This is a genomic window from Mesobacillus jeotgali, assembly GCF_014856545.2.
Taxonomy (GTDB): Bacteria; Bacillota; Bacilli; order Bacillales; family Cytobacillaceae; genus Mesobacillus.
Map to the genome: position 1 here is coordinate 1,513,774 of NZ_CP109811.1, position 115,044 is coordinate 1,628,817.

At 42.0% G+C, this 115,044-nt stretch carries 118 protein-coding genes, 1 pseudogene and 1 riboswitch (2 of these 120 cut by a window edge); of the genes and pseudogenes, 79 read left to right on the top strand and 40 right to left on the bottom strand.

Annotation, left to right across the window (positions count from 1 at the left end):
* The 5 genes from FOF60_RS07450 to FOF60_RS07470 form a co-directional block, all read left to right on the top strand.
* Window positions 1-686, top strand: the 3' portion of a protein-coding gene (locus FOF60_RS07450) for an aldehyde dehydrogenase family protein (RefSeq protein ID WP_319801572.1). It extends 862 nt beyond the left edge of the window; the window shows 686 of its 1,548 coding nt (coding positions 863-1,548); its start codon lies beyond the left edge, outside the window; it ends in the stop codon at window positions 684-686.
* A 333-nt stretch (window positions 687-1,019) separates the two neighbouring features.
* Entirely contained in the window at window positions 1,020-1,454 is a 435-nt protein-coding gene (locus FOF60_RS07455) for a hypothetical protein (protein ID WP_225650324.1), read from the top strand.
* 323 nt (window positions 1,455-1,777) lie between these two features.
* The gene (locus tag FOF60_RS07460) at window positions 1,778-2,932 is read left to right on the top strand and encodes a DUF5667 domain-containing protein (RefSeq protein WP_192472655.1); all 1,155 of its coding nucleotides are present in this window, start codon (window positions 1,778-1,780) and stop codon (window positions 2,930-2,932) included.
* A 118-nt stretch (window positions 2,933-3,050) separates the two neighbouring features.
* Window positions 3,051-3,797 (top strand): RNA polymerase sigma factor SigI, encoded by a 747-nt coding sequence (gene sigI, locus FOF60_RS07465; protein ID WP_192472656.1) that lies wholly within the window; start codon window positions 3,051-3,053, stop codon window positions 3,795-3,797.
* Window positions 3,794-4,855, top strand: a complete 1,062-nt coding sequence (locus tag FOF60_RS07470) for an anti-sigma factor domain-containing protein (protein WP_192472657.1) — start codon at window positions 3,794-3,796, stop codon at window positions 4,853-4,855. The genes sigI and FOF60_RS07470 overlap by 4 nt, the downstream gene beginning before the upstream one ends.
* A 104-nt stretch (window positions 4,856-4,959) precedes the next feature.
* Here FOF60_RS07470 and FOF60_RS07475 read toward each other — a convergent pair whose 3' ends face one another.
* Window positions 4,960-5,160 carry an alpha/beta-type small acid-soluble spore protein gene (locus FOF60_RS07475; RefSeq protein WP_192472658.1) on the bottom strand — a complete coding sequence of 67 codons (201 nt, stop codon included), beginning with the start codon at window positions 5,158-5,160 and terminating at the stop codon, window positions 4,960-4,962.
* Between the two features lie 280 nt (window positions 5,161-5,440).
* Here FOF60_RS07475 and FOF60_RS07480 point away from each other — a divergent pair, with 280 nt between their 5' ends.
* Window positions 5,441-6,796 (top strand): TrkH family potassium uptake protein, encoded by a 1,356-nt coding sequence (locus FOF60_RS07480; RefSeq protein ID WP_192472659.1) that lies wholly within the window; start codon window positions 5,441-5,443, stop codon window positions 6,794-6,796.
* A 61-nt stretch (window positions 6,797-6,857) separates the two neighbouring features.
* Here the strand turns inward: FOF60_RS07480 and FOF60_RS07485 are convergent, their stop codons facing one another.
* Window positions 6,858-7,205 carry a DUF3905 domain-containing protein gene (locus FOF60_RS07485; protein WP_192472660.1) on the bottom strand — a complete coding sequence of 116 codons (348 nt, stop codon included), beginning with the start codon at window positions 7,203-7,205 and terminating at the stop codon, window positions 6,858-6,860.
* A gap of 137 nt (window positions 7,206-7,342) precedes the next feature.
* Between FOF60_RS07485 and FOF60_RS07490 the strand changes: the two genes are divergently transcribed.
* Together FOF60_RS07490 and FOF60_RS07495 are read left to right on the top strand one after the other, a co-directional pair.
* A complete protein-coding gene (locus FOF60_RS07490) occupies window positions 7,343-7,504 on the top strand; it encodes a hypothetical protein (protein ID WP_023615140.1) in 162 nt (53 codons plus the stop codon).
* On the top strand, window positions 7,501-7,647 hold the full coding sequence (locus FOF60_RS07495) for a hypothetical protein (protein ID WP_192472661.1): 147 nt from the start codon (window positions 7,501-7,503) through the stop codon (window positions 7,645-7,647). The genes FOF60_RS07490 and FOF60_RS07495 overlap by 4 nt, the downstream gene beginning before the upstream one ends.
* A 23-nt stretch (window positions 7,648-7,670) precedes the next feature.
* Here FOF60_RS07495 and FOF60_RS07500 read toward each other — a convergent pair whose 3' ends face one another.
* On the bottom strand, window positions 7,671-9,431 hold the full coding sequence (locus tag FOF60_RS07500; RefSeq protein ID WP_192472662.1) for a B12-binding domain-containing radical SAM protein: 1,761 nt from the start codon (window positions 9,429-9,431) through the stop codon (window positions 7,671-7,673).
* A 152-nt stretch (window positions 9,432-9,583) separates the two neighbouring features.
* Complete coding sequence (locus FOF60_RS07505) at window positions 9,584-10,630, bottom strand: acyltransferase family protein (RefSeq protein ID WP_192472663.1); 1,047 nt, start codon at window positions 10,628-10,630, stop codon at window positions 9,584-9,586.
* 328 nt (window positions 10,631-10,958) lie between these two features.
* Here FOF60_RS07505 and FOF60_RS07510 point away from each other — a divergent pair, with 328 nt between their 5' ends.
* The 4 genes from FOF60_RS07510 (at window position 10,959) to FOF60_RS07525 (ending at window position 16,775) form a co-directional block, all read left to right on the top strand.
* A complete protein-coding gene (locus tag FOF60_RS07510) occupies window positions 10,959-11,972 on the top strand; it encodes a 2-oxoacid:acceptor oxidoreductase family protein (protein ID WP_192472664.1) in 1,014 nt (337 codons plus the stop codon).
* Entirely contained in the window at window positions 11,972-14,266 is a 2,295-nt protein-coding gene (locus FOF60_RS07515; protein ID WP_192472665.1) for a thiamine pyrophosphate-dependent enzyme, read from the top strand. Before FOF60_RS07510 ends, FOF60_RS07515 begins: the two co-directional genes overlap by 1 nt.
* Before the next feature lie 180 nt (window positions 14,267-14,446).
* On the top strand, window positions 14,447-16,030 hold the full coding sequence (locus FOF60_RS07520; protein WP_251613641.1) for a PAS domain-containing sensor histidine kinase: 1,584 nt from the start codon (window positions 14,447-14,449) through the stop codon (window positions 16,028-16,030).
* A gap of 160 nt (window positions 16,031-16,190) precedes the next feature.
* Window positions 16,191-16,775 (top strand): DUF2087 domain-containing protein, encoded by a 585-nt coding sequence (locus tag FOF60_RS07525; RefSeq protein WP_192472666.1) that lies wholly within the window; start codon window positions 16,191-16,193, stop codon window positions 16,773-16,775.
* Between the two features lie 344 nt (window positions 16,776-17,119).
* On the opposite strand, the gene FOF60_RS07530 is transcribed toward FOF60_RS07525, so the two are convergent.
* Entirely contained in the window at window positions 17,120-17,902 is a 783-nt protein-coding gene (locus FOF60_RS07530) for a carbon-nitrogen family hydrolase (RefSeq protein WP_192472690.1), read from the bottom strand.
* Window positions 17,903-18,028: 126 nt separating this feature from the next.
* Between FOF60_RS07530 and FOF60_RS07535 the strand changes: the two genes are divergently transcribed.
* The 10 genes from FOF60_RS07535 to FOF60_RS07580 all read left to right on the top strand — a co-directional run bounded on the left by FOF60_RS07535 (window position 18,029) and on the right by FOF60_RS07580 (window position 27,082).
* Window positions 18,029-19,210, top strand: coding sequence for a pyridoxal phosphate-dependent aminotransferase (locus tag FOF60_RS07535; RefSeq protein ID WP_192472667.1), 1,182 nt, complete (start codon window positions 18,029-18,031; stop codon window positions 19,208-19,210).
* A gap of 75 nt (window positions 19,211-19,285) precedes the next feature.
* Window positions 19,286-19,393: riboswitch (SAM riboswitch) on the top strand.
* Between the two features lie 95 nt (window positions 19,394-19,488).
* Complete coding sequence (gene mtnW / locus FOF60_RS07540) at window positions 19,489-20,712, top strand: 2,3-diketo-5-methylthiopentyl-1-phosphate enolase (RefSeq protein WP_192472668.1); 1,224 nt, start codon at window positions 19,489-19,491, stop codon at window positions 20,710-20,712.
* Window positions 20,709-21,371, top strand: coding sequence for a 2-hydroxy-3-keto-5-methylthiopentenyl-1-phosphate phosphatase (locus FOF60_RS07545; protein ID WP_192472669.1), 663 nt, complete (start codon window positions 20,709-20,711; stop codon window positions 21,369-21,371). The genes mtnW and FOF60_RS07545 overlap by 4 nt, the downstream gene beginning before the upstream one ends.
* Window positions 21,368-22,003, top strand: coding sequence for a methylthioribulose 1-phosphate dehydratase (locus FOF60_RS07550; protein ID WP_192472670.1), 636 nt, complete (start codon window positions 21,368-21,370; stop codon window positions 22,001-22,003). The genes FOF60_RS07545 and FOF60_RS07550 overlap by 4 nt, the downstream gene beginning before the upstream one ends.
* A gap of 64 nt (window positions 22,004-22,067) precedes the next feature.
* Window positions 22,068-22,601 (top strand): 1,2-dihydroxy-3-keto-5-methylthiopentene dioxygenase, encoded by a 534-nt coding sequence (locus tag FOF60_RS07555; RefSeq protein WP_192472671.1) that lies wholly within the window; start codon window positions 22,068-22,070, stop codon window positions 22,599-22,601.
* A 157-nt stretch (window positions 22,602-22,758) separates the two neighbouring features.
* A complete protein-coding gene (locus FOF60_RS07560) occupies window positions 22,759-23,004 on the top strand; it encodes an aspartyl-phosphate phosphatase Spo0E family protein (RefSeq protein WP_251613633.1) in 246 nt (81 codons plus the stop codon).
* A 626-nt stretch (window positions 23,005-23,630) separates the two neighbouring features.
* Window positions 23,631-24,458 (top strand): electron transfer flavoprotein subunit beta/FixA family protein, encoded by an 828-nt coding sequence (locus FOF60_RS07565; RefSeq protein WP_192472672.1) that lies wholly within the window; start codon window positions 23,631-23,633, stop codon window positions 24,456-24,458.
* Between the two features lie 26 nt (window positions 24,459-24,484).
* Window positions 24,485-25,510, top strand: coding sequence for an electron transfer flavoprotein subunit alpha/FixB family protein (locus tag FOF60_RS07570; protein ID WP_192472673.1), 1,026 nt, complete (start codon window positions 24,485-24,487; stop codon window positions 25,508-25,510).
* Window positions 25,503-26,798 (top strand): FAD-dependent oxidoreductase, encoded by a 1,296-nt coding sequence (locus tag FOF60_RS07575; RefSeq protein ID WP_192472674.1) that lies wholly within the window; start codon window positions 25,503-25,505, stop codon window positions 26,796-26,798. Before FOF60_RS07570 ends, FOF60_RS07575 begins: the two co-directional genes overlap by 8 nt.
* Window positions 26,798-27,082, top strand: coding sequence for a ferredoxin family protein (locus tag FOF60_RS07580; protein ID WP_023615122.1), 285 nt, complete (start codon window positions 26,798-26,800; stop codon window positions 27,080-27,082). Before FOF60_RS07575 ends, FOF60_RS07580 begins: the two co-directional genes overlap by 1 nt.
* A 275-nt stretch (window positions 27,083-27,357) precedes the next feature.
* On the opposite strand, the gene FOF60_RS07585 is transcribed toward FOF60_RS07580, so the two are convergent.
* Window positions 27,358-27,693 (bottom strand): hypothetical protein, encoded by a 336-nt coding sequence (locus FOF60_RS07585; protein ID WP_192472675.1) that lies wholly within the window; start codon window positions 27,691-27,693, stop codon window positions 27,358-27,360.
* A 215-nt stretch (window positions 27,694-27,908) separates the two neighbouring features.
* Here FOF60_RS07585 and FOF60_RS07590 point away from each other — a divergent pair, with 215 nt between their 5' ends.
* Entirely contained in the window at window positions 27,909-28,436 is a 528-nt protein-coding gene (locus FOF60_RS07590) for a hemerythrin domain-containing protein (protein WP_192472676.1), read from the top strand.
* A 651-nt stretch (window positions 28,437-29,087) separates the two neighbouring features.
* A complete protein-coding gene (gene ltrA / locus FOF60_RS07595; RefSeq protein WP_192472677.1) occupies window positions 29,088-30,347 on the top strand; it encodes a group II intron reverse transcriptase/maturase in 1,260 nt (419 codons plus the stop codon).
* Between the two features lie 79 nt (window positions 30,348-30,426).
* Here ltrA and FOF60_RS07600 read toward each other — a convergent pair whose 3' ends face one another.
* Both FOF60_RS07600 and FOF60_RS07605 read right to left on the bottom strand, forming a co-directional pair.
* Window positions 30,427-30,621, bottom strand: a complete 195-nt coding sequence (locus FOF60_RS07600; protein ID WP_192472678.1) for a hypothetical protein — start codon at window positions 30,619-30,621, stop codon at window positions 30,427-30,429.
* 102 nt (window positions 30,622-30,723) lie between these two features.
* Window positions 30,724-31,956 carry an MFS transporter gene (locus FOF60_RS07605; protein WP_192472679.1) on the bottom strand — a complete coding sequence of 411 codons (1,233 nt, stop codon included), beginning with the start codon at window positions 31,954-31,956 and terminating at the stop codon, window positions 30,724-30,726.
* A 142-nt stretch (window positions 31,957-32,098) separates the two neighbouring features.
* On the opposite strand from FOF60_RS07605, the gene FOF60_RS07610 reads away from it, so the two are divergent.
* Window positions 32,099-33,094, top strand: coding sequence for a phosphotransferase enzyme family protein (locus FOF60_RS07610; RefSeq protein ID WP_192472680.1), 996 nt, complete (start codon window positions 32,099-32,101; stop codon window positions 33,092-33,094).
* 43 nt (window positions 33,095-33,137) lie between these two features.
* Here FOF60_RS07610 and FOF60_RS07615 read toward each other — a convergent pair whose 3' ends face one another.
* Both FOF60_RS07615 and FOF60_RS07620 read right to left on the bottom strand, forming a co-directional pair.
* Window positions 33,138-33,869, bottom strand: a complete 732-nt coding sequence (locus FOF60_RS07615) for a TPM domain-containing protein (protein WP_251613627.1) — start codon at window positions 33,867-33,869, stop codon at window positions 33,138-33,140.
* A gap of 2 nt (window positions 33,870-33,871) precedes the next feature.
* On the bottom strand, window positions 33,872-34,441 hold the full coding sequence (locus tag FOF60_RS07620; protein ID WP_192472681.1) for a LemA family protein: 570 nt from the start codon (window positions 34,439-34,441) through the stop codon (window positions 33,872-33,874).
* A 469-nt stretch (window positions 34,442-34,910) separates the two neighbouring features.
* Here FOF60_RS07620 and FOF60_RS07625 point away from each other — a divergent pair, with 469 nt between their 5' ends.
* Window positions 34,911-35,348 (top strand): MarR family winged helix-turn-helix transcriptional regulator, encoded by a 438-nt coding sequence (locus tag FOF60_RS07625; protein ID WP_192472682.1) that lies wholly within the window; start codon window positions 34,911-34,913, stop codon window positions 35,346-35,348.
* Between the two features lie 144 nt (window positions 35,349-35,492).
* Window positions 35,493-37,187 carry a M3 family oligoendopeptidase gene (locus tag FOF60_RS07630; protein WP_192472683.1) on the top strand — a complete coding sequence of 565 codons (1,695 nt, stop codon included), beginning with the start codon at window positions 35,493-35,495 and terminating at the stop codon, window positions 37,185-37,187.
* A gap of 189 nt (window positions 37,188-37,376) precedes the next feature.
* Here FOF60_RS07630 and FOF60_RS07635 read toward each other — a convergent pair whose 3' ends face one another.
* Entirely contained in the window at window positions 37,377-40,403 is a 3,027-nt protein-coding gene (locus FOF60_RS07635; RefSeq protein WP_192472684.1) for an efflux RND transporter permease subunit, read from the bottom strand.
* Between the two features lie 742 nt (window positions 40,404-41,145).
* Window positions 41,146-43,302 (bottom strand): ATP-dependent Clp protease ATP-binding subunit, encoded by a 2,157-nt coding sequence (locus FOF60_RS07640; RefSeq protein WP_192472685.1) that lies wholly within the window; start codon window positions 43,300-43,302, stop codon window positions 41,146-41,148.
* A 232-nt stretch (window positions 43,303-43,534) separates the two neighbouring features.
* Here FOF60_RS07640 and FOF60_RS07645 point away from each other — a divergent pair, with 232 nt between their 5' ends.
* Window positions 43,535-44,578, top strand: a complete 1,044-nt coding sequence (locus FOF60_RS07645; protein ID WP_192472686.1) for a YkvI family membrane protein — start codon at window positions 43,535-43,537, stop codon at window positions 44,576-44,578.
* A 26-nt stretch (window positions 44,579-44,604) separates the two neighbouring features.
* On the opposite strand, the gene FOF60_RS07650 is transcribed toward FOF60_RS07645, so the two are convergent.
* Both FOF60_RS07650 and FOF60_RS07655 read right to left on the bottom strand, forming a co-directional pair.
* A complete protein-coding gene (locus tag FOF60_RS07650) occupies window positions 44,605-45,264 on the bottom strand; it encodes a hypothetical protein (protein ID WP_192472687.1) in 660 nt (219 codons plus the stop codon).
* A 187-nt stretch (window positions 45,265-45,451) separates the two neighbouring features.
* Window positions 45,452-46,063 carry a CPBP family intramembrane glutamic endopeptidase gene (locus FOF60_RS07655; protein ID WP_192472688.1) on the bottom strand — a complete coding sequence of 204 codons (612 nt, stop codon included), beginning with the start codon at window positions 46,061-46,063 and terminating at the stop codon, window positions 45,452-45,454.
* Between the two features lie 126 nt (window positions 46,064-46,189).
* Between FOF60_RS07655 and FOF60_RS07660 the strand changes: the two genes are divergently transcribed.
* Window positions 46,190-46,306 carry a DUF6254 family protein gene (locus FOF60_RS07660; RefSeq protein ID WP_225650320.1) on the top strand — a complete coding sequence of 39 codons (117 nt, stop codon included), beginning with the start codon at window positions 46,190-46,192 and terminating at the stop codon, window positions 46,304-46,306.
* A gap of 166 nt (window positions 46,307-46,472) precedes the next feature.
* Here the strand turns inward: FOF60_RS07660 and FOF60_RS07665 are convergent, their stop codons facing one another.
* A complete protein-coding gene (locus tag FOF60_RS07665) occupies window positions 46,473-46,658 on the bottom strand; it encodes a hypothetical protein (RefSeq protein WP_192473580.1) in 186 nt (61 codons plus the stop codon).
* A gap of 144 nt (window positions 46,659-46,802) precedes the next feature.
* The gene (locus tag FOF60_RS07670) at window positions 46,803-46,991 is read right to left on the bottom strand and encodes a YkvS family protein (RefSeq protein WP_192473581.1); all 189 of its coding nucleotides are present in this window, start codon (window positions 46,989-46,991) and stop codon (window positions 46,803-46,805) included.
* A 296-nt stretch (window positions 46,992-47,287) separates the two neighbouring features.
* On the opposite strand from FOF60_RS07670, the gene FOF60_RS07675 reads away from it, so the two are divergent.
* From FOF60_RS07675 to ptsP, 7 genes are all read left to right on the top strand, one after another.
* Window positions 47,288-47,482: a hypothetical protein gene (locus FOF60_RS07675; protein WP_192473582.1), complete on the top strand. Its 195-nt coding sequence runs from the start codon at window positions 47,288-47,290 to the stop codon at window positions 47,480-47,482.
* Window positions 47,483-47,576: 94 nt separating this feature from the next.
* Entirely contained in the window at window positions 47,577-47,750 is a 174-nt protein-coding gene (locus tag FOF60_RS07680; RefSeq protein WP_225650479.1) for an aspartyl-phosphate phosphatase Spo0E family protein, read from the top strand.
* 143 nt (window positions 47,751-47,893) lie between these two features.
* On the top strand, window positions 47,894-48,838 hold the full coding sequence (locus FOF60_RS07685) for an AAA family ATPase (protein ID WP_192473583.1): 945 nt from the start codon (window positions 47,894-47,896) through the stop codon (window positions 48,836-48,838).
* 4 nt (window positions 48,839-48,842) lie between these two features.
* Window positions 48,843-50,039, top strand: a complete 1,197-nt coding sequence (locus FOF60_RS07690; protein WP_192473584.1) for a DUF58 domain-containing protein — start codon at window positions 48,843-48,845, stop codon at window positions 50,037-50,039.
* 77 nt (window positions 50,040-50,116) lie between these two features.
* Window positions 50,117-51,292, top strand: coding sequence for a hypothetical protein (locus FOF60_RS07695; RefSeq protein WP_192473585.1), 1,176 nt, complete (start codon window positions 50,117-50,119; stop codon window positions 51,290-51,292).
* 315 nt (window positions 51,293-51,607) lie between these two features.
* Complete coding sequence (locus FOF60_RS07700; protein ID WP_167831919.1) at window positions 51,608-51,874, top strand: phosphocarrier protein HPr; 267 nt, start codon at window positions 51,608-51,610, stop codon at window positions 51,872-51,874.
* Window positions 51,874-53,589, top strand: a complete 1,716-nt coding sequence (gene ptsP, locus FOF60_RS07705) for a phosphoenolpyruvate--protein phosphotransferase (RefSeq protein ID WP_192473586.1) — start codon at window positions 51,874-51,876, stop codon at window positions 53,587-53,589. The genes FOF60_RS07700 and ptsP overlap by 1 nt, the downstream gene beginning before the upstream one ends.
* A 347-nt stretch (window positions 53,590-53,936) precedes the next feature.
* Here the strand turns inward: ptsP and FOF60_RS07710 are convergent, their stop codons facing one another.
* Window positions 53,937-54,602 (bottom strand): GNAT family N-acetyltransferase, encoded by a 666-nt coding sequence (locus FOF60_RS07710; protein WP_192473587.1) that lies wholly within the window; start codon window positions 54,600-54,602, stop codon window positions 53,937-53,939.
* A 269-nt stretch (window positions 54,603-54,871) separates the two neighbouring features.
* Here FOF60_RS07710 and FOF60_RS07715 point away from each other — a divergent pair, with 269 nt between their 5' ends.
* Both FOF60_RS07715 and FOF60_RS07720 read left to right on the top strand, forming a co-directional pair.
* A complete protein-coding gene (locus FOF60_RS07715) occupies window positions 54,872-55,747 on the top strand; it encodes an NAD(P)-dependent oxidoreductase (RefSeq protein ID WP_192473588.1) in 876 nt (291 codons plus the stop codon).
* A gap of 69 nt (window positions 55,748-55,816) precedes the next feature.
* Window positions 55,817-55,993 (top strand): hypothetical protein, encoded by a 177-nt coding sequence (locus FOF60_RS07720; RefSeq protein WP_192473589.1) that lies wholly within the window; start codon window positions 55,817-55,819, stop codon window positions 55,991-55,993.
* Between the two features lie 38 nt (window positions 55,994-56,031).
* Here the strand turns inward: FOF60_RS07720 and FOF60_RS07725 are convergent, their stop codons facing one another.
* Window positions 56,032-57,174, bottom strand: a complete 1,143-nt coding sequence (locus FOF60_RS07725) for an aminotransferase A (protein ID WP_192473590.1) — start codon at window positions 57,172-57,174, stop codon at window positions 56,032-56,034.
* A gap of 140 nt (window positions 57,175-57,314) precedes the next feature.
* On the opposite strand from FOF60_RS07725, the gene FOF60_RS07730 reads away from it, so the two are divergent.
* Entirely contained in the window at window positions 57,315-57,788 is a 474-nt protein-coding gene (locus FOF60_RS07730) for a DinB family protein (protein WP_192473591.1), read from the top strand.
* 277 nt (window positions 57,789-58,065) lie between these two features.
* Window positions 58,066-58,971, top strand: coding sequence for a chemotaxis protein (locus tag FOF60_RS07735; RefSeq protein ID WP_192473592.1), 906 nt, complete (start codon window positions 58,066-58,068; stop codon window positions 58,969-58,971).
* Between the two features lie 41 nt (window positions 58,972-59,012).
* Here the strand turns inward: FOF60_RS07735 and FOF60_RS07740 are convergent.
* Both FOF60_RS07740 and FOF60_RS07745 read right to left on the bottom strand, forming a co-directional pair.
* Window positions 59,013-59,484, bottom strand: a pseudogene (locus tag FOF60_RS07740) (YkyB family protein).
* A 111-nt stretch (window positions 59,485-59,595) separates the two neighbouring features.
* Window positions 59,596-60,093, bottom strand: a complete 498-nt coding sequence (locus tag FOF60_RS07745) for a L,D-transpeptidase family protein (protein ID WP_192473594.1) — start codon at window positions 60,091-60,093, stop codon at window positions 59,596-59,598.
* Between the two features lie 203 nt (window positions 60,094-60,296).
* Between FOF60_RS07745 and FOF60_RS07750 the strand changes: the two genes are divergently transcribed.
* On the top strand, window positions 60,297-62,414 hold the full coding sequence (locus FOF60_RS07750) for a sensor domain-containing protein (RefSeq protein ID WP_192473595.1): 2,118 nt from the start codon (window positions 60,297-60,299) through the stop codon (window positions 62,412-62,414).
* On the opposite strand, the gene FOF60_RS07755 is transcribed toward FOF60_RS07750, so the two are convergent.
* On the bottom strand, window positions 62,415-63,296 hold the full coding sequence (locus FOF60_RS07755) for a metallophosphoesterase (RefSeq protein ID WP_192473596.1): 882 nt from the start codon (window positions 63,294-63,296) through the stop codon (window positions 62,415-62,417).
* A gap of 185 nt (window positions 63,297-63,481) precedes the next feature.
* Here FOF60_RS07755 and FOF60_RS07760 point away from each other — a divergent pair, with 185 nt between their 5' ends.
* A complete protein-coding gene (locus FOF60_RS07760) occupies window positions 63,482-63,706 on the top strand; it encodes a hypothetical protein (RefSeq protein ID WP_192473597.1) in 225 nt (74 codons plus the stop codon).
* A gap of 85 nt (window positions 63,707-63,791) precedes the next feature.
* On the opposite strand, the gene FOF60_RS07765 is transcribed toward FOF60_RS07760, so the two are convergent.
* The gene (locus tag FOF60_RS07765; protein ID WP_192473598.1) at window positions 63,792-64,577 is read right to left on the bottom strand and encodes a C39 family peptidase; all 786 of its coding nucleotides are present in this window, start codon (window positions 64,575-64,577) and stop codon (window positions 63,792-63,794) included.
* Between the two features lie 198 nt (window positions 64,578-64,775).
* Between FOF60_RS07765 and FOF60_RS07770 the strand changes: the two genes are divergently transcribed.
* The 3 genes from FOF60_RS07770 (at window position 64,776) to FOF60_RS07780 (ending at window position 67,190) form a co-directional block, all read left to right on the top strand.
* Window positions 64,776-65,984, top strand: coding sequence for an EAL domain-containing protein (locus tag FOF60_RS07770; RefSeq protein WP_192473599.1), 1,209 nt, complete (start codon window positions 64,776-64,778; stop codon window positions 65,982-65,984).
* Window positions 65,985-66,057: 73 nt separating this feature from the next.
* The gene (locus FOF60_RS07775; RefSeq protein ID WP_192473600.1) at window positions 66,058-66,303 is read left to right on the top strand and encodes a hypothetical protein; all 246 of its coding nucleotides are present in this window, start codon (window positions 66,058-66,060) and stop codon (window positions 66,301-66,303) included.
* A 215-nt stretch (window positions 66,304-66,518) separates the two neighbouring features.
* On the top strand, window positions 66,519-67,190 hold the full coding sequence (locus tag FOF60_RS07780) for a DUF3993 domain-containing protein (protein ID WP_192473601.1): 672 nt from the start codon (window positions 66,519-66,521) through the stop codon (window positions 67,188-67,190).
* Window positions 67,191-67,253: 63 nt separating this feature from the next.
* On the opposite strand, the gene FOF60_RS07785 is transcribed toward FOF60_RS07780, so the two are convergent.
* A complete protein-coding gene (locus FOF60_RS07785; RefSeq protein ID WP_192473602.1) occupies window positions 67,254-67,493 on the bottom strand; it encodes a glutaredoxin family protein in 240 nt (79 codons plus the stop codon).
* 1 nt (window position 67,494) lies between these two features.
* Window positions 67,495-68,457: an MBL fold metallo-hydrolase gene (locus tag FOF60_RS07790; protein WP_192473603.1), complete on the bottom strand. Its 963-nt coding sequence runs from the start codon at window positions 68,455-68,457 to the stop codon at window positions 67,495-67,497.
* A 185-nt stretch (window positions 68,458-68,642) separates the two neighbouring features.
* Between FOF60_RS07790 and FOF60_RS07795 the strand changes: the two genes are divergently transcribed.
* From FOF60_RS07795 to dapD, 5 genes are all read left to right on the top strand, one after another.
* Entirely contained in the window at window positions 68,643-68,879 is a 237-nt protein-coding gene (locus FOF60_RS07795; protein WP_023627836.1) for a YkuJ family protein, read from the top strand.
* Between the two features lie 151 nt (window positions 68,880-69,030).
* A complete protein-coding gene (cbpB, locus tag FOF60_RS07800) occupies window positions 69,031-69,477 on the top strand; it encodes a cyclic-di-AMP-binding protein CbpB (RefSeq protein WP_192473604.1) in 447 nt (148 codons plus the stop codon).
* A gap of 390 nt (window positions 69,478-69,867) precedes the next feature.
* Window positions 69,868-71,367 (top strand): MDR family MFS transporter, encoded by a 1,500-nt coding sequence (locus FOF60_RS07805; protein ID WP_225649846.1) that lies wholly within the window; start codon window positions 69,868-69,870, stop codon window positions 71,365-71,367.
* Window positions 71,368-71,564: 197 nt separating this feature from the next.
* Window positions 71,565-72,458 carry a transcriptional regulator CcpC gene (locus FOF60_RS07810; protein WP_192470187.1) on the top strand — a complete coding sequence of 298 codons (894 nt, stop codon included), beginning with the start codon at window positions 71,565-71,567 and terminating at the stop codon, window positions 72,456-72,458.
* 147 nt (window positions 72,459-72,605) lie between these two features.
* Window positions 72,606-73,316 (top strand): 2,3,4,5-tetrahydropyridine-2,6-dicarboxylate N-acetyltransferase, encoded by a 711-nt coding sequence (dapD, locus tag FOF60_RS07815; protein WP_192470188.1) that lies wholly within the window; start codon window positions 72,606-72,608, stop codon window positions 73,314-73,316.
* Window positions 73,317-73,357: 41 nt separating this feature from the next.
* Here dapD and FOF60_RS07820 read toward each other — a convergent pair whose 3' ends face one another.
* Entirely contained in the window at window positions 73,358-73,582 is a 225-nt protein-coding gene (locus tag FOF60_RS07820; RefSeq protein WP_192470189.1) for a hypothetical protein, read from the bottom strand.
* A 72-nt stretch (window positions 73,583-73,654) separates the two neighbouring features.
* On the opposite strand from FOF60_RS07820, the gene FOF60_RS07825 reads away from it, so the two are divergent.
* The 5 genes from FOF60_RS07825 (at window position 73,655) to FOF60_RS07845 (ending at window position 80,558) form a co-directional block, all read left to right on the top strand.
* Entirely contained in the window at window positions 73,655-74,779 is a 1,125-nt protein-coding gene (locus FOF60_RS07825; protein WP_192470190.1) for an N-acetyldiaminopimelate deacetylase, read from the top strand.
* 64 nt (window positions 74,780-74,843) lie between these two features.
* Entirely contained in the window at window positions 74,844-75,299 is a 456-nt protein-coding gene (locus FOF60_RS07830) for a TlpA family protein disulfide reductase (protein WP_192470191.1), read from the top strand.
* Between the two features lie 522 nt (window positions 75,300-75,821).
* Window positions 75,822-77,570 (top strand): ABC transporter ATP-binding protein, encoded by a 1,749-nt coding sequence (locus tag FOF60_RS07835; protein WP_192470192.1) that lies wholly within the window; start codon window positions 75,822-75,824, stop codon window positions 77,568-77,570.
* Between the two features lie 79 nt (window positions 77,571-77,649).
* On the top strand, window positions 77,650-79,467 hold the full coding sequence (locus tag FOF60_RS07840; RefSeq protein ID WP_225649847.1) for an ABC transporter ATP-binding protein: 1,818 nt from the start codon (window positions 77,650-77,652) through the stop codon (window positions 79,465-79,467).
* Window positions 79,468-79,613: 146 nt separating this feature from the next.
* Entirely contained in the window at window positions 79,614-80,558 is a 945-nt protein-coding gene (locus tag FOF60_RS07845) for a DUF4349 domain-containing protein (protein WP_225649849.1), read from the top strand.
* A gap of 142 nt (window positions 80,559-80,700) precedes the next feature.
* Here the strand turns inward: FOF60_RS07845 and rnjA are convergent, their stop codons facing one another.
* Entirely contained in the window at window positions 80,701-82,368 is a 1,668-nt protein-coding gene (gene rnjA / locus FOF60_RS07850; protein WP_192470193.1) for a ribonuclease J1, read from the bottom strand.
* A gap of 3 nt (window positions 82,369-82,371) precedes the next feature.
* Window positions 82,372-82,584 carry a DNA-dependent RNA polymerase subunit epsilon gene (locus FOF60_RS07855; RefSeq protein ID WP_192470194.1) on the bottom strand — a complete coding sequence of 71 codons (213 nt, stop codon included), beginning with the start codon at window positions 82,582-82,584 and terminating at the stop codon, window positions 82,372-82,374.
* Window positions 82,585-83,228: 644 nt separating this feature from the next.
* On the opposite strand from FOF60_RS07855, the gene FOF60_RS07860 reads away from it, so the two are divergent.
* Window positions 83,229-83,999, top strand: coding sequence for a Cof-type HAD-IIB family hydrolase (locus tag FOF60_RS07860; protein WP_192470195.1), 771 nt, complete (start codon window positions 83,229-83,231; stop codon window positions 83,997-83,999).
* An 81-nt stretch (window positions 84,000-84,080) separates the two neighbouring features.
* Here the strand turns inward: FOF60_RS07860 and def are convergent, their stop codons facing one another.
* From def to FOF60_RS07875, 3 genes are all read right to left on the bottom strand, one after another.
* Window positions 84,081-84,635: a peptide deformylase gene (gene def / locus FOF60_RS07865; protein ID WP_192470196.1), complete on the bottom strand. Its 555-nt coding sequence runs from the start codon at window positions 84,633-84,635 to the stop codon at window positions 84,081-84,083.
* Window positions 84,636-84,762: 127 nt separating this feature from the next.
* Window positions 84,763-84,900: a hypothetical protein gene (locus tag FOF60_RS07870; protein WP_192470197.1), complete on the bottom strand. Its 138-nt coding sequence runs from the start codon at window positions 84,898-84,900 to the stop codon at window positions 84,763-84,765.
* A gap of 54 nt (window positions 84,901-84,954) precedes the next feature.
* Entirely contained in the window at window positions 84,955-85,080 is a 126-nt protein-coding gene (locus tag FOF60_RS07875) for a YjcZ family sporulation protein (protein ID WP_192470198.1), read from the bottom strand.
* Window positions 85,081-85,326: 246 nt separating this feature from the next.
* On the opposite strand from FOF60_RS07875, the gene FOF60_RS07880 reads away from it, so the two are divergent.
* From FOF60_RS07880 to lpdA, 5 genes are all read left to right on the top strand, one after another.
* Window positions 85,327-86,007, top strand: a complete 681-nt coding sequence (locus FOF60_RS07880) for a YkyA family protein (RefSeq protein WP_225649851.1) — start codon at window positions 85,327-85,329, stop codon at window positions 86,005-86,007.
* 591 nt (window positions 86,008-86,598) lie between these two features.
* Window positions 86,599-87,714, top strand: a complete 1,116-nt coding sequence (pdhA, locus tag FOF60_RS07885) for a pyruvate dehydrogenase (acetyl-transferring) E1 component subunit alpha (RefSeq protein ID WP_192470199.1) — start codon at window positions 86,599-86,601, stop codon at window positions 87,712-87,714.
* Between the two features lie 3 nt (window positions 87,715-87,717).
* The gene (locus tag FOF60_RS07890; RefSeq protein WP_102262045.1) at window positions 87,718-88,695 is read left to right on the top strand and encodes an alpha-ketoacid dehydrogenase subunit beta; all 978 of its coding nucleotides are present in this window, start codon (window positions 87,718-87,720) and stop codon (window positions 88,693-88,695) included.
* Window positions 88,696-88,744: 49 nt separating this feature from the next.
* Complete coding sequence (locus tag FOF60_RS07895) at window positions 88,745-90,115, top strand: dihydrolipoamide acetyltransferase family protein (protein ID WP_192470200.1); 1,371 nt, start codon at window positions 88,745-88,747, stop codon at window positions 90,113-90,115.
* 3 nt (window positions 90,116-90,118) lie between these two features.
* The gene (gene lpdA / locus FOF60_RS07900) at window positions 90,119-91,528 is read left to right on the top strand and encodes a dihydrolipoyl dehydrogenase (RefSeq protein WP_192470201.1); all 1,410 of its coding nucleotides are present in this window, start codon (window positions 90,119-90,121) and stop codon (window positions 91,526-91,528) included.
* A gap of 36 nt (window positions 91,529-91,564) precedes the next feature.
* Here the strand turns inward: lpdA and FOF60_RS07905 are convergent, their stop codons facing one another.
* Window positions 91,565-91,942 carry a small peptidoglycan-associated lipoprotein gene (locus tag FOF60_RS07905; RefSeq protein WP_192470202.1) on the bottom strand — a complete coding sequence of 126 codons (378 nt, stop codon included), beginning with the start codon at window positions 91,940-91,942 and terminating at the stop codon, window positions 91,565-91,567.
* 526 nt (window positions 91,943-92,468) lie between these two features.
* On the opposite strand from FOF60_RS07905, the gene FOF60_RS07915 reads away from it, so the two are divergent.
* Window positions 92,469-93,341 (top strand): polysaccharide deacetylase family protein, encoded by an 873-nt coding sequence (locus tag FOF60_RS07915; RefSeq protein WP_225649855.1) that lies wholly within the window; start codon window positions 92,469-92,471, stop codon window positions 93,339-93,341.
* An 83-nt stretch (window positions 93,342-93,424) separates the two neighbouring features.
* Here the strand turns inward: FOF60_RS07915 and FOF60_RS07920 are convergent, their stop codons facing one another.
* Window positions 93,425-93,859 (bottom strand): DUF1885 family protein, encoded by a 435-nt coding sequence (locus FOF60_RS07920; protein WP_192470203.1) that lies wholly within the window; start codon window positions 93,857-93,859, stop codon window positions 93,425-93,427.
* Window positions 93,860-94,018: 159 nt separating this feature from the next.
* Here FOF60_RS07920 and FOF60_RS07925 point away from each other — a divergent pair, with 159 nt between their 5' ends.
* Window positions 94,019-94,318, top strand: coding sequence for a DUF3055 domain-containing protein (locus FOF60_RS07925; RefSeq protein ID WP_192470204.1), 300 nt, complete (start codon window positions 94,019-94,021; stop codon window positions 94,316-94,318).
* Window positions 94,319-94,599: 281 nt separating this feature from the next.
* Window positions 94,600-94,722, top strand: a complete 123-nt coding sequence (locus tag FOF60_RS07930) for a GapA-binding peptide SR1P (RefSeq protein ID WP_023615067.1) — start codon at window positions 94,600-94,602, stop codon at window positions 94,720-94,722.
* Between the two features lie 233 nt (window positions 94,723-94,955).
* On the opposite strand, the gene FOF60_RS07935 is transcribed toward FOF60_RS07930, so the two are convergent.
* Window positions 94,956-96,425: an aminotransferase class I/II-fold pyridoxal phosphate-dependent enzyme gene (locus FOF60_RS07935; protein ID WP_192470205.1), complete on the bottom strand. Its 1,470-nt coding sequence runs from the start codon at window positions 96,423-96,425 to the stop codon at window positions 94,956-94,958.
* A gap of 213 nt (window positions 96,426-96,638) precedes the next feature.
* Between FOF60_RS07935 and FOF60_RS07940 the strand changes: the two genes are divergently transcribed.
* Both FOF60_RS07940 and FOF60_RS07945 read left to right on the top strand, forming a co-directional pair.
* Window positions 96,639-97,598, top strand: coding sequence for an NAD(P)H-dependent flavin oxidoreductase (locus FOF60_RS07940; protein WP_192470206.1), 960 nt, complete (start codon window positions 96,639-96,641; stop codon window positions 97,596-97,598).
* A 103-nt stretch (window positions 97,599-97,701) separates the two neighbouring features.
* Window positions 97,702-97,989, top strand: coding sequence for a UPF0223 family protein (locus FOF60_RS07945; protein ID WP_192470207.1), 288 nt, complete (start codon window positions 97,702-97,704; stop codon window positions 97,987-97,989).
* Between the two features lie 210 nt (window positions 97,990-98,199).
* Here the strand turns inward: FOF60_RS07945 and FOF60_RS07950 are convergent, their stop codons facing one another.
* Window positions 98,200-98,352 (bottom strand): hypothetical protein, encoded by a 153-nt coding sequence (locus tag FOF60_RS07950; RefSeq protein ID WP_192470208.1) that lies wholly within the window; start codon window positions 98,350-98,352, stop codon window positions 98,200-98,202.
* A gap of 55 nt (window positions 98,353-98,407) precedes the next feature.
* Window positions 98,408-99,028, bottom strand: a complete 621-nt coding sequence (locus FOF60_RS07955; protein WP_192470209.1) for a YktB family protein — start codon at window positions 99,026-99,028, stop codon at window positions 98,408-98,410.
* A 168-nt stretch (window positions 99,029-99,196) separates the two neighbouring features.
* On the opposite strand from FOF60_RS07955, the gene FOF60_RS07960 reads away from it, so the two are divergent.
* The 3 genes from FOF60_RS07960 (at window position 99,197) to FOF60_RS07970 (ending at window position 101,103) form a co-directional block, all read left to right on the top strand.
* Window positions 99,197-99,391, top strand: a complete 195-nt coding sequence (locus FOF60_RS07960; protein ID WP_192470210.1) for a hypothetical protein — start codon at window positions 99,197-99,199, stop codon at window positions 99,389-99,391.
* Between the two features lie 454 nt (window positions 99,392-99,845).
* Window positions 99,846-100,649 (top strand): inositol monophosphatase family protein, encoded by an 804-nt coding sequence (locus FOF60_RS07965; protein WP_192470211.1) that lies wholly within the window; start codon window positions 99,846-99,848, stop codon window positions 100,647-100,649.
* 85 nt (window positions 100,650-100,734) lie between these two features.
* Window positions 100,735-101,103, top strand: a complete 369-nt coding sequence (locus FOF60_RS07970; protein ID WP_192470212.1) for a GNAT family N-acetyltransferase — start codon at window positions 100,735-100,737, stop codon at window positions 101,101-101,103.
* Window positions 101,104-101,149: 46 nt separating this feature from the next.
* On the opposite strand, the gene FOF60_RS07975 is transcribed toward FOF60_RS07970, so the two are convergent.
* Window positions 101,150-101,335 carry a YlaF family protein gene (locus FOF60_RS07975; RefSeq protein WP_192470213.1) on the bottom strand — a complete coding sequence of 62 codons (186 nt, stop codon included), beginning with the start codon at window positions 101,333-101,335 and terminating at the stop codon, window positions 101,150-101,152.
* A 154-nt stretch (window positions 101,336-101,489) separates the two neighbouring features.
* Between FOF60_RS07975 and typA the strand changes: the two genes are divergently transcribed.
* The 3 genes from typA to FOF60_RS07990 are packed head-to-tail and all read left to right on the top strand — an operon-like array spanning window position 101,490 to window position 103,964.
* Window positions 101,490-103,325 carry a translational GTPase TypA gene (gene typA, locus FOF60_RS07980; RefSeq protein WP_192470214.1) on the top strand — a complete coding sequence of 612 codons (1,836 nt, stop codon included), beginning with the start codon at window positions 101,490-101,492 and terminating at the stop codon, window positions 103,323-103,325.
* Window positions 103,326-103,344: 19 nt separating this feature from the next.
* Window positions 103,345-103,659, top strand: coding sequence for a YlaH-like family protein (locus FOF60_RS07985; protein WP_192470215.1), 315 nt, complete (start codon window positions 103,345-103,347; stop codon window positions 103,657-103,659).
* An 11-nt stretch (window positions 103,660-103,670) separates the two neighbouring features.
* Entirely contained in the window at window positions 103,671-103,964 is a 294-nt protein-coding gene (locus tag FOF60_RS07990; protein ID WP_192470216.1) for a hypothetical protein, read from the top strand.
* A gap of 420 nt (window positions 103,965-104,384) precedes the next feature.
* Here FOF60_RS07990 and FOF60_RS07995 read toward each other — a convergent pair whose 3' ends face one another.
* Entirely contained in the window at window positions 104,385-104,585 is a 201-nt protein-coding gene (locus tag FOF60_RS07995) for a YlaI family protein (protein ID WP_192470217.1), read from the bottom strand.
* Between the two features lie 156 nt (window positions 104,586-104,741).
* Here FOF60_RS07995 and FOF60_RS08000 point away from each other — a divergent pair, with 156 nt between their 5' ends.
* Window positions 104,742-105,197, top strand: coding sequence for a pyridoxamine 5'-phosphate oxidase family protein (locus tag FOF60_RS08000; protein WP_192470218.1), 456 nt, complete (start codon window positions 104,742-104,744; stop codon window positions 105,195-105,197).
* Window positions 105,198-105,215: 18 nt separating this feature from the next.
* Here FOF60_RS08000 and FOF60_RS08005 read toward each other — a convergent pair whose 3' ends face one another.
* Entirely contained in the window at window positions 105,216-105,800 is a 585-nt protein-coding gene (locus tag FOF60_RS08005; RefSeq protein ID WP_413632838.1) for a YhcN/YlaJ family sporulation lipoprotein, read from the bottom strand.
* A gap of 319 nt (window positions 105,801-106,119) precedes the next feature.
* Here FOF60_RS08005 and FOF60_RS08010 point away from each other — a divergent pair, with 319 nt between their 5' ends.
* On the top strand, window positions 106,120-107,460 hold the full coding sequence (locus tag FOF60_RS08010; protein ID WP_192470219.1) for a PhoH family protein: 1,341 nt from the start codon (window positions 106,120-106,122) through the stop codon (window positions 107,458-107,460).
* 78 nt (window positions 107,461-107,538) lie between these two features.
* Here the strand turns inward: FOF60_RS08010 and FOF60_RS08015 are convergent, their stop codons facing one another.
* Complete coding sequence (locus tag FOF60_RS08015; protein WP_192470220.1) at window positions 107,539-108,039, bottom strand: peptidyl-prolyl cis-trans isomerase; 501 nt, start codon at window positions 108,037-108,039, stop codon at window positions 107,539-107,541.
* A gap of 189 nt (window positions 108,040-108,228) precedes the next feature.
* Between FOF60_RS08015 and FOF60_RS08020 the strand changes: the two genes are divergently transcribed.
* Both FOF60_RS08020 and FOF60_RS08025 read left to right on the top strand, forming a co-directional pair.
* Window positions 108,229-108,510 (top strand): Fpa/YlaN family protein, encoded by a 282-nt coding sequence (locus FOF60_RS08020; protein WP_192470221.1) that lies wholly within the window; start codon window positions 108,229-108,231, stop codon window positions 108,508-108,510.
* Between the two features lie 236 nt (window positions 108,511-108,746).
* Window positions 108,747-109,946 (top strand): FtsW/RodA/SpoVE family cell cycle protein, encoded by a 1,200-nt coding sequence (locus FOF60_RS08025; RefSeq protein ID WP_192470222.1) that lies wholly within the window; start codon window positions 108,747-108,749, stop codon window positions 109,944-109,946.
* A gap of 41 nt (window positions 109,947-109,987) precedes the next feature.
* Here FOF60_RS08025 and FOF60_RS08030 read toward each other — a convergent pair whose 3' ends face one another.
* A complete protein-coding gene (locus tag FOF60_RS08030; RefSeq protein ID WP_192470223.1) occupies window positions 109,988-110,944 on the bottom strand; it encodes a COX15/CtaA family protein in 957 nt (318 codons plus the stop codon).
* A gap of 618 nt (window positions 110,945-111,562) precedes the next feature.
* On the opposite strand from FOF60_RS08030, the gene cyoE reads away from it, so the two are divergent.
* From cyoE to ctaD, 3 genes are all read left to right on the top strand, one after another.
* Window positions 111,563-112,489, top strand: a complete 927-nt coding sequence (gene cyoE / locus FOF60_RS08035; protein WP_192470224.1) for a heme o synthase — start codon at window positions 111,563-111,565, stop codon at window positions 112,487-112,489.
* Between the two features lie 102 nt (window positions 112,490-112,591).
* Complete coding sequence (gene coxB / locus FOF60_RS08040; RefSeq protein ID WP_192470225.1) at window positions 112,592-113,665, top strand: cytochrome c oxidase subunit II; 1,074 nt, start codon at window positions 112,592-112,594, stop codon at window positions 113,663-113,665.
* Between the two features lie 31 nt (window positions 113,666-113,696).
* A protein-coding gene (gene ctaD, locus FOF60_RS08045; RefSeq protein ID WP_192470226.1) for a cytochrome c oxidase subunit I crosses the window boundary here: on the top strand, window positions 113,697-115,044 show its 5' portion. The gene runs 524 nt beyond the window's last position; only the first 1,348 of its 1,872 coding nucleotides appear in the window; the start codon lies at window positions 113,697-113,699; its stop codon lies beyond the right edge, outside the window.

Sequence of the window (115,044 nt, forward strand, 5' to 3'; positions counted from 1 at the left end):
AGTTCCTTGAAAAGTTGAAAAAAGAAGTCAATTCTCTTCAGCAGGGGACAGACCTGGATTCAGATATCGGGTCTATGACTTTTCCGGGCCAGAAAGAAGTGGTGAAAGCACAGTTGGATGAAGCGATTGAACGGGGAGCGAAATTGGAGACTGGTCTGAAGCCTTCTGATTGGAAGGGAGACATGTTCCTGCCGCTGACAGTCATTACTGAAGTGAAGCAAGATATGAAGATCATCCAGGAAGAATCTTTCGGTCCGTTGCTTCCGGTTGTTCCATTTGACACGGAAGAAGAAGCAATTGAATATGCCAATGGAACCGTGTTTGGCCTGAATGCGAGTGTCTGGACCAGGGATAAAGCTAAAGCTCGTCGTGTCGCATCCAGACTGGTGTCTGGAGCTGTCGTTATCAATGATGTAATCATTACTGTGGCAAACCATGGCCTTCCTTTTGGAGGAACCAAGGAAAGTGGCATTGGCAGATACCATTCGGAGGCCGGATTGAGAATCTTTTGTCATGAAAAAGCAATCATGGAAGACATGGGTTTCATGAAATCGGAAATTCAATGGTACCCTTATAAAGGCAAGTATCCATTGTTCCTGAAATTATTCCAAAGCTATTTTACCGAAAAAAGAGATTGGCTTAATTTTGCTAAAAACTATATTGCCCTTTTAAAACGCAACAAATAATTATCAGCCGTCCCGACTTCCGGGGCGGCTTCATTTATGTTTTTGAAGTCTGACATAGAAGAAGTGTGGTTAAACTTTTTCAAAAGTTAAATTTCCGTGTGTATTGGATTGTGAAATAAATTTAACAAATAACTGGGAAAATGATAATTCAAAGCACAATTTGGACAATATAAAACAAGTAGCAAGATGCGAAGGACTTTGAAAGCACGGATTTCTAAGTTGTCCTGTTAACACTTTGGGGAAAAAATAGCATTCATAAAGCATCAATAATATGACTAAAGGATGAAACATAACGTGGCGATAAAAAAGAAACTAACCAAACTAGAAGCGGTAATGTGGAGCATCGCACTTCCAGGGTTTGCCCAGCTGCTGACTGGAAAACTCATAAAGGGGATCTTCTTTGTCATTCTCGAGTTCCTTGTTAACGTGAATAGTAATTTTAATAAAGGAATAATGTACAGCTTCCTTGGGGAGACAGAAAAGGCCATGTATGTCCTCGACTACCAGTGGCTGATGTTTTACCCATGTTTATATATGTTCGCCATGTGGGATGCGTATAGGAGCGTTATGCCTGAAGACGAAAAAATAACCTTTTTGCCTTTTGTATTTTCTGCCTACTTCGTAACAGTAGGTTTGATGATATCACCGAAGGTTAAACTATTTGGTTTGTTTCCAGGACCTGTTTTCCTTCCAATGCTATTTGTGATTCCCGGAGTGATCACCGGATTTTTGATCAGGAGTTTATTACTTAAGTTTTATTACAACTAGAATTGATGGGTTCCCAATTACATATTAAAAGCATTACTTGCCTTGGGGAATCATCTTTCCTGGTTTGTAAACGGTCTGCCAGCTTGCCTAGCATGACCCATTTCCATTGACGGACCAGGGCTGCTGAATCTGCCCTCATTAAAATTTTAAAAGGTAAAATTCCTTATAAATCCTGATATAACAACAATATTCTTAATACTTCAGTCAAGTTTTGACTGAAGCTTTTTATTTTTTTCTAAAAAACCCCCATACCATAGTAAGCGTATACGTAACTTTGTAGTGATTAAAGCGGCCGCTCCACAAACTTATGAGGTGAATGACGAATGAAGAAACTTTCAAACCAAGAGATGAAAAAAATCGCCAAGAGTACATTGGCTTTGGTGCTTGCTGGAACATTTACATTTTCGCCAATTGCAATGGCAGAAGGAAACTATTCTGAGGTTGAGACTGTAGAACTGCAAAATGTCAGCCCGGAAGAGATTGAAGAAGCAAAAACACAGGTCGATGACCTTGAAGAGACAAATCCATCTTTGATTCCAGGTGACTTCTTCTATTTTGCCAAAATCGCATTGGAGAAAATAAGGCTCGCTTTTACACTTGATAATGCTAAAGAAGCAGAATTGCTTGCTACATACGCAGCAGAACGCCTTCAAGAAGCAAGTGCTTTATTCGCTGAGGGAAAAGAAGAAGAAGCCCTTAAAGTGATCGAAGCTGCTGTTGAATACATGGAATCTTCACAGGAAATTGTAGATGAGGAAGGTTCAAAGGAAGAAGATACTGACTCAGAAGAAGAAACCGGCACGGAAGAAGAAGTTAGCTCTGATGAAGAAACAGAATCTGAAGAATTAACTGAAGATGGCAATGAGCCTGCAGATGATGTAGTCGCGGAAGAGCCAAGTGACGAAGATGCAGAAGAAGTTTCAGAGGAAGAAGAAGTTGTAAACGAAGACCCTTTCGAAGAAATTGAAGGAATGCTCAGACAGAATATCGTAGCATTGAAAGCCGCCATGGAACACGTTGGCAATGACAATGCAAGAGCACAGCTTCAAAAGAACATTGACAAAACATACGCAAAGATGGCTAAGAAATTGGCTAAATTAGAAGGTAAATATGCAGAGAAGCCTGTTGAGGAAGAAGAAGATACCCAAACGGCTGAGCCAGTAGAATTAGAGCCGATAGTAGAGCCAGATCTTTTGCCTGCTGATGAAACACCTGCAGTTGAAGAGCCTGCTGATGAAACATTGCCTGTAAATGAGGACGCAAATGTAGTTCCAGTAGTATCGCCAAAGGCTGAAAAAGAAAAAGCTAAACAAGAGCGTAAAGCAGAAAAAGCTGCTGAAAAACAAGAGCGCAAGGAAGCTAAACAGCAAAAGAAAGCAGAAAAACAACAGGCAAAGCAGGAAAAGAAAGCAGAAAAGAAATCTAATCACCATGGAAATAAAGGCAATGGCAACGGAAAAGGCAACGATAAAAACTAATGCAAAATGAACAATAGACTCGAAAAGATAGCCATGATTGGCTATCTTTTCACTGCCTAACCACAAAAGCATAATTGACAGACTGTGATATAATGTGGGAAGAAAAGAGGTGAGGCTATTGCTAAGTTTATTGTTCATGGCAAAGAAAAAGCGCAGGCCGCTGGAAGAAACCGTAGAAAAGATCCACCAGGGGGATGTTGCTTTAAGAGAAGAATTAATTGATTCTTACAAGCCATTTATTGCAAAGACTGTTTCGTCTGTCTGCAAGAGATACATACATGAGTCGGACGATGAATTTAGCATTGGCCTCATCGCTTTTAATGAGGCAATCCAGAAATATTCATCTGAAAAAGGGAATTCATTATTAAGCTTTGCAGAAGTCATGATTAAGCGAAGGGTAATTGATTATATCCGCCAGCAGAGCCGGAATCAAAACCTGAGCTTCCATATATCGAATGACCCGACTGAGGAAGAACAACAGAGGTCGACGATTGAAGATGAGCTTTCTCTTGATGAGTTTAGAAAGAAAACTGAACAGGAACTCAGAAGAGAAGAAATCATTCAATTCCAGGGTATCCTGAAAGATTTCGACCTATCTTTCCAGGACTTGCTCGAGCAGTCGCCTAAACATGCAGATGCGCGTAAAAACGCCATGCTTGTTGCAAAATCAATGGTTGAAAACGAGGAGTTAAAGAATTTGCTTCTTGATAAAAAACGCTTGCCAATCAAGCAATTAGAAGACATGGTCAATGTCAGCAGAAAAACCATAGAGAGAAACAGAAAATATATTATTGCAATTGCACTTATTTTAATTGGGGATTATGTATATCTAAAGGATTATATTAAAGGGGTGTTAGAGACATGAGAAAAGGGGTTATCCTTGAAATCAATGATCTTTACCTAACATTGTTGACCCCCGAAGGCGAGTTTTTACGGGCCCGAAAGCTTCAACAAGATTATCAGGTAGGAGAAGAAATTCACTTTTTTCCAGAAACGCTAACAGTTAAAAAGAAAAGATTCAATCTATCGTTTTTAAATAGCTTTAAGACAAGAAGTATTGCGCTTGCAGCAGTATTCATGCTTGCGATGACTGCGCTTGTTCCTGCGTACCAAAACGGACAGGTTTACGCTTATATGTCCATTGATGTTAATCCAAGCATTGAACTGGCAGTAAATGATGATTTAAAGGTCCTTCGTATGAAAGGGTATAATCCTGAAGGGGAAGAAATCATAGCGGAGATAAAAGACTGGAAGAAGAAGGATGCAGCGACGGTGGCAGAAATGATCCTTGAGGAAATCGAGGAAGAGGGATTCTTCAAAGAAAAGAATGATGTTGTCATCGCAACGGTCCATAATAAAAAGGCAAAAGAATCTGTTGATCAAAAGTTAGAAAAAAAGATATCTGAAATTAAAAAATCAAAACAAGATGAAGACCTGAATTTCAAGGTTATGGAGGCCACAAGTGAAGACAGGGAGAAGGCCCAAAAGCAGGGTGTAACAACGGGTGTATACAAGGAAAAGCAAAAAGATATACCAAGGCCTGCAGTAAAGCCTGCTGACAAGCTTAAAAAAGCCAACCCAGAGCCTGGCAAGAAAAAACCTGCTGAAACTGTTGTTCCACAACCTGAAAAGAAGGTACCGCCAGGTCAGGATAAGAAGAATAATCCTGAAGTTCCGAAAGGGAAATCGAACAAAGAAAAACCGTCCGTACCTGAAAAAGGCAAAGGAAACAGCAATAAAGACAAAAACAATAATGGCCAGGGCAACAACAAACAGGCTAATAAGAGCAACAAGAAAAATAACGGTGTTGATCAGGACGGCAAGCAATATAAAAATGAAAAAAAGCCTGACACACAGCAGGGACCCAGCAGCAAGAACAGGGGACAAGCAGGAAAAAATAAAGACAATCCTGGCAAAAAATAGCCAATTTTAAAAAGTCCGGAATTCAATCCGGACTTTTTTCCATGCTCATATTCAATTGTTTGTGGAGATATTGGATATCCTAAACCATAGCCAAAATCTTTAATTTATTGTTTGTTTTGTCCTGAGAGCTGTGCCTGTGCCTGCTGCACCAGTCGTTTAGTGATCTCTCCGCCAACTGAACCGTTTGCTCTGGAAACCGTATCGGAACCGAGATTAACCCCGAATTCCTGAGCAATCTCATATTTAACCTGGTCCATGAATTGTTCAACGCCAGGAACAAGCAATTTATTTGAATTTCGAGCCATTTTTGTTTTCAACTCCTTTGATAGTTTACAGAGGTATTTTTCTCTGTAAAGTTAGTTTGAGCAAAGAATGTAAGTTCATGAATGGTAATCTTTTATCCTTTTGGTTTTTGTTTACCATATTAATTTTAAGTCTTTTTTGGTGATAGGCCAGGCTTTAGGGTAAAGTTGAACTTGAAGGAATGGAGAATGGGACTTTCAATCGCAAGAAAGTACTTTATTAATCAGATGATATTCTTTATCATAGGTATGTATATGAATGAGGGCTGAAAGGATAGCAATTATGTGGATTAATATTAGAAGAAGGTTAGACAAATTATCACCTGCGCAAATTATTGTTGCGTATTATTTGATAGCGGTAGTTGTCTCGATGAGCTTATTAAGTTTGCCTGTTGCCATACAGCCCGGGGCAAAGTGGTCATTCATGGATGCATTATTCACAGCTGCCAGTGCCGTCAGTGTGACTGGATTATCAGTTATTACGGTACGTGATACCTTTACGGTGCCGGGAATCTTTATTCTTATGTTTGTCCTGCAGTTCGGCGGAATTGGTGTTATGGCGCTTGGCACTTTCTTCTGGTTGATCATAAGGAAGAAAATAGGCCTGAAGGAACGCAGATTGATTATGATGGACCAGAACCAGACTTCCATGTCAGGACTCGTGAAACTGCTGAAAGAAATTCTTTTGATCATTGTCATTATTGAAATTATTGGTGCGCTTCTATTAGGTTTATATTTCTTGAAATACTTTCCGACATGGCAAGAAGCTTTTCTCCATGGCTTGTTTGCATCTGTAAGTGCCACTACAAATGGAGGGTTTGATATTACTGGGGCCTCACTGATTCCATATGCTCAGGATTATTTTGTGGTTACAATCAATATGCTATTGATTACTCTTGGTGCAATTGGTTTCCCGGTGCTGGTTGAATTGAAAAGTTTCCTTTTCAGAAACAAAAAAAACGGGCCGTTCCGATTCTCACTATTCCTTAAGATTACAACTCTTACGTTCCTCGGCCTTCTAATTTTTGGAACAGTTGCAATCTGGGGTTTGGAATATAATCATTTCCTATCCGATAAATCTTTGCTGGATTCATTCTTTTATGCGTTTTTCCAGTCTACCACAACCAGAAGCGGTGGATTGGCGACAATGGATGTTAATGATTTTACAGACCCTACATTGTTTTTGATGGCAGCTTTGATGTTCATCGGGGCATCACCAAGCTCGGTCGGCGGTGGGATCCGAACAACAACTTTCGCGCTAAACCTCTTATTCCTTTACCATTTTGCGCGAGGAAGGCGAGCAATTAAAATATTTAACAGAGAATTGCACCAGGATGATATTATCAAGTCTTTGGTTGTTTCCATTATGGCTGTTCTTATATGTTTCTTTGCGGTCCTTATCTTGATGGTGACAGAGAATCAATCCTTGTTGGCCATTATTTTTGAAGTTGCATCTGCTTTCGGAACAACAGGCCTATCCATGGGCATCACGCCAGAGCTTTCAAATATCGGAAAAATGGTTCTGATCATCTTGATGTTCATCGGAAGAGTTGGAGTCATATCCTTCTTGTTGATCATTGGCGGAAAAACAGAGAAAGAAAGCGTTCATTATCCAAAAGAGCGTGTGATAATAGGGTAATGATTTATATCAAAAAATCCGGGATATCCCGGATTTTTTTTGTTCACTTTCAAGAGCTTTATTAATCTTGGCCTTTGCTTACGTCCTTTGTAGGGTGCATGAATGGATAGCCCTGCGGTTTTCTTTTTTCCTCAAGAAGCTCTCTGTTTTCTGCTGTATTCCAACCGATATCGTTGGTCGGATGGACCCATTCATCGCCAGCCATGACAGCGGGATCCGTCTCGTCAGTCCAATTCTCGAGCGGGGAGTTTTCTGATGCGTATAGACTGTCCCCGATGATGACTCCATGCTCATTTTTGAACGGAGCCTTCATATCGATTCCAGTATCCTTGAAGCTTGGAGCATTAATTTGATGAGGCAAGGTTTCTTCGATATCCAATGGTTTCAGGTCCCGGTCTTTTTCATCCATTTAAGCTCCTCCTTTTTAAGCTTATTTTTTGTTTCATTCCGGTTTTTATCAGAAAATCACTATTGTAAATTTAGGTAATCAATTCAGTACATAGCTAATCGTGTATTGAAAAAAATAGAAGTATGGAGGTGGTTAAAATGGCTAAGAGGAAGGCAGAAAGAAATGCTTTGGCTAAATATACAAATACACCTAAGAAAAATCTTCAGGAAAGCGAATTTTCTGCAGAGTTTGCCCATGGAGAAGATCCGGGCAAATTCGCGAACAGAAATTCAAAGCAAGGCAGGAAAGGAAGATCATGATGAAAAAGCATGAAGGACGGCACCAAAAGCCGCTGAACGTCGAATTTGGCATGGAGTTTGGCGATATAAATGCAGGAAAACTTTATGAACTCCCTTTTAATAGCAAAAAGTCGAAAATGAAAGCAGATAAAGATTGTAAATGAACATAAGTAAAAAGCCGGCTGTGTTAAGCCGGCTTTACATCTTTCATCTTAAAAGTGAAGAATTGAGGATGCTCCATTTTAGAATCAAAATAAACAAGCATGTATGAAGAAGAATGCTCAATTTCGCCATCTTCAATAAATGTCTCGAGATCAATGTTAATATTCTCAAGCAGTGTATGCTTATATAAATCTTTTTCACTAATGTTCAATTCGGAGTACTGATGGCCAAGGGCTTCAGGTTTATGGATGATGCCGCGGTACAATTCGGAACGCTCTTGTTTGTCCAGACTTAGTTCCCACCATGGCTTTCTTGGTTTGTATTTCATGCTGGCAAGATAATCATACTTCATCAGGCTTTCAATTGCTTCAAGATTATCTACACCTTTTTCCTGAAGAAAGCTAAACAGCCTTTTGAACAAGTCTTCGAGCTGATGGCCAATCCGGGACCAGCCTTTTGTCTCCCAATAAGAACCGAAATCCTGGAAGAAGTCAAATGGCGATGGGAATACCTTTGTAACAAGATATTCAATGGTACGATCCATCCGGTGGTCATTCCAATATTTCTCAAGTACATCTTCAACCTGCTTAATCCTGATGATGTCATTGAAATTAAGGACATTATTCCCAAGGATTTCATACGGTGAATGATCCATATACACGTAATCATGTTGTTCAGCTCTCAGTCTCAAACCCGTCCCTCTAAGCATCTTCAGGAAGCCAAGCTGCAATTCTTCAGGACGCATGGCAAACACATCATTGAACGTTTTTTTGAACGACTGATAATCTTCTTCCGGCAGGCCAGCGATTAAATCAAGATGCTGATCAATTTTTCCGCCATCCTTGACCATAGTTACGGTACGCTTCAGCTTATCGAAATTCTGTTTCCTCATGACCAGTTCGTTTGTGTAATCATTAGTCGACTGGACTCCGATTTCGAAGCGGAACAACCCGGCAGGCGCCTCCTGGTTCAGGAATTCAATGACCTCAGGGCGCATGATATCAGCAGTGATCTCAAATTGGAACACCGTCCCAGGCAAGTGCTCATCAATCAGGAAACGGAACATTTCCATTGCGTAGCTGCGGCTGATATTGAACGTTCTGTCGACGAATTTGATTGTCTTTGCTCCGTTTGACATTAAGTAACGGATATCCTCCTTGACCTTCTCCCGGTCGAAGTACCGGACCCCAACTTCAATCGAGGAAAGGCAAAACTGGCAGCTGAACGGGCAGCCGCGGCTTGTTTCCAAATAAGTGACCCTTTTAGCTAGATGGGGAAGGTCAGCTTCAAAACGATATGGAGACGGAAGTTCTTTCAAATCCAGCTTATTGCGCTGGGGATTCATTTGGATGATGTCGTTTTTTCGGTAAGCTATGCCAGGTACTTCGGAAAAATCCGTTCCTGAAGCTAGTGCAGAAAGGAGCTGCTTGAATGTCTGCTCACCTTCACCGATGACGATGAAATCAAACTCCGGCACTTCCTTCATCCATTCCTGGACGTCGTAAGTAACCTCTGGTCCCCCTGCAATGATTTTTATTTCAGGATTGATTTTCTTAATCATCTTGATGACTTTAATGGTTTCTTCAATATTCCAAATGTAGCAGCTGAACCCAATAACATCTGGCTGCTTTTGAACCAAATCCGAGACAATATTTATTGCAGGGTCTTTGATTGTATATTCAACAAGCGTCACGTCAAACTCCGGCTGAGCATATGCCTTAAGGTATCTTATTGCAAGGTTTGTGTGTATATATTTCGCGTTAAGCGTTGTTAAAACTATTTTCATTGAAATAATCTCCTTTGTAAAAATCCAGCAGCAAATCAACTTTAAATTATATCTCAGTTTGGACAAAAAAGACAGGTGGAATGCAGTTGAAGATAAAGGAAAAGAGCCATTCTTGAAGAATGGCTCTTTCTATTCTTGATATTTCGGAATGTCTAATTACTCAACATCTTCCTTCTATAGAACCTCAGGATGGCTGTGAACCGGGTTTTGAGCCGGTTGATTCTTGAAGTTTTGAATTCGATCAGCGGCTGTGCGATTGCTGCAGCGTACTTGCTGGACAACAGGAAGGTCAGCAGGAGTGCGATGACAGCCAGCAAAAGGATACGTTCAGGACTATGGAAGAAGTTCTGAACTTCGCTTTCGCGGAAGGTTCGTACAAAAAATCCGTGCAGCAAGTAGACATAAAGCGTATTCTTCCCAAGGTTTGTAAAGAAATATTGTTTCTTTGGAACGATGGTCAAGAAGCTGAACACCATTAGCAGACTTAATAGATAGAAGCCTAATCGTGTTAGCATGCTTGATATTGAAGCTGCTTCCATTATTGAATAAGGTTTTGAACCAAGGAGCCATTTATAATCTATTTCCGGGTTGAACAAGAATCCTAAAAACACTACAGTGAAGACCGCCAATGCTCCAATTTTGAAGGCGGGCCTCGTCAATGTTTTTATATGGTCCTTCGTTAAATGGTACCCAAGCAGGAACAATGGAAAGAAGACAAAAGTCCTCGAAAGGCTCAGATAGTTGGAAATCCAGTCTACATATCCGACACCCAATCCCAATCCAAAAGCAATCAACAGTCCAACTGGTGCCTTAAGTTTTGAAAAACCAATCAGCATAATGTTCCAACAGAATAAGCTGATCAAAAACCATAGAGACCAATGAGGGTTCAATGGATCCATCGTAAAAGTAGACTTGCTGTAAAGGAAATAATAAAAAATAGAATAGATAAGCTGAAAAATAAAATATGGCAATATTAACTTTTTGGCTATTTTCATTACATAGCCTTTTTTATTGAAGCCTCTTGCAAAAAATCCCGAAACAAGAATGAAGGCCGGCATATGGAATGTATAAATGACTTTATAAATATTGTAAATCATTTCATTGTCTTCAATGAACGAGCGCAAAAGATGGCCAAATACGACGAAAAAAATCAAGATGAACTTGGCATTGTCAAAGTAGTAATCTCGCTGTTGTTTCATATTTCCTCCCTTAATTAGAGACCCCCAAAATACTAACCCTTATTTACCCCTGATAGGATAAAAACAAACTAGGCTATTTGCTCAAAATTAAGGAACAAGCTCCTAAATCAGGAAAAATTATTTCTGTACTATTACAATTTTATTTCTGTTATATAAAAGATTTTTCATTATAACATACGGATTAAGTCTAATATTTTTGGGTGTGTTTCAAAAAAAGTTCAAATGTTTGATATATGTCACAGCTTAATGAATGTAAAGTCTATAAAATTATTAGTGGGGAATGTTTTAAAGTCAATTACCTTTTATAACCAAATTGGGGAGGGAGATTATGTCTATCTTACCGAAAAAGAATGAATTAGGTTTTTATGAGATACGGCTAGAGTCGATTGGAGGGCTTGGTGCAAACCTTGCTGGAAAGATGCTTGCGGAAGCAGGTGTTTTGGGCCTTGGATTAAACGGTTCCAACTTTTCTTCATATGGATCGGAGAAAAAAGGATCGCCGGTGAAAAGCTTTATCCGTTTCTGTGAACCTGATACTGAGATCAGGGTTCATAGTCCAATAGAAGAGCCGCATGTTGTTGGTGTATTCCATGAGGCACTTTATAAAATGGTCGATGTAGTCAGCGGTTTGCGCCCAGACGGGATTCTGCTGGTGAATTCAACGAGAGACTTTGACGATATCAAAAAAGATCTTCATCTAGAGCATGGAACACTTGCAATTGTTGATGCACTTTCAATCGCAGTGGAAGAAAAAACGAAAGTAAATACAGCGATGCTAGGAGCATTGTACCGCATCATTGACTTCCTTGATCCCGAAGCGATGAAAAATGTCATCCGCAAAACTTTTGAAAAGAAATATCCTCATTTAGTCGAGCCGAATATCAGAACGTTCGAGAGAGGCTACAATGACGTTCATTTTAAAACATACGCACCTGAAGAAGGTGCAAAGGGCAAAGAATTCAAACGTCCAATGCCGCTTCTTGGTTATGAAACACAAGAAATCGGCGGTGTGATTACAGCGCAGGCAAACAGCGTCCTCAAGGATTTAAGCGGTTCCAGACAGGGATTCCTGCCCCAATTCAATCAGCAGGAATGCATCAACTGCGCTGCATGTGATACTGCATGTCCTGATTATTGCTTTGTTTGGGAAGAGGGAGAAGACAAACGAGGCAGAAAGCAAATGTTCCTAAAGGGAATCGATTATCAATATTGCAAAGGCTGCCTGAAGTGTGTAGAAGCATGTCCTACTACTGCATTAAGTGAGCTGAGGGAAATGATCGGCTATGCTGAGGAGAATCAAGTTAAACATAACTATCCTTATGTGACTGGAGGGGTTTCTTAATGTCTGTTCTTGAAGAAAATGTGAAGGCAATGAGTACAGCAGAGCAGGTGACAACCTTTGAATCAGGAAATGAAATGGCGGCGATGGCTGCAGCTCAAATTAATTATCATATTATGGGCTATTTCCCGATTACCCCTTCTACAGAAGTTGCACAGTATCTGGATATGATGAAATCCAGGGGAGAGCATGATATCAAATTGATTCCTGCGGATGGAGAACATGGTTCTGCAGGAATCTGTTATGGAGCAGCAGCAACCGGAGCCCGCGTGTTCAACGCAACAAGCGCTAACGGGTTGATGTATATGCTTGAGCAGCTCCCGGTCCAATCCGGTACACGTTATCCAATGGTCTTAAACCTGGTAACTCGTTCAATCAGCGGTCCGCTTGATATCCGCGGTGATCATTCAGATTTGTATTTTGCGTTAAATACAGGATGGGTTATTCTGACCGCCAGGACACCACAGGCTGTCTACGATATGAACATAATGGCACTGAAAATCGCAGAACACTCAGATGTGCGACTGCCTGTAATGGTAGCTTATGATGGCTTCTTTACATCTCACCAAAAACGCAAAGTGAACTATTTCAAGGATAGGGCTGTTGTACAGAGATTTGTTGGCGAAGCACCGACGGAATATAATTTTGCCAGAGATCCTAAGAAGCCGTTGACAATCGGAGCGCACATGAATGGCGACGACTTGACCAACAACCACTTCCAGCAGTCAGAAGCAATGTACAGAGCGAAGGATGTTTATAAAGAAGTAGCAGCAGAATATGCAAAACTATCAGGAAGAAACTATGATATCCTTGACCTTTATCAAATGGAAGATGCTGACGTAGCACTGTTCCTATTGAACTCAGCAGCAGAGTCTGCAAAGGATGTTGTAGACAGACTTCGTGAGAAGGGAATCAAAGCCGGCGTTATCAGTCCAAATATCATCCGGCCGTTCCCTGCACAAGAAATCAGGGAAGCACTGAAGAATGTCAAATCACTTCTTGTTGGTGAGCGAGCAGACTCCTACGGTGGACATGGGCCTAACCTAACGCACGAAATTAAGTCCGCGCTTCAGGAAGACAGGGAAAATACGACAATCGTCCAGAGCAGGGTGTTTGGACTTGGCGGCAAGGACTTCTATGCAGATGATGCTGAAGCATTTTTCGGTATGGCAATTGACGCTATGGAAAAAGGATACGCAGAAAAGCCGTTCGACTACTACGGACATGTTGCTGGCGATCCTGAAAAAGCATTGAAGCAAGTCATTGAACCGCAGCATGGCGATGTCTATAATTCAGGACTGATCCAGGTAACAAGAGATGAAGAAAAGAATAAATTGAATGTCAAAATTCCGCCTTTAAGAGCCTTGACTACAAAGCCGAAGCGAATTGCGTCAGGTCATGGCGCATGTCCAGGCTGCGGCATCTTCGGCGGACTGGAGCTATTCTTTAAAGGGATTGAAGGAGACCTCGTCATACTATTCCAAACGGGCTGTGCTTATGTAGTCACAACTGCGTATCCTCACACATCCCATAAGCAGACGACAATCCATAACCTGTTCCAGAATGGGGCGGCAACGTTATCAGGTACTCTCGAAGCATTCCTTGAACTGAAGCGACGCGGTGAAATCGAAGTGTCAGCAGATGCGACCTTCGTTATGGTTACCGGAGATGGCGGTATGGACATTGGCATGGGTTCGGCTATCGGTACGGCACTTCGCGGACACAAACTGATCATGCTCGAATACGATAACGAGGGTTATATGAACACCGGGTCCCAGCTTTCCTATTCCACTCCTTTCGGCCATATGACGAGCACATCAAACGTCGGAAAGGCACAAAAGGGTAAAGCGTTCCATCATAAGGATACAGCCCAGATCATGGCATCTACCAATATTCCTTATGTATTCACTGGAACGGAAGCCTTCCCGCAGGACCTAGTGAAAAAGGCCGCAAAGGCTCAGTGGTATGCGCAAAATGTAGGTACTGTTTACGGTAAACTTTTGATAACATGCCCGCTCAACTGGAAATCTGAGGATCGCTTTGGCCAGACAATTGTCGAAGCAGCTGTGAACTCGAACTTCTTCCCGTTATACGAAGTGGAACAAGGTATCACAAATATAACTTATGATCCTGAAGCGAAAAATAAGAAGATCCCATTAGCAGATTGGCTGAAATATATGGGAAAAACCAAGCATTTATTAAAAGAAGAAAATAAAGATATGCTTGTAGAATTTGAAGAAGAAGTCGAAAAAAGATGGCAGCGTCTTAAAGCAAAACATGAGAACGAGTATCTATAAGACTAAGAGAAGCCAGAGCCCTGGCTTCTCTTTTTGGTTTTATAAATACTAAACTATTGGAATAAGCTCCATTTGGAAAAGAAAGCAGGATATCAAGGAAATAATCGCAATTTTAAAGGGATTTTTACCATCTATGTAGAAATTACTAGAAAAATGGGAATCCGACAAGGAGGCTTTCTGGTGAGTAGTGCTAACAAGGCAGATGAGATAAAGGCACTGAAGGAAAAAATAGCCGCTTTAGAACAAGAAAATTCCTCATTAAAAGAGAGGATCAATAGCGATCAGAGAAAAGCATCCGACTCTTTTGTACATATGGCCTCTGCAGAAGGCCAGGCAACAAATTTCGCTGATAAATTCAGTACGGACGAGGGTTTGCTAAAAAGCTTTTTCCTGGATACTTTGGATGGAATTGTGTTCTGGGGTAAATGCGGGCAAATCATTGCAGCTAATGAAGCAACCTGCAAGATTTTCGGGCTCACTCAGGATGAATTGTTAAAGCATAAAATATCGGACTTTATCTATAAAAAGGACGAGAAATATAGAGAGATGAAACAAACGATCAATGAAAAAGGCGCATTGCGTGAGGAAACGTTCTTTCTGCTGCCGAATGGGGAGAAAAGGCTGCTCGAATTCACTGTAAAGCTCAATGCTGGCGATGGTTTTCACATGACCATTGTCCGCGATGCAAGTGAGCGCTATCATATGGAGCAGCAGCTCCGGAAAAGTGAAGAGCGCTTCAGGAGAATTTTTGAAGGATCAATTGAGGGTATGATTCTTTGGGATGAGAATTGTAAGCACTATGAGATCAATCCTTCAGGAAGGGCTAAACTCGAATTGAAGCCGGAAGACCTGAAAGAGGAGAACTTCCGGAAGCTGTTCATGAATCTAGGACTCTCGGAAGAATTGATCGATGAAAAAATTCAGTCATTGCTCCGGAAAGGGAGACTTGACGGCAGGATTACCATTCCGTATGCAAATGGCCGGATGAAGCATTTTGAATACAGTATTAAACGTCATTTGGTCGACAATTTGAATCTCATTGTTTTTAGGAACATCACTGAAAAAATAGAGATGGAAGCCCAGTTGCATAAATCAGATACACTCAATATGCTAGGGGAACTGGCAGCAGGCATTGCACATGAAATCCGCAATCCAATGACCGCTCTAAAAGGGTTCATCCAGCTGCTTGAGAGCAGCTCGGGTGATGCTTATTCGCTATATTTCCAGGTAATCAAGACCGAACTGCAGAGGATTGATTCGATCATCAATGAGTTCCTGGTTTTGGCCAAACCGCAATCAATTAAATTCGAATATACCAATATTTCAAGGATCATGGATGAGACTGCGGCCCTTCTGACCGCACAGGCGGTACTCCATGATGTGCAAATCAAAACCATTTATGACGATGATTTGCCAGAACTCATGTGTGAACCTAATCAATTAAAAAAGGTCTTTATCAATATCATAAAAAACGCAATAGAAGTCATGGCAAAAGGGGGCTTTGTGACTGTTACTGTCAGTCAGGCTCCAGGGAACAGAATACATATTTGCATCAAGGATGAAGGCGAAGGAATCCCTGCGGATCAGATCAAAAAGCTTGGTGAACCTTTTTACACCACAAAGGAAAGAGGAACAGGGCTCGGCCTGATGGTGAGTTTCAAAATTATTGAAGAACACGGGGGTACTATCGAAATAGAGAGCGAAGTGGGGCACGGAACGATCTTTCATATTTATTTGCCAATAACCAAGGAAGCGTCTGATTGAAATAAATCAGGCGTTTTTCTGTGGGGGGAAATGGTGCCATAGAAATAAAACATCCATGAAAAATAAAAAAATTTCCAAATCCCCTTTAAATTTTGCGGAGAATGCCTTATATTAGATATATACCTAATTAGATAAATATTAAATTAAATGGAGTGTTTTTATGCAATTAGACAAAATTGTCGCTTTCCATAAAGCGATGGGAGACCCGACAAGGATCAGGATTGTGGCATTACTTGCAAATGGGCCGCTTCATGGCCAGGCGATTGCAGGAAAACTGGGCCTTACTCCGCCGACAATCACACATCATATCAAGAAATTGCGGGATATAAATGTCATTGTTGAGCGCAGAGATAAAAATACAATTTATTTTCACCTGAATGAATCAGTAATCAAGCAACAGGCAAGGACGCTAGGCAGGTTAATCGAGAAAAAAGAAGGGAAGGTGGAAGAGATGATTGAACAAAATATCGAAAGGCAAAAGGTGCTCGAGAATTTCTTGACGAAAGACGGTAAATTAAAAAATATTCCGGCACAACGGAAGAAGAAGCTGATGGTATTTGAATACATGGTCCGAGGTTTGAAAGCCGGAAAAAAATATCCGGAAAAGGAATTGAACGAATATATTACAAAGTTCCATGAGGATTATGCGACAATCAGAAGAGAATTCATCATCAATCATTACATGTATCGTGAAAATGGGATTTATGAATTGAACCCTGAAGAAATGTGGGCAAAACCTGAGTAATTTCCCTCAAGAACAGTATGAAAACCGCCCTAGGCATAGACCTTGGGCGGTTTTTTACAGTGTTAAGAAATTAAATAATTGTGAATAACTATTGGGTCTTCCTAATCCAGCTTCAGCGCCTAGCATCTCGAGACGCTTGTCTAGTGTCGCCTCCTAGAAACTCCGAAACTTCAACTCCGCCGGCATAAGCAAAAGCGCTTCTTTGTCGGAGTCTCCAGTTCTGCGTTTCTGGGCAGTCGGCTATACTTTTCGATTTCGGTCCTGCCAATGAAGTCAAAGAACGACTTCACCGGTCGGCCCTCCAGCGCTTTTCGGTGCTGACCAAGGCGCTTGCACTTTTTGTTTTAATACAGTTCTGGCCTGCGGTCCGTAAAGATAGGAATCCTGCTCCTTGCTTCCTTAACCTCGTCTAGATCGATTTCCGTCAGGAGGATTTCCTCTCCTTCTCCACCTTCAGCGATCACTTCACCCCATGGGTTAATGACCATTGAATGGCCGGCGAAAGTATTATTAGGGTCTGAACCAGCACGGTTGCATGCTACTATAAAGCATTGGTTTTCGATCGCACGGGCGATGAGCAATGCCCGCCAGTGTTCCAACCGCTGGATTGGCCATTCAGCGACAACAAACATCGCTTCGACATCATGGAGTGCATGAGCACGAACCCATTCCGGGAACCGAATATCATAGCAAATCAGGCCGGCAAACTTGTGGCCATCCAAGGAAAACAACCCTTTTTCCTTGCCGGCAGCCAGATACAAATGCTCATCCATTAGCTTGAATAAGTGAAGCTTGCTGTAGGTTCCTGCCTGCTCTCCATTTTTATCAAAAACAAGCAATGTATTTTCAATGCCTGCTTCTGTTTTATTGGCAACAGACCCGCCTATGAAATGGGAGCTGTATTCCATAGCAGCATCCTTGAAAAACACTTTGGCTGCTTGTGCTCCTTCTTCTGCAGTGGTTTTTAGATTATCCAGATCATACCCAGTAGTCCAGAGCTCCGGAAGGACTATGATATCAGGATTTTGACCGTTTGCCTGTGCAATCAGTTTAGAAGCGTTTTTGTAATTCTGTGCAGGATCCCCAAAGGCAATATCCATTTGCAGGCATGCTATTTTAAATTTCATCATTCATCACCGCCATACTTTCTGAAAATTATATCTTTACAAGTTACTCTTTACGTTATATCATTTGTGACTAGAATTTCAATTAAAATTTTGAAATAATAATATATTTCCTAAGCAGGTGAGAAAATGGAATTTCCACAATCAGATTTACTGAAAAGCCTGCCCAAGCAGTTTTTTGCTTCACTGGTGCAAAAGGTGGGCGCTTATACAGAAAAAGGGGCAGACATAATAAACCTGGGGCAGGGGAATCCTGACCAGCCGACTCCACAGCACATTGTTGAGAGATTAAAGCAAGCTGCGGATAATCCGGTTAATCATAAGTATTCGCCTTTCAGAGGATTGCGCTCCTTAAAAGAAGCTGCAGCAGCATTTTACAAAAGGGAATACGGGGTCGATCTTAACCCGGAAGAGGAAATTGCCATCCTATTTGGAGGTAAGGCCGGCCTGGTAGAAATACCTCAATGCCTGTTGAATCCTGGAGACACGGTTCTCGTTCCTGACCCCGGCTATCCTGACTATTGGTCTGGTGTCGAGCTGGCAAAGGCAAGGATGGTGACGATGCCACTCCGGGAAGAGAATGACTTTTTGCCTGACTATGCTGAATTAAGTGAAGACGAATTGGATAAAGCAAAGCTGATGTTCCTCAACTACCCAAATAATCCGACGGGTGCAGTGGCCGATAAGAAATTTTTTGATCAAACCATCGAGATGGCACGAAAAAATGAAATTTGTGTAGTTCACGATTTTGCCTATGGAGGAATTGGCTTTGACGGGAACCGCCCGCAAAGTTTTTTACAGTCCGAGGGCGCGAGGGAAGTAGGCATTGAGATTTATACTCTGTCAAAAACATATAATATGGCTGGCTGGCGTGTTGGCTTTGCGGCAGGGAATAAAAGTGTAATTGCTGCGATCAACTTGCTGCAGGACCATATGTATGTCAGCTTGTTTGGTGCTGTCCAGGAGGCAGCGGCAGAAGCTTTGATGGGACCGCAGGCATGTGTGGCTGAGCTAAATGATTTATATGAATCTAGGAGAAATGTACTCATTGACGGCCTTAGGAATATTGGCTGGCAGGTGACTGCTCCAAAAGGCTCGTTTTTTGCCTGGCTGAAGGTCCCTGAACCATTCACTTCGGTCGAATTCGCGGATTACTTGCTGGAAAAAGCACATATAGCAGTTGCGCCAGGTGTAGGGTTCGGTGAACATGGAGAAGGGTTTGTGAGGGTTGGCTTGCTGACTTCGGAAGAAAGATTGCGTGAAGCAGTCGGCAGAATTGAAAGCTTGGAAATATTCAAAAAAAATAGTTGACATTGAATTGCGAACCTGACATAATCCTAATTAACAAATTTACTTTAACCAATTAAATAACTTGATTAAATTATTTTCTTATCAAGAGCAGGCGGAGGGACGAGCCCGATGAAGCCCGGCAACCGATCCAGCATTTAGCTGGGCACGGTGCTAATTCTTGCAGCGAAAGCTGAAAGATGAGAAGAGTTTAGTGTATTTTCTAACCTCTTCTTTGTGAAGAGGTTTTTTTATGCCCAAATTACAACTGAATTCAATAAGTACTGAAGGGATTGATCTTCATGAGTGAAATTACAGCGACATATATAGTCCATGACGCCAAACATAACCCCGAAAAGAAAGCAGAGGGAATCGCGCTTGGCTTAACAGTGGGTTCATGGACTGACTTGCCGGAACTGGATCAAAAACAATTAAAAAAGCATAAGGGGAGAGTGGTTTCTGTTGAAGGTTCAAGCCTGGACCACAATTCAGAAACTGTGGCAACAATCAAAATCGCTTATCCAGCCCTGAACTTTTCACCTGACCTGCCAGCCATTCTTACAACAGTTTTTGGAAAACTTTCGCTTGATGGCAAGGTAAAACTTATCGACCTTGAATTTGGAGAAGAATTAAAGAAAGACTTTCCTGGTCCGCGCTTTGGGATTGAAGGAATCAGGAACAAGCTTGGCGTCCACGACCGCCCATTGCTCATGAGTATCTTCAAAGGTGTCATCGGACGTGATATGGATTTTCTGCTAAAACAGCTTAAAGAACAAAGCCTTGGAGGAGTTGACCTGATCAAGGACGACGAAATCCTGTTTGAAAATGAGCTTACACCTTTTGAAAATAGGATCGCTCTTGGTAAAGAGGTCCTCGAAGAAGTCTATGAATCTACTGGGCACCGAACTCTATATGCTGCCAATCTTACAGGAAGAACCTTACAGTTGAAGGACAAAGCAAGAAAAGCGGCTGAACTGGGAGCCGATGCACTGTTGTTCAATGTATTTGCCTATGGCTTGGATGTTTTACAAGAACTAAGGGAAGATGATGAAATTGGCATCCCGATCATGGCTCACCCTGCAGTAAGCGGTGCGTTGACATCGGCTGATGAATATGGTTTTTCACATTCTTTGCTTCTGGGAAAATTACTCCGCTATGCCGGGGCTGACTTCTCACTGTTCCCGTCACCTTATGGAAGTGTAGCGCTCGAAAAGCAGCAGGCGTTATCAATAGCCGAGGCACTGACTGCTGAGGATCAATTCAAAAGGACATTCCCGGTACCATCAGCAGGCATACATCCTGGAATGGTACCGCTGCTTATAAAAGATTTCGGTGTGGACTCAATCATAAATGCTGGTGGAGGCGTCCATGGACATCCTGGTGGAGCACAGGGCGGCGGCAAGGCATTCAGACAGGCAATTGATACCGTTCTTCAAGGAAAAACACTTGAAGAAGGCGCCCTTGAGCATGATGAGTTGAAAACGGCTATTGCTCTTTGGGGGTCGTCAGAGGCGGTGGCGAAGTGAGACAGCCGGTAATTTTTTGTGACTTTGACGGGACAGTAACCGAAAAGGACAATATCATAGCGATCATGAAAGAATTCGGTTCTGACGGCTGGGATGAAATAAAAGAAGCAGTGCTTGACCGCAGTATTTCAATCCGGGAAGGAGTAGGGAAAATGTTTTCCCTGCTGCCGGTCTCCAAGAAGGAAGAAATTATTCAATTTGCTGTACAGAATGCCAGGATCCGCCCGGGTTTTCAGGAGTTTCTTGATTTTGCCCGTGAGGAAGGGATTCCTGTTTACATCGTCAGCGGCGGTATAGACTTTTTTCTCGAACCCATCATTGAACCATTCGGACCGATAACAGGCATTTACTGCAACGGTTCAGATTTTACCGGAGAAACGATAAAAATTGAATGGCCAAACAGCTGTGATGATCAGTGTTCAAATGATTGCGGCTGCTGCAAACCATCAATCATGAGAAGGATAGATCAAAGAGATGCTTATAAAATCGTCATCGGGGACTCCGTAACAGATTTGGAAGCTGCCAAGCAAGCAGACTTTGTACTGGCTAGAGATTACTTGAAGGATAAATGCGAAGAGTGGGCAATTGCACATAGACCATTTGAAACGTTTTATGACTGTATAGAAGCACTTAAAACTGAGACAGGGGTGAGAGGATGAGCATTTTAGAGTGTAAGTGGGAAGAACTGGCGGATGTAAAGGCCGAACTGGCAGAGCGTGATTGGTTTATGGGAACGAGCGGCAACCTGGCGATTAAAGTGAATGACGACCCGGTGCAATTCCTTGTAACAGCAAGCGGGAAAGATAAGCGGAAAAGAACGGACGAAGACTTTTTGCTCGTAGACCAATTCGGCCGGCCAGTTGAAGAAACACATCTTAAGCCGTCTGCTGAAACGCTCCTCCACGTCGAGGTATACAAAAAAACAAACGCCGGCTGCAGCCTGCATGTCCATACCATTGACAATAATGTCATCTCAGAAGTCTATGGAGACAGGGGCGAAGTACAGTTTCAGGGACAGGAATTAATTAAGGCTTTTAATATTTGGGAGGAGGATGCTGTCCTCAAGATTCCCATAATTCCGAATTATGCGCATATACCAACGTTGGCTAAAGCATTCTCAGAGCATGTAAAAGGAGATACAGGCGCGGTCTTAATCCGTAATCATGGAATCACTGTCTGGGGGAGAAACGCTTTTGAAGCAAAGAAGATTCTTGAGGCTACTGAGTTTTTATTCCGCTACCAGTTAAGGCTCCTTGAACATAAACCATTCCAGTTGTTCAAGGTGGTTTAACTCAGGACTTTTTAAACAGATTTCATAAGTAGATTAAACATTAAGATAAAAGGGAGAGATTCACATGGCATTTATCGTAAAGCAAAACACACAGGAAAGAATCGTTGAAGAGCAGCAGGTAGAAGCATTCCTGAACGCACAGGAAGTTATCTATGAAAAGTGGGATATCAATAAGCTGCCATCAAATCTTCAGGAAAAGTTCCTGTTGACTGACGAGGAAAAACAGCAAATACTCGACGTATTCAAAGCTGAGATTGAGGACATTTCAGAACGCAGAGGCTACAAGGCACAGGACGTCATTTCATTGTCGGACAATACACCGAATCTTGACCAGCTGCTTGCTAATTTTAAGCAGGAACACCATCACACAGATGATGAAGTAAGATTCATCGTAAGTGGTCATGGAGTGTTTGTCATCCAGGGCAATGACGGAGAATTTTTTGAAGTGTTCCTGAATCCTGGAGACTTAATCTCAGTCCCTGAAAATACACGCCATTATTTCACTCTTCAGGATGATCGCCAGGTAGTTGCGGTAAGAATTTTCGTGACAACTGAAGGCTGGGTGCCAATTTACGAAGAGGAAAAAGTCAGCCAGTAATCATAACAAACCGCAAACTTTGTCGAAGTAAATTTTTTCTGCCGTGAATATTGTCTTATTTTGCGAATCTATTTACATTCATCCTAGCATTTGCCATAATTCTTCAAGTAATCTATTTATTTTATTAAGCAATTAAAGTAGTAGAGGAGATATAGAAGTGTATCAATCGCAAATCGCTTTGTTGAAGGAAATTGATCGCGTTAGGGAATTGATGGTGGCTTCTGCACTGGAAACGGGATACACTAGTGCTGAAACAGTCCGTCGCAGCCAGGAACTTGACACTCTAATTTATGAGTATCAGGCATTGTGCAGGGAGACGGAGCTGCAGAGGAAAAAAACAAGAATCCTTTTCAGGCAGATGATCCTGCTTACAAAGAAACAATATATTTTATCGCATGCGTGATACCATTCAGACATATGGAAAAATTTAGCCACTGCCAATAAACCGGCGGTGGCTAAAGTGTTTTTATAAGAGCAAAAAAATTTAACAATTTGCTCAAATTTTCACGATAATGTATCTTTGTGTGATTTTTATCATATTTTTATAGGATTATTTTATATATTTTTAACATAGATAGCTTCTTATCATCAATCTGCTAATGCACCTCTCATCTTGTAACTTTCAATAATTTTTTTACAGCTGACTTTAGTATGTTTATGAAAGTTTATCCTCATTTTTCTTAAAACAATATCACCTATGTTATCTACTTTTTTAATTGTTGGTACTATGCATGTAATACGATTCATATATCGTACTACATAGCATTTTATTTATATAAGGCTGTGTGAAAAGCAACTATCTGGATTTGTCATAAATTAATGTCACATAAGCCTGTATTACAGCTGTTTTATAATACTCGTTTTCTGCAGGGGCTAAAGCCATCTGAACAGGAGGGTTTTTCTTGGTATCAAAAATTCCTTCCTTATTAAATTACCCTTCATATTAAAGAAAACGTTTTAAACGAAAACAGCTAAAAGTAACCGCTTACAAATTAATAGTTTTACATTTTGAGGAGGGGAAAAGAGAGTATGCACATTGTCGTTTGTGTCAAGCAAGTGCCCGATACAAAAATTATCAAAATCAATCCTAAGACCAATACTCTGGACAGGCGAAGCGCACCAGCCATTTTGAATCCTTATGATGCTCACGCTGTACAGGAAGCAGTCAAAATCAGGAATAAAACAGGAGGAACTATTTCTGTTCTTTCAATGGGGCCGCCTCAGGCTGTCGCTGTTATTAAAAAAAGTGTAGAAATTGGCGCGGATCGCGGATACCTGATCTCAGACAGAGCATTTGCAGGAGCAGATACCCTTGCTACAAGCTATGCGCTCTCCAAAGCGCTTGAAAAAATTTCGAAGGATAATCCGATAGACTTAGTCATTTGCGGGAAGCATGCGATCGATGGTGACACAGGACAAGTAGGACCAGGAATTGCCCGCCGGCTTGATATACCTCCAATCACGAATGTTATTGAAGTTTCAGAGGTTAATAAGAAAGAGAAATATGTTCACATAAAGCGTAAGCAAATCGATGGCTACGAGGTGCTTGAATCACAGCTGCCTTGCTTACTGACTGTTGAAAAAGAGATTAATGACATAGAATATGCACCGCTTCCAAATATGATCAATGCGGCACGATATGAACCGGTCATCTGGTCTGTGAATGACCTTGAGGATGTTGACAAGACGCAATTGGGTTTAAAAGGATCTCCAACGATTGTTGGCAAGATGTTCAGTCCTCCAAAACTTGAAGGCGGGAAAAGGATTGAAGGAAATCCTGATTCACAAGTAGAGCAGTTAATGGGAATTTTAATGGAAAGAAAAGATTTATTGAAATTAAAAACAGCCAACTCTTGATTCGATTTAAAAGGGGGAATAGCAGAATGGAAGAAAACCAGGGAGTCTGGGTATTCATTGAAGTAAATGATGGAAAAATCGAAGGAGTTTCACTGGAATTACTGGGTGCAGGAAGGAAGCTTGCCGACAAGCTGGAAGTGCCGCTTTCCGGGGTTATGCTTGGGGAAGGTGTCATGCCTTTAGCTAATGAAGTGATATATGCTGGTGCAGACCAAGTATATGTCGTTGACCATCCTGTCCTGAAGGATTATCGAACTGAGTCCTTCATGAAGGGAGTCTGTACACTTGCTGAAAAATATAAGCCAGAAATTTTCCTTTATGGAGCAACACCAAATGGAAAGGACCTGGCGAGTGCGGTTGCAACGGATCTAAGTACTGGTTTGACAGCTGATACGACGATGCTTGATGTCGATATTGAGAAAAGGCTGCTCGAAGCCAGCCGTCCTGCTTTTGGCGGAAATATAATGGCAACCATTCTATGTAAAAAACACAGGCCGCAAATGGCAACGGTACGGCCTAAGGTGATGAAAGCCCTTGAAACAGATGAAGGCAGGAAGGGAGTCATCATTGAAGAAGAGCTAGAACTTCGCGAAGAGGATATGCGCACAAAAGTGCTTAAAATTGTGAAGGATGTAACAAAAAAAGCAAGCCTTGCTGAAGCCCATGTCATCGTGGCTGGCGGAAAAGGACTAGGCGATATCCAGGGATTCCAGCTAATTCATGAGTTAGCGGAAGTTATCGGTGCAAGTGTTGGAGGTACAAGGGATGTGGTTGAGGCAGGATGGCTGAAGCATGAGCAGCAAATAGGCCAGACTGGCGAGACTGTCACTCCGAAAATCTATTTTGCGATCGGTATTTCAGGGGCAATCCAGCATGTCGAGGGGATGAAAAACTCTGAGCTGATCATTGCCATCAACAAGGATCCAAACGCTCCAATTTTCGATGTAGCCACTTATGGCATTGTCGGGGATGCCTTAGAAATTGTACCGAAACTGATCAAGCAGTTCAAGGAGCTCAGCAAAGAGAAGGGCGGGGAAATGAGCTATGTCTGAAAAATTTGATGTAATCGTCGTAGGAGCCGGCCCTGCTGGAACGTCATGTGCATACAACTGTGCCAAAAACGGACTGAAAGTATTATTGATAGAGCGTGGTGAATACCCGGGATCGAAGAACGTCATGGGCGGAGTTCTTTACCGTAAGCAAATGGAGGATATCATTCCGGAGTTCTGGAGAGAAGCCCCTCTCGAAAGGCCGGTTGTTGAGCAGCGATTCTGGATGATGGATAAAGAATCGGTTGTCCAGTTTGGTTATAAAGGTCTCGAATGGGCGGTTGAACCATATAATAACTTTACAGTACTGCGTGCACATTTTGACCAATGGTTCGCACAGAAAGCTGTCGAACAGGGTGCGTTGTTGATAAATGAAACAGTTGTTACTGAATGTATCGTAGAAAATGGCAAGGTTATAGGGGTGCGTACCGACCGCCCTGATGGAGAAGCATTTGCCGATGTTGTCGTGCTTGCAGATGGTGTAAACTCCCTGCTCTCCAAGCAGCTTGGCTTCCACAGGGAATTCCGTCCTGATGAAGTTGCCCTGACGGTTATGGAAGTAATCAATCTGCCGAAGGACAAAATAAATGAACGCTTCAATCTTGAAGGAAATCACGGAACTACGATTGAGATTTTCGGTGATTCAACACAAGGCAATCTTGGTACCGCCTTCCTTTATACTAACAAGGAAAGCTTGAACATCGGTGTAGGAACTACACTTTCAAGCATGATCAAAGCTAAATTGAAGCCATATGAGCTGCTTGATTACCTGAAAAAACATCCAATGGTTCGTCCTTATCTAGAGGGAGGGGAATCGGCAGAGTACCTGGCCCACTTAATCCCTGAAGGGGGATTCAATTCCGTGCCAAGGGTTGCCGGAAACGGTGTGCTTGTAGTAGGAGATGCTGCCCAGCTGGTAAATGCCATTCACCGTGAGGGCTCAAACATGGCGATGGCTTCAGGGCAAATGGCAGCAGAAGCCATCGTAGAAGCCAAAAATGATGGCGACTTCAGCGAGAACAGCCTGAACCGCTATAAGGAAGCATTGTTCGGCAGCTTCATTATTAAAGACCTTGAAAAATATAAGGATGCTGCACATACCTTTGAGACATACCCGCAATATTTCAAGGAATATCTGCCAATGATGAACAAAGCAATGAGCAAGTTCTTCACAGTAGATGGAACACCTAAGAGAGAAAAACAAAAGGAAATCATGCGCAGCGTGACGGCTGAAAAAGGAACCTTTAAAGTAATGCAAGACATCTATCGTGCCTGGAAGGCGGTGAAATAATGTCAACGACAAACATCGAGGAAAAACAATTTCTTTTAAGGTTTAAGTGTGACACGAAATCACATCTGACAGTTTTGGACCATGACGTCTGCATGACGCAGTGCCCTGACAAACTCTGTACCGTATTTTGCCCGGCTGAAGTATACAAGTGGGAAGGGAAAAGGATGCAGGTAGGCTATGAAGGCTGTCATGAATGCGGCAGCTGCCGGATCGGCTGCCCTTACCAGAATATCAAATGGGAATATCCAAAAGGCGGACACGGAATCGTATTCAGGCTAGCCTGATTTGTTTGGTTAACATGAAAAGACCGGCGGACAAATCGTTCGCCGGTCTTTTTGTTGTGTAAGCTTGTCTAATAAATGAGGAGAATGGAAGGATAAATAAATGATACATGGACTGTGAGAAGGAAAAGGAATAAAAAACAAACTGATATAGATAAAGGAATATGTACTCAACAAGCTGGCCATCAACAATTGTTCTATATTCATCATATGTAAGTTAATTCACAAATGGGTTCAAAAAAAGGTGGAGCTTTTAAGTGAGGGATTTGAAAGAGGGGTTAACTGATTTTTTCTTGCTGGCGTAATGCGTGAAGCTGGTCACTGCGGATCTCTTTTTCTATCTTCCGCGCTGCCTCTACAGCATCATCAAACCGGTCATACAGAGTTGATTCATAAACTGGTTTGTCAGCATCATAGATTCCGGATGAGTCTGATTTGTATATAGTTACGTTCCAATGATAGAATTCACGGTCATTGTCTTGATGTCCCTGAAGTCCAATTATTAAGTGGGTATGCAGTACATCAGGCTGGATTTCGAGGAACGCCTTCTTGTCGCTAAGCCCTGCTGGCACAAGTGACTTTTGATAAAAATCCCGGTACGAATTATTCTGCAAGGTGAAATCACTCCTTTTCCATTAAGCTATAACTTTATTATATGTAAGGATTTATAATATTTGAAGGCGAATTGTTAAAATTTTTTGAAATTTTAACAAAGTGTCATTTTTCCTTCACATTTTCTTAAATAAATCAAAATTGTGATGCCTATCACAACTGAGACTTCAATTGCTTTTTATAATCAAATTATAAGAGATATAGGAGGCCGATTGATATGACAGGTTGTATGAGCGGTATAAACCAAGATTCAAGTTTTACATTAAGTGCAGGTCTTCAGCAATTAAAAAATGAACATCCCCCCTTATTGGATATGCTGGCAAACCTTTTGGATATTTCATTGAAAATTGAGGAAGGGGGGCAGATGGAGGAGAATTTCTCAAGGTTGAGAGAGCTGGTCATTGAGTTTCTTGCTGAGCTTGAGCCGCATTCTGAGCGTGAAGAAGGCGTATTATTTGAAATGATGGCTGTTTATATCGGAAGGGAAATGGGGCCGATTGCGGTTATGGAATATGAACATGATCAGGCAAAACGATTCATTGGAACCTTCCTCCATAACACAAAGGATGGCACGACAGGTTTTACAAGTGAGAAAATGATTGAAAACGCCCAGATGATTAAAAATGCAAATTACACTTTAGTGAGCCATTTTGCTAAAGAAGAAAGCATTCTTTTCCCAATGGCAGAGAATATGTTCAGTGAGGAAGAAAAGCAGGAACTGGCAGCGCGTATAAAATTGATCTAATAGGGATAAAAAAGCGCATGCTTCAGTCAGCACCGGCGCTGGACTATGTGAAAAATAATTTAAAAAGGGTGAAGCCGTCGCGGCTTCACCCTTTTTGTAGTGCGCCCGGCATGGGTGCAATCTATAGGGTGCAAGTCCCGAGCCACGAAGGCAGTAGTAGTGGTTAGCTTAACGCAAGGGTGTCCGCGGCGACGCGGAATCTGAAGGAAGCGAGCGGCAAACCTCCGGTCTGAGGAACACGAACTTCATACAAGGCTAGGTACCATTGGATGAGTTTGCTACACAAAACAAAGTCCTTACTGCCGAAGGTGGTACAGAGTAAATGAAGCAGATAGATGGAGGGAAAGATTGTACTCTTACCCGGGGAGGTCTGGTTGAAACGCCAAGTACACTTGGTAACCTATTTAGCAATAAATAGCTGAACAACCAGAAGTCAGCAGAGGTCATAGTACCTTACCGACTCGAGACGGTAGGGGAAGGACTGAACAATTAGGAAGAACGAGAACTAGGTATACAATTCCTGTGTAGAAGCAGACAATCCGAAAGGACTTACTTGAAGGAGGACGTGGTGAATTCCACAGGGGACTTCAGGAGGGTGGAGCAGGAATAACATAATTAGACTTCTACGTTCACGTCGAAAGGAAATATCACATGTTAATGGATCTGATTCTGTCACGGGAAAACTTAATAGAAGCACTTAAACGTGTGGAGAAGAACAAAGGGAGTCACGGCATAGATGGAATGTCCGTAAAATCCCTACGAAGATATCTCTATGAAAACTGGGACACCCTTTGTGATTCTTTAAGGAAAGGTACCTATCAACCTAACCCAGTCCGTCGAGTCGAAATCCCGAAACCGACCGGAGGAGTTAGATTACTAGGAATACCTACCGTGACAGACCGGTTCGTTCAACAGGCTATCGCTCAAGTTTTAACCCCGCTCTTTGACCCAACCTTCTCAGAACATAGTTATGGGTTCAGGCCAAATCGAAGAGGCCATGACGCTGTTCGTAAAGCAAGGGGATATATAAGCGAAGGTTTCAGATGGGTGATAGACATGGACTTGGAGAAGTTCTTTGACAAAGTGAATCATGATAAGTTGATGGGGATATTGGCAAGCAGAATCCAAGACCGATTGGTCTTGAAATTAATACGGAAATATCTCCAAGCAGGAATCATGATAAATGGTGTAGTCTACGATGCAGAAGAAGGAACACCACAAGGAGGTCCACTGAGCCCTCTTCTTTCGAATATCCTTTTGGATAAGCTTGATAAAGAGTTAGAAAGGAGAGGGCACAAGTTTGTCCGCTACGCCGATGATTGTAATATCTACATGAAATCGAAGAAAGCTGGAGAACGAGTGATGAACTCGATTACATGCTTCATCGAGCAGAAATTAAAGCTCAAAGTAAATAGAGAGAAATCAGCGGTTGACCGCCCGTGGAAACGAAAGTTCCTTGGCTTTAGCTTTACGGTTAATAAGAAACCGAAGGTTCGAATAGCCAATGAAAGTATTAAAAGGCTTAAAGCCAAAATACGAGAGCTAACCTCCCGTTCTAAACCAACCCCTATGGAAGTTAGAATTGAGAAACTGAATCAATATCTAACGGGATGGTGTGGATATTTTGCATTGGCTGATACACCAAGTAAATTCAAAGAATTTGATGAGTGGATTAGAAGAAGACTTCGTATGATTGAATGGAAACAATGGAAGAACCCCAAGACAAGAGTAAGAAAGCTCAAAAGTCTAGGCGTTCCTGATCAAAAGGCATACGAATGGGGAAACTCCAGAAAGAAATACTGGAGAATAGCCTCTAGTCCAATTCTACACAAAACCCTCGATAACTCTTACTGGAGTAATCGAGGGCTCAAAAGTCTATATCAAAGATATGAATTTCTACGTCAAACTTAATTGAACCGCCGTATACCGAACGGTACGTACGGTGGTGTGAGAGGTCGGGGGTTAGTCACCCCCTCCTACTCGATTATAATTAAGCTTCTGTAATCGTAACAAGCTTAATGTCTTTTGTATCGAATCTATAAAAAACATTATCCTCTCCAGTGAACTCGATCATCCCTTCTTGATCTTTCGCATCCTGGATGGCTTCTGAAATGTTTTCTACCTCGATTGGTCGTGAAACTTGAAAATCTTTTTCAAAAAAATAGTTAATCTTAAATTTAGACATGTTGTTCTCCCTTCTTTTTATCCTCACTTTCTTTTTTTCCTTAACAGGAGTATGTCTAAACATGAATATGCAAATGGAATATTTTAATTTTCATTCTCGAGCTTAATTGTTCCATTCCGCCAGTTTTTCATCGGAAGGAAGGAACATAGTCAGAATTCCCAGAAGGGGCAGGAATCCGACACAGATGATCATCAGAGGCAATCCGATCAAGTCAGCAAGGTATCCTAATCCGACAGAACCGATGGCCCCCATACCGAATGCGAGACCTACTGTCAGGCCAGCCATCGTACCGATTTTGCCCGGAACGAGCTCCTGTGCATATACAACAGTTACTGAAAAGCTCGACATCAGAATAAAGCCGCTTACCGTCAGCAGAGCAAACGCAATAGTATATGGCATAAATGGAATGATTGCGGACAATGGAGCAGTAGCAATCATCGATAAAAATATGATGTTTTTCTTTCCAAATCGGTCTGCCAGCGGACCGCCGAAAAATGTGCCGAATGCACCGGCAACAAGGAACGCAAACAGGAATATTTGTGCCTCCCTGATCGAAAGGCCATATTTCTCGATTGCATAAAACGCGTAAAAATTCGTCATCCCTGAAATATACCAGGACCGGGCAAAAATCAAAAATAGAATCAAAACGAGTGCCATTTTAATGTTTTTTGAGATTCCCTTGCTGACCTGTACGCTTGCTTTCTTGGCTTTGGCGGCTAATTTTTCATAATCCAATTTACGGCTGTACCAGGCTGCGATATATAAGAGCAGACCAACAGCAATTGCTGCAACTAACGTAAACCAAATTGCTCCGAATTGACCGAGCGGTACGAGGATGAGCGCAGTAATCAGCGGGGCAAGTGCCTGCCCGGAATTGCCGCCGACCTGGTATATGGACTGTGCCAATCCCCTGCGCGGGCCGGCTGCCATATAGGCTACACGGGAGCCTTCTGGATGGAAAACAGCTGACCCAAGTCCTATGAATAAAACGGAAAGAATAACAAATTCAAAACTTGAAGCGAATGCAAGGCCAAGAACACCGAACATTGTCGAGGTCAAACCCAGCGGCAGGGCATAAGGCATTGGCTTTTTGTCAGTTGCCATTCCAATCAAGGGCTGAAGGATGGAGGAGACAATATTCAAAGAAAAGGCGATCATCCCTAATTGGGTAAATGAAAGCCCCATAGATTTTTCAAGGATCGGGAACATCGCTGGAATAACAGATTGAATAGAATCATTAAGTAAATGTACTAATCCGATGATGAAGAGTATTTTATATGCTGTATCGTTTTGGTTCTGCGGTTTTGCTCTAACGGCGGCAGCTGATTGGCTCATGAATGTCTCCTACTGAAATTATTTCGGTTTCCTACATATCATTTTACAAAAAAAGTCACAAGATAAAAATAGCTTTTCTGCCGAAAAATATGTTCTAATATAATTTAGAAAATACAGATTATTTATAAGGGGGAACTTTTGAATGGAAAAAGCCGTGAGTTCATTGATGAACCAGGAGATTTTAAATGATTTTCTGGATCGGTTTAATCTGGAGAGGGAAGTAAAAAAACTGGGTGATTTTGAGAACTATGTTTTTGAAACATATAGAAATGGCCATCCATATATCATGCGGCTCACACACAGTTCCCACCGGAGCAAGGATGAGGTTTTAGCCGAACTGGACTGGATGAGGCATCTAAACAACGAAGGTCTGTCGGTTCCGGAAGTTTTCCCCTCCAAAAACGGGCTTCTTGCAGAAGAAATTCTGGCAGAAGATAGAAGTGAATTCTATGGTTGTTTATTTGCTAAAGCGCCAGGAGCTGCAGTCAGTGTGCGGTCAGAAAAATTCAATGAAGAACTGTTCAAAAAATGGGGGGAAACGACAGCAAGGATGCATCATGCCACAAAATCCTATAAGCCATCTGAAGGCATAAAAGCACGCAGCAGCTGGGATGAGGACGAACTTTTGTCAGTTGAAAAATATTATCCTTCTGACGAGAGGGAATTAGTAGAAAACGCGAAAGAAGTGATTGCAGAGATTTCCGCTCTTCCAAAAAATATAGATAATTACGGTGTCATCCATACTGACATCCATTCAGGGAACTTTTTTTATGATGGAGAACAGATTCATGTTTTTGATTTTGATGATGCGAGTTACCATTGGTTCGCCTCAGATATCGCAATTCCTTTGTACTATTCAATCATATATCGAATCCCTGCTGGCGAGGAAGAAGCACGAAATCGCTTCGGCCAGATGTTTCTTGATGCGTTTATAAAAGGATACCAAAAAGCGAACGATTTGCCCGAAGGCTGGAAGGAACAAGTTCCGTTGTTCCTGATGCTTCGCGATATTGTCCTGTATTCAGTCCTGCACAAAAAAATCGCTCCAGAGGATAGGGACGAAAAATTGAAAGTTATGATGGATGAAATCGCAGTCAGGATCAGGAATAAACAGCCGATTATAAATATTAAAAACTAAAAGGAAAACACCAGAGCAAATTGCTTCTGGTGTTTTCGTCAATTTACCAGCCGCGGCTGGCACCGCCTCCTCCGGAAGATCCGCCTCCTCCTCCTCGAGGTCCTCCGCCACCGCCGCCTCTCGATATAATCGATAGCAGCAAGTAGGTTAGGGTCCCGCCGAAGAACATAAAATCCAGGACAATGACGCCGATAACGATTATGACGAGCAGCCATGATGGTATTGGCAAGTCTTGCTGCTGAACATCACGCGGTGCACTGCCGAATTCATTTGTACCTGATACCTCGTTAGCAAGCGCCTGATACGTATTCATGACAGCAAGGTTAGGCTGGCCATTTTGTAAATGTGGAATCGCATATTCATCAAGGATTCGTCCGGATTTGCCATCAGGGATGATTCCTTCTAGTCCATATCCGACTTCAATCCTGATTTTCTTTTCCTGCATGGCTATCACTAGCAGCACGCCGTTATCATTTTCTTTCGTTCCAAGCCCAAATTTTCTGTAAGCTTCGACTGAGTATTCCTCAATGCTTGACTCGCCGATCGAGTCTACAGTAAGGACAGCAATCTGAGAAGTAGTCTGATCATCAATCGACCTTCCGATATTTTTTAACTGTATTTCCTCGTTCTCGCTTAAAACATTGGCGAAATCCTGGACATATATATCCCCAACTGGTGCAGGTATCTCATTTGGTGCGGCGATTGCCCCGGTAGGAAGCAGCAATAGCAGGATGCCAAGTATTGCCACCAGGCCAGGGAATCTATTTATGCTCATCCTCAGCCTCCAAAGTCAACCTCAGGGGCTTCCTGTGCCCGAGGGTCCGCCTGGAAGTATTCCTTTTCGTCGAAACCTGTTATGTTAGCGATGATGGCACCTGGGAATTGCTTTACTTTCCGGTTATAAACGGATACCTGATCATTGTAATCCTTTCTTGCCACAGCCAGTCTATTTTCCGTACCGGCAAGCTCATCCATTAATTGGGTGAACTGCCTGTCCGCTTTCAGGTTTGGGTAGTTTTCCACAACGACAAGCAAGCGGCTTAAGGCACCGGACAATTCGGCATTAGCAGTTGCCTGCTCTTCCGGCGTATTCGCTCCCGCTAATCTAGCACGAGCATCTGAGATGGATTGGATGACTTCTTTTTCATGAGCTGCATACCCCTTGACCGAATTGACAAGGTTTGGGATGAGGTCAAGTCTCCGCTGAAGCTGGTTCTCTACCTGGGCATATGCCTGGTTGACATTCTCTTCCTCGGCAACGAAGTTATTATAGCTGCCAACTCCCATCATGATGAAAATTCCTAGTAAGACTAATAAACCAATGACAATTCCTAATCCTTTTTTCACTCTAGCCACTCCTAATTCTTAGTTGTTTGGTGATGCCCGTATTTTTCCCTCATTTGTGAGGGTTTTAAACTTAATAGAATTGATACTCTCTTGCCACGGAAACTTACCTCCTTATCTTTCCACTTGAAATCCTTCATTTTATTATTGGAAACCCTGTTGATTGTAGTGGAAGGCGCGTAGACTCCTCCGAAAATGCTAACGCATTTCCCTCGTGCGTGGGCAGGTTCGAGGAAGCTGAATCAATGTCCTGCAGGATCAGCTGGACAGTTGAGACCCCGCAGGAGCTTGCTCCGAGGAGGCTCACCGCCAGCCCTGCGGAAAGCGAAACGCCTGGAACGAAAATCAACAGTCTTGTTTAAGGACTTTATTTAGTTTTTCATATAAAATTAAGGGAAATACTGATAAAAACAACGAATTCAGATATACTCTAGTTATGGATTAGTCGATTGAGGTAAAGGAATGAAATTGTATGAAAAATGAGACAGAAAAATCTTTGAAATTATTCATTGTATTATCCAGAGCGTACAGGGCTGTCAATGAAAAGGTGAACAAGGTCATCCAAAGAAATGGACTGAACCCGACTGAATTTGCTGTTTTAGAGCTTTTATACCACAAAGGCGAACAGCCATTGCAGCAAATAGGGGGAAAGATTCTTCTGGCAAGCGGCAGTATCACCTATGTAGTTGATAAACTTGAAGAAAAAGGCTATTTAAACAGAGTAGCCTGTCCTAAAGATCGAAGAGTCACTTATGCGAAAATTTCTGAAGATGGAAGAAAACTAATAGAAGAAATTTTTCCTGAACACAGCGCGTTGATCCACGAACTGATGGACAGCCTGAATGATGATGAAAAAGACACAGCGATTGAGTTGCTAAAAAAGCTGGGCCTATCTGTAAGCAAATATTAAAAAACGGCAAATGCCGTTTTTTTATTGTTTTCTTCTGAAAAATTTATCTAAAGAGCAGTTATAAAAAGGGAAAAAGGGAATATCCGTAGAATAGGAAAGGGATGGGGATAATACATCCCTTATAAAGAAAAAGGGGGCAATACCGTGAAATATGAGCAATATACATATACCCGCCCGAATTTGGATGAAGTCACTGCTAAATTCGATAAACTTCTCGAACAATTCAAAAATGCAGGCTCTGTTGAGGAGCAAAGCACGGCAATGAATGGCATCAATAATTTGCGCAATGATGTCGGCACAATGTTCAATCTTTGCTATATCCGCCATTCTATCGATACCGAAGATGAGTTCTATAAGCAAGAACAGGATTTCCTGGATGAACTGGCTCCACAGGTAGAGGGCTTGGTGACAAAGTATTATGAAGCACTTGTTTCGTCTTCTTTCCGTGATGAACTCGAAGCCAAATGGGGAAGTCAGCTTTTCGCTTTGGCCGATGCACAGTTAAAACAGTTTTCACCGGAAATCGTTCCATTGATGCAGAAGGAAAACAAGCTTTCCACTGAATATACAAAGCTTGTTGCTTCAGCGAAAATCATGTTCGAAGGGGAAGAGAGGACTCTTGCACAGCTTGATCCTTTTACAGAGTCTAAAGACCGTGAAACAAGAAAGAAAGCAAGTGAAGCTAAATTTGCATTCTTTTCCGAGCATGGAGAAGAGTTCGATCGGATTTATGATGAGCTTGTTAAAGTGAGAACTGGGATGGCCCATAAACTTGGCTACAGTAACTTTGTAGAGCTTGCTTACTATCGCATGTTCCGTACTGACTATGACAGCAGCATGGTAGCAGCATTCAGGGACCAGGTTCATAAATACATCGTTCGGGTCGCTTCGAAGCTTAAGGAACGTCAAAAGAATCGTATAGGTGTCGGGGAATTAAAGTACTATGATGAGCCATTCGATTTCAAAACCGGTAATGCGGCTCCAAAAGGAAGTCCTGACTGGATCATTGAAAATGGACAGAAAATGTATAATGAGCTATCTCCTCAGACAGGCGAATTCTTCCGTTACATGAATGAAAACAATCTGATGGACCTGGTTGCAAAGAAAGGTAAAGCAGGCGGAGGCTATTGCACATATATTGAAAACTATAAGTCACCATTCATATTCTCGAACTTTAACGGCACCTCAGGCGATATTGATGTGCTGACACATGAAGCGGGCCATGCCTTCCAGGTATATTCAAGCCGTCATTTTGAAATTCCGGAATATAACTGGCCTACCTATGAGGCTTGTGAAATCCACTCGATGAGCATGGAGTTCTTCACATGGCCATGGATGGAACTATTCTTCAAAGAGGATACCGATAAATATAAATTCTCGCATCTAAGCAGTGCGCTGCTATTCTTGCCATACGGAGTTTCTGTTGACGAATTCCAGCACTGGGTCTATGAAAATCCTGAGGCTACCCCTGCAGAAAGAAAGCAGCAATGGCGTGAGATCGAGAAGAAGTATTTACCGCATAAAGACTATGATGGAAACACTTATTTAGAAGAAGGCGGATTCTGGCAGCGACAGGGCCATATCTATAATTCACCTTTCTACTATATCGATTACACGCTTGCGCAGATTTGTGCATTCCAATTCTGGAAGCGTTCAAGAGAAAATCAGTCCGAAGCATGGAATGATTATGCTAACCTCTGCAAGCTGGGAGGAAGCATGGCTTTCACTGACCTAGTCAAGGAAGCGAATCTGATTTCACCATTCGAAGAGGGCTGCGTCCAGTCAGTAATTGGCGAAATCGAGAGCTGGCTTGATTCAGTTGACGATAGCAAGCTGTAAAAAATAGTGGCACTTACAGTCTGCAGACAAACGATGAAAATCGGTTTGTCTGCAGTTTTTTATTTTTATTGATTGTGGATTTGTTATCATACGAGGAACGGTACCCTTATGAGTGTGGAAATACTATTATAAGAATATCTTTCAAATTTAAAATTAATAAAAGCCCGCATCCTCATGCGGGCTTCATCACTATAAGCTGCGTTCTTTTTTTACCTGTCTGAAGAAAAACACCTCATAAATAACAGGAATCAGAATCAACGTTAATAGAGTGGAGGAGGTGAGTCCTCCAATTACGGTTACTGCCAGCCCTTTTGAAATCAGGGTGCCAGATGAAGTAGTGAGCGCTAATGGAATCAATGCAGCGATCGTCGCAAAGGCCGTCATCAGGATTGGCCGCAGCCTGGTGATTCCTGCTTCAACAAGCGCCTCGCGGATAGGCATTCCTTTCTCTGTCCGGTTCTGGCCAATCCGGTCAACCATGACGATCGCATTGGTTGTAACAATCCCAATTAGCATCAGCAATCCGATCATGACGCTAACTGACATCGGCTCATCTGCAATCCATAGTCCGAGGAGGGAGCCGATTGGGACGAAAATCAAGGATGACAGGATTATGAAAGGGATCCTTGCCTGACCGAATGTGATCAGCATGGTCAAATAGACAAGTCCGATGGCCACAATCATTGCAATTCCCAATTGTGTGAACGTTTCAACTGTCTCATCACTGCCGCCCCCGCCTTCAAGGGAAACACTATCAGGCAGTTCAATATCATTTTGGACACCATCAATAACGGCATTCGATACTGCTCTAATGTCATTTGAATCAATTTGTGCTGAAACGCGGGCGAATATCTTGCCATCTAATTTCTGGATCGAGGTAAATGCCTCCGTTTCAGTGATACGGGCGATTTCGGTGATCGGAACCGGCCCTTGTTGAGTGAAGATCATGGTATTCTTGAGATCCTCTATGGTTTCGGATTTTTCATTGTAGGTAATGGAAACACGGCGGTCTTCACCGCCCAGTTTCATTAAACCAGCATCAACAGGCTTCGTTTTATCAGTTATGGTACCAAGAACCTGGAATCCGGAAACCCCTAATTGAGCAGATTTTTCTGGGTCGATATCTACAATAACTTGCTTTTGTTTCTCGGAAAAATTGTTGGATACATATTTTAGGTCTTCCTGCTTCATCATGTAATCTTCTACCCTGGCAGCCGCGTCCTGTAAGACAGCCAAATCAGTAGAGTACAAGTCAATGTTGACATTATTATTGGATGGCGGACCACCTGTGGATTGTTCCTGGATACCGATTTTTGCATCTGGCTCTATTGATAGAACGATATCTTCCATTTCTTTTTCTAGCTCAGGTATAAACTCGGAAACACTTACGCCATCTCCCAGACTGATAAAATAGTTCGCCTGGTTTTGTCGTTTGAGACCGGTCTGGAAGTCCCGACTGCCGATTCCAACGGTCACATCATTAATTTCCTTTTGTTCTGCGAACATATTCTCGACCTTCAAAGATACTTCATTCGTTTTATCAAGCGAAGTAGAAGATGGCAGCTGGAAAGTAGCGACCAGCAGCTTTTGCTCCTCGTTAGGAATGAACGTGAAACCAAGACCTTTGACAAGGAATCCTGAACCCGCAAGCAGGGCAATTGAGAGGAAGATGACAAGGGCCTTATGATTCAATGACCATTTGATTGAAGAGGCATATGCTCTTTGCAGCGCACCTTCTTTTTCTTCCTTAGGAACCTTCTTGAATGAGAATTTTGCCAGGATTGGGACGATTGTGACAGCTACGATTAATGATGCGAGCAAGGAAAAAACAATAGTCAAAGCGAATGGCAAAAAGAATTCCCCAGTAATTCCCCCGACAAGTCCTAACGGCAGGAATACAACAACCGTGGTTATCGTTGAGGATGTGATCGCCTTCAGAATTTCCTTAGTGGAATCCTGAATCAAATCATCTGTCATCGCTTTATTTGCTTTTCGGACTCTCCGGAAGATGTTCTCAATCACTACGATACTATCATCGACCACCCTGCCAACTGCGACTGCCATGCCGCCAAGTGTCATGATGTTCAATGAAATATCAAGCTGGTTCAAAAAGATCGACGAAATCAATAGCGAAAGGGGAATCGACACAATCGCAATGATTGTCGCCCTGAAGTTCCTCAGGAAGATCAATACAGCGATCGAAGCGAACAGGGCTCCTAGCAAACCTTCCTTTACAAGGGTATTGACCGATTTTTCAATTCCTTCGGCGGAATCGAAACCAATCGCGTATTCAAGCCGGTCGTCATAACTGTTTATAACCGCCAGAACCTTCTCGGCAACTTCCACCGTATTGGCATCCTGCTTTTTTGTGATGGCCATTGATAAAGACTCTTTTTCGTTGTAACGGGTGATTTCCGGTTTTTCAGTGACAACTTCAATTGAAGCTATTTCTCCCAATTTTACCGGCGGTGCATTCGGGGCGAATTTTGACTGCATCACCAGGTTTTCGAGTTCATTGATTTCTTCAATTTTTTCCTGCACCCTTACTGGCACCTGGATTTCATTTTCATTTAAATTGCCAGCTGGAAAGCTGAATTTTTTTGCATTGATACTTTCTTTAATTTCATTCAGGCTAATGGCAAGCTGGGCAGCCTTTTCCTGATCAACAGTAATTTGGAGGATCTCCTCAGTCATACCGCCAACTGAGACACTGTTGATTCCCTGGATCTTATTCAGTTTAGGGATAATTTCATCGTTCACAAGCTTTTCAAGGTCTTGATCTCCTTTTGCGAACAGAGAAATATTAAAAATTGGGAATGTGCCAAATGAAAAGCGGTTTACATTTGCTTCTACATTTTCAGGAAGTCCTGCCTCCTTGATGAAGGAATTGACCTGCTGTTCGGCATCATCCAATTCAGTTTCGAAAGGGAATTCAAGATTGATGATCGCGATGCTTTCAAAGGAAGAGCTCTGGATTTTCTTTAGTCCATCGATTCCCTTGAATTTAGTTTCCAATTTTTCTGTCACTTGTTCATTGATATCCTGAGGAGAAGCCCCCGGATAAATGACTTCAACAGAAAGCTGCGGGAACTCGATATTCGGAAGTAAATCGACCTTCAGGCGAGTGAAGGAATATAGGCCTCCAAGTATTAATAAAAAGGAAATGATAAATACAGCGAAAGCATTTTTGAGACTGAATCTTGTCAGAAACCCCATTAAATTTACCTCATTTCTTTTGGAAAAGTTATGCTCTTATTCTATATGTCTTCTATGTACATTTCATTTTTAAACTGTAAAAATTAAAATATATTTTCTCATTGATTGTTGCTGCAGGACCAAGCAAACAAACACTGTTATCAAGACGCTTTTCAAAGAGACTTTATACTGATCAGGCTATGTCAGCCAAAGCTGTCAAGAAAGTGCTGTAATTGTGACAGCCTTCAGGTGATGGAGCTCAAACCTGTCAAGAAAAGGCTGTTATCGTGACAGCTTTCAGGTGATGGAGCTCAAACCTGTCAAGAAAAGGCTGTTATCGTGACAGCTTTCAGGTGAAAAGCTCAAAGCTGTCAAGAAAGTACTGTTATTGTGACAGTTTTTAAGTGAAAGAGGGCAAAGCTGTCAAGAAAGTGCTGTTATCGTGACAGCTTTCAGGTGAAAAGCTCAAAGCTGTCAAGAAAAAGCCGTAATTGTGACAGCTTTCAGGTGATGGAGGCCAAAGCTGTCAAGAAAGTGCTGTAATTGTGACAGCCTTCAGGTGATGGAGCTCAAACCTGTCAAGAAAAAGCCGTTATTATGACAGCTTTTAAGTAAGAGAGGCCAAAGCTGTCAAGCAAATCAAATTCCTCTAAGAGTTGCGCCATAGATACAAAAAAATCGCTCTACTGCCCACCAGGCAGCAAAGCGGTTCAACAGTATATAAAAAAAGAAGGTCCGGATTCACTCCGAACCTTCAAAGTTACTATTTTCGTTTAATGGTGATGGCGTCATTTTCGATGACTGCCTTCAATTCAACTGCATCCGGGTCTTCAAGGATGAAGTCGGCGATGGAGTCCTCAAGCTGCTCCTGAATGGAGCGGCGAAGAGGGCGTGCGCCAAAGGCAGGGTGGTATCCCAGCTCTGCAAGCTTATCCTTTACTTCAGCTTCAACTTCAAGAGTGATGTTCTGCTCCAAAAGAGTATCTCTAAGTTCAGCAAGCATTAAGTCAACAATTTTAAGAAGATGTTCTTTTTCAAGTGCCTTGAACTCGATGATACTGTCAAATCGGTTAAGGAATTCTGGCTTAAAGAAACCTCCCAATGAATCCAGGATACTTGATTCGTTGACAGCAGTGCTCTGATCGAAGCCTACTTTGATTGTTTTGTGTCCGACTCCTGCATTGCTTGTCATGATGATGACAGTGTCCTTAAAGCTTACAGTGCGGCCCTGGCTGTCAGTCAGGCGTCCGTCCTCAAGGATTTGCAGGAACATATGCTGGACGTCTGGGTGTGCCTTCTCGATTTCATCCAGCAGAATGATGCTGTATGGATTTCGCCTTACTTTTTCGGTCAACTGGCCTGCTTCGTCGTGGCCTACATACCCTGGAGGTGAACCAATCAGCTTGGATACACTGTGCTTTTCCATGTATTCACTCATGTCCAGTCTTACCATTGCATCTTTAGTGCCAAACAGCTCTTCTGCCAGTGTCTTTGTTAATTCCGTCTTACCGACACCAGTTGGTCCGACGAATAGGAAGGATCCAATTGGACGGTTTTTCGATTTCAGGCCTGCACGGCTCCGGCGGATTGCCTTGGCTACTTTCTGTACAGCATCTTCCTGACCGATGACCTTGCCAGTAAGGTTTGCGACAAGGTTCTTCATTCTGACTTGTTCGTCCTCCTGGAGCTTGCCAACAGGAATTCCAGTCTTCTTTTCGATGATCTCCTGGATATGCTGGACAGTAACCAAAGGACGCTCTGTACTGCCATTTTCATTTAATGACTTTTCCAGTTTTGCTTCTTCGTCACGAAGCTTTGCAGCTGTTTCATAGTCTTCCTGCTTCAATGCCTCTTCCTTTTCCTTTGCGATTTCAGCAAGACGGCTTTCAGCATCGTTTTTATTGGTGTAATCAGAAACAAGGTTAAGCTTGGAGCCAGCTTCGTCCATTAAATCGATTGCTTTGTCAGGAAGGAAGCGGTCCTGGATATAACGGTGTGAGAGCTGTACACATGCCTTGATTGTTTCTTCCGGAAAGGAAACCTGATGAAACTCTTCGTACTTAGATTGAATTCCCTTCAAGATTTCGACAGCCTCATCCACTGTTGGTTCGAGGACATGGACTGGCTGGAAGCGTCTCTCAAGCGCCGCATCCTTTTCAATTTGGCGATATTCCTTCAGGGTTGTTGCACCGACCACTTGAAGCTCACCTCGGGCCAGAGCTGGCTTCAGAATATTGCCGGCATCCATGGAACCTTCTGCAGACCCTGCACCAACAAGCTGATGAATTTCATCAATAAATAGAATGATATTTTTGCGAGCCTGTAATTCAGAAATCAGCTGTTTCATTCTTTCCTCGAATTGTCCGCGAATACCTGTGTTCGAAACCATTGAAGCGACATCTAACAAATAGACTTCCTTGCTTTTCAGCTTATCCGGTACATCGCCTTCAACAATCTTAAGAGCGAGTCCTTCAGCAATGGCCGTCTTACCTACGCCTGGTTCCCCAATCAGCACAGGATTATTTTTATTCCTTCTATTTAAAATCTCGATTACTCGTTGTACCTCTTCGTCTCGTCCAATTACCGGGTCAATCAAGCCGGTCTTGGCGATTTGAGTCAAATTTCTGCCATACTGATCAATAAAGCCATTTCCACCGCCGGCTGTTTTCGCAGCAGCAGAAGCCGGGTTATCGTTAGGGTTTTGATTATTCATATTGCCTGAAAACTGTTTGAACATATCATTAAATGGCGAGCCTCCAAAGCCTGAAAATCCAGACATCTGGCTGCCAAAGGAAGCACCTAATTTTTCTTTTTCTGTTTTGTAGCAATCTTCGCAGAGCATTAAATGCTTCTGATTACCGTTTAAATTTAATCTCAATTGGATCTTAGCGTTTTTCTCATGGCAATTTTGGCAAAGCATTTAAATTCCTCCTTCAAAAAATTAATTCTTATATATAATGATCAAATATAGTCTTTCTTGACTTTGACTATCTTTGATCAATTTAACTTAATTATACTTTGACCTTTTCTGACTTTCAAGATATTTGATTATGGTAATTTTTAGAAAAGACAGTGTTCGAACTTCCTTTTAAAAAAAGCTCGTCATGGTTTGTCTATCCTGACATATATTGAGAAGGAGGGAGGGGAACGCTTTGAAGACAAATTGGGGTGCTGCCTTTCAAATCGCTGCTGTTTATGTCGGGACTGTTGTGGGAGCCGGCTTTGCGACAGGGAGGGAAATCGTCGAATTCTTTTCCCGTTTTGGACTTTTTGGATTAATTGGTGTTTTCATGGCGGGATACATTCTTACATATATGGGGGCAAAATTAATGCGCATCGCAGCAGCGATCGGTGCCCATTCATATGAAGAAATGAATGTTCATCTATTTGGGAAGTTTTTTGGGGGAATTATCAATATTATGATGCTGTTTATGCTGCTTGGAGTTTGTGCCGTTATGTTATCCGGTGCAGGAGCAGTTTTTGAAGAGCAGCTTGGAATGACGAAATCCCTGGGGATCTTTGTCACGATTGCACTGTCACTTGCCGTCATGGTTGTCGGCTTAAAGGGTGTCTTTGCTGTGAACACTTTTGTCGTGCCGATGATGATCTTGTTCAGCCTGATCTTATTCTTCCTGTCAGTTAAATTGCCTGGATTCATTGAGCAGGTCGTTTTTATTCCATATGCAGAGGATGGCTGGAAGGCTGTGATCGGTCCATTCTCATATACAGCGCTGAATCTGTCGCTTGCCCAGGCAGTCCTGGTTCCTGTAGCAGCCGAGATGAAGGACGATCAAACTGTAAAATGGGGTGGGATCCTTGGCGGGATAGCACTTACCTTAATTTTGCTTTCAAGCCATTTGACCTTAATTATGCTTCCTGGATTCGAAACATTTGAGATTCCAATGGCTGTTGTTATGAAACAGCTTGCTGCTGGTCTATACTGGATTTTTGTCTTGATTGTATATGGAGAAATTTTCACCTCCGTAATTGGCAATATTTTTGGTCTGGAAAGGCAAATTCAAAAGTATATCAAGATGCCAAGCCTGCTTGTCGTTTCACTGCTCTTTTTAATTTGTTATTTCATCAGCTTGATTGATTACGGAACGCTGCTCTCAGTCCTTTATCCTGTTTTTGGTTACATCAGTTTAATTTTTATTGTCTTGTTATGGATGAAACCAGTTAATGTGAAAAGATAAAAAGAAGGGGCAGCTGCCCCTTCTTTTTATTTATTCTCTTTCATAATGGTCTTGGCCATTTCCAAGAATGCACTGCGGTGGTCTGCACCTTCTTTTGTGAATAAAGTAAGCTTTAATGGTTGTTCATCATTTTTTATAAGATACGTCGTTACGATGTCTGATTCATTTTTAGTTTCCATTGCCCACGCATTGTTGAAGAATGGGTCTTCAGGTGTTTGTGCTTCCTTCACTTCAGCACCGACAGCAGCTAGCTGTGCTTTGGAATTCTCTTCGACTAAGGACCATTCTGCATCATTTGGAATCAGTTCTATCCTCATGAATACACTGTCGTCCTCAGACCACATTAGTACATCTTTGTTAGGCTCTTCTGCTGATAATTCATATTCAGGCAAAACATACATAGAGTAGTTTTGATTATCGTTATGTTTTAAGAAGGCAGTCTGTTCTTTTTGTTCTCCATCCACTGTATAGGCAATGTTTTGCTCCATAACCCGGATTAGGCCCTCTTCGTTATTATTATTTTCCTGGTCTGTTGTTTGCTGCTTTTCCTCATTTTTTTCTGGCGCAGCAGCCGGCTGGGCCGCAGGTGCCTTATCTGTGGACTTCGATTCTTCCGGAGATCCGCAGCCTGCAATGATAATTGATGACAATCCGATAATTGCTAAAGGTTTTACTAATTTGTTCATGTCTGAATGCCCCCTGTTATTTCATATGGTGATTTCTACAATTTTAGACGGAATAGAATAACGAAAGTTACAATATTTTGTCGCACTTACAAAATATCATGGACAGGCAAATTGGACAATAATGAAAATGACCCATGAGCCAAAGTTGGCATGGGTCATTTTTAGGGTGAAATCTGTTGGGTACTCACTAGTTAAGTGGAAGAAAAACAAATAATAATAAATCAAATACGATATGAGAGACTATAACAAGTGGCATGCTCCGTTTCCATGCGTACAAAATACTCCAGGCAAGTCCAGCAATAATGGCGGCCAAAACTAGAATAAATTCACCAGAATAGAAATGGACAGAGGCATATAAGATAACGGAAAGAATAATCGACATTTTCACATTAATGTATTTGCTGAGTCGTTTTTGGATAAATCCTCGCCAAAAGATTTCTTCGCCAGGAGCCAGGATTAACACCAGGACAAGATAATGCCAGATTAAATCAGGTGAGAATCTGCTGTACAGACGCGTTATTTGATTGGCGAAAGGCAGATTTAACAACTCGATCAGGAAGCTTCCAAGCCAAAAGAGGCCAAATAAACCAAGACCTGAAGCAATACCTAAAGTTAAGTAAGAAAGCGTTGAAGTGTTGTCCTCGATTTCTTCGTGTATGATGGAATAACTGATCAGAACCAGCATCGAAGCTGTGAATATATACCAGAATACGTTTTTATCTTCGAAGGTAAAAAACATAAGAAGATGCGCGATCAAAACCCCAATAATCAGTCTGCGATCCGCCATCCAATTTTTCATTCTACATAAACCCCTTTCCAGAAACAAAATTTATTGTACCAAATAATTCATTAAAATTGTAAGGAAATGATTTCTTTCAATTGGGGAATAGTAATATTGCACGAAAATTTGATTGGAGGGAAGATCATGTCAGAATCAAAGCGCGAGAGAGAGCGTAATTGGACTGTCCGCAAGCAGGATCAGCACCCGCATGGAAAAGTAAAATCCTTTAAAGAGCTTGCTGGCAAGGAAAATAAAGAATAAAACAGAAAAAGCAGCTCAGGCTGCTTTTGGTATCTTTATAATACAGTAAAAACTATTACACTTAGAACAGTGTCTAGCTCCAGCGCCTAGCCAGTTTTCATCCCTGAGATTACTTCCTTGAGTATCTTGCGAGAAGCGTTAGCTTTGAGCAGCTCGAGTCGCTTGTCTAGCTGCGGCTCCTAACTCCTCGAGGCGTTTGTCTAGTGTCGCCTCCTAGAAACTCCGAAACTTCAACTCCGCCGGCAGAAGCAAAAAGCACTTCTTTTTCGGAGTCTCCAGTTTCTGTGTTTCTGGACAGTCGGCTATACTTTTCGACTTCGGTCCTGCCAATGAAGTCAAAGAACGACTTCACTGTCAGGCCCTCCAACGCTTGTCGGAGTCGGACCGTCGCCTCCGCATTTCGTTTTCGGTCCTGCCAATGAAGTCAAAGAACGACTTCACTGTTCGGCCCTCCAGCGCTTGTCAGGGCTGAGCAAGCCGCTTGGGCATTTCTAGATTAGTAGGCTGCGTCTTTAACAATTTTATAGTTTTTATGATTGATAACAGTGCGTTGATCAAGCTCCAGATCCCGGAAATTGTTCATATATGTCAAATCAACAATTACTGAGTTTTCATTTACTTTCTCTACGACCCCTTGCAGTCCTTCTTTGAATTCGATTACATTTCCAACTTCGGCTTTCTTCAAATAAACTCGCTCCTTCGTTATATTTCGAATTACTAACATTTTGCCTTAATTTTTAACTAGCGTAAAGGAAAATCCGCATTAAATTTGAATGTTCACGAAATTTTCATTTTATAAAAGTTAGAAAATTCAATTTATATAACCTATTATATATAAGAATTACATTTCCATCCAGAAAAAATTTATAATATTTATCATTTCATTCCCTTTATATCGGTCCAGAAACATCGCAAAGGAATTTGCAAATTCATCACCAGAAGATAAAATGGTCATAGTATAAGAAACTTGAGGTGGTTCACTTGGATAAAGAACAGGCTATTAGAATGCTGGAAAGTCTAAAAAATAAAGAAGTAGAGGAAATCTTTGTCGCTAAACAGGATTTCATGGAATTTCGCGAATTTCTGGTGAAAAGGGAGGATTTCAAACATTTCAGGGGAATCGCTCAAAGAGGCGGAGATGTCATCTTTACATATATAGATGAGGCAAGGAGCTAATAAGAAGAAAAAGCGGTCTGTTAGTGTAAAATTTACTATCCCTATTAGTGGAATAGTAGTAAAATATTAACATAGACTGATGAGGTGATCGCTGATGGAAACATTGTCCCCTGAAAGGCTAATGGAAGAAATCGAACTCAAACGAAGAGAAATGATTTCAACCGCGAAGGAAACAGGTTTTCTAAGCGTACAGACCATTTCAGCAAGCCAGGAACTGGATAAGCTTTTAAATGTAGTTCAGGAAGAAGGGTACTTTTTAACCAAATAAATCTTTCAGGAGCACTTGGAAAAGGTGCTCCTTTTCATTTGGATAAAAATGGTTGAAAATTCACATTTTTTCTGTCTGATGGTAAACTTTTTATAAGCCTTACAAGGTAACCAAGAGAACATTCACAATAGGGGGAAAAATGAATGGAACTGGCAAATAAACTAGAGCAGCTAAAAATAGAAATAGGTAAAAATGTAGTCGGGCGAGATGATGAAATAGAGATGATGGTGATCGCCCTTTTGAATAATGGCCATATTCTTATGGAGAGTGTGCCAGGGACCGGAAAAACGCTGCTGGCTAAAACATTTGCACGTGCAATAAGCGGACAATTCTCCAGGATTCAGTTCACTCCTGATGTCTTGCCCAGTGATATTACAGGAATCCAGTTTTTTAATCCTAAACTTCAGGAGTTCGAATTAAAACCAGGTCCAATTGTCACCAATATTCTTCTGGCAGATGAAATCAATCGTGCAACTCCTAGAACCCAGTCAAGCCTGCTGGAGGCTATGGAAGAACATCAGGTAACAATCGACGGCCACACGATTTCCTTGAAAACCCCTTTCCTCGTAATCGCAACCCAGAATCCTGTGGAATCACAGCAGGGGACATTCCAGCTTCCGGTCGCGCAGATGGATCGCTTCTTTATAAAGTTATCCCTCGGGTATCCAGAAGTTTTTGAAGAGAAGGAAATGATCAAGAAACATAGGTTTGGAACATCAGCGAAAGAAGTCAATCCGGTTATCAGTGAAGAGGATATCAAGTCATTGAAGCAGGAAATCATGAATGTGAAGTTAACAGAGGTTGTTGAAGATTACCTATTACAGATCGTACGGAAAACAAGGAGCCATTCTTCGATCGAATTAGGAATCAGTCCGAGGGGGACCCTTGCATTAGTAAAGGCGGCCCAGGGCAGGGCACTGATTAAGGGTCGAGATTATGTAGTACCAAATGATGTCAAAGAGATGGCTCCCTTCGTGTTAGGACACAGAATTTATTTTTCTGCTGAGGCATCGCTGACAATGACACCCGAAAAAGTAGTCGAGGATTTGCTGGAATCCATTCCGCTGCCTGTTGAAATTGAGGTTTAAGCACATGCAATGGAAAAAAATCGTCATTGAGGACCGTTTTCTATCCATATTGGCTTTTCTCGGGATACTTTTACTGATCGCCAGCTTTTACATAAATTCCTGGCTGATGTTCGGAGTCGGCCTGATGATCCTATTTATCGCTGGAGGAAATTCCTATTATCTGAAGCATATAGGAGAGGGTTTATTTTTTGATAACGAACGTAAACGGAATCGCTTCTTTATCGGAGACAAAGGAGAGTGGATCCTTCAGTTTCACAACCAAGGTCTTCCAATTATGAAAGGGAATCTCTCGATCTATTTTGATAGTGCGGTTGTCCCTGTCTCGGGCGAGTATCATATCCATTCGTCAAGAGTCGATGTCAGTCTGCCATTCTCGGTTGGACAGCGAGAAAAGATTAAAATCAATGTGCCTTTTTCCGCAGAAAAGCGAGGATTATCAAAGATAAGGAAAATGGAGCTCCATATCCCGCATTTCTTTGGTTTCGGGGATACCATTCTTGAGTTCTCTGACGTAATCAATATCGAGGCACTCGTCTATCCACAGACTATTTCGGTGCATAATTTGGATAAGCATAAGTCCGTTAAGCCAGGACAGAATCCATCTTTTTTCTCACTATTTGAAGATAATATGGGACCAATAGGCACAAGGGATTATCTGCCGACAGACAGCTTCAATAGAATTAATTGGAAAGCAAGTGCAAGGAAGATGGTCCTGCAGACGAAGGAATATGAACGCATTAATGAGGCAGGTGCCGTATTGTTCATCAATATTTCAGATGGTTATTCGGTGACAGGCAAGCTGGAATTTTTGATGAGCAGTACAGCTGAAATGGCTTATTTCTTTAACAGGAGAAATATTCCCTTCTCGCTCTGCATGAATATCAGGTCTGCTGGATTTACACCATTTACCTACCTGCCATTGGGGGCTGGAAAGGATCATCTGCAAAAGCTGCTTGACTTACTGGCTATAGCCGATTTTCATTCACCAACAATTCCGCATGAACAAATGCTGTTCTTTTACAAGCGGCATTTGCCGATTGCGCCGACCATGATACATGCCGGAATCCGGACAAGGGGAGCGGATTCCTATATCCAGGAATGGACCAATGCTGGTGTCCAGTTATTCGAGCTGAAAACCCATAATGAACATGCATTACTGGAGCCGATTAATATTATTTTGAAGGATGTTGCGGGCAAATGAATAGCCGTGTCTTAAATGTATTTTTTCGCTTTTTTATAGAGTGGACTTTTGTAAGCCTCATTCTGGTGGTATTTCATTTGCTATCATCACAACGAATGCCATTGTTTTCAACTATGATTATAGCCGCTGCAGCCTCCATACTCTTTACGCTTTTATTGGAGCTGAAGCCGCGTCTGGCAAAGCCTTTGTATCTTCTTGTAGTCATGCCGCTTCTTTTTGCTGCAGGCAGCTTGAGCAATCTTGAGAACTTTTATATAGGGATTATGGCAATATTCATTTTTTGGAGAGTGCTTAAGTTCCACCAGGATTCAACGAGTCAATCAGAAAGTGTCTGGCTCGTCCTCACCTTTTTGATCGGGGTATTTCTTTCGCCGCTTGCTTATTTTAATGGTGGCTCATATTTGATTCAAATCGTGTTCATCCTTCTCTTCCAACTGTTGTTTATATTGTCAGGGCAGTTTTTGCTGAAGTGGATTGATGTTGAACTCGCCTCAAAAAAAAGATTTGCAGTCACTTATTCCAAGCTGATTGGGATTATTCTGCTCCTTGTTGCGGTATTAACTTTTGGAAGAGGAATTTTAAAAGAGATGTTCTTTTTTGTACTGCAATTGGCTGGGTGGACGCTTTCTATGCTGTTGTATCCCTTTTTTGCCTGGATTGGTTCTGCAGATATGCAGGCTAGAGCCAACAAAGTATTTTCTGAAAACCTGCCTAATATGGAAAATGATGCATCAATTAAACAGGCCAGGCAGGTATTTGACCCGGACTTTTGGGGGCCTATTCTATTCGCTGTCCTGATTGCCATTGGATTTTATTTCATTTATAAAAAAACCAGTCTTTTCAGCATGCGGAAGGAGGAAGAAGCGGCAGAAGCCGGATTAATAAGCACCTCCCATATCGAAGGGGCAGCAAACAGCGGTGAGTTTACAAGGAGGCAAAAGGCGGCACCTGAAAACCACATAAGGAAGGAAATCTTTCAGCTTGAAAAATATGCCCATAAAAAGGAACTGGGCCGGCTTAACCATGAAGATGTCAAAGAATGGTTCGACAGGCTTAGCATTCAATATGATCCACGGACGATCCATACGTATGAAAAGGTCAGGTATGGTGACCAGCTGGACGAAAAAATCGACAGCTGGTTCAAGGACGAAATAAAGAAGGTCAAAAAGCAAATCATTGCATTGGAAAAAATTAAGAAGGAAGAGAGCAAAAAAAGTTTGAAGGAAGGCTTTAAACAGATTTTCAAGCGATAAAATACTTTTTGTCACAATTTCGATAAAATGAAAACGTTTTACTGAAAAAAATGCTCTAAACCTTTAAAAATCAATGTTTTTTCATTGTCTATGACTATGCAAAATGCTATTCTTTTGTGTGGGATGCCAATCCAAATTTCTGCGGAAATGATTGGAAACAATATATGGTGTGAAAGAACAATACAAATGGGTAAAATACAAATATCATTTTGGCTAGGCCTGAGTTTTGACCTTTCGCTGAATTGAACCATTTAGTTTGGAAAGGCATCATGTATGGTCATCTTAATCATCTAATTAAAAGGAGAATGATATAGTATGGTACAAAAACAATTCAAGGTCGTTGCTGAAACAGGAATCCACGCACGTCCTGCTACGATGCTGGTACAGGCTGCAAGCAAGTTCGATTCAGAAGTACACTTAGAATATAAAGAAAAAAAGGTAAACCTTAAGTCAATCATGGGTGTAATGTCATTAGGTATCGGCCAAGGAGCAGAAATCACAATCATCGCTGAAGGAAGCGACGAGCAAGATGCTCTTAACACACTAGAAGAAACTTTGAAAAAAGAAGGTTTAGCTGAATAATGGGCTTTCTCCAGGGAATTGCCGCTTCAAACGGCATAGCGATTGCGAAAGCCTATAAGCTGGTAGAACCGGATTTCTCTTTTGAAAAAACGACAATAGATGCTCCTGCAGAAGAAATTGCTCGTTTTCAGTCAGCGCTTCAGACAGCAAGAGCTGAGCTGGAAAAAATCCGCGATCATGCGGGAACTGCTTTAGGAGCTGATAAAGCAGCAATTTTTGATGCTCATCTTCTAGTATTGAGCGATCCAGAATTGATTTCACCCATCGAAGACAAAATCAAAACAGAAAATGTTAATGCAGAGCATGCATTAAAAGAAACGGCTGATATGTTCATCAACATGTTCGAATCCATGGACAATGAATATATGAAAGAACGGGCGGCAGATATTCGCGACGTAACAAAACGCGTATTAGCCCATCTGTTGGGTATCCAGATTCCTAACCCTAGCATGATTGCTGAAGAAGTAGTCATCGTGGCGGAAGATTTGACTCCTTCAGATACTGCTCAATTGAATCGCCAGTTTGTAAAAGGATTTACTACGAACATCGGCGGCCGTACTTCCCATTCAGCAATCATGGCTCGATCAATGGAAATTCCAGCTGTTGTAGGCACAAAGGCAGCTACAGAAGAAATCAGCAACGGGGATATCGTTGTTGTTGATGGATTGAAAGGCGAAGTTCATTTCAACCCAACTCCTGAAGTGCTTGAAGCCTATAAAAAAATACAGGAAGATTTCGAAAAGCAAAAAGCCGAGTGGGCTAAACTTGTTAACGAAAAGTCTGTAACAGCTGATGGCCATCATGTTGAACTTGCTGCGAATATCGGTACACCTAGGGATTTGAAGGGTGTAATTGAGAACGGCGGCGAGGGTGTAGGTCTTTACCGTACAGAGTTCCTATACATGGACAGGGACCAGCTTCCTACTGAAGAAGAACAATATACTGCTTATAAGGCTGTGCTTGAAGGCATGGAAGGCAAGCCAGTTGTTGTTCGTACATTGGACATCGGCGGCGACAAAGAGCTTCCATACTTGAATCTGCCGAAAGAAATGAATCCTTTCCTTGGCTTCAGGGCAATCCGCCTGTGCCTTGAGGAAGTGGATATTTTCCGTACACAACTGCGTGCTCTTTTGCGTGCTAGTGTTCATGGAAACCTGAAAGTCATGTTCCCGATGATCGCTACTTTGAACGAGTTCAGGGAAGCAAAAGCAATGCTTGAAGAAGAAAAAGCAAAATTGATTCAGGAAGGCGTCAAGGTTGCTGACCATATCGAGCTCGGCATCATGGTTGAGATTCCTTCTACTGCGGTCCTTGCAGATCAGTTTGCGAAGGAAGTCGACTTCTTCAGTATCGGAACAAATGACTTGATCCAATACACAATGGCAGCGGACAGGATGAACCAGCAAGTATCCTACTTGTACCAGCCGTACAATCCATCAATCCTTCGACTTGTAAAGATGGTCATTGATGCAGCCCATAAAGAAGGCAAGTGGGCTGGTATGTGTGGTGAAATGGCCGGTGACGAAACAGCGATTCCAATCCTGCTTGGTCTTGGCCTTGATGAGTTCTCGATGAGTGCCTCTTCAATCCTGAAAGCACGTTCATTGATCAGGAACTTAAATAAAGCCGATATGGAAAAGCTGGCTTCAACCGTGCTAAACATGAGTACAACTGAAGAAGTAGTTGAAGCAGTAAACCAGGCAATTTCATTGTAATATAATTGTAATATAAAAAATGTTTTAACCTATACAGGGCGGGTATAAATGAGTAAGCACTTTGGTTAGACTTTAATTAAGCTAATCATTCTCATTTTCCCCCAGATTTGGCCGGCTGTTTATCAGCCGGCATTTTTTTGTGTTAAAACCTATGCTGCAGGTGACTGCACGTGCATAAGAAAGAGCAACTTCGGACAGTTTTGAAAGAATAAGCAGAAAAGCTGTCAAAAGAAGGAGCAACTTCAGACAGGTTTGCAAGGGAAAGCGGAAAAGCTGTCAAAAGAAGGAGCAACTTCAAACCAGGTTTCCAGGTAAAAGAATAAAAAAAGCTGCCGGACTGGCAGCTTCTAAGCTTTAAAAGGGTTTTTCCATTCCATCAGCATCCCATAATTCAATGATTCTTCGTCCTCCAGATAATTTGCTACAGGTCTGACCGGTGTACGGCCGCAGCGCAGCAGAAAGGAAACGACTGGATCCTTTAATTCACCTTGTAGTACTTTTCCTACATACTGGTCAATGGTTATGTCAGCAGAGTGTAAGTGGTAACCTGGCATCCGGCCGCCTCCCAAAAGTCTTTCAAGACCTGATTGCACGACAGTCTCATACATAGATTGCATCATCCATTTTCCAAGCCCAAGCTTGCGGTAAGCTGGACTTATGCAAATATCGACAATGTAAAGAGTATTGCCTTCCGGGTTATGATTCCGTATATAGCCGTTATCGGTTATATCCGCCCAGGAATGGTCTTCGTCACCATTGTCTAATTGAACAATCAAGCCAGTTATGGAACCGACAATTCTACCGCCGATTTCTACGCATAATGCCCCATCCGGAAATAAGTTAATATGATTGGTCAGTTGTTCGGTATTCCACAATAGTTCTTCAGGAAACGGAGGCGGAAAGGCTTCCTTTTGAATCTGGATCAACTGGTCAAAATCATTTTCTGTGTAGTTTCTAATAATGGCTTTTACTGGTTTGTTGCTGTCGTAAACATAAAGCTGTTTATAAAACATATCCGCACCTCGAAAATATAGTATAAGCACAGTATAAAAAGATTGCGAATGGAAGGTCAAATTGTTGAACGAAAAAAAGCTGCCTTCCTCAATAAATATTCTAGTTGAAAGCCTATTAATGGTGGTTTAGAACCGTTGCAGGAAGGGTATACTAACATTGCGCATAAAATGGTAGATCGTTCTGGAGGCCGAGGAGTAATTTCTCGGCCTTTTGCTATTTAAAATGTTAAAATAATATCTAAAATCAAAAAGGGGAAGAAGGAGTACATATGCTGTCTAAAGAAGATACGGTAATTGGCTTTATTGGAACAGGCGTTATGGGAAAAAGTATGGCAGGCCATCTGCTTGGTGCGGGCTATCAGCTCACTGTATATACAAGGACGAGGGAAAAGGCAGCTGATTTGCTGGAAAAAGGAGCAGTCTGGTCAGATTCTCCACGTGACGTAGCACAGAAGGCAGATGTCATTTTTACGATTGTCGGTTACCCATCAGACGTGGAAGAAATTTATCTTGGGGAAGACGGCCTTATCGCCAATGCTAAGCAAGGCAGTTATTTAATTGATATGACCACGTCGACTCCATCCCTTGCAAAAGAAATTTATGAAAAGGCTAAAGAGAAAGGGATTCATGCAATTGATGCGCCTGTTTCTGGCGGTGATATTGGTGCGCGCGAAGCAAGACTCGCCATCATGGTGGGTAGCGATGATGAGGCTTTTCTTAAGGTAGAGCCACTGCTTAACATCCTTGGAACAAATATTGTTCACCAGGGAGAGGCAGGTGCCGGGCAGCACACAAAAATGTGCAACCAAATCGCGATAGCTTCAAATATGATCGGTGTTTGCGAAGCGATTATTTATGCAGAAAAAGCAGGACTGGATCCGGAAACCGTATTAAAGAGCATATCAACGGGAGCAGCAGGCAGCTGGTCGCTCTCCAACCTGGCTCCAAGGATGATTGATGGTAATTTCGAGCCTGGTTTTTACATCAAGCACTTTATCAAGGATATGAAAATCGCCCTCGATGAAGCCAAGCGGATGGATATGGAAGTACCAGGACTTTCTTTGGCATTGTCGCTGTATGAACAACTAGCGGAAAAAGGCGAAGAAAACAGCGGTACTCAGGCGCTATATAAGTACTGGAAATAATCATAATATTTGCTAGTCATAGACCCCTCTCCAGGTAAAGATACTATAACCTAAAGGAGGGGAATTTTTATGGCTAAAAGGACGAAAAAGAACGACCCGCAGCAAAAGAACAAGAAGGGTTTTGATTCTGCAGTCATTGATTCTGAGTTCTCACATGAGATTGGCAGTGCTGCGACTAATAAGATCCATAAGGATAAAGCAAAAAAAGAGAAAGCTTCTAAGAATAACGGAAAATACAAGGGATAATATAAAGCCGTTCCTGCTGAGGAACGGCTTTCCAAGTTTTATTGCAAGTAACTTTCCAAACGATCAAGCCCTTCTTTTAGCGTATCCATTGAGTACGCATAAGAAAGCCGGAAATATCCCTCTCCAAATTCAGAGAATGCACTCCCTGGAACCACTGCCAATTTTGCTTCATTGACCAGTTCCATACAAAAATCAAAAGATGAAATATTGGAAGCTGGGATTTTGACGAAGAAGTAAAACGCGCCCTCAGGCTTGATTACATCAAGTCCCATAGACTGGAGTCTGTTGAATACATAATCCCGCCTTGAAGCATACTCCTGCTTCATTGGCAATGCATCATCAATTCCGGCTGTCAAAGCCTCTAAAGCAGCCATTTGCGAAATCGACGTTGCACAAGTTACATTGTATTGATGCACCTTTAAAATATGCTTGGCTAAATATTCAGGGGCAAACAGCATGCCTATCCGCCAACCGGTCATCGAGTGGGATTTGGAAAGTCCGTTGATGACAATGGTTTTTTCTTTCATGAATTGGGCAATTGAAACATGCCTTTGCTCATAAACAAGTTCACTGTATATTTCATCAGCGAGGACAAAGATATCCTTGTCCTTAAGCAGCTGGGCTATTTCCTTCAGTTCTTCCTCATTCAAGCTGACTCCGGTAGGGTTTGAGGGATATGGAAGGACGATACACCTTGTTTTATCAGTAATCAAACTTTCTATCAGCTCTGGTGTCATCCTGAATTGTGTATTCCTGATATCCGCATAGACTGGTATGGCACCGCATAGCTTGATGATTGGTTCATATCCCGGATAAACAGGCCCAGGGATGATCACTTCACATCCTTCTTCAAGAATGGTCCTGAAAGTGATATCAATAGCCTCGCTCGCTCCAACTGTAATAATCGCTTCATGCTCCGCTGAATAATCCACATTATATTTTTTACGATAAAAATCAGTTGCAGCTATTCTTAGCTGGATCAGACCAGCGTTATGTGTATATGTAGTGATGTTCTGATCAATTGCTTTCTTGCCAGCTTCCTTGACATGTTCAGGTGTCGGAAAATCAGGCTGACCTATAGTTAGGGAGACCATGTCTTTCACATCTGCCACCATGTTAAAGAATTTCCTGATTCCCGAGATTTCGATATTTTTAACCCGATTGTTAATTAAATGTTCCACTTCTTTCATCCCTCCGATTGAATATCACTATTTTACCATGATGAACTCAAAAGGTGTAAGGAACGGCTGCTAAACAAAAAGGAAATTTATACATGGCAGCGAATATTAATTATTGAAAGAATCAAAAGGAGTGGATCTATTTGAAATTGGAAGAAATGAAAGCACATTATACAGAATTTGATGGATGGATCGAGTCATTGAAAGGACTAACAGACTCTGAGTGGAATATGCCTTTGGGGGAGGGGAAATGGTCTGTAGCAGCGGTTGTATCGCATCTGCTTTTCTGGGATCAATATTCACTAAAGGAAAGGTTCCCTTATTTCAAAGAAGGAGCGGAACTGGATTCCTATCCTGACTTCCAAATTATCAACGAACGAGCAAGAGAGTATGCAGAAAATACAGCCACAAAGGAAGAAATTCTTGATGGACTGCTTGCCGTACGCGTGGAATTCCATAAGATGCTTGATAAATTGGATGATGAAAAATTGGCTGTGGCATTCAAAATTTCTGACCACCACATGACGACAGGTACATATATCATCGATTTTATCGAGCACGACCTTTATCATCAAAAGCAGGTAAATGCGGTATTAGGCAGGACACTAGTAAAATGATTAAGACCTTTTCATATACAATTTGCTTGAACTGACCATTTCTTCCGGTGCATATAAAGCTGCGGATGCAAGGGTTCATTCGGAAAACAGTAATCGTTAATAAGAGAAGCAAACCGAGCTTTCGGTTTGCTTTTTTATTTGGTTTGATTCTGTATATTTCCCATGCAGGCTTGCCATTTTGACTACTATAGCACATTCAATCTCATAAGCTAAACAGTTTAAATCATCCTGCCGATAAGAGGTATATAGTACTAATTCTATAACAAGAAGGAAGATCATGATGAATGACAGCAGTATATTATTAGAATCAGGCACGAATGAACTTGAAATTGTCGAATTTGGCATAGGCCAGAATAAATTTGCGATAAATGTCATGAAAGTGAAAGAAATTCTTAACCCCGTACCGGTAGTGGCGATTCCAAACGCTCACCCATTTGTTGAAGGAATCATGGAGCTGCGGGGCGAAGTGCTTCCAGTCATCAATGTCGCTACAGCGCTAGGGCTTAAAGAATCAACAAATCCACAGTTGGATAAGTTCATCGTTGCGGAATTCAATCAGATTAAGACAGTGTTCCATGTCCATGCGGTTTCGCAAATTCACCGAATCTCCTGGTCCCAAATTGAGAAGCCGTCAGACATGTATCAGGGTCAAGAGAGCCAAATTATCGGAGTCATCAAGCTGGGAGGAGAAATGGTACTTTTCCTGGACTTTGAAAAAATCCTTCTTGAGATCAACCCTGAGTCTGGAATCAAGATTAGCGATGTTAAGAAACTTGGTCCCAGGGAACGCTCTATGAAAAGGATTGTGATTGCGGAAGACTCTGCAATGTTAAGGAAAATGCTTCATGACACCTTGAGTGAAGCTGGATTCCAGTACCTTGAATTCTTTGAGAATGGCCATGATGCCATCTCCTATCTTGAACAGCTGGCAGTGGATGCCGATGTTTTTTCAGAGTCAGTACAACTGGTGATCACAGACATAGAAATGCCGCAAATGGATGGACATCATCTTACAAAGAGAATAAAAGAGCACTCCGTTCTGCAAAAACTTCCTGTAATCATTTTTTCATCTTTGATCACGAATGAACTGCGACACAAGGGGAGTGTAGTGGGAGCAGATGCACAGATCAGCAAGCCAGAGATTAGCGAACTGGTGCTGAAAATTGATGAATTGATTTTATAGTTCAAAAAAAGCAAAAAGAAAGCTGACTTCTCAGCTTTCTTTTATGGATACCGTTCTCCCAGTTTCTTGAATACAGGTTTGGCATACTTCCTCGTCTTGCCTGCTCCGGCGGTTTCGTTGGATTCTTTTAGGCCTGTGTAGGATGACAATAGCCTTTTCGCGCTGGTCAATGAAATGGTGGCTCTTGGATTCCTCACTGACTGATCGAGTTTTCCTAAGTGGGGAAGCTGCTCGAAGTCCTGTTTAGTCGGCGGGATGTGAAATGTGTACTCACCGCAAACCACCAAGACGTCTGATTGCTGCTGGCTGTTTCTCGGATTGTTTGAAAAATGGAGTCCTGTTTTTTTAGCTTTGCCTTCAGCAAGCATTTTTTTTAATCGCATCATGTTTCAACTGATATAAAAACTTCGGATTAGGAGCAGTCTTGGCATGACGGTTCACAGTGAAGATTGCTTGTGAGAGGTTCTCGATCGTTGGGCGGAGTGAGGGGATCTTGTTCCTTTCATTATTCAATGGGATAGGCTCCTTTCATTATTACGGCATTTGTTTATAAGACTTTCATTATCTAATATCATTATACCCTTAATTTGGCTGATTGAGAAATAGAAGCCTTTTGATGGAGAATTATCGTGTGATTGTTACTCTAGTTCCATTTGGTACTTGCCGAGCCAGCTCCAGTACATCTTGATTATGCATGCGAATGCACCCTTTCGAAACAGCCTTGCCGATCGATGCTGGATTATTTGTTCCATGAATGCCATAACCAAGTTTTGATAACGACAGCCACATGGAGCCATATGGGCCACCAGGGTTAGGTTCTCTGTTTACAACGACATATTCGCCGATGGGAGTTTGCGTCAGCATTTTCCCGATGCCCACGGGATAGGATTTTATCAGCTTGCCGGAGCGGAAAAGTGTAAGCCTTTTGCTGCCTAATGATACCGAAATCGAGTAAGGAATGGTAGACGGGTCAGGAAGTCCGGGAATGACGATTCGCTGGCCGGGATAGATAAGTGAAGGGCTAATAATGCCAGGGTTTGCAGCCAGGATTTGTGGAAGCGGCCTGCGATAGTTTGCGGCAATCAGTGCCAGCGTCTCGCCTCTTTTAACAATATGATACATAAAATCTCCTCCTCTAATGCAGTGTATGCCGGTTTTTTGAGGAGGGCTCCTCACGGTTATCGAGTGTCGTTTTTTAGCGAAACTTTGTAAATTTTTAAAAAATAGTATCGTTTTTCCTTATTCATAAAGGTAAAATAGGAATATAAAACTAGTTCGTAGTCATGTACCAGGTACTATTGTACTTCTGGAATGAGGATGGTTAGATGAATCAGATCAAGCAATCAAGAATAACTAAACTAAAAAGCAATCTTGCTTCGACAAAAATAGAACAGATGATTTCAGATATCATCTTTAAACATGTGAAAGACCTTGTTTTTATCATGAAGGTCGAACCGGGTAATCAATTCCGTTACTTATTTGCCAATGAGAACGGACTGATCCATGCTGGGATGGCTGCACACGATATCGGCAGGACGATGGACGAGGTTTTACCTCAAGGCCATCTGAACCCTTTGAAAAACCATTATATAAAGGCAGTGAAAGAGGGAGTGGAAGTTGTTTTCCATGATGAGGTAGACTTGGAGAATGACAGACAGGTTCTTGGCGAGACCCTTTTGACCCCAATCAAGGCAGCTGACGGGAAAGTTCAATATGTTGTGGCAGTCACTAGGGATATGACAGAAAACTTCAAAGAAAAGAATAGATTGATTGATAGCGAGCAACGGTACCGCTCACTCATTGACCATAATCTGGATGCGGTCTTTTCAATTGATTTGAAGGGAAAGATATTGGATGTCAACCCGGCCGCTCAATTATTGACAGGCTATACTGTCAAACAGCTTAAATCAAAAAAAATCAGTGGCTTGATATGTGAAAGTGATCTGCCGACTTTTAATGAAGTCTTATCCGATACGAAAATGGGCAATGCTAAGGAATCGCTCGATTGCCGGTTCATGCACCGAAAAGGTAATTTCCTTACGGTTCACATGAAGACGATTCCCATTGTGATCCATTCTGAAATAAAGGGTATGTATATCATTATCCGAGATCTTTCCGAGCAGGCGAAAAGCACTGAACTTATTAAGTACATGGCATTCCATGACCAGCTGACAGGTTTGCGCAACAGGCGCGCACTCTTGGATCAACTGGATAGTCTTGTTAAGAATGTAAAAAAGCAAAGAGCTGAATTTGCATTACTGTTTTTGGACATTGACCGTTTCAAGTACTTAAATGATACGCTAGGTCATCTTGTTGGTGACCAGATTCTAAAACAAGTAGCACATCGGTTGATTGATATCCAAAAAGAAAACTGTACTGTTTACAGACAGGGAGGCGATGAATTCATCATTGTCCTCGAAAAGACAGGCAGAAATGGTGCTGGGGAGTTTGCGCAAAAAGTATTATGCAGGTTCAATGAATCTTTTTATTTCAATTCACAGGAATATTATATCACACCAAGTATTGGGATCAGCCTTTTTCCGAATGATGGCAAAGATGCAGAAACATTGATTAAATATGCTGATGAAGCCTTATATAGCGTCAAAGAAAAAGGAAAGGCCCATTATCAATTTTATCGATCGGACATGCAGTCAACCGGTGTTAATGTCATAACGCTCGAAGCCCATCTGCGAAAAGCGATTGAACGAAACGAACTTGAGCTCTATTATCAGCCGCAAATCAATTTAGTTACCAATGAAATATCCAGCTTCGAAGCATTGCTGCGATGGAATAACAGTGAGCTGGGCTTTATTTCACCAGCCGAATTCATCCCGCTTGCAGAGGACACTGGATTGATCATTCCAATTGGCAACTGGGTTATTGACAGGGCATGCTTTCAAATCAAGGAATGGACGAAAAAAACAGGGAATCCAATCCGGATCGCTATTAACATTTCTCCCAAGCAATTTATGCAGCTGGATTTAGTGCGGGTCATCAAGAACTCGATAGAGAAGCATAGTATTGACCCATCACTTCTGGAGATTGAAATTACTGAAGGCGCCATGCAGGATACAAAAGAGACAATCCCGATCCTGAAACGGTTGAAGGACCTGGGAATCAAAATCTCGGTAGATGATTTTGGAACAGGGTATTCTTCGCTAAGTTATTTGAAACAGTTTCCGATAGATGTATTGAAAATTGACCAGAGCTTTATAAGGGATATCAAGTACAGCGGCAAGGATGCAGCGATTATCACGACGATCATCCACCTGGGCAATAGTCTCGGCATGGAAGTGATTGCAGAGGGTGTTGAAGAGCAGAGCCAGGTTGATTTCCTGACAAATGCCGATTGCGAAAAAGCACAGGGATACTTTTTTGCCAGACCATTAAAGGCCGAGGAAGCAGAGGAAAAGTTCATCCTGAAACCAAAAACAAGCAGCTGATCAGCTGCTTGTTTCTTTACTTTTGAAGGTAAAAATCGCAAGTTCAGGCTGGGATAAGAACCTGAAAGGAAGCCTGGTCGTTCCAAGGCCGCGATTCACGTATAGTGTCAGATCATTATTGCTGCCTGCAGTGTAAAAGCCCTCAACATATTTTTCAGCAAAAGGCGGTGTGACCAGTGGGCCGTAAAATGGAATCTGGATTTGTCCTCCGTGGCTGTGACCGCTCAGCTGCAAATGTATGGGATGTTCTGCAGCTTCCTCTGCTTTGTCAGGTGCATGGGATAAGAGGATGGTATATGAGTTGTTTGGTATGTTGGCCATACACGCGTTCAAATCAGGCCTCCCGAGCATAGCATCATCGATTCCGGCTATCCAAACCGAACTGCCATCAAGGAGGTTGATGTTAGCTGAGGTGTTCAGTAATAAAGAGAAACCTGATTGTTCCATGATTTGTTTATATAAATCTGAACCATAGCCGCCATGGTCATGGTTTCCGTATACGGCAAACTTTCCGAGAGGCGCATTCAAGTGGCTCAATATGGAAATAAGCCTGTTTTTTTCACCAAAGTGTCTTGGGTCATCGATCAAATCTCCTGTAAAAACGATCAGGTCAGGATTCAGCTTATTGATTTGGGTGATCAACTGCTTCAGCTGTTCCATCGTATACTGGAATCCAATATGGGTATCACTGAATTGAATAAGCCTCACTCCATCAAACCCGGATGGCAGCGCCGCATTTTTAATAGTATGACGGGTAATATCAAGCATGCGGGGTTCGACTTCACGGGCATAGAAATAGCCTCCAGTGCCGAGTCCTGCAGCAGTTAATGCGGTTCCAACTGCCCTTTTAATAAAAGTCCTCCGAGTGATTTGTTCAGACATGAAAAATACCAACCTATCTCCGAATTTTCTCTACTATACTAGCAAACATACATGGAAAATAGAAGTGCCATTTTTGGGAAAGGTCCCTAATCTTGAAGTTTGGGTGTTTTTAAGACACGACATAAGGGAAGAGAAAGGAAATATAATAAGCCCTTTTGTAGTTAAGCAGAATTGAGGTGTTGTGGATGGGTGATCATGAACTCAAGATGGAAATGATTTTTATTCCCGCTAAAAATGGGCAAATAAAAGTTTTTGTGTATGGTTTTAATCATTTAGGAACATGGGGGAATGCAGTAGCCGTCTTTAATGATGAAAGTGTAAGCGCAAAAGGGTTCAATAAGAAGAGGACAATCGTCCATTCGCTTGCAAAGCTTCATAGGTCGCTTCTGAAAAAGAGGAGAGAAAATTAGAACGAATGCCCCATTCTTAAAAATTCTGTGAATAGAGATAAATAAAAAGACAAGGCCGGAATAATATCCAGCCTTATCCCATAACTTAACGGTAACTGACTGCTCTTGATTGCATCGCTTTCCATGTTTCTATAAATCGATTCTTGTTTACTGGCACCTGTTTTCGGCCAGACAGAGGGTCGTTCAAGTAGACCGTTGTTTCATTGAAACCGACAAGGACTACTGCGTGTAGATCTAGTGGCGTTTTGATGACCTCATCGCCATGCGTCCAGGATTCCCAGCGATCGGGAAGCCGATAGTCGCCGGTCGTCCATACAACTGCTGGATAACCAGCAGACACATGGTCAAGTACTGCTTCGAAGTCCTTGCCCGTCAAATTGACGGCCCTGCCTGGTAAATAACGATTAATCAAATCAATCATTGGTTTTTCGAAGACCGCATATCCTGCTCGGTTACCGGTCATATCTCCAACAAAACCTTCAGCTGGATTACCCCAACTCAAAATATCTCCATTTGCAGATCTTTTCAGAGGATCATTATCTTTTTGTATCTCCTCGAAAAGCTTCATTTTAGTTGTATCAGCACCGGCAAAGTTCAGCATCATCGCCAGGCTGGTCACTTCACAACCGTATTTTAATTCTGGATTTTGTTTGATCAAGGGTACGTTCAGTAATGCCTTGCTTTTCCGTTGCCGGTGTTGGTCTTGCTTCTGATTAGGGTTTGGGACCGCCATTTCCTGAATTGGCTCAGGACTTTCCATAATAATGGGTTCATTTTTGTTTTGTTGAACTTGTGCTTCATTTTCGGCGGGCGAGCCGTGGCTGCATCCAAGCAATGGAAGAAGAATGCCAATGAAATGCCACGTTTTCATGTCATCATCCTTCCATAAGCTTATATTTATTTTTTGTTTATCTTGATGATTTTATGACTTGAGGAAAATGGAAACAGTGTAACTGAGGGAATACTCATATTATGATAAAATCATTCATATCAAATTAGTGATAAGAACTTTTAAAACGTTGTGGAGCACAATAAAATTTTGCAGGTTTTAGGGAGGTTTCAGATTGAATTGGATGCTCTGGATATTTTAACCGACCTTGAACATGTCGTCCCTTTTTTTCAGCCGATTTTTAATGCGGAGGAGCATAAAATCATGGGATATGAAGTATTAGGCCGGTATATAAGCGGAAATGAGGAAATTAGTCTCGGGCCTTTTTTTCACGATGATACAATTCCTGAAGAGTACCGGATTGAAGTGGAAAATGTCGTTTTTTCTAAAGCAATGGAAATAGCCTCACACTCAGTTGACCAGGACCTTTTATGGTTTGTCAACAAGGATGCTGGATTATTGATGGTGGATGATGGAGAGGGATTTCTGCAATTGCTCCTTTCCTTCCAGGATAGAGGGTTAAGGCCTGAGCACATAGTGCTTGAAATATCTGATCGTAATGTACAAAGCCATATAGAGCATCTGATCAATTACTATAAATCCTTTGGGATAAAAATTGCGATGGCCCAAGTGGGCAGTGAAAGCAGGTATTTTGAGCGAATAGCTGGCATTGAACCAGAAATTCTAAAAATTGATATGTCCTCGCTAAGATCAAACAATGCAGGTCCGGCCTATCTGGATGTCCTTCATTCTTTATCAATCCTTGCCCGGAAAATTGGTGCGACACTTTTGTTTGAAAACATTGAAACGCCGTATCAGCTGCAGTTTGCCTGGAAGAACGGAGGCAGGTTTTATCAAGGATTTTATCTAAGAAAACCTCAGCGGAATTTAGTTGAAAAAGATATTCTAAAGGAAAAAATAAAGTCAGAAATACATGGGTTTATCTTATCCGAGAAGAAACGGCTTCACTCTTTTTTTGATTTGCGAATCGAGCTGAACACGAAGCTCCAGGAATTGATAAGCCGAAATAAAAAAGGGCAAAATCCTAGTGAGTTCCTGATGGCGATGGGAGAAAGTCTTGATGGAATGGCATTCCGTATGTATATATGTGACGAAGACGGATTCCAGCTGTCACCTAACCTTTACAAGACAGGTGAGCATTGGGTTCTGCAGCCAAAGTACCTGGATAAGAACTGGAGCTGGCGACCTTACTTTCTTGAGAACATTATTAGAATGAGAACAGGGAAAAAGGGGATCTTGTCAGACCGATACAGTGATATTGAGACGGGGGAGGTAATCCGGACGTTTTCGCTGCCTTTAAATGGAGCTGAATTCTTATTTGTCGATTTAAGCGCATCTTTTCTTAATGAACGCGAAGGGTTATTTTAACAAACAGAAAAGCGCATAGTAAATTGAAATATGTACAATTTATAGATACAGCCTTCTATAAAGGGGGATTTTTATGAGTATATATACGACAATGCTCTTATTGGCAGGGGCAGGGGTGCTGGTTGCCGGCCTTTTCTATACCTGGACCTTTGGAAAGGGGCAGAAAAGAGCTCAAGGAAATCTGGATTCTCAGGTCCCAGGGGCTGTTCAGGAGCACGCATACATCCGAAACCCTATTTTTTTGACCTATATAATCGTGCTTTCTATAGCTCTGTTGTTCGTCGTTTATTTTGCGGTGACAACAGGATCGCGATATTAACCTCCAAATCGGGGGTTATTTTTTTTCTAAAGAGTTCCGGAAAATACTACAAATTTTTTAACATTTGCGTTAGTTCGAGTCAGTTAAGGGTAAATTGATACTGTAAAACAGATATCGTGTCAGATGCTGAGGTTATTTTACGAATGAATTTCATAATCATACAGGGTAAATCTTGGTAAAATTGTATTTACTAGTCATCATGGAGGAGGGGAAAAATGGACAAGCGGTTAAAGCTATTATTTTTGTTTATAACATCTTTATTATTCTTGATACCGGCCAATGCGTTTGCTGACTCAGATTTGGATGGCAGGGAAGAGGTTTTTGCATTCCTCGAAAAAGCTTTTGATTCACAGGTTTCCTTAAGTGAAAAAGGCAGGACTATGGATGAGATTGAAGCTGTATTAAACCCTTATTTTACAGAAGAATATAAGTCCCAATTCATTGGAGAGAACATAGTTGGACAGGAAAATGAATACCAGACTTATGGAACTGATTTCGCCCCATATTACATTCCGTTTTACGCTTTTTCAGAAAAGACGAAAGTGGTTGAGATGGAGAAGGAAATTTATGTAGTCGAGTTTTTTCCAGGGAATACCGAAGGACCAGTAGGCTATGAAGACCATTATGAAGGATTAAAGTTGGTTAATGAAAATGGCGACTGGAAGGTAGCTCAATATCTATATGATGAGGTTCCCCAGGAAGTAATCAATAAAGCCTACCCGGAAAAAGCGAAGGAGCAACCACAAGCTTCAAAGCCTGAAAATGAAGACAAGGAAATGGTCAGAACAACCGTATTCGGACCGAATTTTTCAGCGCTGAAGACGTTCATGGAGTTGGGAGTCATTTTCAGGAATGAAAACAGGACATTACTTTTCGGGTTATTATAAAAAACAAAAAAAGCGTGAAATCTAATCAGATTTCACGCTTTTTTACTCTCTATTAAACCCTATTTAATCTTTGATTTCCAAAACTCGCTTCAGCTTTTCAAGATCAAAGCCTGTGATGATTTCTTCTCCAATCACGATAGTTGGCGTGGAATAGGAATTGTAGTTTTCGGTCAACTCCTGCTTGCTTTGGTCATCCAGATTGATATTTTTCTCTGTATACGAGAAGCCGAATTCAGTCAGGAACATCTTAATGATTTGGCAAGGAGGGCAGTCGTTCTGGGTGTATACTATGATGTCTTTCATTTTATTTGCTTCCCCCGGTATTTTTGTTTAAATAATGGACCAGTCCCATTGCACTGACATTCACATCAAGATACAGCAGTTCATATATTGGATGGTTATTAGTCAGCCCTCGCTGGGTCAAGTGAGTTTTAATTTTATCATAAAGTTTCTGTGTAATCTGCTCAACTTGTTTTTCTGGATGCTTTTCTTTCGTTACAACATGTTTTGCTTCTTCAATGAAAACCTCAAGCCAGCTCTCCACTTGCCTGAAAGCTTCAGCAGAGTTTTCAGACATGCCATAATGTCCAAAGAATATCCGCTCTACCCCTAGTTCCTGGAAGCGACTCATGGAATAAAGCATCTTTTCAGGATCAAATTGATTTGGGGAAGTCGTTGGCAGGTAGAATTCGATGCCTTCACGATCAAGCTGCGGATAATAAATTCCTGCAGTGTCACCAGTGAAGATGCCGTTGGCTAGCGGATGATAAATACTGAAATGGTGATTGGCATGTCCTGGAGTATCTAAAAATCTCAATGTAAGCTTCTCGCTTATTTCTAATGTATCGCCTTCTCCTTTAATCAGCAGGCGATCTTCCGGAATTTCAACAATTGGGTCAAAAAGCTGTGAAAATTTGTCGCCATATACAGCTTTTGCACCCATGATCAACCTCGAAGGATCAGCAAGATGCCTTGCACCCTTGGGATGTACAACCACTTTCGCATTCGGGCAGCGCTGTAGCATCAGCCCCGCCCCGCCAGCATGGTCAAGGTGTATATGGGTCACGATTATGTATGAAATATCGCCAGGTGATACTCCTAGTGTCTGCAAACCTTCAAGGATATAGGGAATGGACGGGCTAGCGGATGTTTCGATAAGCGTCACCTTATCTTCTGTTAATACATATGTACCGGTACGTTCAGGCATACTTAAATCAAAATCATCGATTAGAAAGACATTTTCAGTTAGCTGGACTGGTTTTTTCAAAAAATCACTCCTTTTCTCAAAGCTTTTACTTGTACATCTTCTGACATTATTTTATTCTGTTAATATTGACATGTAAAGAATTGTGTATAGAAAATTCTGAAATCATTTTACATGGATATAAATAGGCCAATTGCAAAATCTATTGTTATGTTATTGGTTTTTGTTTTGAAAGGAGAGGGAGCATAATGTCACAGCTTCAGGGAATAATCACTCGTTTAAAAAATCTGCAAGAGCAGTCCAATGGAGGAGAACCTGCTCAACGCTTTTTTGAAGTGAATGGTGAGCGTAAATGCCAGGTTACATACCATCCAAAAACTGAAACATACGAATTGGAAATATACAATGACAAAGAAAAGCCTAAGAAATATCAATTCGACAACATTGATATGATTACAATTGAGATCTTTGATCTTATTCAGTAATCTCAATAACAATGGGACCCATCTGTGGTCCTTTTTTGTTTTGAATCTTGCTTATTATTCTCGTTTTCCTGGAGTAAACTAAATAAAAGCGCCCTCATTTATAATGTGGTAAAATATAATGGAAAGAAATCCATTTTAGGGAGTTTTCGCCATGATTAGTCTTTACAGCGGTGAGTTTTTGGAAGTGTCAATTAAAGACCTGATGATTCCTTCTGAACGCGTAGCCCATGTCCAAGTTGGCAACAGTCTGGAGCATGCTCTGCTTGTATTAACAAAGAGCGGGTATACTGCGATTCCTGTTCTTGATCCTCATTATCGTCTAATGGGTTTAATCAGTACACCTATCATAATGGATTCAATTCTCGGCCTCCAAAGAATCGAGTTTGAGCAACTTGAGAGGAAGCGAGTAGAAGAAGCCATGAATACGAAAATACCAAGAATCAACATCCACTCAACACTCAAATCCTCATTGGACCTTCTTGTTGATCATCCCTTCCTCTGTATAGAAGATGACTCTGGTATATTTGAGGGTATTCTGACAAGGCGGACTGTGCTGCTGAAATTGAGCCAACAAGTAAAAAGGTATAATAAGAAATAAAATTATAAGGCAGCTCCCGGATCCGGGGGCTGAATTTTTTACTGTATAAGAAAGAATAAACTTTATTACTCTGATTAGTGTCCAGCTCCAGCGCCTAGCCAGTTTTCATCCCTGAGAGGGCTTCCTGGAGTATCTTGCGATAAGCGTCAGCTTTGAGCAGCTCGAGTCGCTTGTCTAGCTGCGGCTCCTAACTCCTCGAGACGTTTCGGTCCTGCCAATGAAGTCAAAGAGCGACTTCACTGTCAGGCCCTCCAACGCTTGTCGGAGTTGGGCAGTCGCCTTCGCTTTTCGATTTGTCTAGTGAAGTCAAAGAGCGACTTCACTGGTCGGCCCTCCAGCGCTTGTAGGGGCTGAGCAAGGCGCTTGCGCTTTTCTTTTAGAGGTGTGTATATGGGACAGGCTGAACCAAAAATGAACAAGAAAGAAACAAAACGCTCTTTTGTGCTGGCGACTGTTATGCTTGCCATGTTCATGGGAGCTGTAGAAGGTACGATTGTGTCTACGGCTATGCCGGCAATTGTCGGTGACTTGGGCGGTTTTGCATTATATAGCTGGGTTTTCTCTGCTTATTTGCTGATGAATGCTGTTACTGTTCTCATCTACGGCAAATTATCGGATTTATTTGGCAGGAAACCAATTTTAACTTTTGGTATTATCATCTTCTTGATTGGTTCGATTTTATCCGGGACGGCCGAGACGATGGAAATGCTGATTTTATACCGATTCATTCAGGGGTTTGGGGCTGGTGCAGTCATGCCGATTGCCACAACCATTGTTGGGGATATCTATTCAAAGGAAGAAAGGGCGAAGATACAGGGTTATCTATCCAGTGTCTGGGGTATTTCAGCTGTTTCGGGACCAGCTCTTGGCGGCTTGCTGGTGGAATATGCAAGCTGGCGATATGTTTTCTGGATCAATGTTCCGCTCGGAATCCTGGCAATCGCGGGTCTCTGGCTTTACCTCCATGAAGATATTGAGAAAAAGAAGCATAAGATCGATTATCCTGGTGCGATTCTTCTTACTGTGGCAATAAGCTCACTAATGATTATCCTCGTCGAAGCGGGTGCGAATTGGGCATGGACGTCTCCCAAAACAATCGGCCTGATCAGCTTGAGCATACTGACATTGATTCTCTTTATAATTCAAGAGAGAAGGGCCGAAGAGCCGATGATGCCATTTAATATTTGGCGGGAGCGATCCATATTCATCGCCAATATGACTTCTCTGACAACTGGTGTCATGCTTATTGGCATTTCAAGCTTTTTGCCTGCATTTGTACAGGGAGTCATGGAGAGGTCTCCAATTGTGGCTGGTTTTACGCTGACGGCCATGTCAATAGGGTGGCCGATTGCTTCGGCTCTCAGCGGCCGCCTGCTATTGAGTATCGGCTATCGCAAGACATCACTATTTGGCGGAGCCGCATTGATCCTCGGCAGTATCCTGTTTGTCACCCTCACGCCTGAAGGTGGCCCTCTATGGGCTGCGGCAGGGTCGTTTTTCGTCGGAGTGGGTATGGGTCTGACTAGTACCGCATTCATTGTATCCATCCAAAGTACTGTTGCCTGGCAGCAAAGAGGAATCGCGACAGCAGCCAATATGTTCATGAGGAACCTGGGCAATACAGTGGGAGCTGCCTTGCTCGGAGGAGTCCTAAACAGCAGCATCTTAAGCTATATGAAAAATAATGGAGCCACAGGTCAGGACCTCTCGATAGATGCAGCGAATGTCCTGCTTAATGAATCAGAGAGGATGAAGCTTCCAGCAGATTTAAAGACAGTTCTACAGGATGCACTGACAAACGCCCTTCATTCGGTATACATTGTCGTATTCATTTTTGCTATTATCAGCTTGCTGTTCATCTTATTCCTGCCTAAAAAAGAGGAAGTGTGATTTATATGGTAGAGTGGGTCCACCTGCATTTACCGAAAAAGAGGAAATGTGAAGAAAACGGTAAAAGGAACATAGTGGACAAAAGTAATAAGAGGGGAGTTCCAGGAATAGCTTACAAACGAAAAACTGCAGATTTCTGCAGTTTTTTATTATAATGTAATTAATAATATAAGAAATACTTATTAAGAGGTTGAGTTATGTCATCTATTTCGGAGTTCCATCTGTTGTCTGTACTAGCCCAGGAAATGAATATGAGGAAGGCAGCGGAGAGATTATTTGTTTCACAGCCCGCTTTGTCCCAAAGGCTGCAATCGATCGAAAAAGATTGGGGTACCAAGCTATTCCTACGTTCTCAGAAAGGGTTAACATTGACGCCTGCGGGAGAAGTCGTCATCCAATTTGTTAATGACACCATTGCCAGGGAGGAAAAAGCAAGGGAATCCATTCATGCATTAAATTCGGAGGTGTATGGAACCCTTAAAATAGCCGTTGCATCTATCGTTGGCCAAAATTGGCTGCCGCAGGTCTTGAAGAAATACGTAAACCGATACCCTCAGGCAAAAATATCACTTGTGACTGGCTGGAGCAGTGAAATATCAAAGGCGCTATACGAAGACCAGGTTCACATCGGCATAATAAGGGGCACACCGGACTGGAAAGGTGTCAAGATCCACTTATTCAAGGACAGTCTGTATTTGGTAGATACGGAAATAACCAGTCCTGAACAAGTATTGGATACAGACCGGCCGTTTATCCAATTTAAAAGTGATTCGAATTACTATCAGGAAATACAGGATTGGTGGTTAAGGCAATTCCAGACAGCACCTAAAAGAACAATCATTGTCGACCAGATTGAAACCTGTAAGCAAATGACCTTCAACGGAATTGGATACGCCATCCTTCCGGCTATAACACTGAATGGGGCGGAAAAAGATATTTTCAAAGTTCCTCTTCACGATGAAAACAACGAACCTCTGGGAAGGGACACTTGGCTTCTGGGGTATGAATCGGCCTTCCGTTTGAAGCAAGTGCAGGCGTTCATTGATATCGTCAAAGAACATATTGTTGAGACCAAGAAAACTGATAAATAGTTTTTCTTGTTTTAAAAACTTTTGTTTGTTAAAGTAATTTTTAGAAAAGCCTGTTTTCCGTTTTGTTGCTTTAGCAGATTAATTCTATAAAAGAGCAGCACGCCAGCGGAATGAGGCAAATACATACATAATTTGGAGGCAAAGTATATGAAAATGATGGATGCTAACGAAATCATTTCGTTTATTCAAAATAGCAAAAAAGCTACACCAGTAAAGGTATATATTAAAGGTGACCTTGAGGGAATCGACTTTGGCGAAAACGCAAAGACGTTCATCACAGGCAACACAGGTGTTGTTTTCGGTGAGTGGGCTGAAATCAATCCGGCAATCGAAGCTAACCAGGCTAAAATTGAAGATTATGTTGTAGAAAACGACCGCAGAAATTCAGCTATTCCATTGTTGGACATGAAGAATATCAAAGCTCGTATTGAACCAGGTGCCATCATCAGGGACCAGGTTGAAATCGGCGACAATGCAGTTATCATGATGGGTGCATCTATCAATATCGGTGCGGTTGTAGGCGAGGGTACGATGATCGACATGAACGTGGTACTTGGTGGACGTGCAACAGTTGGAAAGAACTGCCACATTGGTGCTGGTTCAGTACTTGCTGGTGTTATTGAACCGCCTTCAGCAAAGCCTGTCGTAGTGGAAGATGATGTAGTCATCGGTGCAAACGCTGTTGTCCTTGAGGGTGTAACAGTAGGCAAGGGTGCGGTAGTCGCTGCAGGAGCAATTGTAATCGACGATGTGCCTCCATATACTGTTGTAGCTGGAACACCAGCACGTGTCATCAAGGAAATCGACGAGAAGACTAAATCTAAAACTGAAATCAAGCAGGAGCTTCGCCAGCTTTAATAGCAAGCATGAAAGCGTGGATAATTAGTCCGCGCTTTCTTTTACGTGATAGGAGAAATATATTTCAATTCGATAATTGTCCAGCTCCAGCGCCTAGCCCCTCGAGTCGCTTGTCTAGTTTCGCCTCCTAGAAACTCTGAAACTTCAACTCCGCCGGCAGAAGCAAAAAGCGCTTCTTTGTTGGAGTCTCCAGTTTCTGCGTTTCTGGGCAGTCGGCTATACTTTTCGATTTCGGTCCGCCCGTTGAAGTCAAAGAACGACTTCAATGGTCGGCCCTCCAGCGCTTGTCGAGGCTGACCAATGCGCTTGCGCTTTTCTTAATAAGGGGAGAGAACTCTATGGATTTTACTACTTTCGTTAAAATTAGAAGAGATTTGCATCAAATTCCTGAGCTGGGTTTCAAGGAGTTCAAAACTCAGGCTTATCTACTGGACTATCTAAGCAGTCTTCCTCAGGACACCCTGGAAATAAAGACATGGAAGACAGGGGTTTTTGTCAGGATCAAAGGGATGAATCCAAAGAAGACGATTGGCTACAGAGCTGATATCGATGGTCTTCCAATCACAGAAGCAACTGGCCTGGATTTCAAATCACTCCATGAAGGGCAGATGCATGCATGCGGTCATGATTTTCATATGTCTATTGCCCTTGGATTGATTTCGTACTTCCTTGCCCACCCGATTGATGATCATTTGCTGTTCATTTTCCAGCCTGCAGAGGAAGGTCCGGGTGGTGCCGAGCCAATGCTTAAAACGGACATCATGCAGGAATGGAAGCCGGATATGATCATTGCCTTGCATATTGCTCCTGAGTATCCTGTCGGAACGATTGCAACACGGGAAGGGCTGCTTTTTGCCAACACATCCGAATTGTTCATTGACCTTGAGGGGAAGGGTGGGCATGCGGCGTATCCTCACCAGACTAATGATATGGTCGTAGCAGCTTGTGCTCTTGTGAACCAGCTTCAATCTGTTGTCTCTAGAAATGTTGATCCACTCGACAGTGCTGTTGTAACAGTCGGCAAGATCACCGGAGGCACGGTACAAAATATCATTGCTGAAACAGCAAGGCTGGAAGGGACGATCCGCACATTGTCTGTAGAGTCCATGGCGAGAGTGAAGGAAAGGATTGAAGCACTCGTAAAAGGTATCGAAGTAGGCTATCAATGCAAGACTTCAATTGACTATGGTGCCATGTACCATCAAGTTTATAATAATGAAGAATTGGCACGTGACTTTATCGCTTTTGCTGAGGAACGTGAAAATATCGACGTGATTGTATGCAAAGAGGCAATGACTGGAGAAGACTTTGGTTATATGCTCAAAGAAATTCCCGGCTTTATGTTCTGGCTCGGTGTTCATTCAAACCATGGACTTCATCATGCCAGACTAGACCCGGATGAGGACGCCATCGAGACAGCAATTAATTTGTTGACCAAGTATATTGAGTACAAAAGCAATTAAAGGATGTTGCTAATCCGCTTTAAAGTATCAGTGAAAGTGCCATTCCAAAAAAGAGGTGTTCGATATGAGATTGCGTCAACCTATGCCTGAAATAACCGGAGCCGCTGAATGGCTCAATGGAGAGGTTACAAGACAACAGCTGGTTGGTGAAAAGCCGACTCTTATCCACTTTTGGTCAATTAGCTGTCATCTATGCAAGGTAGCAATGCCCTCGGTGAATGAACTGCGCGATCAATATAAAGATAATCTGAATGTGATGGCTGTCCATATGCCAAGGTCAGAAAAAGACATGAATATGGAAGTAATCAAACAGGTGGCAGCAGAACACAGCATATCCCAGCCTATTTTTATTGATCATGACCATATATTAACGGACGCGTTTGAAAATCAATATGTACCAGCTTATTACCTTTTTGATCATAATGGTTTGTTAAGGCATTTTCAGGCTGGTGGGAGCGGACTGAAGATGCTAGAAAAGCGTGTGATCAGAGTTCTCGAAGAAATGGAAAAGGAAGATTGAACCAAAACTTGTTTTTAATGAACATTTTCCTGTATAACTACAAGTTTGTCCGATAGAACCCTTCTAATGGACATTTCCCTGCATAAAGACATGAGTTTGTCCGATAGAGCCCTTCTATCGGACACTTTTCTTCATAAAAGACTCCAAGTTTGTCCGATAGAGCTCACCTAATGGACACTTTTCTCCATAATGACCAAAAGCTTGTCCGATATAGACCTTCTAATTGATTTTTTTCCTTTGACTCCTACGTCCGACACCATTACGCCAGCCTTTCTAATTAAAATCAGATAATTTCCATATACAAAAAAATATAAAAATTCTAAAAAATACTGGAAAAATATTTCGAAACTCGATATATTAATGTATACGTGCTTTTTCTTTTTTACTAAGCTTTTCCAAATATTTATCGGTAAGTGGCTATTTTTACAAGGTTGGGGGTACGAATTCTTAATTCACTTACGAAGAAGGAAAAAAACATTATTGCCTAAACAATCTCTAATTTTCCAAAGGGGGGATATATGAATGGAGACATTCAAAAAATTAAAAGAATATTATTGGCCTTTTAAAAATTACTTTACATGGTCAATCTTATTTATGTTGATTGTAACAGCGATAACAGTGGTTTATCCGATGATTCTTCAGCTTACAATCGATGAAGCCGTCATTGGAGGACGCTATGATCTGATTCCACTTCTTGCTGCCGGTTTTGTGGGATCCATGGTCGTTAAAGGTATCTGTACCTACATTTATCAATATACAGGGGACCTGTTTGGGATCCATTCTGTCTACAAGCTGAGAAACTCGCTTTATGAAAGGCTTCAGTTCCTTTCTTTCCGTTATTACGACAATGCGAAGACTGGTGATCTAATGTCAAGGCTTACTGCAGATGTGGAAGGCTTTCGCTTTTTCCTAAGCTTTGGCTTCTCAGAGTTGATTCGTTTTGTCCTCTTAATTGGTATTAGTTTTTCAGTTATGTTCTATTATTCTATTTCATTGACTTTTGTGACTCTCGCTACACTGCCTTTCCTTGCTGTAGTCGTGTATAAGTTTGACAGGGCAGTCCATCCGGCGTTCAGGGGGATCCGGAAGTCGTTTGGGAAGCTGAATACTAAGGTTCAGGAGAATATTAGCGGAATCAACACTGTAAAATCTCTTTCTCGTGAAGATTATGAGATTGGCAGATTCAATGCTTCAAATGGTAATTATAAGGATCAATATTTATCCACCTCGGAAATCTGGGCGAAGTATTTCCCGTTAATGGAGTTTTTAGGGAATTTAAGTGTTGTCCTGCTTTTAGGATACGGCGGCTTCCTGGTCATGAATGAATCTTTGCTGCCGGGAGAGCTGGTGGCTTTCTACAGCCTCGTATGGTATATCATGTGGCCAATCATGAACCTTGGATTCGTGGTGAATCTCTTTTCCCAATCCAAAGCATCAGGAGAACGATTATTGGAGATTCTTGAAGCTGATGAGGAGATTGAAGAAAAGCGCGGGGCCCTTCAGGTTGAAAAGCTCTCGGGAGACGTAGAATTCAATGATGTAACACTCCGTTATGGCGATGATGAAAATGAAGCTTTATATAATATTACCTTTAAAGCATGTCCTGGACAGACAATTGGATTAATTGGGTCGACAGGTTCTGGAAAAACAAGCATTACCCAGCTGATGACCAGGTTTTATGAGCCAGTCGCCGGCCAGGTCCTGATTGATGGCCTGGATATAAAGGATTATTCAATCCGTTCACTTCGCAGCAATATAGGGATTGTCCTACAGGAATCTTTCCTTTTTTCTTCCTCGATTAAAGCCAATATCTCTTATGGCAATCCAGACGCTACGATGGAGGAAATCATTGCTGCCGCAAAAAGGGCGCAGGCACATAGTTTTATTATGGATCTGCCGGATGGGTACGATACAATCCTTGGGGAAAGAGGAATGGGGCTTTCTGGCGGCCAAAAGCAAAGAATCGCGATTGCCAGGGCGATTTGTGTCAATCCGAGTATTTTGATCCTTGATGATGCCACAAGTGCGGTTGATATGGAAACTGAATTCAAGATCCAGCAAGCACTTCTGGAAGTCATGAAGGGGCGAACGACTTTTATCATCGCACACCGCATTTCTTCCCTTAAGCATGCAGATGAAATTCTAGTGCTTGAAAATGGGGCAATTGCTGAGCGAGGAACCCATGAACAACTGATCAAGAATGGCGGAACATATCAAAAAATCTACGATATACAATTTAAGGACCGCCAAAAAGTATCGCAAACTGGCTGATATAAAAAAGGATGATTGATATTTGTTTGTTATTCGGTCATACCGGATCAGTTATCTACAATGTACAGGGGGGAAGATTTTGAGCAAGAAAGGTAACTCTCAAGTTTTGAAAAGGTTCCATTATTCTACTGACCAGGTTATTGATAAGCCATTTAACTGGAAACAGATGTCGAGGCTTTTCGGTTATATGCTCCCATATAAAAAGACGCTTGTGCCGCTGTCGATTGCCATGGTATTAATCACGACAGCAGTAAGACTGGCAATCCCAATTCTGATTGGGATCTACACTCTTGACAGAGCCGTTAAAAATAAAGACGCAACTATGCTTTTTTGGCTCGTCGCGCTCATAGGAGGGCTTTATACTGCTTCCTATATTGCGAACATATACAGAATCCGCTGGATGAATCAATTAGGCCAGAACGTTATATATGATTTGCGAAAACATTTATTTACGCATGTGCAAAATCTATCCCATCGCTTTTTTGACCAGCGTTCAGCTGGATCCATACTCGTGCGGATCATGAATGACATCAACTCCCTTCAGGAATTGTTCACTAATGGTGTCATCAATTTATTGATGGACATTGTTCTGCTGGTGGGCATCTTCTTTATCCTGTTCTCGTTAAGTCCGCAGCTTACGCTGGCAATCATGATTATTTTACCGATCATGTTCTTCATCTCAACAAAGCTGAGGAAAAACATCAGGCGCTCCTGGCAGGATGTTCGCATGAAACAATCCAAGCTAAATTCCCACCTGAATGAAAGTATTCAGGGTATCAGGGTTACACAATCTTTTACGCAGGAAAAGGAAAACATGGCTTTTTTTGATGGAGTAAACGATGAGACCTTCCAGAGCTGGAAGTCGGCTTCGCAGAAAAATGCGATGTTCCGTCCGATGGTTGAACTGACCAATGCACTTGGTACGGCAGTATTAATTTGGTATGGAGCAAGTTTGATTCAAAATGGTACGATCTCAATTGGTGTATTCGTTTCATTTGCCTTCTATCTTGGCATGTTCTGGGAGCCAATCTCCAGGCTGGGCCAGGTATATAACCAGTTATTGATGGGGATGGCTTCATCGGAACGAATCTTCGAGTTTCTTGACGAGAAGCCGATTGTTTCTGAGGCTGATCATCCGGTTGAGCTTGAGGATATGCGAGGAGAAATCAAATTTGATAAAGTCGTCTTTTCATATGATGATAAGAGAACGGCGCTTAAGGGGATCAGTCTCGAAATGAAGGCTGGACAGACGGTGGCCCTCGTTGGTCATACAGGGTCAGGGAAGACAACGATTGCCAATTTAATCAGCCGGTTCTATGATCCTACTTCCGGCAGAGTAATGGTTGACGGTCATGACCTAAAAGAAGTCTCCATAGGCAGCTTGAGGAGGCATATCAGTATCGTCCTGCAGGATACCTTTATTTTTTCAGGGACAATCTACGATAATATTCTGTTCGGCAGGCCGGATGCGGCAGAGGAAGATGTAATAGCTGCTGCAGAAGCTGTTGGAGCAGCCGAATTCATTAAGAAGCTGCCTAATGGATATAAAACAGAAGTAGAAGAAAGGGGTAATACCCTCTCAGTCGGTGAAAGACAGCTCCTTTCTTTCGCCAGGGCGCTGCTTGCCAATCCGCGAATCTTGATCATGGATGAAGCGACAGCGAGCATTGATACCGAAACAGAAATGAAAATCCAGAAAGCACTAAAAACCCTGTTGAACGGCCGTACGGCTATCATAATTGCCCATAGACTATCGACCATCAGGGAAGCGGATAATATCTTCGTGCTAGAGAATGGATTGATCATCGAGCAAGGTAATCATGACCAGCTTATGAATCTCGAAGGAGAGTATCATGATCTTGTCAAAGCACAATTTAATATGCTAGATGCAGTGTAAATGTAGAAAGCCTTCTTCGTGAAGGCTTTTTTGCACTAATCTTGATGAAACTAATAGGGGGGCATCCACTTTATTATGCATTCTGTAACTTTTTGACAGAGTTACCGTCAAATTCATAAATAGAAGTGTTTCAAGGGGGCCTTTCATTGTTGAAAAAAATATCTATTATAAGTATTTTGTTTGTGTTTTTGCTGGCAGGCTGCAGCGGTGGTATGTCACAGGAAAAGATCAGTTCTGAAGGGGATATGAATTCTTCTGCTGACATGGAAAATGTAAGTGAGGATATTGGTTTTTCAGAAGACGAAAAACAAGTTGCTGACGCTGGAGAGAAATCGAAAGCAGAGGGACAGTCCGACAAGGGTGCAGATGAATCGGCTGCTCAGCGGATGGTCATCTATAATGCTGAAATGGATATCAGGGTTAAAAATTTTGAAAATGCGCGAAATGCCCTAGAAGAGAAGGCCAAGCGTTACAATGGCTATATCGTACAGTCTGATTCGAACCGTTATGATGACGTGCAGCAAAGTGGAACGATGACATTCAGAATCCCACAGGAGCATTTCCAGGCATTCTTAACAGACGCCGAAGGTCTTTCTGTTCAAGTTAACAATCGCCGTGTGAGCGGGCAGGACGTTACTGAGGAGTATGTAGACCTGGAATCCAGGTTGAAATCGAAAAGAGCTGTCGAAGCCAGATTACTTGAGTTTATGAAAGGAGCTCAGAAAACAGAGGATCTCTTGAAGATTTCATCGGATTTGGCAAATGTTCAGGAACAGATTGAACAAATAGCAGGAAGGAAGAAATACCTCGAAAACCAGACGGCACTTTCAACAGTTACTATAACATTACAAGAAAATGAAGTGCCAGTCCCGAAAATAGATAATGAGAGCTTGAACACCTGGCAAAAAATTAAAAAGCAGTTTGCTGATAATATCAACATCCTGCTGGCGGCAGGCTCAGGAATCATTGTTTTCCTTATCGGCAACCTCCCTATCCTCATAATTGTAGGAGCGATTGTGGCCGCCATTATCTATTTTGTCAGAAAGAAAGCGGTGCAGGGACAAAACAATAATGTAGATTCTGAAAGCTAAGGATAAGAAGTGCAAGTGCCCTGTTAGGTTATGTTCTGAAGCAGGGGTAAAGAAAATCCATTTGTAGTGATCCACAGTGTAATAATGTTTTCCTGAAAAAGACATCAAAAAACCGTTGCGACATTCCGCAACGGTTTTTCTTTTATACCTCCATAATGATCGGCAGGATCATTGGACGGCGTTTTGTTTTTTCGTAGAGGAAAGGTGCAAGCGTGTCAGTGATTTCGTTTTTGATTTCTGACCACTGAGTTGTTTTTCTTTCCATTACTTTATTTAAGTGCTTATTGATCAGGCTTTGTGCGTCGTTGATCAGGTCGCCAGATTCGCGCATATAGACAAATCCGCGTGAAATCAGGTCAGGACCCGCAGCAATCTTGAATTCCTTCATATTGATGCTAACTACTACAACGACAAGGCCTTCCTCGGATAGGATACGGCGGTCGCGAAGAACAATGTTCCCTATATCGCCAACACCACTTCCATCAATGTAGACATTGCCGGAAGGAATCTTGCCAGCTACGCCAACCTCATTATCGCCAAGAGCAAGTACTTCACCGTTATCCATGATAAAGCAGTTCTCTTCAGGAACTCCACAATCAGTAGCGAGTTTGCTATGCATCTTTTGCATGCGGTACTCGCCATGGATAGGCATAAAGTATTTTGGTTTGATCAGGCGAAGCATCAATTTCTGCTCTTCCTGACCACCGTGTCCTGAAGTATGGATGTCGTTCAATGAACCGTGGATAACATCAGCACCTGCACGGGACAGCATGTTGATTGTCCTGTTAACGCTGATCGTGTTGCCAGGGATCGGAGAAGACGAGAATACTACAGTATCGCCAGGCTGAATTTGGATTTGGCGGTGTGTACCGTTCGCAATCCTCGATAAAGCAGCCATTGGCTCGCCCTGACTTCCGGTACAAAGGATTGTAACCTGGTTGGCAGGGAGTCTGTTGATTTGCTGCGCATCAATGAATGTATCCTTTGGCGCATTGATATAACCAAGTTCTTGTCCGATAGTAATCGCCGATTCCATGCTTCGTCCGAATACAGCAACTTTTCTGCTGTTTGCGACCGCAGCTTCGACAACCTGCTGTAAGCGATGGATATTGGAAGCGAAAGTAGCAAAGATGATCCGTCCATCTACTTTTCGGAAAATATCATGAATGCTTTCACCAACACGGCGCTCAGACATCGTGAAGTGCGGAACCTCGGCATTTGTACTGTCCGAAAGTAAGCAAAGAACACCTTCTTTGCCGATTTCAGCCATTTTAGTCAAATTGGCTGGTTCACCTACTGGTGTAAAATCAAACTTAAAATCGCCAGTGTGGACGATTTGGCCAGGAGGCGTTTTCACTACGACACCATATGAATCAGGGATACTGTGTGTAGTCCTGAAGAAAGTGACCGAAGTTTTACGGAACTTAATGATGTCGTCTTCCTTGATTTCGATCAGCTTCGCTTTTCGCAACAAACCGTGCTCTTCAAGCTTGTTTCTGATCAGGCCGAGTGCCAGCTTGCCGCCATAGATTGGGACATTGATTTCGCGCAGTAAATAAGGGATACCGCCGATGTGGTCTTCGTGGCCATGGGTAATGAATAGGCCCTTGATTTTGTCTTCATTTTTTACCAGGTAGGAATAGTCAGGGATAACATAATCGATACCCAGTAATTCATCTTCTGGGAATTTAATGCCGGCATCGATCAGGATGATTTCATCCTGGAACTGTACCCCATAGGTATTCTTGCCGATTTCGCCTAGTCCACCGAGCGCGAAAACGGCTGTTTGGTCATTTTTAACGAATTTCATAAATTATTCGATCTCCAATACTTCAAAGTTTTCTTTTTGCTTCTCATACTCAAAATAGTTACCCTCAACTGCCTCAACATATTCAATATTATATTGGCGATCAGCTATTTTTGTCCGTACATCTCTTTCACTGTCGGCTTTTACATAAATGGTTTGTGTTTTTTCGCGAACTGGTACTTGCTTGTTGGATTCCTGGAAGTAAACTTTAAAAATCATTAAAAATCTCTCTCCTTAAATTAACTTTTTCTATTTTATAGGCAATTTCCGATGAAACATTTTGAAGGTTTATGCGATTCCCTGCCGGGGATATACCAAAAGTAGACGAACCGAATTGTAGGTAAAGCATAACTCTGTCAAAACGATAAACGAAATCCGCCATATATTAAAATTAACAATGTTACCATTGTTATTATCCATCGTGTCATGTTTTCCGCTATTAACCAATTTACAATAAGGAAGGAGCCCTTCGCAAGTTTGAAGGGCTCAAAAAGTTAAGCGATTGTTTTTTTTCGAAGCAAATCTTTCCACTGTTTTAAAAGCTTCTTTCTTAGCTTCTTTAACATAGTGGATCATCTCCTTAGTTCTTATTTTAAACTATCCTTGTCCAAAGTAAAGTAAACAAGGAAAAGTTTAACTAAGATTATTTTTCAAATTCCTATCTTTTTGTTTATATTATATGATGAAATAGCAAATTTTTTCATGGGTATTGATGGAATGACATAAATTGTCATTGTTTTGACACAGTTTTAGACTTCGTATTTCTGTACATGCACGCAATGATTTGGTAGACTACCTGGATTACATAATGCAAAACAATAAGTAAGAAAATAACTATAATTATTGCATTGAAGGAGAAGGTCATGAGCAAAATCGTATTTTTTGATATAGATGGTACACTGTTGGACCATGATAAGAACCTGCCGGACTCTACAAAAGAGGCAATTGTTACATTGAAAAATAATGGGGTTTTTGTAGCCATTGCTACAGGGAGGGCTCCATTTATGTTCGAATACTTGAGAGAAGAGCTGGAGATAGATTCTTTTGTCAGCTTTAATGGCCAATATGTGGTGTTTGAAGGGGAGCCAATCAGCCAGAATCCCTTGAATAATGGAAAGATAGAAGAACTTTATTTCGAAGCTGCTGATAAGGGCCACCCAGTGGTTTTTATGAACCATATGACGATGAAATCATCAGTGAAGCACCATGAATACATTGAAAAAAGCCTGGGGGGCCTGAAGTTCGCCCATCCTGAACACGATGACCGGTTTTATGTAGACCGCGACCTCTATCAAACGCTATTGTTCTGTGAAGAAGGTCAGGAAAAGTATTATAGGGAGACCTACCCTGAGTTTAACTTTATCAGGTGGCACCCATACTCTGTTGATATCCTGCCAGCAGGAGGGTCTAAAGCGGAAGGAATCAAGAAGATGGTGGAGCGATTAGGTTTCAAACGGGAAGATGTATACGCTTTTGGTGATGGGTTGAATGACCTTGAGATGATTCAAGCAGTAGGCACGGGGGTGGCCATGGGCAATTCTGTTCCTGAATTAAAGAAACTCGCCAATATGGTTACCCGCGATGTAGACGACGATGGAATCTGGCACGGTTTGAAAGAGCTGGAATTGATATAGTTCTAACCGATTTAGCCAAAGCATGCATTGTTATTAAGTTGGTTAAAGCCAAAAAAAGCCGAATCACTCAGGATTCGGCTTTTATCTTTCCACTGGTTTCGCATCAGGAATTTCAGTATATGGATCTTGTTTATTAATGTGGTCGTAAAACATGATGCCATTTAAATGATCGATTTCATGCTGGAATACAATTGCTGGCAGCCCTTTTAGGCGAAGTTTGACTTCATTTCCTTCAAGGTCTATTCCTTTTACGGTTATCCTGGCATATCTCGGCACATATCCAGGGATTGATTCATCAACCGACAGGCACCCTTCACCGGCTGCAAGATAGGAACGTTCTACCGAATGGCTGATAATTTTTGGGTTGAAGAGGGCATGGCTTAGTAAATTATCTTTTTCATCTGTTACATGAACAGCAATCATTCTTTTCGATACATTTATTTGCGGTGCGGCAAGACCGATTCCGGGACGGAGTCCATGTTTTTGGGCAATTTCTGGGTCCTGGCTGTTTTTAACATATTCAATCAGGCTTTCAAGCACTGCCTTATCTTCCTGTGAAGGGGGCATAGGAACCTCTTCCGCGACTTTTCGGAGCACGGGATGTCCATCACGGACGATATCATTCATCGTCAACATTAACTTCACCTCTAGTATGTAATAATGTTAAGTCTAACAAATGAACAGTAAAAAGTTAACTAGAAATGTTAAAAGAGAGAGGGACTTGCCCTCCCCCCTTCCTTACTGCATAAGAAAGCATATAGCACTAAGATTGGTGTCCAGCTCCAGCGCCTAGCCAGTTTTCATCCTTGCTAGTGCTTCCATGAGTATCTTGCGAGAAGCATAAGCTTTGAGCAGCTCGAGTCGTTTCGGCCCTGTCATTGAAGTCAAAGAGCGACTTCATTGCCAGGACCTCCAACGCTTGTCGGGGCTGACCAAGGCGCTTACGCTATTCTAATTAAAACTTCCAGCAGGCGCAGCCAACAATGATCAGAAGGATGAACAATACGACAATTAAAGCGAATCCGCCGCCATAGCCTACTCCTGCAACAGGATAACCACATCCATATCCGTGACCGTACATCAGGATACCTCCTTAAATGTGTTTTTCGCCCGTGAATCGGTCGATTGCTATAGCCTATGCAAGAGAAAATTTTAGGTATAGGCTCAAGCCTAAAGCATAAACAGAAGAAGGGATGTATATATATAGGGTGAGGACAAGCATTCGCCACTTCAAACCAGAACAATAATCCTGCGAATTTTCATATCTATTGTCAAATCTCGCCGCAATCGCTATAGTAAAATTGGTATTAATGAGGAGGTTATTATTTTGTCCATATTCAAAAAAATAAGTTTAGCTATTATTATGATGGCTGGAATTTTCAGTCTAGCTGGGTGTCTGGACAAGCAATCACCAGAGGAAAAGATGTTTGAAGCACTTGAGAAGGTTGTATCAATTGAAAAGGGATTTGAGGACCAGCAGGACCCGCTTGTTGAGTTGGAAAAGAAGGAAAAAGAAATTTATGAAAAAATCATTTCACTTGGAATGAAGGAATATGATCAAATTGTGAAGCTGGCAGATGAGGCGCTGGCTTTAGCTGACAAACGCGCAGAGCATATTGAGAAAGAAAAAGAAAGTATAGATGAGTCCGAAAAAGAGTTCGAGAATGTAGATGAGATCATCAAGGAAATTGATGACGCAAAACTTAAGAAGCAGGCAACTGGACTGCAGGCGACTATGAAAGAAAGATATGAAACCCACGATAAGCTGTACGAGAATTATAAAAAAGGCCTTCAATATGACAAAGAGCTTTATGAAATGCTTAAAGATAAGGAACTAAGCTTTGAAAAGCTCGAAGAACAAATCAATAAAGTGAATGAAGTATATGAAATTGTCTTGACTAACAATCAGGAGTTCAATGATAAGACGGACCAGTATAATCAAGAGAAGATGGATTTTTATAAAAATGCTGGAATAGAAGTTAGTTCGGATAAGGAAAATAATGAGTAAGAAGTGAGCCGCTTTGAGATTAAGCGGCTTTTTTTTGTTGCTTCGAAATAGGTATATGATCGGAAGTAGCGGGGTGCATCTTCATGCTAATTGGCGAATTAAGCATTTTTAATACCAATTTACAGCACTAATACAGTCTGAATTAAAAGTAATTTATTATAGTACAGTAATTGATAAAAAGTAATACAGTTGCTTTTCTGAGATAATAACATAGAGATAGTGAATAAAATTAAAAAAGATGAAACATAGTATTTGACGGACTTATTTTCGTGATGTAAACTAAAAAACGAATGAGCGGATTGTATTACTCTATTTTTCATTTCCACTGATACAGTATTTCTGGTGCAAGAATGGACAAATAAAAGTTTTTTTATGGTAGATCTGTGGAAAACTAAAGAATGGTGTGTTCATATGGTGTTCAGATAGGAGTTGTTTTATAAAACTTCCTTGAAACATTCTAAACGACCAAGAAAAACAATTCAGCTCTGACAGGTATTTAGAAACCCGGGGAAGTTTATCCTGATATTGGGTAACCTATTTTTGTATATTCAATTTAAAATTCATGAAGTATGAAAGGAAGAGGTGGCTCTGATGGCATCTAAAACAAAAAACAATACTGTTGATGCAATGAAGCAGCTCGAAAAGATTGAAAGTCAATTCGAGATGTTCCAGATTTTGAATGAAGAGGGCGAAGTCGTTAATGAAGCGGCAATGCCTGAGCTTTCAGATGAGCAATTACAAGAATTAATGAAGCGTATGGTTTATACAAGGATTCTGGACCAGCGTTCAATTTCATTGAACCGCCAGGGACGCCTAGGATTCTATGCTCCTACAGCAGGACAGGAAGCTTCCCAGCTTGCATCTCAATTCGCACTTGAGAAAGAAGATTTCATTCTTCCAGGATACCGTGATGTCCCGCAAATGATCTGGCATGGACTTCCGCTAACGCAAGCTTTCTTATTCTCACGCGGACACTTCAAAGGTAACCAAATTCCTGAAGGTGTAAATGTTATTTCACCTCAAATCATCATTGGTGCACAATATATCCAGGCTGCAGGAGTAGCACTTGGAATGAAGAAACGCGGAACAAAAGCAGTTGCTGTTACTTACACAGGTGATGGCGGTTCTTCTCAAGGTGACTTCTACGAAGGTATCAACTTTGCAGGTGCATACAAAGCGCCAGCAATCTTCTTCGTACAAAACAACCGTTTCGCAATCTCTACTCCAGTAGAAAAGCAGACTGCTGCACAGACAATTGCTCAAAAAGCTGTTGCTGCAGGTATCCCTGGTATCCAGGTTGACGGAATGGACCCTCTTGCAGTTTACGCTGTAACTCTTGAAGCACGTAAGCGCGCAGTTAATGGAGAAGGACCTACATTGATCGAAACAATGACTTACCGTTACGGACCTCATACAATGGCTGGTGATGATCCAACTCGTTACCGTACATCTGATCTGGACAATGAATGGGAAAAGAAAGATCCATTAGTTCGTTTCCGTAAGTTCCTCGAGAAGAAAAACCTGTGGACTGAAGAAATGGAAAACGAAACAATCGAACAAGCAAAGGAAGAAATCAAAAACGCTATCAAAGAAGCGGATGATACTCCTAAGCAAAAAGTAACTGACCTTATGGAAATCATGTATGAAGAAATGCCAGACTACTTAAAAGAGCAGTATGAAATATATAAAGAGAAGGAGTCGAAGTAAGCCATGGCTCAAATGACAATGATTCAAGCAATTACAGACGCTCTTCGCGTAGAGATGAAGAACGATCCAAACGTACTTGTATTCGGGGAAGATGTAGGCGTAAACGGCGGTGTATTCCGTGCTACTGAAGGCCTGCAAAATGAATTTGGTGAAGACCGTGTATTTGATACACCACTAGCGGAATCCGGTATCGGCGGATTGGCTATTGGTCTTGCGCTGCAAGGCTATCGTCCAGTTCCTGAAATCCAATTCTTCGGTTTTGTCTTCGAAGTTATGGATTCTATCGCAGGACAAATGGCTCGTATGCGTTACCGTTCAGGCGGCCGCTACAGCTCACCGGTTACTATCCGCTCGCCATTCGGGGGAGGCGTACATACTCCAGAGATGCACGCTGACAGCCTTGAAGGAATGGTCGCACAGCAGCCTGGCTTAAAAGTCGTAATTCCTTCAACTCCATATGATGCAAAAGGATTGCTGATTTCTTCAATCCGCGATAATGATCCAGTCATTTTCTTAGAACACATGAAGCTTTACCGCTCTTTCCGTCAGGAAGTACCAGAGGAAGAATACACAATTCCTCTAGGGAAAGCAGATGTTAAGCGTGAAGGAAAAGACCTGTCCATTATCACTTATGGTGCTATGGTCCATGAATCATTAAAGGCAGCAGAAGAGCTTGAAAAAGAAGGATACTCTGTAGAAGTAATCGACTTAAGAACTGTCATGCCTTTCGATATTGAAACAATCATCGCTTCTGTGGAAAAAACAGGAAGAGCGATTGTCGTGCAGGAAGCTCAAAAACAAGCTGGTATGGCTGGACAGATTGTTGCAGAAATCAACGATCGTGCAATCCTTAGCCTTGAGGCACCAGTATTGCGTGTAGCAGCTCCAGATACAGTTTTTGCATTCTCTCAAGCAGAATCTGTATGGCTGCCTAACTACAAAGATGTAATTGCAACAGCTAAAAAAGTACTTACATTCTAATTAAACGCTCAAATTAATAAGGTTGAAAAACATAGGAGGGTGAATTCCATTGGCATTCCAATTTAAGCTGCCAGACATCGGCGAAGGTATTCACGAAGGTGAAATAGTCAAGTGGTTCGTAAAGCCTGGCGATAAAGTTCAGGAAGACGATGTACTTTGCGAAGTGCAGAATGACAAAGCAGTAGTAGAAATTCCTTCACCTGTAGCTGGTACAGTCGAAGAAGTTTTAGTAGATGAAGGAACAGTAGCAACAGTAGGACAGGTTCTTGTAACCTTTGATGCTCCTGGCTACGAGCACCTTAAGTTCAAAGGTGAAGAAGAAGATGCACCTGCTGAACAGCCTAAACAGGAAAAGACAGAAGCTCAGGTTCAATCTACTTTAGAATCCGGACAAAAAATTGAGAAAGAAGCAGCAGATGCTCCTGCTCCTGCAGGCGCAACTGGTGCTGGCGCAGCGGCTGCACCACAAGCAGAGGTCGACCCTAACCGCCGCATCGTGGCTATGCCATCTGTCCGTAAATATGCACGTGAAAAAGGTGTTGATATTCGTCAGGTTGCTGGTTCAGGAAAGAATGGCCGCATCGTGAAGGATGACATCGACAGCTTCCTAAGCGGAGGCGCTCCTGCAGCAGCTGCACCACAAGCAGATCAAGCACAGGCACCACAAGCTGATGAGGCACCTAAAGCTGCAGCTGCTCAGGCTATTCCAGAAGGACAATACCCTGAGACACGCGAGAAGATGAGCGGAATCAGAAAAGCGATCGCTAAGGCAATGGTTAATTCCAAGCATACAGCTCCACACGTAACTTTAATGGACGAAGTGGATGTAGCAAAGCTTGTGGCGCATCGCAAGAAGTTCAAAGAAGTGGCTGCAGAAAAAGGAATCAAGCTTACATTCCTTCCTTATGTGGTAAAAGCATTAACAAGTGCATTGCGTGAATACCCAGCATTGAACACATCATTAGATGATGCAACAAGCGAAATCGTTCACAAGCACTATTATAATATTGGTATTGCAGCAGACACAGACAAAGGCTTGCTTGTTCCAGTCGTAAAGGACGCTGACCGTAAATCAGTATTCTCTATCTCTAATGAGATCAATGAACTAGCAGGAAAAGCTCGTGATGGCAAGCTTGCTCCAGATGAAATGAAGGGTGCTTCATGCACTATCACGAACATCGGCTCTGCTGGCGGACAATGGTTCACTCCAGTCATCAACCATCCGGAAGTAGCGATCCTTGGTATCGGACGAATTGCTGAGAAGCCAGTTGTTAAAGATGGTGAGATTGTTGCTGCTCCTGTACTGGCGCTTTCCCTAAGCTTCGATCATCGAATGATTGACGGCGCTACTGCACAGCACGCATTGAATCACATCAAGCGCCTGTTGAACGATCCAGAACTATTGTTAATGGAGGGGTAATAAATGGTAGTAGGAGATTTTCCAATCGAAACTGATACTCTTGTCATTGGTGCCGGACCTGGCGGATATGTGGCAGCGATTCGCGCTGCCCAGCTAGGCCAAAAAGTAACAATCGTAGAAAAAGCAACTCTTGGCGGAGTGTGCCTGAACGTCGGATGTATTCCTTCAAAAGCTTTAATTTCTGCAGGCCATAGATACGAAAACGCTAAGCATTCTGAAGACATGGGGATCAAAGCAGAAAACGTCACGCTTGATTTCTCAAAAGTTCAGGAATTTAAGGCTGGAGTAGTTAAAAAACTTACTGGCGGCGTTGAGGGTTTATTGAAAGGCAACAAAATCGATATCGTAAGCGGAGAAGCGTATTTCGTTGATTCCAATACGATTCGTGTGATGGATGAGAATTCAGCACAGACATATACTTTCAAAAATGCAATCATTGCAACTGGATCCCGTCCTATCGAAATCCCAGCTTTCAAGTACTCCAAGCGCGTGCTTGATTCAACAGGAGCACTTAACCTCCAGGAGCTGCCAAAAAGCATTGTTGTTATTGGCGGCGGGTACATTGGTACTGAGCTTGGCGGAGCATACGCAAGCTTTGGCACTAAGGTAACAATTCTTGAAGGTGCAGACGAAATTCTTAATGGATTCGAAAAACAGATGTCAGCTCTTGTAAAACGCAACCTTAAGAAGAAGGGTGCAGAAATCATTACTAAGGCCCTTGCAAAAGGTGTCGACGAAACTGACTCTGGCGTAACAGTTAAATATGAAGCAAATGGTGAAGAAAAGAGTATCGAAGCAGACTACGTGTTTGTCATGGTAGGAAGAAAGCCTAACACGGATGAACTAGGCCTTGAGCAGGTAGGCATCGAGATGTCTGATCGCGGTGTTATCAAAATTGACAAGCAATGCCGTACAAGTGTAAGCAACATCTATGCGATCGGTGACATTGTTGAAGGGCCTCCACTAGCACATAAAGCTTCTTACGAAGGCAAGATTGCCGCTGAAGCAATCGCTGGACATCCTTCAGAAATCGACTACCTGGCTATTCCGGCAGTAGTCTTCTCTGATCCAGAATTAGCATCAGTAGGCTACTCTGAAAAGGAAGCGAAAGATGCTGGCATTGATATTACAGCATCTAAGTTCCCATTCGCTGCAAATGGCCGTGCACTATCACTTAACCAGACAGACGGCTTCTTGAAGCTGATCACACGTAAAGAAGATGACATTGTCATCGGTGCGCAGATTGCTGGTCCGAATGCTTCTGACATGATCGCAGAGCTCGGCCTTGCAATCGAAGCAGGCATGACTGCTGAAGACCTTGCAATGACAATCCACGCTCACCCAACTCTCGGTGAGATTACGATGGAAGCTGCAGAAGTAGCACTTGGTAACCCGATTCATATCGTAAAGTAACATGAAAAAGTCCTTTCCATCAGGAAAGGACTTTTTTTATTCATTATTCAAAACTGCTGATAAAGGTTCGATGATCTGGTCCTTTGTTACATTGCCATTCACATTGGCAAGTACCTGGTCCTGATGGACAATCAGGATAGCAGGAAATTGTTTTACCTTAAAAAGGTCATAATATTTATTGGCATTGGCAACAGGAATGACAACAATATTATCAAATGCAGAAGGATAATCTTTCTTTAATTCTATAATGGCATCATAATAGGATGCTTCCTGTTTATAGTTCTCATCATCAGAAAAGAAAACGACTTGTTTAATATCTCCATTTAGCTCCAAATCATCTGAATCGTTGACTGGGTTGCAAGAAGCCGTGAGAAATAGGAACGTTGCGACAAAAACAAAAGACAAGCTTTTCATTTATCTTTGCCTCACTTTTTTTCGGAATATTGTTTCACCATCTAACTGTTTGTCCATATTCTATCACAGCAATTTCCAAAAGAATGGAATGTTATTGATTTGTTACATAATTGAAAAATATCCTAACCATCAAGACATATACTAGTAAAAAGATTTGAATGTTTAACCTAACGTGACTTGGGAATAAGATAATTTAGACATGGTGGTGGAGGATTTGAAAGTGTATGCAGTAATGCTGCTTCAATTCATTATCTGGAGTGGGTATACCTTAATAGAATGGCTATCCAAACACGATCATCCGATTTATAATGGTATTATGTTCTTGGTATTTTTCTATTTAGCCATAATAATAGGCAATCATATCATGAAATCCACTAGGAAAACCTTTTTTATAACGGTCTTGAGCTTGGCTATTTATGGGTCGATCCATATGACAATGTCTTTTATTTCTTGAAGTACTGAGCATGTAAAAAATTATAATCCATCAGCTTTGTCAGCGAAGAATTACCAGCGGGAGGGAAAAGTCTTGAAAAAAACAGTAGTTTCAATGATTGCTGCTTCGGTGATTTTAGCCGGATGCGGGGCTGCAGAAGAAGCGCAGAAGCCAGAAGGCACCAGTGAAGAGCAAAAAGAACAAGTCTTAAATGATGAAAAAGCCGCAGAGGAAAAGCCGGAAACAGAAGCTGCAGAACCAGAGGAGAAACCAGCTGAAGAGGAAAATAAGAGCGAAGAAGTAGTACAGGCATCACCACAATATAAGATGAAAGGCGATTTTTCTATCCAAAATATCGATAATCCAGATGAAAAAATTGTTTTATTGACAATTGACGATGCTCCGGATAAAAATGCTCTTGAAATGGCCAAGACGTTAAAAGATTTAAATGTAAAAGCCATCTTTTTTGTAAATGGCCACTTCCTTGATACTCCCGAAGAAGGGGAAGTTCTAAAGCAAATTCATCGAATGGGCTTTCCAATTGGGAACCATACATATAATCACAAATCGTTAAGGGAATTATCCGAGGAGCAGCAAAGGAAAGAAATTGTAGATCTTAATGACAGAGTCGAGGAACTGATTGGTGAAAGGCCGGAATTCTTCAGGGCTCCATTCGGAATGAACACTGATTACAGCAAGCAGCTGGCCGCAGATGAGAAAATGCTGTTAATGAATTGGACCTATGGTTATGATTGGGAAAAGGATTACCAATCAAAGGAAGCTCTTGCGGATATTATGGTGAATACGCCTTTACTACGGAATGGAGCGAATTTGCTGATGCATGACAGGCAGTGGACAAGCGAAGCACTGGGGGATATCGTAAAAGGCTTGCAAGATAAGGGATATAAAGTCGTCGATCCTGAACTTATCGAAACTCCTGCAAATAAAGAAACGGCTGCCCAGTAGCAGCCGTTTTTGATGTTTTAAAATGTCAATTGGTGCGAACTTAGAGTTCCGTTTGGTACGGAACCCGAAAGTGTTTCCTAGAGTTATTTGCGTGGATAGAAGTACATAATCCTTCCATTGAATAAATGGAGCTCGCCCTGCAATTTTTTACCCAGGAACTTACTGAATTCATTTGCTTTTCCTTTGTCCCCAGCTGTCGCTGTAGGAGGAAGTGTAATTTGTATGTATGATTGTTCGCGTTCTGTTCCGTTTTCGTCGACAACTGCCTCTTTATCAACGCCGATTAGTATGGCATTATAACGGTCTTGGGATGATTGCAGGTAGAACCATATGCCTTTCCCATCCTCTTTTTCCTTCAGATCATAAGGAAATGCTGAATTTTCATAATTCCAAGCAACCTGATCACCTGTTTTAGCAGTAATTTCCTTATAGTAATTAAATAAATCCTTTAGTTCTTCAGTGGAAATGGCTTGCTGAGATGATGATGGTACAAGTTTAATATAAGCATTACTAGACATCGTCCAATCCCCTTTTCCTATCTATTCTTTCCCATTTTATCACTCCTGAAAAAGCATTGACAATAGAATAAAAGCTTTTTAACTTCTTATACACTTGCCTTTTTGTCAAAAATAAATTATAATAATATTCTAAATATTTAATTAAAAAGGAGGAGGCATATGGAACTATTCGAAAAGCTTTATGATGAGCATGAAAAGGTTCACGTCAGGTTTGTGGGGTTTACTACTAATGACACTCGTTATGACTTTGGGATTGTCTCTACTAACATGTTTTTCGGAAAACCTCTGGTAGTCTGCATGCAGACGGGGCGTTCAGCACTCCTCGACCCTAAGGACATTGAAGACGTAGAATATTTGCAGAAAGCATTCCATATTACAGAAGTCCGGCAGGCTGAGGACCTTGCATTATTTTTCCAAGAAGAATTGCCGACAGCCCCGTTCCAGACTCAATACGAATAAGCGGGAGAAGAGAGCAGGCCAAAAAGGCCTGTTTTTTAGTTTCATGATATTCCATGATGAAAAGTTAACGCATAGGGCAACAATGATCTAACTTTTGAGCAAATAGTGTCATACTAATTGTTTTTAAGACATATATAATGGGTAAGTATAATAAAATTCACATTATATAAAATAAAAGTGTTATACAATTTAGGCTTGAAATCTTAATAGTGTTATATTATTATATAATTAGAAGTTGATGAAGCGCTTTCAAAAATCAAAACGAAAAGGAGTTTGAAAAGATGGGCACAATCGTTTGTCAAACTTGCAATGCTACAATTGACCATTTCGAAGATGAGAAAGTAACGGTATTATATTCAAAAAAATGCAACTGCTGCGACCATGAAGGTGCAGAGGAAAGATAAGAATAGATAAAAGGGCATGCAAAGCTGCATGCCCTCTTTTTTTACAAGATAAGAAAGTGTGAATTTTCACTTCGAGAATTGTCTAGCTCCAGCTCCTAGCCCCTCGAGTCGCTTATCTAGCTGCGGCTCCTAACTCCTCGAGACGTTTCGGTCTTGCCAATGAAGTCAAAGAGCGACTTTACAGTCAGGCCCTCCAACGCTTGTCGGGGCTGAACAAGGCGCTTGCGCTTTTCTTATCTGATTGCTTTGTGTTCCTTGATCACTCTGAAGGATTTAAGTTCATCATCCTCTGGACCTTGTACCGGAAGGCCGGCCTCCATATTGGTCTTGATATATACAAGGTTTTCTTCTGTAATGATCTCTCCTGGAATGAAAATTGGAATTCCTGGCGGATACACCATTACGAATTCTGCTATGATCCGTCCCTCAGATTCCTCTACAGGCACAACCTCGGTATCGGCGTAGAACGCATCCCGAGGTGTCAACGCTAGTAATGGGATATCCGGAAGCATAACTTCTGCATGCACCTTTTCCGCAAGATGGTGAAATTCTTTAGAAAGTTCACGTAAGGCCTTAACAAGAATTTCAGCTTCTTTTTGTGTGTCTCCAGGTGTGATGATGCACAGGATATTGTACAAATCCGAAAGTTCCACTTCGATATTGTATTTCTCGCGAAGCCATTTTTCGACCTCGTATCCAGTAATATTAAGGTCTTTGATGCTGATGAGTACTTTTGTCGGGTCAAAATCAAAGGTTGCATTCGTGCCAAGAAGGTCTTCTCCAGGGCAGTAAAGATGCTCAATTTCGTTTACCTGACCACGAATCCATTGCGCCAGCTTGATCGTCCTGTCAATGATGTCCCTTCCCTCAATGGCAAGTCTTCTTCTCGCCGTATCCAGTGATGCGAGCAACAGGTAAGAAGTAGAGGTGGTGGTCAGCATGCTGATGATAGATTGAACACGCTTAGAGGATACCAAACCTTCTTTTACATTCAGGATCGAGCTTTGCGTCATTGATCCGCCAAGCTTATGAACGCTTGTTGCAGCCATGTCAGCTCCTGCCTGCATGGCTGAAAGCGGAAGATCTTCATGGAAGTGGATATGGACCCCATGGGCTTCATCCACCAGAACTGGAACGTGGTAGGAATGAGCAATCTCAACGATTTTTTTCAAGTCAGCTGCAAAGCCGAAATACGTTGGGTTGATTACAAGAAGACCTTTTGCATCTGGATGCTGTTCCAGCGCCTTCTCGACTGAGTCAGTTGAGATTCCATGAGAAATTCCGAGCTTTTTATCAATCTCAGGATGGATAAAGATTGGAATGGCTCCGGAAAAAACAATAGCCGACATAATCGATTTATGAACGTTCCGTGGAACGATAATCTTGTCTCCAGGTCCGCAGACAGTCATGATCATGGTCATGATCGCGCCGCTTGTCCCTTGAACTGAAAAGAAAGTATGATCAGCGCCGAATGCTTCAGCGGCGAGTTCCTGGGCCTGCTTGATGATGCCCTTAGGCGAATGCAAGTCATCAAGGGGGCCGATGTTGATTAAATCAATGGACAGTGCATTGTCACCAATGAACTCTCTGAACTCAGGGTCAATCCCGCTCCCTTTTTTATGGCCGGGAATATGAAACTGGATCGGATTCTTTTCTGCGTGCGTTAATAGGCTTGTAAACAACGGTGTTTCTTTTTGTGACAATTGACGATCACACCTCTTTAATGTATTGGATTTACTTGTTTATAGGTTATGATTAGCTTTTGAAAAAATAAAACACATGCATTATAGCACTAATCAAGGTGTTTGCAAAGAAATTCAAAATATAATGAAAAACTGCGATTAGCATAAAGAAAACAGGAAATATGGGTCCTATAATAGAAGTATTAAAGAAACGGCATTTGAAGGAGAGGAAATATGAACTGGAATACAGATGTAACACACCTTTTAGGAATACAATACCCGATTGTTCAGGGAGGTCTTGCGTATCTGGCTTATTCAGAATTGGCCGCAGCTGTATCGAATGCAGGAGGACTGGGTCAAATAACAGCAATGTCTCTCCCGGACCCTGAGGCATTAAGACAAGAAATACATAAAGTCAGAATGCTGACTGACAAGCCATTCGGAGTTAATTTTGCCATCGGGCAGCATGGAAGGCCGTTTTCTCATTTTCTGGCTGTTGCTATAGAAGAAAATGTTCCTGTTATTTCGATGACAGGGGGAAACCCTGCACCGATTTTTGATCAGTTAAAAGGGACCGACATTAAAAAACTCGTCCTTGTAGCAGCGAAAAGGCAGGCGCAGAAAGCGGAGGAGCTAGGTGCAGATGCAGTGATGGTTGTTGGCCAGGAAGGCGGTGGACATTTAGGCAAGAGTGATATAGGAACGATGGTGCTTATTCCATCTGTAGTAGATGCAGTGAGCATACCTGTTATCGCTTCAGGTGGAATTGGTGATGGGAGAGGCCTGATGGCAGCGTTGAGTCTTGGAGCACAAGGGATAGAAATGGGTACACGCTTCATCGCTACCAAAGAATGCGTACATGCAAACGAGCTGTACAAGCAGAAGCTTGTTGAAGGCACCGAAAATGACACCACAGTAATTAAAAGGACGCTTGGGATGCCAGCAAGGGCGATTGCTGGCCCATTGACGGAAAAAATCCTCGAAATAGAGAAACAAGGCGGGGGTTATGAAGTATTAAAAGAGTTGATCAGCGGGAGTGCAAACCGTAAGTATATATATGAAGGTGATGAGGAAAATGGCTTTGGCTGGGCTGGTCAGGTGATGGGATTGATTAAAGACTCTCCATCAGTGGCTGAGCTCTTTGACAGAATCATCAAAGAAGCTGAAGAAATAAGAACTATATGGAGTAAGTGAGGTCCCATTTTCTTGCGATTCGATACAAATACCTGTACAATCGATAAACATACAAAGGATGCCCAGGAGCTGCCAGGGCATAGCACAAAAAGCAGGTGAAAGAATGGAATACCAGTATCCAATAGACTACACATGGTCTACAGATGAAATCGTTGTTGTTATTCATTTTTATGAATGCATTGAAAAGGCATATGAAAAAGGAATTGAACGAGATTCCTTACTTGATGCATACCGACGTTTTAAAGAAATAGTGCCAGGAAAGGCCCAGGAAAAAACACTTTTCAATGAATTTGAAGAAGTGAGTGGCTACGTACCATTCCAGGCAGTAAAAGCGATTAAAGAAACTGGCTCAGGTGAAAAGATAAAAGTAGTACAGAAAAGGAAAAAATAAGAACCAGATAAGAATGAAGAAAGAGCCCATGCAAAATGGGCTCTTTCTTTTGTCCAGCTCCGGCTCCTATTTCCTCGAGACGCTTGTCTAGCTGCGGCTCCTAACTCCTCGAGACGCTTCGGTCCTGCCAATGAAGTCAAAGAACGACTTCACTGTCAGGCCCTCCAGCGCTTGTCGGAGTTGGGCAGTCGCCCCCACTTTTCGATTTGTCTAGTGTCGCCTCCTAGAAACATCGGAAACCTCAACTCCGCCGGCAGAAGCAAAAAGCGCTTCTTTGTCGGAGTCTCCAGTTTCCATGTTTCTGGACAGTCGGCTATACCTTTCGATTTCTGCCCTGCCACTGAAGTCAAAGAACGACTTCACTGTCAGGTCCTCCAGCGCTTGTCGGAAATGGGCAGTCGCCTACGCATTTCAAGGTTTATGCCAATTTATATAGGGGTAATATTTCTTTAAATACAAACTCAATTTTGGAAAGCATTTCATCACCGCTTAGTTTAACAGCTTCCTCACGGGGGATGTTCAGGCCGCATAGGATTTCAGCTTTTTTAACGGTTTGCAGGCGCTTGAACATGGAAAGCAGTTCATCCTTGGAAAGCTCACTGTGAAGAGTCGCTTCTGGCTTCATATGGTCGATTGACCAATAGAAATCCTTTGGGGTCCTGGTGTAGATGGAATCGATATTATCTTCGAGTTTTTTACCGATGTTTTCCTTCTCTGGTGCTTCGTAAATTACAGCAAACCAGATAAAGACATGGGTTTCCCATAACCCAATCTGAAAATGGGGGAGCATCTTATAGCCTCTTGGGTTGCTGGCGAACGCTACCCAAGTATCCTTAGGCGGATTCTTCGTTCTCCTGGCATGTTTAGCGACATGGTAATGCATCTCATCGCCTGCAATGCTTGAGAGCGTTGGAGTGAAGTGTTGGCCGAGGTCTTCCAGTTTCGGGCGGATCTGGGATTTTAAAGCCTCCATTCGTTCATCGAGGCCGTCTATTTTGAAAACATCGAAATCTGCTTGTTCAAATCCTGTAAATGACAATATAAAAACCTCCTAGTACTTTGTCAAATATTGTAGCAAAATCTTTATGAAAAAAGAAGCGACAGGCATTTTTCCGAGTCCTGGGTATACGCACAAATTTGTACCACTGCCAACTGAAAATTCATACAATAAATAAAAAATCAGAAATTAATAGAGGAGTGTAAATTAATGAAACAACTGATAAACTCAACAAGAAAAAGAAATGGTGAACTACAAAGAACTGCTGTTCTGCGTTTGGAAATGGATTATGAATTAGCTACCCTTTTTGACGCGATGTCAGAATCTGATAAACCGAAAATGAAAGAATGCAAACAGAAGCTCGAAAGAATTCGACAAGAATTATTACGATTAAAAGCTTTGTAAGAAATAAAATGTTCTGCGAAAGAAGAAGGCAAGGTATGATGATAACAATGGAAAACTGCAGCAATCAAGACTCTTGACGAACTCCTGTAAAGCTGATGGAGTTCGTTTCTTATGTGAAAATGACCCATTAAAGTGCAAAAATGAAAGAACCGATCCTAAAAAAACATATAATTTTTAAGTCTTACAAGGCGACACTGCGGGCGAATGAAGGAATAAGCAATCTAAATGCCTAATTGATGGTATTATTGCAGCAGTGAATTTATAGGTTAATCATAATACCTCTGTCGGAGTAACCCATTGTGAAAAATAGTCATTTTACATCGTGGAATTTTGCATGTTCTATAGTTGCCGCGGGTAATCCTAATACTTGATGATATTGAACATTTTCCGATAAGCTTAAATAGATTCCTAAAGCTTGTTTGATCGTAAAAATATATGAACGGGGGAAAGCTGAATGGAATATAATCTGAAAGAAATTGATACATATGCGAAAAGCTGGATCAAGGAAGCCGGTGAAAATATCAGGGCTTCTTTTCCGGAGACTTTAAATGTTACCTCAAAATCAAATCCGAATGACCTGGTTACAGATATTGATAAAGGGACAGAGCAATATTTTATCGAGAAGATCAAAGGGACCTATCCTGACCATCGCATCATGGGCGAGGAAGGGTACGGAGACGAAGTGACATCTTTATCAGGAGTAGTCTGGATCATAGACCCAATCGATGGGACGATGAATTTTGTTCACCAGCAGCGGAATTTTGCGATTTCTATCGGCATTTATATTGATGGGGAAGGGATGATCGGACTCATCTATGATGTGGTCCACGATGAACTCTATCATTGCGTAAAAGGGAATGGTGTTTATTTAAACGAAAAAGCAATTCCGGAACTTACAGATGCAAAGGTGAGTGAAGCAATTATTGCTCTTAACGCTACCTGGGTGGCCCCTAATAAACGGATTGATCACGAGATGCTAATACCCCTGGTAAAAGACGTAAGAGGAACGCGTTCTTATGGTTCTGCGGCCATGGAAATGGTGTATGTCGCTACCGGGAGAATAGATGCTTATATGACACCAAGGCTTGCACCTTGGGACATTGCTGCCGGCATCATCATGATTAAGGAACTTGGCGGTGAAGCTACGGACCTTAGAGGAGGAGAGCTGGATTTGCTTCAGCAGAGTTCTTTGTTTGTGTCGAAGCCAAGCCTGCACAAGGAAATCCTTAAGAATTATCTAAAGGATGGAAAATGGTGACCTTAACCTGTCGGCCATTTGAAAATAAAGATTTCGTGTTTTTTCAGGAGTTAATATCCTCTAGCTCAAAATGGAGAAAAATGAATTGGGGAGCTTGTCTTTAGAAGAGTATATAGAACATTACAAAGGTTTTTCAGGTGAATGGAGGGTCTGGGAAAAGGCAGGAATTCCTGTGGCGGTATCTTATCACGTGGAATCGGCTTCCTCTAACCAAAAACCGTGGCTTGGCACCATATTAATAAAAGCGGAGGAAAGACGGCAGGGAATTGCATCAGCCATTATGGACCAGCTCTCTGATGAATTTAAAGAGAAGGGTCAAAAAGCTGTTTTTGCCGCTGTTCCTTTCGATGAATATGAATGGTCCAACTTCCTTACAGACTGCGGCTTTGAACAATTCAAGACAGATGAAAACAAGGGCGAAATCTTTTTGATCATGGTCCGCCCATTAGAATGACCGGCTGGAAACCCAGCCGGCCTTACTGTTAAGAAAAGAATAATTTCTAAAGTTCTCCTGCTTCTCTCATCTGCTTTTTCTTCTTAAAGCCGAATCCCATCACGAAAATTAGGGCGATTATACATGCCAGAGTACCGGCAATGCTCCTTTCACCGATGGCGATTCCAATACCAATCATGCATGAAGCGGCTGCAAATGCGAAAAATAATAATGGCCATTTTATCTGCTTCAAGGTGATTCTCCCCCATTCGACATTTGGTGCAAATAATAATATATTTAATTGTACAATAAAATGCTTTTAGGTTTCTACTCTTATTGTGTTATAATATGTAAGTTGTGTAAAAAGCCAATAGATAAATTACGATATTAAAGGCAGGGTGACTTTTTTGAAATTAAGAGAAGATATTAGAAATATAGCGATCATTGCCCACGTTGACCACGGTAAAACGACATTGGTCGACCAGCTCCTCAAGCAATCAGGCACATTCCGTATTAATGAGCACGTTGAAGAGCGCGCAATGGATTCAAATGACTTGGAAAGAGAACGAGGAATTACGATCCTCGCGAAGAATACAGCTATTTCCTATAATGATACAAGAATTAACATTCTTGATACTCCTGGACACGCTGACTTTGGCGGCGAAGTTGAGCGTATCATGAAAATGGTTGACGGCGTATTGCTTGTTGTCGATGCATATGAAGGCTGCATGCCGCAAACACGCTTTGTCTTGAAGAAAGCACTTGAACAGCATTTAACACCTATCGTGGTAGTGAATAAGATTGACCGTGACTTTGCCCGTCCTTCTGAGGTCGTTGATGAAGTTCTTGACTTGTTCATCGAATTGGGTGCAGATGAGGATCAGCTTGAGTTCCCGGTTGTTTATGCATCTGCAATAAACGGAACAGCAAGCATGGACCCTGAAAAACAGGATGAAAACATGCAGGCATTGTACGAGTCCATCATTGACCATATCCCCGCTCCTGTTGATAACAGTGAAGAGCCTCTTCAATTCCAGGTGGCACTTCTTGACTACAATGACTATGTGGGAAGAATCGGAATCGGCCGTGTATTCCGCGGAACGATGAAGGTAGGCCAGCAGGTAGCACTTATGAAGCTGGACGGCTCTGTAAAACAATTCCGTGTAACAAAGATTTTTGGTTTCTTCGGGCTAAAGCGCCAGGAAATCCAGGAAGCACATGCTGGTGACCTAATTGCTTTATCCGGAATGGAAGATATTAATGTCGGTGAAACAGTATGTCCATTCGACCAGCAAGATCCGCTGCCGGTACTGCGCATTGATGAGCCAACCCTGCAAATGACGTTTCTTGTCAATAACAGCCCATTCGCAGGTCGTGAGGGTAAATACCTGACTGCAAGGAAAATCGAAGAAAGACTTCGTGCACAATTGCAAACTGACGTTAGTCTTAGAGTTGACAACACGGATTCTCCGGATGCCTGGATCGTTTCAGGACGTGGAGAACTTCACTTGTCAATCTTGATTGAAAACATGCGTCGCGAAGGTTATGAGCTTCAAGTTTCAAAGCCTGAAGTAATCGTAAGGGAAATTGACGGAGTGAGATGTGAACCAGTTGAACGCGTTCAAATCGATGTTCCTGAAGAACACACAGGGTCCATCATGGAGTCAATCGGTGCCCGTAAAGGCGAAATGCTTGATATGATCAATAATGGCAGCGGCCAGGTTCGCTTGATTTTCAACGTACCGGCACGTGGACTTATCGGGTACACAACAGAGTTTTTAACATTAACTCGCGGATATGGTATCATTAACCATACATTCGACAGCTACCAGCCAATGCTTCAGGGCCAGGTAGGCGGACGCCGCCAGGGTGTTCTGGTTTCAATGGAATCAGGAAAGGCATCTACTTATGGTATCATGCAGGTAGAAGACCGCGGAACGATCTTCGTTGAGCCCGGAACTGAAATTTATGAAGGCATGATTGTCGGCGAGCACACTCGTGAAAACGACATAACTGTAAATATCACGAAGGTAAAGGCAGCAACTAATATTCGTTCTGCAAATAAGGACCAGACTTCGGTCATCAAGAAGCCAAGAATTATGACACTTGAGGAATCTTTGGAATACTTGAACGATGATGAGTACTGCGAAGTTACACCAGAATCAATCAGACTCCGTAAAAAGATTCTTGATAAGAATGAGCGTGAAAGAATGGCGAAAAAGAAAAAATACGCTGAAGCTTAATTAAGTAGGGGGAAGAAGTATGGATGTAAGCCAGAGATTATCATTTTTTGCAGCATTATTCCGGGTAGATGAGAATCCGACGGTTGGTATGTGGATGCTTTACCTGACAATTGCCGCTCTCAGCATCCTTGTATATAAACTTGGATTTGCACAGAAGCTGCCATTGTTTAAAAGTATCATCATCTACGTGTTTCTATTGCTTGGCTCTACAGTCCTGACCTTCCTTGCTATTTTCCTTCCCATTACGGAAGGACTTGTGGTCGCTGCGCTTATTCTGATCATTTACAAGCTTAGGCTGCGCCAGCATAAAAAAGCAGAAGCGAATGTCAAATAGGAGTTGGGGAAATGAAATCACTCCAGGATGCAATTTATAATTGGCTGACCATTAAAATCGTCAGCGACGCTCGGCCAGAAGATACAGCTGCTCAAGAAACAACACAACTATTCGAACAAATTCTTGCCGATGAACATAATGTTGAATCAAAAGAATTAAAACGAGATGCATTAATGTATTATGTCACCGTTGTTCAGGAAGGCAACTCTAAAGAGTACCGTTTTCCGCGCGACCTGATCGAAGTCATGCTTGACCAGATCAGGCAGGAACCAGACAAATACGTCAACTATCCAGAAGAAGAATAGTGAAAATCCGCCCGGCTATGGGCGGATTTTTTTTGCTGTTATTTATTTCAAAACAAAATAAGGCAGGTTTAAGGCGCAAAGCAGGAAAGTTGTCAAAAAAGCTATAGTTCAGAGGGGAAAGGCTAAGGGTGTCTATCGCCAAGAGCGAATCCCTTATAGAGGAGGAAAGGCTTGCATAAGGGTGTCTATCGCCAAGAACGGAACCCTTATAGAGGAGGAAAGGCTCACAAAAGGGTGTCTATCGCCAAGAACGGAATCGTTATAGAGGATGAAAAGGGTGCATAAGGGTATGATTCGCTAAGAATTGTATCCTTAGGTGGATTCAGACTAGTTTGAGAGGGGATCCCAAGTGTTGTCTGAATCCGTCCTGGAGCCCGCCATAAACTTTTTCAGGAGGGCAAATAATCAAATCGGTGGATATCACCAATCATCCTTCTTAACGCGGGAGCGGTATAACCTGAAATTACCGGTGGCGATTCGATTGTTCGTTTTTTCGGCAATTCGTTCATTGCATGGTTCACACATATATGTATGGATCGGCCTGTTCCTGAGCCGCTTCGCCTCAAGGGTATCGCTGTTAATATTCTCGATTTTGTCGCAAAGTACGCATTTGACTCTCATTCTTACACCTCTTATCAATAATTATCATACATAGCCTGGTTAAGATTGGATTATATTATAGTATATCATTGTTTCCAGACTGAACAGGGAAAATCATTTGATTTGCCCTGCCTAAAGAATTCGTAGTACTATTATGATAGTGTAAGGAGGGTGAATATGGCAAATCAAGTGGAACCTAAATTAATCAAACCGTTGTTTGATGAATTGCAAAAAGAGCGTTTTGTCACCTTGGCGACAGTGGACCATGAAACTAGCGGCCCGAATGTAAGTGCGATTTCATGGGTGCTGGCAAAAGATGAGGAAACTGTTTATTTTGCGGTGGATAACCGTTCTAGAATCATCGAGAATATCAAGAGCAATGACAAAGCAGTAATCAACCTGATCGCAAATGAATCTACATATTCAATCAGCGGGACAGCAAGCGTCAAGCAGGAAAAGCTTGAAGGTGTACCTTTGAAGCTAGCGTTAGTCGAAATCAAAATCACCGAAGTAAGGGACGTTATGTTCTATGGATCAAAAATCGTCGCTGAACCTCAATATGACAAGACCTATGATAAAGACGCTGCGGCACGCCTTGATAATCAGGTAATGGATGCAATGAGAAAAGCTTAGTCGATGACTAAGCTTTTTTTATTTATGGTAGTTAGATTGTTGTTCTTGTTCCTTTTCCAATTGTTTTTTCTCACCATCGTCCAGTTTCTTCTTAGGGTCCTCTGTCGGGCTTTTAGTCTGCGGCTCAATCATATCGGCTGGAACTTCTGGCATAACTCTTCCGGTTATGTCAGAAAGCTCGTTCATAATACCCTGGATAGGCTGTCCGTTTTGGATATCCTCTGATATCTCCCTTAATCTCGCTGTGATATCTGGGTCCGCAACAACGACTGCCCTGGCACCGTGCGGATCTTTCTTTAATGCTTCCGCCACTGTATATTTAACAGTATCTACCTCTGACCTCTCCATCCTATCCTTAACGTCTATCCCCACTATCGCATAGCGTCCGACTACTACAGCAGCGGCATCGTCCACATTCGGGATGTGAGTGGTTAAGCTCACCAGATGGCGGGATATCTCCTGGCCTGATTGGCGGTCAACATCTTCTATTGCACTATTCTGGACCTTGACCTTATGATCTTCGTCAGCTTTGTTGGCGTTGTTCTGTCCGTTGCATGCAGTCAATAGCAGCACAAACAAAATGGCAGCAACCAATCTCATCATAATGAACCCCTCCGATTATTTATTCATAAAAAGTCCTTATCACTCAACTGGGAATTAAAATGAGGAAGACAGTTTCCTAGCCAGTATTCCCTGAAATTTTCTTGTGGTTTTTCCCTCAACCTTCCTATTTGATATAGCCTCGAAGCGGGAATACAGCAGGTAACTAAGTTTCCAACAGAACCTGTAAAAAAGAAATGCTCAAAGGTTATTGTGCAAAATATCTTCTATCTTTATTCAAAAAGTCATATATTTTACCAAAGTCCCGGCCAAGGCTGCCAAGTTGGCCAAAGTCGAGATCAATAAGGCGGGAGGCATCAATTTGAGTAAAATATACGTACTGGATACAAACGTCTTACTACAGGATCCGCACGCGATTTTTTCTTTTCAAGACAATGAAGTTGTCATACCTGCTGTAGTTCTGGAGGAAGTGGATTCAAAGAAAAGATATATGGATGAGATAGGGCGCAACGCACGCCAGGTTTCAAGGCTCATAGACGGCATGAGGGAAACAGGTAAGCTGCATGAAAAAATTAACCTCGAGGGCGGTGGAACGCTTCGAATTGAGCTGAACCACCGTTCTTTCCATCAACTGCAGGAAATCTTCGTTGAAAAAACAAATGACAATCGAATACTGGCAGTAGCTAAAAACCTGAGTCTTGAAGAGGAAACGAAGGAAGATGGACGTCCGGTAATCCTTGTTAGTAAGGACGCACTTGTACGTGTCAAAGCAGATGCCATCGGGCTGATCGCTGAAGACTTTTTAAGTGACAGGGTTGTGGAAATTAACCATCTGTATTCGGGCTATGCAGAAGTGTACTTGGAAATAGAAGAGCTCAATCGCTTTTATGAAAAAGGAGAACTGAATATCTCTGATTTAAAGGGGCAAAACTTTTTTTACCCAAATCAGTTTGTGATTATGAAAGATATTCTCGGCAGTTCAGCTTCCGCAATAGGCATGGTCGATACCAAAGGTAAAAAAGTGAAAAAACTTATTTTTGAACATGAGGGTAAACACATATGGGGAATCAAGCCAAGAAATGTCCAGCAGATCATGGCGGTGGAACTGCTTTTACGGCAAGACATGCCTCTGATCACTTTGACAGGGAGGGCAGGCACAGGGAAAACCTTGCTAGCATTGGCATCAGGCCTTCTGCAGACCGAGGACTTGGGCATATTTAAAAAACTGCTTGTAGCAAGGCCGATTGTGCCAGTAGGAAAGGATTTAGGGTTCTTGCCTGGTGAAAAACAGGAAAAGCTCAGACCATGGATACAGCCCATTTATGATAACCTTGAATTCCTTTTCAATACAAAAAAACCTGGAGAGCTTGATGCCATACTGGCAGGAATGGGTTCAATCGAGGTAGAGGCATTAACGTATATAAGGGGCAGGAGCATACCGGATCAATTCATCATTATTGATGAAGCACAAAACCTGACAAAGCATGAAGTGAAGACCATCCTGACAAGGGTTGGGGAGCGCAGTAAAATTGTCTTGATGGGTGACCCTGACCAAATTGACCATCCATACCTGGACGCTTATAATAATGGGCTGACGTATGTGGTGGAAAAATTCAAGGACCAGCAGATTGCCGGTCACGTCCGGCTCGTTAAAGGAGAAAGATCACCTCTTGCCCAGCTCGCAGCCGATCTGTTGAATTGATATTATGTACTTGTTATTCGGGAAGAGGCCATAATAAAACGGGCATCCACATGATGCCCGTTGGCAGTGCCTTATAGCTTATTCAACTATGAATCCCGTAACATTTTTGATTGGGTTCTCTTTATTGGAGCCATCCTTGTAATAGACATGCAGTGGTCCGTCTTCCTTTAATGGTTTGCCGTCTTTGGAAAATCCGAGGATGATACCAGAAGCTTCTTCGAGGGAAAGAGCTATCCGGTCATTATCGCCGTATTCGATCACAACCGTCGCAGCATTCTGATCTGGTTCGGCATTAACAAGAAATGGCTTGAAGGGAATGCCGAAAGTGCCTGTCAGGACTTTTTCCTTTTCGAACTTAACTTCTGTTTTCAGTGTTGGCGGGTAAACGGCACCCTCCATAATTTCACGATCCCAATGCTTCGAGACAGATTTCGTATACTCCTCAAGGGTATCGTCGGTTTTATGTTCTTCGTTGAAATATGTATTCAAATCTACTTTGCGATCGTCGAAAATCCAGACACCTGGATCCAAAGTGATCTTGTATTTGACTCTTCCTCCAATAGGGATGATTGTCTCCATAATTTCCTCCTGCAATTTTACATATATTATTTATTCAGTATAACGATATTTTGACAAGTTGTCATTTCAACTCCTCTATAGCGGGCTCACCATTAAATTCTGCATCCCTAATATTCTTGCTTTTTTGTCCACTTAAGGGTAAAATTTAAAGATAGGATTGGGTAATCGCTCGGAAACGGGGGGATCAAGTTGGCGTCTGATATGATAATCAACCATCAGGAAAAAGCCCATGCCTTATTAAAGGCTGACGCTGATAAAATTTTAAAGCTGATCAAAGTGCAAATGGATAACCTGACAATGCCTCAATGCCCTCTTTATGAAGAGGTTTTAGATACGCAAATGTTTGGATTATCGAGAGAGATAGATTTTGCAGTAAGACTCGGCTTAATCGAAGAATCAGATGGGAAAGTAATTCTCGAACAATTGGAAAAAGAGCTTTCCATATTGCATGAAGCTTCGTTAAAAAAATAAAATCCTAAAAACTCAAACAGTCCTAAAAGATTGTTTGAGTTTTTTTGTTAAGACTTTGCGGATGTTGCCACTTTATATAAGTTTTCATGTTTTTCCTGTTTAGGTGTTTTCTCGTAAATTGCATTACACTTCAATGACAATATATTAAGAATTCCATAACTTTTCCTTTAACAAAGGCAGGATATTTCAACTTATAGTAGAATAGATTAAACAACTTAGAAGATGGGGAAGAGACGATGTTAAAAAAAATACTGAAATCCTATGACTATTCATTGATCATTGTTGTAGCGCTCTTGAGCTTGTTTGGCCTTGTGATGGTTTATAGTGCCAGCATGGTCACCTGGCACGGAGTAGACAGCGATTTCTTTTATGACAAACAAAAATTCAATTTGGTAACAGCTCTGTTTGTATTTATTTTAGCGGCCTTATTTCCCTACAAAGCAATGAGAAGCACCAGAATCTTACTTCCTATGGTGATCGTGACTCTATCAGGCTTACTCATCCTGTTCGTGGTAGGTAAAGTAGCTGGTAATGCCCTTAGCTGGATAGAGGTTGGAGCCAGGAGCATCCAGCCATCTGAGCTTGCTAAATTAAGTGTCATTATCTATCTATCAGCTGTGTATGCAAATAAACAATCATATATTAATGAATTCAATAAAGGTGTGCTCCCGCCTCTGCTATTTCTTGTCATGGTGTTTTTCCTTATCGCTGTTCAGCCAGACTTCGGGACAGCAGGCATAATTATGCTGATTGCAGCAGCGATCATCATGTCTTCAGGCATGAACTTTAAAAATATCTTGAAGCTGGTAATGATTGTAATGATATTGTTGGTACCTGTTTCGCTAATACTAAAAGATGAAGTATTCTCGGAGAGGCGCCTGGAGCGCCTTACCTCTTATAGCAACCCTTTCAATGATGAACAAAAATCAGGATATCAATTGGCTAATGCCTATTATGCAATTGGTTCAGGCGGCCTGACAGGACTTGGGTTGGGACAAAGTAATCAAAAGCTTGGGTATTTGCCTGAAGCACACACGGATTTCATCATCGCAGTCATCTCCGAGGAGTTGGGAATCTTTGGTGTAGGCTTTGTATTGCTGAGCCTGGCCTTCATCGTTCTGAAAGGAATTCATATCGGGCTTAAGTGCAAGGATCCCTTTGGCAGTTTGCTTGCAATTGGGATTGCCAGCATGATTGGGATTCAGTCATTCGTTAATCTTGGGGGAGCTTCAGGGGTCATTCCGCTGACTGGAGTGCCGCTGCCATTTGTAAGCTATGGAGGTTCTTCCTTGCTGCAGCTCGCAATAGCGATGGGTATTTTGGTGAATGTTTCGATGTTTGTTAAATATGAAGAGAAGTATAAAAAGGACAAGACAGCCCAGCCTAAACCTGCAAAAGCTGCAGTAAACCAAAATTCGTATAGGTTCAGGTCGTAGTCCTTGATAAAATAAAAAGCTGCAGCATACGCTGCAGCTTTTTATTTTATCGTTGCCGGAGAAAGTTCAACGGGTTTAGGGTTTTCGACTCTGGCGGCATTCTTCTTGCTCCTGGAAACTAATAGGATAAAGTAGCTGAATACTCCGAACAGAACAGAGATGAAGAAAGCGTGTCCCAGGGCGATGTACAAGTTCAGCCTTGTGTAGATAATCAAAGCGCCGGCAATAACCTGGAGTGACACAAGAATCATGGAAATGATCCATCCCCAGTACAATACTCTTTCATGTTTGTAATGTTTGACGGCAATGTAGGTCACATATGCAATCCAAATAAAAACGAATCCAGCCGCAGCTCTGTGTCCCATCTGTACCCACTCATAAATATTGGTAGGGAGGAAGGATCCGCCATTCGTACACATTGGCCAGTCCTTACATACAAGGCTTGCATTCATATGTCTTACAAGGGCTCCGGTATAAACGACGATATAGCTGTAAACAGCAAGGCCGATTATATGGAACCTCATCCGTTTATCGATTATCAGCTTTTCAGCCTGAAACTTTTGATCGACTTCAAAAATAAGCATCGTCAATAAAAGTACAGCAGCAAATGAAATCAGCGAAATTCCGAAGTGAAGGGCCAGGACAAAATCAGATTGTCCCCATACCACAGCGGCTGCGCCGATCAATGCCTGAAGTACAAGGAAGAAAAAAGATAAAACTGCTAAAAACTTCGTTTCGCGTATGTGCCCAATAGCCTTCCAAGTCCAAATGGACAAAATAAGCACCATAATGCCTACGCTGCCCGACACTAATCTGTGGGCAAGTTCAATTACCAATTCCGGAGTTATATTAGTAGGAACGAATTCTCCGTTACAAAGGGGCCAGGATTTGCCACACCCCATTCCGGATTCAGTTTTGGTAACCAAAGCTCCTCCGAGCAAAACAAAAAGCATCCCAATTGTGGTTAAAACAGCCAGCCACTTAAGGGAACGATTCATGATCATCACCTGCTTATTCATAGTTCGATAAGTTGTCAAATAATTAACTTGACATGTATAATAGAAGAAGCTTGTAAAAAAAGAAAAAATTCTACCCCTATAATAACGAATTTTGACGAAAAAGGATAGAAAACAATACTTAAGATACTACACAATAATAGTTAATATTTCAATACTTACTATTATAGATGGACAACAAACCGTTTTATCGGTAAAATGCACATGGCAATAACAAAATGCTATAAATTATGGAATTACATACCAGCTATTTTACAGACATGAAAATATTATCCAAGAATATGTATATTCGAAAAAAAGAAGCTCTTCAAACAATCTAGTAAGAACAAGTTGAAATTCCTTGCAATAAAAATGAACTTTATGGATAATGGCGGTAAGACACAAATTAGTCAAATTTTGTTCAAAAAAAATTCACAAAAAAGTTGTGAAGTGTGATTTAATATACAACGTAGGCTTTATTTTTCTACACAAACATTTAACAGCCTTAACACGTTGAGAATAGTGAAAACTATCGGGAATATAAAGTACAAATACTCTTCTTTTTTTTGTAAAAATTTCCTCTCCGGAATTTTGAAGGAAAAGGGATGAAGGAGGATATGGATGTCTAATTCAAAAGCTTTATCAGAAGCTGTATTAGAGAACGGACAGCCTGCAGTCGTGGAGAAGACAATGATGAAAGACTTTCTTGCACTCATTAAAGTAGGAATTGTGAATTCCAATGCCATGACCACTTTTACTGGATTATGGCTTGCTTTACATTTTAGCGGGGCACGGTTCCTGGATAATATTGATTTGATTCTTGCGACCTTGATCGGTTCTTCGCTGATTGTCGCTGGTTCATGCAGCCTGAATAACTACATCGACCGGGATATAGACCATTTAATGGAACGGACGAAAGACAGGCCGACCGTCACAGGAAGAGTCCAGCCTGGAAAAGTGGCGTTGATGAGCTTCCTTTTGATTGGGATTGGCACCGCGTTATTGCTTACGACTACTGTCACGGCTGCTGTAATCGGTCTTTTCGGAGTTTTTAGTTATGTTGTTCTGTATACATTGTGGTCAAAACGGCAATATGTTTCTAATACAATTGTCGGCAGCATATCTGGAGCAGTTCCTCCCCTTATCGGATGGGCTGCAGTGGATGCTAACCTGGATATAATGGCATGGATGCTTTTTGCCATTGTGTTTGTTTGGCAGCCGCCTCATTTCTACGCTCTTGCAATGAGAAGAGTAGAGGAATACCGTGCAGCTGGTATTCCGATGCTGCCTGTCGTAAAGGGTTTTAAAGCGACGAAAAAGTCGATCTATATATGGATTACCGCTTTGTTGCCGCTGCCTTTCTTCCTTCAGGAGCTTGGCATATCATTCATGATTCTGGCAACAATCCTGAATATTGGATGGCTTGTATTGGGAATCTACCTTGAAAAGCTTAAAGATGATATGAAATGGGCAAAACTGATGTTTGTATATTCTTTACAATACTTAACTGTCATGTTTGTCGCTATGGTAATTGTCACACTTATCTAACCTTTGTTAGGAGATTCACTCTTTGTTGAGAGAGGATTTTTCCATATATTTTTTTCAACCAAATTTATAAGATTTTTTACGAAAGAGGGGTTTAATTAAGCTATGAAGATGCTTGCTAAATGGCGTCTGCTGTCATTGTTCACATTGATGGCACTAGTCTTGTCCGGCTGTGGTGAGCCATACCTGTCTACCTTAAGACCTGCAGGTGAAGTTGCTCAATCTCAGTATGAACTTATGTTGTTGAGCACGGCGATTATGGTGGGAGTAATTGCTGTCGTCACAATCATTTTTATTTATGTCATTATGAAGTTCCGCAGGAAGAATGACAACGAAATTCCGAAGCAGGTCGAGGGAAGCCACAAGTTGGAGATCCTTTGGACTGTTATTCCGATCTTATTGCTTCTAATTCTTGCTGTTCCTACAGTTGCAGCAACGTTTAAGTTGGCGGATGTTTCCCCAATGGAAAAGAAAAACGCTGAAGGAAAGACTGATGCGCTTGTAGTTAACGTGCGCGCGAATCTTTACTGGTGGGAATTTGAGTATCCAAATGAAGAGATCATCACTAGCCAGGAGCTAGTAGTCCCTACTGATGAAAAGGTTTACTTTAATCTTAAGGCTTCTGATGTAAAGCACTCTTTCTGGATTCCTTCTGTTGGAGGAAAGATGGATACAAATACTGATAACATCAATAAATTCTGGCTTGAGTTTGACAGTAAAGGTGCTGACGAAGCTGGCGGACTTTTCTACGGAAAATGTGCTGAGCTCTGCGGTCCTTCACACGCATTGATGGATTTCAAAGTAAAAGCTTTGCCAGGTGATGAATTCGATCAGTGGGTGGCAGATATGCAAGGAGTTAAAGAACCTGCTCAGGCAGAAACTGCGACTGCTCAGCAAGGACAGGAAATCTTCAATAACAGCTGTATCGGATGCCACGCCGTAACTCCGGCAAACACGGCTCCAGAAGCAGCTCGTGTGGGTCCTAACTTGACAAACTTCGGCGATCGTTCACGCGTTGCTGGTGTCTTGGATATGTCAGAAGAAAATATCAAGAAATGGTTGGAAGACCCAGAAGCATACAAGCCAGCAAACAAGATGACTGGCAAGTATCCTGAGCTTTCTACTGAAGAACTTGATGCATTAACAGAATATCTGATGGGCTTGAAAGTCCAGAAATAAAAGGGGATTTGTTTGAAAGGGAGGTAAAACTGTGAGTACCTATGCTCAGAAAAAGGGATTCGGCGCAACTTTGTGGGACTACCTGACAACGGTTGACCATAAGAAAATCGCGATCCTTTATCTTATCGCTGGCGGATTCTTCTTCATCCTTGGCGGACTTGAAGCTCTATTCATCCGTATCCAGCTCGCTGTACCTAATAATGATTTTGTAAGCGCAGGTTTTTATAATGAAATCCTGACGATGCACGGAACAACCATGATTTTCCTTGCAGCGATGCCGCTGGTGTTCGCATTTATGAATGCTGTCATGCCACTCCAAATTGGTGCGCGTGACGTTGCGTTCCCATTCTTGAACTCTTTAGGATTTTGGTTATTCTTCTTTGGTGGAGTATTCCTTAACCTTTCATGGTTCCTTGGAGGAGCTCCAGATGCAGGTTGGACTTCATATGCTTCTCTTGCAATGGCGTCTGAAACGCATGGTATCGATTTTTATGCTTTAGGATTGCAGATTTCAGGTGCGGGTACACTAATCGGGGGGATTAACTTCCTTGTAACGATCATTAACATGCGTGCCCCGGGAATGACTTATATGAGAATGCCGATGTTCACTTGGGCAACATTTGTAACATCAGCTCTTATCCTATTTGCTTTCCCTCCACTGACTGTTGGTCTTTTCTTAATGATTTTTGACCGTATGTTTGGTTCTAATTTCTTTGATGTAACAAATGGTGGTAACACAATTATCTGGGAACACCTTTTCTGGATCTTTGGTCACCCGGAAGTTTATATCTTGATCTTGCCGGCTTTTGGTATTTTCTCAGAAATCTTTGCGATTTTCTCTAGAAAGCGTCTATTCGGTTACTCATCCATGGTATTCGCGACTGTATTAATCGGTTTCCTTGGATTCATGGTATGGGCTCACCATATGTTCACAACTGGTCTTGGACCGATCGCAAACGCGATTTTCGCAGTAGCGACAATGGCAATCGCCGTTCCTACAGGTATCAAGATTTTCAACTGGATGTTCACGATGTGGGGAGGAAGCATCAAGTTCACAACTCCGATGCTTTGGGCAATAGCCTTCATTCCTTCATTCGTTGCCGGTGGTGTAACTGGAGTCATGCTGGCATCAGCTGCAGCTGACTATCAGTACCATGACAGCTACTTCGTTGTCGCTCACTTCCACTATGTTATCGTTGGTGGTGTTGTATTCGCATTATTTGCAGGTGCACACCTGTACTGGCCAAAAATGTTCGGCACAATGCTGAACGAAACATTGGGTAAGGTTACGTTCTGGTTGTTCCTGATTGGTTTCCACCTGACGTTCTTCATCCAGCACTTCCTGGGATTGATGGGTATGCCACGCCGTATCTTCACAT

What these genes read in the sequence shown, in the direction of transcription:
- FOF60_RS07455 (WP_225650324.1), top strand. Translation starts at nt 1,020, where the DNA reads ATGTGGAGCATCGCACTTCCAGGGTTTGCCCAGCTGCTGACTGGAAAA.
- FOF60_RS07460 (WP_192472655.1), top strand. Translation starts at nt 1,778, where the DNA reads ATGAAGAAACTTTCAAACCAAGAGATGAAAAAAATCGCCAAGAGTACA.
- FOF60_RS07470 (WP_192472657.1), top strand. Translation starts at nt 3,794, where the DNA reads ATGAGAAAAGGGGTTATCCTTGAAATCAATGATCTTTACCTAACATTG.
- FOF60_RS07475 (WP_192472658.1), bottom strand. Translation starts at nt 5,160, where the DNA reads ATGGCTCGAAATTCAAATAAATTGCTTGTTCCTGGCGTTGAACAATTC.
- FOF60_RS07480 (WP_192472659.1), top strand. Translation starts at nt 5,441, where the DNA reads ATGTGGATTAATATTAGAAGAAGGTTAGACAAATTATCACCTGCGCAA.
- FOF60_RS07485 (WP_192472660.1), bottom strand. Translation starts at nt 7,205, where the DNA reads ATGGATGAAAAAGACCGGGACCTGAAACCATTGGATATCGAAGAAACC.
- FOF60_RS07490 (WP_023615140.1), top strand. Translation starts at nt 7,343, where the DNA reads ATGGCTAAGAGGAAGGCAGAAAGAAATGCTTTGGCTAAATATACAAAT.
- FOF60_RS07495 (WP_192472661.1), top strand. Translation starts at nt 7,501, where the DNA reads ATGATGAAAAAGCATGAAGGACGGCACCAAAAGCCGCTGAACGTCGAA.
- FOF60_RS07500 (WP_192472662.1), bottom strand. Translation starts at nt 9,431, where the DNA reads ATGAAAATAGTTTTAACAACGCTTAACGCGAAATATATACACACAAAC.
- FOF60_RS07505 (WP_192472663.1), bottom strand. Translation starts at nt 10,630, where the DNA reads ATGAAACAACAGCGAGATTACTACTTTGACAATGCCAAGTTCATCTTG.
- FOF60_RS07510 (WP_192472664.1), top strand. Translation starts at nt 10,959, where the DNA reads ATGTCTATCTTACCGAAAAAGAATGAATTAGGTTTTTATGAGATACGG.
- FOF60_RS07515 (WP_192472665.1), top strand. Translation starts at nt 11,972, where the DNA reads ATGTCTGTTCTTGAAGAAAATGTGAAGGCAATGAGTACAGCAGAGCAG.
- FOF60_RS07525 (WP_192472666.1), top strand. Translation starts at nt 16,191, where the DNA reads ATGCAATTAGACAAAATTGTCGCTTTCCATAAAGCGATGGGAGACCCG.
- FOF60_RS07530 (WP_192472690.1), bottom strand. Translation starts at nt 17,902, where the DNA reads ATGAAATTTAAAATAGCATGCCTGCAAATGGATATTGCCTTTGGGGAT.
- FOF60_RS07535 (WP_192472667.1), top strand. Translation starts at nt 18,029, where the DNA reads ATGGAATTTCCACAATCAGATTTACTGAAAAGCCTGCCCAAGCAGTTT.
- mtnW (WP_192472668.1), top strand. Translation starts at nt 19,489, where the DNA reads ATGAGTGAAATTACAGCGACATATATAGTCCATGACGCCAAACATAAC.
- FOF60_RS07550 (WP_192472670.1), top strand. Translation starts at nt 21,368, where the DNA reads ATGAGCATTTTAGAGTGTAAGTGGGAAGAACTGGCGGATGTAAAGGCC.
- FOF60_RS07555 (WP_192472671.1), top strand. Translation starts at nt 22,068, where the DNA reads ATGGCATTTATCGTAAAGCAAAACACACAGGAAAGAATCGTTGAAGAG.
- FOF60_RS07565 (WP_192472672.1), top strand. Translation starts at nt 23,631, where the DNA reads ATGCACATTGTCGTTTGTGTCAAGCAAGTGCCCGATACAAAAATTATC.
- FOF60_RS07570 (WP_192472673.1), top strand. Translation starts at nt 24,485, where the DNA reads ATGGAAGAAAACCAGGGAGTCTGGGTATTCATTGAAGTAAATGATGGA.
- FOF60_RS07575 (WP_192472674.1), top strand. Translation starts at nt 25,503, where the DNA reads ATGTCTGAAAAATTTGATGTAATCGTCGTAGGAGCCGGCCCTGCTGGA.
- FOF60_RS07580 (WP_023615122.1), top strand. Translation starts at nt 26,798, where the DNA reads ATGTCAACGACAAACATCGAGGAAAAACAATTTCTTTTAAGGTTTAAG.
- FOF60_RS07590 (WP_192472676.1), top strand. Translation starts at nt 27,909, where the DNA reads ATGACAGGTTGTATGAGCGGTATAAACCAAGATTCAAGTTTTACATTA.
- ltrA (WP_192472677.1), top strand. Translation starts at nt 29,088, where the DNA reads ATGTTAATGGATCTGATTCTGTCACGGGAAAACTTAATAGAAGCACTT.
- FOF60_RS07600 (WP_192472678.1), bottom strand. Translation starts at nt 30,621, where the DNA reads ATGTCTAAATTTAAGATTAACTATTTTTTTGAAAAAGATTTTCAAGTT.
- FOF60_RS07605 (WP_192472679.1), bottom strand. Translation starts at nt 31,956, where the DNA reads ATGAGCCAATCAGCTGCCGCCGTTAGAGCAAAACCGCAGAACCAAAAC.
- FOF60_RS07610 (WP_192472680.1), top strand. Translation starts at nt 32,099, where the DNA reads ATGGAAAAAGCCGTGAGTTCATTGATGAACCAGGAGATTTTAAATGAT.
- FOF60_RS07615 (WP_251613627.1), bottom strand. Translation starts at nt 33,869, where the DNA reads ATGAGCATAAATAGATTCCCTGGCCTGGTGGCAATACTTGGCATCCTG.
- FOF60_RS07625 (WP_192472682.1), top strand. Translation starts at nt 34,911, where the DNA reads ATGAAAAATGAGACAGAAAAATCTTTGAAATTATTCATTGTATTATCC.
- FOF60_RS07635 (WP_192472684.1), bottom strand. Translation starts at nt 40,403, where the DNA reads ATGGGGTTTCTGACAAGATTCAGTCTCAAAAATGCTTTCGCTGTATTT.
- FOF60_RS07640 (WP_192472685.1), bottom strand. Translation starts at nt 43,302, where the DNA reads ATGCTTTGCCAAAATTGCCATGAGAAAAACGCTAAGATCCAATTGAGA.
- FOF60_RS07650 (WP_192472687.1), bottom strand. Translation starts at nt 45,264, where the DNA reads ATGAACAAATTAGTAAAACCTTTAGCAATTATCGGATTGTCATCAATT.
- FOF60_RS07655 (WP_192472688.1), bottom strand. Translation starts at nt 46,063, where the DNA reads ATGAAAAATTGGATGGCGGATCGCAGACTGATTATTGGGGTTTTGATC.
- FOF60_RS07660 (WP_225650320.1), top strand. Translation starts at nt 46,190, where the DNA reads ATGTCAGAATCAAAGCGCGAGAGAGAGCGTAATTGGACTGTCCGCAAG.
- FOF60_RS07680 (WP_225650479.1), top strand. Translation starts at nt 47,577, where the DNA reads ATGGAAACATTGTCCCCTGAAAGGCTAATGGAAGAAATCGAACTCAAA.
- FOF60_RS07685 (WP_192473583.1), top strand. Translation starts at nt 47,894, where the DNA reads ATGGAACTGGCAAATAAACTAGAGCAGCTAAAAATAGAAATAGGTAAA.
- FOF60_RS07690 (WP_192473584.1), top strand. Translation starts at nt 48,843, where the DNA reads ATGCAATGGAAAAAAATCGTCATTGAGGACCGTTTTCTATCCATATTG.
- FOF60_RS07700 (WP_167831919.1), top strand. Translation starts at nt 51,608, where the DNA reads ATGGTACAAAAACAATTCAAGGTCGTTGCTGAAACAGGAATCCACGCA.
- ptsP (WP_192473586.1), top strand. Translation starts at nt 51,874, where the DNA reads ATGGGCTTTCTCCAGGGAATTGCCGCTTCAAACGGCATAGCGATTGCG.
- FOF60_RS07710 (WP_192473587.1), bottom strand. Translation starts at nt 54,602, where the DNA reads ATGTTTTATAAACAGCTTTATGTTTACGACAGCAACAAACCAGTAAAA.
- FOF60_RS07715 (WP_192473588.1), top strand. Translation starts at nt 54,872, where the DNA reads ATGCTGTCTAAAGAAGATACGGTAATTGGCTTTATTGGAACAGGCGTT.
- FOF60_RS07720 (WP_192473589.1), top strand. Translation starts at nt 55,817, where the DNA reads ATGGCTAAAAGGACGAAAAAGAACGACCCGCAGCAAAAGAACAAGAAG.
- FOF60_RS07735 (WP_192473592.1), top strand. Translation starts at nt 58,066, where the DNA reads ATGATGAATGACAGCAGTATATTATTAGAATCAGGCACGAATGAACTT.
- FOF60_RS07745 (WP_192473594.1), bottom strand. Translation starts at nt 60,093, where the DNA reads ATGTATCATATTGTTAAAAGAGGCGAGACGCTGGCACTGATTGCCGCA.
- FOF60_RS07750 (WP_192473595.1), top strand. Translation starts at nt 60,297, where the DNA reads ATGAATCAGATCAAGCAATCAAGAATAACTAAACTAAAAAGCAATCTT.
- FOF60_RS07755 (WP_192473596.1), bottom strand. Translation starts at nt 63,296, where the DNA reads ATGTCTGAACAAATCACTCGGAGGACTTTTATTAAAAGGGCAGTTGGA.
- FOF60_RS07760 (WP_192473597.1), top strand. Translation starts at nt 63,482, where the DNA reads ATGGGTGATCATGAACTCAAGATGGAAATGATTTTTATTCCCGCTAAA.
- FOF60_RS07765 (WP_192473598.1), bottom strand. Translation starts at nt 64,577, where the DNA reads ATGAAAACGTGGCATTTCATTGGCATTCTTCTTCCATTGCTTGGATGC.
- FOF60_RS07775 (WP_192473600.1), top strand. Translation starts at nt 66,058, where the DNA reads ATGAGTATATATACGACAATGCTCTTATTGGCAGGGGCAGGGGTGCTG.
- FOF60_RS07780 (WP_192473601.1), top strand. Translation starts at nt 66,519, where the DNA reads ATGGACAAGCGGTTAAAGCTATTATTTTTGTTTATAACATCTTTATTA.
- FOF60_RS07785 (WP_192473602.1), bottom strand. Translation starts at nt 67,493, where the DNA reads ATGAAAGACATCATAGTATACACCCAGAACGACTGCCCTCCTTGCCAA.
- FOF60_RS07795 (WP_023627836.1), top strand. Translation starts at nt 68,643, where the DNA reads ATGTCACAGCTTCAGGGAATAATCACTCGTTTAAAAAATCTGCAAGAG.
- cbpB (WP_192473604.1), top strand. Translation starts at nt 69,031, where the DNA reads ATGATTAGTCTTTACAGCGGTGAGTTTTTGGAAGTGTCAATTAAAGAC.
- FOF60_RS07805 (WP_225649846.1), top strand. Translation starts at nt 69,868, where the DNA reads ATGGGACAGGCTGAACCAAAAATGAACAAGAAAGAAACAAAACGCTCT.
- FOF60_RS07810 (WP_192470187.1), top strand. Translation starts at nt 71,565, where the DNA reads ATGTCATCTATTTCGGAGTTCCATCTGTTGTCTGTACTAGCCCAGGAA.
- dapD (WP_192470188.1), top strand. Translation starts at nt 72,606, where the DNA reads ATGAAAATGATGGATGCTAACGAAATCATTTCGTTTATTCAAAATAGC.
- FOF60_RS07825 (WP_192470190.1), top strand. Translation starts at nt 73,655, where the DNA reads ATGGATTTTACTACTTTCGTTAAAATTAGAAGAGATTTGCATCAAATT.
- FOF60_RS07830 (WP_192470191.1), top strand. Translation starts at nt 74,844, where the DNA reads ATGAGATTGCGTCAACCTATGCCTGAAATAACCGGAGCCGCTGAATGG.
- FOF60_RS07835 (WP_192470192.1), top strand. Translation starts at nt 75,822, where the DNA reads ATGGAGACATTCAAAAAATTAAAAGAATATTATTGGCCTTTTAAAAAT.
- rnjA (WP_192470193.1), bottom strand. Translation starts at nt 82,368, where the DNA reads ATGAAATTCGTTAAAAATGACCAAACAGCCGTTTTCGCGCTCGGTGGA.
- FOF60_RS07855 (WP_192470194.1), bottom strand. Translation starts at nt 82,584, where the DNA reads ATGATTTTTAAAGTTTACTTCCAGGAATCCAACAAGCAAGTACCAGTT.
- FOF60_RS07860 (WP_192470195.1), top strand. Translation starts at nt 83,229, where the DNA reads ATGAGCAAAATCGTATTTTTTGATATAGATGGTACACTGTTGGACCAT.
- def (WP_192470196.1), bottom strand. Translation starts at nt 84,635, where the DNA reads ATGTTGACGATGAATGATATCGTCCGTGATGGACATCCCGTGCTCCGA.
- FOF60_RS07870 (WP_192470197.1), bottom strand. Translation starts at nt 84,900, where the DNA reads ATGAAGTCGCTCTTTGACTTCAATGACAGGGCCGAAACGACTCGAGCT.
- FOF60_RS07875 (WP_192470198.1), bottom strand. Translation starts at nt 85,080, where the DNA reads ATGTACGGTCACGGATATGGATGTGGTTATCCTGTTGCAGGAGTAGGC.
- pdhA (WP_192470199.1), top strand. Translation starts at nt 86,599, where the DNA reads ATGGCATCTAAAACAAAAAACAATACTGTTGATGCAATGAAGCAGCTC.
- FOF60_RS07890 (WP_102262045.1), top strand. Translation starts at nt 87,718, where the DNA reads ATGGCTCAAATGACAATGATTCAAGCAATTACAGACGCTCTTCGCGTA.
- lpdA (WP_192470201.1), top strand. Translation starts at nt 90,119, where the DNA reads ATGGTAGTAGGAGATTTTCCAATCGAAACTGATACTCTTGTCATTGGT.
- FOF60_RS07905 (WP_192470202.1), bottom strand. Translation starts at nt 91,942, where the DNA reads ATGAAAAGCTTGTCTTTTGTTTTTGTCGCAACGTTCCTATTTCTCACG.
- FOF60_RS07920 (WP_192470203.1), bottom strand. Translation starts at nt 93,859, where the DNA reads ATGTCTAGTAATGCTTATATTAAACTTGTACCATCATCATCTCAGCAA.
- FOF60_RS07925 (WP_192470204.1), top strand. Translation starts at nt 94,019, where the DNA reads ATGGAACTATTCGAAAAGCTTTATGATGAGCATGAAAAGGTTCACGTC.
- FOF60_RS07930 (WP_023615067.1), top strand. Translation starts at nt 94,600, where the DNA reads ATGGGCACAATCGTTTGTCAAACTTGCAATGCTACAATTGACCATTTC.
- FOF60_RS07940 (WP_192470206.1), top strand. Translation starts at nt 96,639, where the DNA reads ATGAACTGGAATACAGATGTAACACACCTTTTAGGAATACAATACCCG.
- FOF60_RS07945 (WP_192470207.1), top strand. Translation starts at nt 97,702, where the DNA reads ATGGAATACCAGTATCCAATAGACTACACATGGTCTACAGATGAAATC.
- FOF60_RS07960 (WP_192470210.1), top strand. Translation starts at nt 99,197, where the DNA reads ATGAAACAACTGATAAACTCAACAAGAAAAAGAAATGGTGAACTACAA.
- FOF60_RS07965 (WP_192470211.1), top strand. Translation starts at nt 99,846, where the DNA reads ATGGAATATAATCTGAAAGAAATTGATACATATGCGAAAAGCTGGATC.
- FOF60_RS07985 (WP_192470215.1), top strand. Translation starts at nt 103,345, where the DNA reads ATGGATGTAAGCCAGAGATTATCATTTTTTGCAGCATTATTCCGGGTA.
- FOF60_RS07990 (WP_192470216.1), top strand. Translation starts at nt 103,671, where the DNA reads ATGAAATCACTCCAGGATGCAATTTATAATTGGCTGACCATTAAAATC.
- FOF60_RS07995 (WP_192470217.1), bottom strand. Translation starts at nt 104,585, where the DNA reads ATGAGAGTCAAATGCGTACTTTGCGACAAAATCGAGAATATTAACAGC.
- FOF60_RS08000 (WP_192470218.1), top strand. Translation starts at nt 104,742, where the DNA reads ATGGCAAATCAAGTGGAACCTAAATTAATCAAACCGTTGTTTGATGAA.
- FOF60_RS08005 (WP_413632838.1), bottom strand. Translation starts at nt 105,800, where the DNA reads ATGATGAGATTGGTTGCTGCCATTTTGTTTGTGCTGCTATTGACTGCA.
- FOF60_RS08015 (WP_192470220.1), bottom strand. Translation starts at nt 108,039, where the DNA reads ATGGAGACAATCATCCCTATTGGAGGAAGAGTCAAATACAAGATCACT.
- FOF60_RS08025 (WP_192470222.1), top strand. Translation starts at nt 108,747, where the DNA reads ATGTTAAAAAAAATACTGAAATCCTATGACTATTCATTGATCATTGTT.
- FOF60_RS08030 (WP_192470223.1), bottom strand. Translation starts at nt 110,944, where the DNA reads ATGAATCGTTCCCTTAAGTGGCTGGCTGTTTTAACCACAATTGGGATG.
- cyoE (WP_192470224.1), top strand. Translation starts at nt 111,563, where the DNA reads ATGTCTAATTCAAAAGCTTTATCAGAAGCTGTATTAGAGAACGGACAG.
- coxB (WP_192470225.1), top strand. Translation starts at nt 112,592, where the DNA reads ATGAAGATGCTTGCTAAATGGCGTCTGCTGTCATTGTTCACATTGATG.